This is a genomic window from Halomonas sp. AOP22-C1-8, from assembly GCF_052378905.1.
Lineage (GTDB): Bacteria > Pseudomonadota > Gammaproteobacteria > Pseudomonadales > Halomonadaceae > Vreelandella > Vreelandella citrativorans.
Genome location: NZ_JBQSYD010000008.1, coordinates 1 through 115343 on the forward strand (window position 1 = coordinate 1; position 115343 = coordinate 115343).

General features: G+C 54.6%; 95 protein-coding genes, 7 tRNA genes and 1 pseudogene (1 of these 103 running past the window's edge). 36 read left to right on the top strand and 67 right to left on the bottom strand.

The annotated features are described in order from the left end of the window. Positions 1–342 precede the first annotated feature (342 nt). From ACT3TY_RS06080 to ACT3TY_RS06095, 4 genes are all read left to right on the top strand, one after another. Positions 343–1614, top strand: coding sequence for a methyl-accepting chemotaxis protein (locus ACT3TY_RS06080; RefSeq protein WP_444627654.1), 1272 nt, complete (start codon positions 343–345; stop codon positions 1612–1614). Between the two features lie 136 nt (positions 1615–1750). After that, entirely contained in the window at positions 1751–2566 is an 816-nt protein-coding gene (locus ACT3TY_RS06085) for a type IIL restriction-modification enzyme MmeI (RefSeq protein ID WP_444627656.1), read from the top strand. After that, on the top strand, positions 2548–3315 hold the full coding sequence (locus ACT3TY_RS06090) for a HipA family kinase (RefSeq protein ID WP_444627657.1): 768 nt from the start codon (positions 2548–2550) through the stop codon (positions 3313–3315). The genes ACT3TY_RS06085 and ACT3TY_RS06090 overlap by 19 nt, the downstream gene beginning before the upstream one ends. Next, positions 3312–4136 (top strand): DUF3037 domain-containing protein, encoded by an 825-nt coding sequence (locus ACT3TY_RS06095; RefSeq protein WP_444627658.1) that lies wholly within the window; start codon positions 3312–3314, stop codon positions 4134–4136. Before ACT3TY_RS06090 ends, ACT3TY_RS06095 begins: the two co-directional genes overlap by 4 nt. Positions 4137–4220: 84 nt before the next feature. On the opposite strand, the gene ACT3TY_RS06100 is transcribed toward ACT3TY_RS06095, so the two are convergent. The 9 genes from ACT3TY_RS06100 to ACT3TY_RS06140 all read right to left on the bottom strand — a co-directional run bounded on the left by ACT3TY_RS06100 (position 4221) and on the right by ACT3TY_RS06140 (position 12263). After that, complete coding sequence (locus ACT3TY_RS06100; RefSeq protein WP_444627659.1) at positions 4221–4688, bottom strand: S-ribosylhomocysteine lyase; 468 nt, start codon at positions 4686–4688, stop codon at positions 4221–4223. Positions 4689–4736: 48 nt separating this feature from the next. Beyond that, positions 4737–5084 (bottom strand): putative quinol monooxygenase, encoded by a 348-nt coding sequence (locus ACT3TY_RS06105; RefSeq protein WP_444627660.1) that lies wholly within the window; start codon positions 5082–5084, stop codon positions 4737–4739. Positions 5085–5130: 46 nt separating this feature from the next. After that, complete coding sequence (locus ACT3TY_RS06110) at positions 5131–5823, bottom strand: haloacid dehalogenase type II (protein WP_193054443.1); 693 nt, start codon at positions 5821–5823, stop codon at positions 5131–5133. 118 nt (positions 5824–5941) lie between these two features. Further along, positions 5942–7375: an aspartate aminotransferase family protein gene (locus ACT3TY_RS06115; protein WP_193054442.1), complete on the bottom strand. Its 1434-nt coding sequence runs from the start codon at positions 7373–7375 to the stop codon at positions 5942–5944. A gap of 90 nt (positions 7376–7465) precedes the next feature. After that, entirely contained in the window at positions 7466–8962 is a 1497-nt protein-coding gene (locus tag ACT3TY_RS06120; RefSeq protein WP_172117475.1) for an NAD-dependent succinate-semialdehyde dehydrogenase, read from the bottom strand. A 220-nt stretch (positions 8963–9182) separates the two neighbouring features. Next, entirely contained in the window at positions 9183–9659 is a 477-nt protein-coding gene (locus ACT3TY_RS06125) for an Lrp/AsnC family transcriptional regulator (RefSeq protein ID WP_193057172.1), read from the bottom strand. 8 nt (positions 9660–9667) lie between these two features. Next, the gene (gene doeB, locus ACT3TY_RS06130; RefSeq protein WP_087111972.1) at positions 9668–10684 is read right to left on the bottom strand and encodes a N(2)-acetyl-L-2,4-diaminobutanoate deacetylase DoeB; all 1017 of its coding nucleotides are present in this window, start codon (positions 10682–10684) and stop codon (positions 9668–9670) included. A 48-nt stretch (positions 10685–10732) separates the two neighbouring features. Then, positions 10733–11932, bottom strand: a complete 1200-nt coding sequence (gene doeA, locus ACT3TY_RS06135) for an ectoine hydrolase DoeA (RefSeq protein WP_172117472.1) — start codon at positions 11930–11932, stop codon at positions 10733–10735. Positions 11933–12095: 163 nt separating this feature from the next. Continuing rightward, a complete protein-coding gene (locus ACT3TY_RS06140; RefSeq protein ID WP_444627662.1) occupies positions 12096–12263 on the bottom strand; it encodes a hypothetical protein in 168 nt (55 codons plus the stop codon). 104 nt (positions 12264–12367) lie between these two features. Here ACT3TY_RS06140 and ACT3TY_RS06145 point away from each other — a divergent pair, with 104 nt between their 5' ends. The 3 genes from ACT3TY_RS06145 to ACT3TY_RS06155 all read left to right on the top strand — a co-directional run bounded on the left by ACT3TY_RS06145 (position 12368) and on the right by ACT3TY_RS06155 (position 15195). After that, positions 12368–13303: a 2-hydroxyacid dehydrogenase gene (locus ACT3TY_RS06145; RefSeq protein WP_444627664.1), complete on the top strand. Its 936-nt coding sequence runs from the start codon at positions 12368–12370 to the stop codon at positions 13301–13303. A 254-nt stretch (positions 13304–13557) separates the two neighbouring features. Further along, a complete protein-coding gene (locus ACT3TY_RS06150) occupies positions 13558–14253 on the top strand; it encodes a hypothetical protein (RefSeq protein ID WP_444627666.1) in 696 nt (231 codons plus the stop codon). 15 nt (positions 14254–14268) lie between these two features. Further along, entirely contained in the window at positions 14269–15195 is a 927-nt protein-coding gene (locus tag ACT3TY_RS06155; RefSeq protein WP_444627668.1) for a lysine exporter LysO family protein, read from the top strand. Between the two features lie 194 nt (positions 15196–15389). Here ACT3TY_RS06155 and ACT3TY_RS06160 read toward each other — a convergent pair whose 3' ends face one another. The 3 genes from ACT3TY_RS06160 to ACT3TY_RS06170 form a co-directional block, all read right to left on the bottom strand. After that, positions 15390–17576 (bottom strand): OsmC domain/YcaO domain-containing protein, encoded by a 2187-nt coding sequence (locus tag ACT3TY_RS06160; protein ID WP_444627670.1) that lies wholly within the window; start codon positions 17574–17576, stop codon positions 15390–15392. Between the two features lie 116 nt (positions 17577–17692). After that, a complete protein-coding gene (locus tag ACT3TY_RS06165; RefSeq protein ID WP_444627672.1) occupies positions 17693–18577 on the bottom strand; it encodes an alpha/beta fold hydrolase in 885 nt (294 codons plus the stop codon). A 55-nt stretch (positions 18578–18632) separates the two neighbouring features. After that, on the bottom strand, positions 18633–19226 hold the full coding sequence (locus ACT3TY_RS06170; protein WP_444627673.1) for a TetR family transcriptional regulator C-terminal domain-containing protein: 594 nt from the start codon (positions 19224–19226) through the stop codon (positions 18633–18635). 241 nt (positions 19227–19467) lie between these two features. On the opposite strand from ACT3TY_RS06170, the gene ACT3TY_RS06175 reads away from it, so the two are divergent. From ACT3TY_RS06175 to ACT3TY_RS06200, 6 genes are read left to right on the top strand one after another with little or no spacing between them, the layout of a single operon-like run. Next, complete coding sequence (locus ACT3TY_RS06175; protein ID WP_172117569.1) at positions 19468–20643, top strand: efflux RND transporter periplasmic adaptor subunit; 1176 nt, start codon at positions 19468–19470, stop codon at positions 20641–20643. Then, positions 20643–23738, top strand: coding sequence for an efflux RND transporter permease subunit (locus tag ACT3TY_RS06180; RefSeq protein WP_444627674.1), 3096 nt, complete (start codon positions 20643–20645; stop codon positions 23736–23738). The genes ACT3TY_RS06175 and ACT3TY_RS06180 overlap by 1 nt, the downstream gene beginning before the upstream one ends. Next, a complete protein-coding gene (locus tag ACT3TY_RS06185) occupies positions 23738–25138 on the top strand; it encodes an ATP-binding protein (RefSeq protein ID WP_193057164.1) in 1401 nt (466 codons plus the stop codon). The genes ACT3TY_RS06180 and ACT3TY_RS06185 overlap by 1 nt, the downstream gene beginning before the upstream one ends. Before the next feature lie 17 nt (positions 25139–25155). After that, complete coding sequence (locus tag ACT3TY_RS06190) at positions 25156–25860, top strand: response regulator (protein ID WP_193057163.1); 705 nt, start codon at positions 25156–25158, stop codon at positions 25858–25860. 15 nt (positions 25861–25875) lie between these two features. Beyond that, the gene (locus ACT3TY_RS06195; protein WP_193057162.1) at positions 25876–26565 is read left to right on the top strand and encodes a response regulator transcription factor; all 690 of its coding nucleotides are present in this window, start codon (positions 25876–25878) and stop codon (positions 26563–26565) included. Position 26566: 1 nt separating this feature from the next. Then, entirely contained in the window at positions 26567–27970 is a 1404-nt protein-coding gene (locus tag ACT3TY_RS06200; protein WP_193057161.1) for a sensor histidine kinase, read from the top strand. Here ACT3TY_RS06200 and ACT3TY_RS06205 read toward each other — a convergent pair. Genes ACT3TY_RS06205 through ACT3TY_RS06220 form a run of 4 tightly spaced genes read right to left on the bottom strand, consistent with a single transcriptional unit; the run spans position 27939 to position 31992 of the window. After that, positions 27939–28949 (bottom strand): AbrB family transcriptional regulator, encoded by a 1011-nt coding sequence (locus ACT3TY_RS06205; RefSeq protein ID WP_193057160.1) that lies wholly within the window; start codon positions 28947–28949, stop codon positions 27939–27941. The genes ACT3TY_RS06200 and ACT3TY_RS06205 overlap by 32 nt on opposite strands. 4 nt (positions 28950–28953) lie before the next feature. After that, on the bottom strand, positions 28954–30462 hold the full coding sequence (locus ACT3TY_RS06210; RefSeq protein WP_444621532.1) for a tripartite tricarboxylate transporter permease: 1509 nt from the start codon (positions 30460–30462) through the stop codon (positions 28954–28956). 9 nt (positions 30463–30471) lie between these two features. Beyond that, positions 30472–30924, bottom strand: coding sequence for a tripartite tricarboxylate transporter TctB family protein (locus ACT3TY_RS06215; protein ID WP_444627675.1), 453 nt, complete (start codon positions 30922–30924; stop codon positions 30472–30474). Positions 30925–30975: 51 nt separating this feature from the next. Next, entirely contained in the window at positions 30976–31992 is a 1017-nt protein-coding gene (locus ACT3TY_RS06220; protein WP_193057157.1) for a Bug family tripartite tricarboxylate transporter substrate binding protein, read from the bottom strand. A gap of 245 nt (positions 31993–32237) precedes the next feature. On the opposite strand from ACT3TY_RS06220, the gene ACT3TY_RS06225 reads away from it, so the two are divergent. Next, positions 32238–32651, top strand: a complete 414-nt coding sequence (locus tag ACT3TY_RS06225) for a hypothetical protein (RefSeq protein ID WP_193057156.1) — start codon at positions 32238–32240, stop codon at positions 32649–32651. Between the two features lie 204 nt (positions 32652–32855). Further along, the gene (betT, locus tag ACT3TY_RS06230) at positions 32856–34904 is read left to right on the top strand and encodes a choline BCCT transporter BetT (protein ID WP_193057155.1); all 2049 of its coding nucleotides are present in this window, start codon (positions 32856–32858) and stop codon (positions 34902–34904) included. 207 nt (positions 34905–35111) lie between these two features. On the opposite strand, the gene exaC is transcribed toward betT, so the two are convergent. The 11 genes from exaC to puuE form a co-directional block, all read right to left on the bottom strand. Further along, entirely contained in the window at positions 35112–36632 is a 1521-nt protein-coding gene (gene exaC, locus ACT3TY_RS06235) for an acetaldehyde dehydrogenase ExaC (RefSeq protein WP_444621531.1), read from the bottom strand. 94 nt (positions 36633–36726) lie between these two features. Beyond that, a complete protein-coding gene (locus ACT3TY_RS06240; RefSeq protein WP_444621530.1) occupies positions 36727–39024 on the bottom strand; it encodes an ATP-binding protein in 2298 nt (765 codons plus the stop codon). Beyond that, positions 39014–39526 (bottom strand): molybdopterin-dependent oxidoreductase, encoded by a 513-nt coding sequence (locus ACT3TY_RS06245; RefSeq protein ID WP_444621529.1) that lies wholly within the window; start codon positions 39524–39526, stop codon positions 39014–39016. The genes ACT3TY_RS06240 and ACT3TY_RS06245 overlap by 11 nt, the downstream gene beginning before the upstream one ends. Positions 39527–39774: 248 nt before the next feature. Next, positions 39775–40203, bottom strand: a complete 429-nt coding sequence (locus ACT3TY_RS06250) for a universal stress protein (RefSeq protein WP_087111921.1) — start codon at positions 40201–40203, stop codon at positions 39775–39777. 10 nt (positions 40204–40213) lie between these two features. Then, positions 40214–42817, bottom strand: a complete 2604-nt coding sequence (locus ACT3TY_RS06255; protein WP_444627677.1) for a TRAP transporter permease — start codon at positions 42815–42817, stop codon at positions 40214–40216. Positions 42818–42949: 132 nt separating this feature from the next. Next, positions 42950–43930, bottom strand: a complete 981-nt coding sequence (locus ACT3TY_RS06260; protein WP_193054408.1) for a TAXI family TRAP transporter solute-binding subunit — start codon at positions 43928–43930, stop codon at positions 42950–42952. 508 nt (positions 43931–44438) lie between these two features. Continuing rightward, entirely contained in the window at positions 44439–44975 is a 537-nt protein-coding gene (locus ACT3TY_RS06265) for a DUF192 domain-containing protein (RefSeq protein ID WP_172117450.1), read from the bottom strand. Positions 44976–44988: 13 nt separating this feature from the next. Then, entirely contained in the window at positions 44989–46458 is a 1470-nt protein-coding gene (gene pyk, locus ACT3TY_RS06270; RefSeq protein ID WP_193057151.1) for a pyruvate kinase, read from the bottom strand. A gap of 84 nt (positions 46459–46542) precedes the next feature. Further along, the gene (locus ACT3TY_RS06275) at positions 46543–47034 is read right to left on the bottom strand and encodes an ureidoglycolate lyase (RefSeq protein WP_172117448.1); all 492 of its coding nucleotides are present in this window, start codon (positions 47032–47034) and stop codon (positions 46543–46545) included. Between the two features lie 44 nt (positions 47035–47078). Then, positions 47079–47909 carry a bifunctional allantoicase/(S)-ureidoglycine aminohydrolase gene (locus ACT3TY_RS06280; protein ID WP_441677193.1) on the bottom strand — a complete coding sequence of 277 codons (831 nt, stop codon included), beginning with the start codon at positions 47907–47909 and terminating at the stop codon, positions 47079–47081. Positions 47910–47920: 11 nt separating this feature from the next. Further along, entirely contained in the window at positions 47921–48859 is a 939-nt protein-coding gene (puuE, locus tag ACT3TY_RS06285; protein ID WP_172117446.1) for an allantoinase PuuE, read from the bottom strand. Positions 48860–49130: 271 nt separating this feature from the next. On the opposite strand from puuE, the gene ACT3TY_RS06290 reads away from it, so the two are divergent. Both ACT3TY_RS06290 and ACT3TY_RS06295 read left to right on the top strand, forming a co-directional pair. Further along, positions 49131–49883, top strand: a complete 753-nt coding sequence (locus ACT3TY_RS06290) for an aspartate/glutamate racemase family protein (protein WP_193054403.1) — start codon at positions 49131–49133, stop codon at positions 49881–49883. 244 nt (positions 49884–50127) lie between these two features. After that, positions 50128–51387: an NCS1 family transporter gene (locus ACT3TY_RS06295; RefSeq protein ID WP_444627678.1), complete on the top strand. Its 1260-nt coding sequence runs from the start codon at positions 50128–50130 to the stop codon at positions 51385–51387. A gap of 199 nt (positions 51388–51586) precedes the next feature. Here ACT3TY_RS06295 and modF read toward each other — a convergent pair whose 3' ends face one another. Together modF and ilvC are read right to left on the bottom strand one after the other, a co-directional pair. Then, entirely contained in the window at positions 51587–53089 is a 1503-nt protein-coding gene (gene modF / locus ACT3TY_RS06300; RefSeq protein ID WP_441677200.1) for a molybdate ABC transporter ATP-binding protein ModF, read from the bottom strand. 125 nt (positions 53090–53214) lie between these two features. Further along, positions 53215–54687, bottom strand: coding sequence for a ketol-acid reductoisomerase (gene ilvC / locus ACT3TY_RS06305; protein ID WP_172117442.1), 1473 nt, complete (start codon positions 54685–54687; stop codon positions 53215–53217). 195 nt (positions 54688–54882) lie between these two features. Here ilvC and ilvY point away from each other — a divergent pair, with 195 nt between their 5' ends. Further along, positions 54883–55761, top strand: a complete 879-nt coding sequence (gene ilvY, locus ACT3TY_RS06310) for an HTH-type transcriptional activator IlvY (RefSeq protein WP_172117441.1) — start codon at positions 54883–54885, stop codon at positions 55759–55761. A 33-nt stretch (positions 55762–55794) separates the two neighbouring features. Here the strand turns inward: ilvY and ACT3TY_RS06315 are convergent, their stop codons facing one another. The 3 genes and pseudogenes from ACT3TY_RS06315 to ACT3TY_RS06325 form a co-directional block, all read right to left on the bottom strand. Then, complete coding sequence (locus tag ACT3TY_RS06315) at positions 55795–56511, bottom strand: GntR family transcriptional regulator (protein ID WP_087111895.1); 717 nt, start codon at positions 56509–56511, stop codon at positions 55795–55797. Between the two features lie 167 nt (positions 56512–56678). Beyond that, positions 56679–57077 carry a phasin family protein gene (locus ACT3TY_RS06320; RefSeq protein ID WP_172117440.1) on the bottom strand — a complete coding sequence of 133 codons (399 nt, stop codon included), beginning with the start codon at positions 57075–57077 and terminating at the stop codon, positions 56679–56681. A gap of 197 nt (positions 57078–57274) precedes the next feature. Next, positions 57275–57957 (bottom strand): annotated as a pseudogene (locus tag ACT3TY_RS06325) (glutathione S-transferase N-terminal domain-containing protein). Between the two features lie 506 nt (positions 57958–58463). On the opposite strand from ACT3TY_RS06325, the gene ACT3TY_RS06330 reads away from it, so the two are divergent. Continuing rightward, positions 58464–60155 carry an L-lactate permease gene (locus ACT3TY_RS06330; RefSeq protein WP_441677205.1) on the top strand — a complete coding sequence of 564 codons (1692 nt, stop codon included), beginning with the start codon at positions 58464–58466 and terminating at the stop codon, positions 60153–60155. 115 nt (positions 60156–60270) lie between these two features. Here ACT3TY_RS06330 and ACT3TY_RS06335 read toward each other — a convergent pair whose 3' ends face one another. Next, on the bottom strand, positions 60271–60795 hold the full coding sequence (locus ACT3TY_RS06335; protein ID WP_441677207.1) for a gamma carbonic anhydrase family protein: 525 nt from the start codon (positions 60793–60795) through the stop codon (positions 60271–60273). 98 nt (positions 60796–60893) lie between these two features. Continuing rightward, a complete protein-coding gene (gene glcC / locus ACT3TY_RS06340; RefSeq protein WP_444627680.1) occupies positions 60894–61670 on the bottom strand; it encodes a transcriptional regulator GlcC in 777 nt (258 codons plus the stop codon). 213 nt (positions 61671–61883) lie between these two features. Between glcC and glcD the strand changes: the two genes are divergently transcribed. From glcD to ACT3TY_RS06360, 4 genes are read left to right on the top strand one after another with little or no spacing between them, the layout of a single operon-like run. Then, positions 61884–63383 (top strand): glycolate oxidase subunit GlcD, encoded by a 1500-nt coding sequence (glcD, locus tag ACT3TY_RS06345; protein ID WP_441677211.1) that lies wholly within the window; start codon positions 61884–61886, stop codon positions 63381–63383. 17 nt (positions 63384–63400) lie between these two features. Further along, a complete protein-coding gene (gene glcE, locus ACT3TY_RS06350; protein WP_441677213.1) occupies positions 63401–64501 on the top strand; it encodes a glycolate oxidase subunit GlcE in 1101 nt (366 codons plus the stop codon). A 14-nt stretch (positions 64502–64515) separates the two neighbouring features. Continuing rightward, positions 64516–65751, top strand: coding sequence for a glycolate oxidase subunit GlcF (glcF, locus tag ACT3TY_RS06355; RefSeq protein WP_441677215.1), 1236 nt, complete (start codon positions 64516–64518; stop codon positions 65749–65751). 29 nt (positions 65752–65780) lie between these two features. After that, entirely contained in the window at positions 65781–66182 is a 402-nt protein-coding gene (locus tag ACT3TY_RS06360) for a GlcG/HbpS family heme-binding protein (RefSeq protein WP_087111863.1), read from the top strand. Positions 66183–66272: 90 nt separating this feature from the next. Here the strand turns inward: ACT3TY_RS06360 and ACT3TY_RS06365 are convergent. From ACT3TY_RS06365 to ACT3TY_RS06390, 6 genes are all read right to left on the bottom strand, one after another. Then, positions 66273–66349 (bottom strand) — tRNA-Asp (locus tag ACT3TY_RS06365). 56 nt (positions 66350–66405) lie between these two features. After that, positions 66406–66481, bottom strand: a tRNA-Val gene (locus ACT3TY_RS06370). Between the two features lie 39 nt (positions 66482–66520). Beyond that, positions 66521–66597 (bottom strand) — tRNA-Asp (locus tag ACT3TY_RS06375). Positions 66598–66635: 38 nt separating this feature from the next. Then, positions 66636–66712: transfer RNA gene (locus ACT3TY_RS06380), tRNA-Asp, on the bottom strand. A gap of 59 nt (positions 66713–66771) precedes the next feature. Then, positions 66772–66847 (bottom strand) — tRNA-Val (locus tag ACT3TY_RS06385). Between the two features lie 88 nt (positions 66848–66935). Then, a complete protein-coding gene (locus tag ACT3TY_RS06390; protein ID WP_441677217.1) occupies positions 66936–67673 on the bottom strand; it encodes an alpha/beta fold hydrolase in 738 nt (245 codons plus the stop codon). A 144-nt stretch (positions 67674–67817) separates the two neighbouring features. Between ACT3TY_RS06390 and ACT3TY_RS06395 the strand changes: the two genes are divergently transcribed. The 4 genes from ACT3TY_RS06395 to fnr all read left to right on the top strand — a co-directional run bounded on the left by ACT3TY_RS06395 (position 67818) and on the right by fnr (position 72723). Then, entirely contained in the window at positions 67818–69674 is a 1857-nt protein-coding gene (locus tag ACT3TY_RS06395) for a heavy metal translocating P-type ATPase metal-binding domain-containing protein (RefSeq protein ID WP_444627682.1), read from the top strand. Beyond that, on the top strand, positions 69671–70396 hold the full coding sequence (locus ACT3TY_RS06400; RefSeq protein ID WP_172117429.1) for a sulfite exporter TauE/SafE family protein: 726 nt from the start codon (positions 69671–69673) through the stop codon (positions 70394–70396). The genes ACT3TY_RS06395 and ACT3TY_RS06400 overlap by 4 nt, the downstream gene beginning before the upstream one ends. 84 nt (positions 70397–70480) lie before the next feature. Further along, complete coding sequence (gene hemN, locus ACT3TY_RS06405; protein WP_441677221.1) at positions 70481–71908, top strand: oxygen-independent coproporphyrinogen III oxidase; 1428 nt, start codon at positions 70481–70483, stop codon at positions 71906–71908. A 62-nt stretch (positions 71909–71970) separates the two neighbouring features. After that, positions 71971–72723 (top strand): fumarate/nitrate reduction transcriptional regulator Fnr, encoded by a 753-nt coding sequence (gene fnr / locus ACT3TY_RS06410; RefSeq protein ID WP_172117427.1) that lies wholly within the window; start codon positions 71971–71973, stop codon positions 72721–72723. Here fnr and ttcA read toward each other — a convergent pair. From ttcA to ACT3TY_RS06425, 3 genes are all read right to left on the bottom strand, one after another. Next, positions 72710–73621, bottom strand: a complete 912-nt coding sequence (gene ttcA / locus ACT3TY_RS06415; RefSeq protein ID WP_172117426.1) for a tRNA 2-thiocytidine(32) synthetase TtcA — start codon at positions 73619–73621, stop codon at positions 72710–72712. The two genes, fnr and ttcA, sit on opposite strands and share 14 nt — an antisense overlap. Before the next feature lie 171 nt (positions 73622–73792). Beyond that, a complete protein-coding gene (locus tag ACT3TY_RS06420; protein WP_172117425.1) occupies positions 73793–74443 on the bottom strand; it encodes a DNA polymerase III subunit epsilon in 651 nt (216 codons plus the stop codon). An 8-nt stretch (positions 74444–74451) separates the two neighbouring features. After that, positions 74452–76266, bottom strand: coding sequence for a DUF294 nucleotidyltransferase-like domain-containing protein (locus ACT3TY_RS06425; protein WP_444627684.1), 1815 nt, complete (start codon positions 76264–76266; stop codon positions 74452–74454). A 721-nt stretch (positions 76267–76987) separates the two neighbouring features. On the opposite strand from ACT3TY_RS06425, the gene ACT3TY_RS06430 reads away from it, so the two are divergent. From ACT3TY_RS06430 to ACT3TY_RS06445, 4 genes are all read left to right on the top strand, one after another. Continuing rightward, positions 76988–77248, top strand: coding sequence for a DUF4212 domain-containing protein (locus tag ACT3TY_RS06430; protein ID WP_087105999.1), 261 nt, complete (start codon positions 76988–76990; stop codon positions 77246–77248). A gap of 6 nt (positions 77249–77254) precedes the next feature. After that, the gene (locus ACT3TY_RS06435; RefSeq protein ID WP_192527636.1) at positions 77255–79051 is read left to right on the top strand and encodes a sodium:solute symporter family protein; all 1797 of its coding nucleotides are present in this window, start codon (positions 77255–77257) and stop codon (positions 79049–79051) included. A 102-nt stretch (positions 79052–79153) separates the two neighbouring features. Next, positions 79154–79675: a hypothetical protein gene (locus tag ACT3TY_RS06440; protein ID WP_172117421.1), complete on the top strand. Its 522-nt coding sequence runs from the start codon at positions 79154–79156 to the stop codon at positions 79673–79675. A gap of 90 nt (positions 79676–79765) precedes the next feature. Further along, complete coding sequence (locus ACT3TY_RS06445) at positions 79766–83707, top strand: hybrid sensor histidine kinase/response regulator (RefSeq protein WP_444627685.1); 3942 nt, start codon at positions 79766–79768, stop codon at positions 83705–83707. A gap of 73 nt (positions 83708–83780) precedes the next feature. On the opposite strand, the gene ACT3TY_RS06450 is transcribed toward ACT3TY_RS06445, so the two are convergent. The 3 genes from ACT3TY_RS06450 to ACT3TY_RS06460 all read right to left on the bottom strand — a co-directional run bounded on the left by ACT3TY_RS06450 (position 83781) and on the right by ACT3TY_RS06460 (position 87417). Next, a complete protein-coding gene (locus ACT3TY_RS06450; RefSeq protein WP_016916171.1) occupies positions 83781–84443 on the bottom strand; it encodes a LuxR C-terminal-related transcriptional regulator in 663 nt (220 codons plus the stop codon). A gap of 272 nt (positions 84444–84715) precedes the next feature. After that, a complete protein-coding gene (gene acs / locus ACT3TY_RS06455) occupies positions 84716–86665 on the bottom strand; it encodes an acetate--CoA ligase (RefSeq protein WP_172117419.1) in 1950 nt (649 codons plus the stop codon). A 170-nt stretch (positions 86666–86835) separates the two neighbouring features. After that, positions 86836–87417, bottom strand: a complete 582-nt coding sequence (locus tag ACT3TY_RS06460; RefSeq protein WP_172117418.1) for a SprT family zinc-dependent metalloprotease — start codon at positions 87415–87417, stop codon at positions 86836–86838. Positions 87418–87486: 69 nt separating this feature from the next. Between ACT3TY_RS06460 and ACT3TY_RS06465 the strand changes: the two genes are divergently transcribed. Further along, positions 87487–88155, top strand: a complete 669-nt coding sequence (locus ACT3TY_RS06465) for a YecA/YgfB family protein (protein ID WP_444627687.1) — start codon at positions 87487–87489, stop codon at positions 88153–88155. A gap of 26 nt (positions 88156–88181) precedes the next feature. On the opposite strand, the gene ACT3TY_RS06470 is transcribed toward ACT3TY_RS06465, so the two are convergent. From ACT3TY_RS06470 to ampD, 7 genes are all read right to left on the bottom strand, one after another. Then, positions 88182–89309: a phospholipase D-like domain-containing protein gene (locus ACT3TY_RS06470; protein WP_444627689.1), complete on the bottom strand. Its 1128-nt coding sequence runs from the start codon at positions 89307–89309 to the stop codon at positions 88182–88184. 50 nt (positions 89310–89359) lie between these two features. Beyond that, positions 89360–90067 carry a class I SAM-dependent methyltransferase gene (locus tag ACT3TY_RS06475; RefSeq protein WP_441677230.1) on the bottom strand — a complete coding sequence of 236 codons (708 nt, stop codon included), beginning with the start codon at positions 90065–90067 and terminating at the stop codon, positions 89360–89362. After that, the gene (gene tsaB, locus ACT3TY_RS06480) at positions 90064–90762 is read right to left on the bottom strand and encodes a tRNA (adenosine(37)-N6)-threonylcarbamoyltransferase complex dimerization subunit type 1 TsaB (RefSeq protein WP_444621509.1); all 699 of its coding nucleotides are present in this window, start codon (positions 90760–90762) and stop codon (positions 90064–90066) included. Before tsaB ends, ACT3TY_RS06475 begins: the two co-directional genes overlap by 4 nt. Before the next feature lie 105 nt (positions 90763–90867). After that, on the bottom strand, positions 90868–91521 hold the full coding sequence (adk, locus tag ACT3TY_RS06485; RefSeq protein WP_172117413.1) for an adenylate kinase: 654 nt from the start codon (positions 91519–91521) through the stop codon (positions 90868–90870). A 310-nt stretch (positions 91522–91831) separates the two neighbouring features. Further along, on the bottom strand, positions 91832–93862 hold the full coding sequence (aceF, locus tag ACT3TY_RS06490; RefSeq protein ID WP_444621508.1) for a pyruvate dehydrogenase complex dihydrolipoyllysine-residue acetyltransferase: 2031 nt from the start codon (positions 93860–93862) through the stop codon (positions 91832–91834). Positions 93863–93921: 59 nt separating this feature from the next. Next, positions 93922–96594, bottom strand: coding sequence for a pyruvate dehydrogenase (acetyl-transferring), homodimeric type (gene aceE / locus ACT3TY_RS06495; protein WP_444621507.1), 2673 nt, complete (start codon positions 96592–96594; stop codon positions 93922–93924). 382 nt (positions 96595–96976) lie between these two features. Further along, positions 96977–97561: a 1,6-anhydro-N-acetylmuramyl-L-alanine amidase AmpD gene (ampD, locus tag ACT3TY_RS06500; RefSeq protein WP_444627701.1), complete on the bottom strand. Its 585-nt coding sequence runs from the start codon at positions 97559–97561 to the stop codon at positions 96977–96979. Positions 97562–97668: 107 nt separating this feature from the next. On the opposite strand from ampD, the gene nadC reads away from it, so the two are divergent. Continuing rightward, positions 97669–98523 carry a carboxylating nicotinate-nucleotide diphosphorylase gene (gene nadC / locus ACT3TY_RS06505; RefSeq protein ID WP_444627690.1) on the top strand — a complete coding sequence of 285 codons (855 nt, stop codon included), beginning with the start codon at positions 97669–97671 and terminating at the stop codon, positions 98521–98523. A 30-nt stretch (positions 98524–98553) separates the two neighbouring features. Here nadC and ACT3TY_RS06510 read toward each other — a convergent pair whose 3' ends face one another. Next, positions 98554–99084, bottom strand: a complete 531-nt coding sequence (locus ACT3TY_RS06510) for a GNAT family N-acetyltransferase (RefSeq protein WP_087105972.1) — start codon at positions 99082–99084, stop codon at positions 98554–98556. A 104-nt stretch (positions 99085–99188) separates the two neighbouring features. Between ACT3TY_RS06510 and tsaA the strand changes: the two genes are divergently transcribed. Further along, a complete protein-coding gene (gene tsaA / locus ACT3TY_RS06515) occupies positions 99189–99920 on the top strand; it encodes a tRNA (N6-threonylcarbamoyladenosine(37)-N6)-methyltransferase TrmO (protein WP_444621505.1) in 732 nt (243 codons plus the stop codon). A 9-nt stretch (positions 99921–99929) separates the two neighbouring features. Here the strand turns inward: tsaA and purC are convergent, their stop codons facing one another. From purC to dapA, 3 genes are all read right to left on the bottom strand, one after another. Then, on the bottom strand, positions 99930–100646 hold the full coding sequence (gene purC / locus ACT3TY_RS06520) for a phosphoribosylaminoimidazolesuccinocarboxamide synthase (protein WP_444621504.1): 717 nt from the start codon (positions 100644–100646) through the stop codon (positions 99930–99932). Between the two features lie 30 nt (positions 100647–100676). After that, complete coding sequence (bamC, locus tag ACT3TY_RS06525) at positions 100677–101660, bottom strand: outer membrane protein assembly factor BamC (protein ID WP_087105965.1); 984 nt, start codon at positions 101658–101660, stop codon at positions 100677–100679. Positions 101661–101755: 95 nt separating this feature from the next. Continuing rightward, entirely contained in the window at positions 101756–102640 is an 885-nt protein-coding gene (gene dapA, locus ACT3TY_RS06530) for a 4-hydroxy-tetrahydrodipicolinate synthase (protein WP_444621503.1), read from the bottom strand. A 251-nt stretch (positions 102641–102891) separates the two neighbouring features. Between dapA and ACT3TY_RS06535 the strand changes: the two genes are divergently transcribed. Further along, positions 102892–103368 (top strand): peroxiredoxin, encoded by a 477-nt coding sequence (locus tag ACT3TY_RS06535; protein WP_441677241.1) that lies wholly within the window; start codon positions 102892–102894, stop codon positions 103366–103368. 106 nt (positions 103369–103474) lie between these two features. Here ACT3TY_RS06535 and ACT3TY_RS06540 read toward each other — a convergent pair whose 3' ends face one another. Together ACT3TY_RS06540 and ACT3TY_RS06545 are read right to left on the bottom strand one after the other, a co-directional pair. Beyond that, complete coding sequence (locus ACT3TY_RS06540; protein ID WP_444627691.1) at positions 103475–104572, bottom strand: AI-2E family transporter; 1098 nt, start codon at positions 104570–104572, stop codon at positions 103475–103477. Next, on the bottom strand, positions 104572–104832 hold the full coding sequence (locus ACT3TY_RS06545) for a sulfurtransferase TusA family protein (RefSeq protein ID WP_172117402.1): 261 nt from the start codon (positions 104830–104832) through the stop codon (positions 104572–104574). The genes ACT3TY_RS06540 and ACT3TY_RS06545 overlap by 1 nt, the downstream gene beginning before the upstream one ends. A gap of 155 nt (positions 104833–104987) precedes the next feature. Between ACT3TY_RS06545 and ACT3TY_RS06550 the strand changes: the two genes are divergently transcribed. Beyond that, the gene (locus ACT3TY_RS06550) at positions 104988–106448 is read left to right on the top strand and encodes a M48 family metalloprotease (protein ID WP_444627693.1); all 1461 of its coding nucleotides are present in this window, start codon (positions 104988–104990) and stop codon (positions 106446–106448) included. Positions 106449–106540: 92 nt separating this feature from the next. Here the strand turns inward: ACT3TY_RS06550 and nadA are convergent, their stop codons facing one another. The 8 genes from nadA to purL form a co-directional block, all read right to left on the bottom strand. Then, positions 106541–107572 carry a quinolinate synthase NadA gene (gene nadA / locus ACT3TY_RS06555; protein WP_444621501.1) on the bottom strand — a complete coding sequence of 344 codons (1032 nt, stop codon included), beginning with the start codon at positions 107570–107572 and terminating at the stop codon, positions 106541–106543. A 307-nt stretch (positions 107573–107879) separates the two neighbouring features. After that, positions 107880–107955 (bottom strand) — tRNA-Lys (locus tag ACT3TY_RS06560). Positions 107956–108010: 55 nt separating this feature from the next. Next, positions 108011–108086, bottom strand: a tRNA-Lys gene (locus ACT3TY_RS06565). Positions 108087–108360: 274 nt separating this feature from the next. Next, on the bottom strand, positions 108361–109227 hold the full coding sequence (gene rluB / locus ACT3TY_RS06570; RefSeq protein ID WP_172117399.1) for a 23S rRNA pseudouridine(2605) synthase RluB: 867 nt from the start codon (positions 109225–109227) through the stop codon (positions 108361–108363). Further along, positions 109214–110026: an SMC-Scp complex subunit ScpB gene (gene scpB / locus ACT3TY_RS06575; protein ID WP_172117398.1), complete on the bottom strand. Its 813-nt coding sequence runs from the start codon at positions 110024–110026 to the stop codon at positions 109214–109216. The genes rluB and scpB overlap by 14 nt, the downstream gene beginning before the upstream one ends. Next, on the bottom strand, positions 110023–110937 hold the full coding sequence (locus ACT3TY_RS06580; RefSeq protein WP_441677326.1) for a segregation and condensation protein A: 915 nt from the start codon (positions 110935–110937) through the stop codon (positions 110023–110025). Before ACT3TY_RS06580 ends, scpB begins: the two co-directional genes overlap by 4 nt. 122 nt (positions 110938–111059) lie before the next feature. Continuing rightward, entirely contained in the window at positions 111060–112820 is a 1761-nt protein-coding gene (locus ACT3TY_RS06585; RefSeq protein ID WP_193056856.1) for a DEAD/DEAH box helicase, read from the bottom strand. Between the two features lie 86 nt (positions 112821–112906). Continuing rightward, on the bottom strand, positions 112907–115343 hold the 3' portion of the coding sequence (gene purL, locus ACT3TY_RS06590; RefSeq protein WP_444627695.1) for a phosphoribosylformylglycinamidine synthase. It continues 1499 nt past the right edge of the window; the window shows 2437 of its 3936 coding nt (coding positions 1500–3936); its start codon lies off the right edge, out of view — the gene reads right to left on this strand; it ends in the stop codon at positions 112907–112909.

Here is a 115343-nt window from a genome sequence, read left to right on the forward strand (position 1 = left end):
GCTGGGCGTAATAGAGAGTAAAGCCGCTTCAAGAATAGAACACAAAAAAGACAGTGCGATGGAAAGCGTGGCAATCGTGATGAGAAGGAACATGAGAACCTGAGGTGGTGAGTATAGGTGTTTATAGGAGCAATCTAGGTGTCTGTCAATAGACCTCTGTACGCCTTTTCAGGCATGGATAGCGCTCCCTGCTGGCTCAATTTCCTCCTCTCTATAGCTGATGCTTGTCATCTTCGTCACGCAGTTTTATATTGCAAAAAGTCAACTATAGTTAAAGCGCTCCTGCTCCTTCCTATTTGGCTACTTCTTTTTTAGCTGCTTCCTAATATAGAAGGCAAAAAAATGCGTATAAGCTTTTTTAATGCCCCTCTCTACCTCGCCTTAAAACGCCATACGTCGTGTATTCGATTTACGCCTCAGGGCATTATTAAGGATGCCAGCCCACCATTTCTTGAGGCGATGGGCTATCAACTAGACGATATAAAGGGTAAGCATCACCGCATGTTTTGTGATGAGCAGGAAGTCAGCAGTGCCGAGTATCAGCAGTTTTGGCACTCATTAGCGGCAGGGGATAGCCGTCAGGGTCGTTTTTGTCGCGTACGTGCCAACGGTGAAGAAGTCTGGTTAGAGGCGACGTATGTGCCTATACGAAATTTTCGAGGACATGTGACGGAAATCCTGAAAGTAGCGAATGATGTCACCCAGCGTCATCAAGAATCTCAACGGCAAAAGGCCGTGCTAAGGGCGCTCAATGACTCAATGGCCGTCATTGAGTTTACCCCTCAAGGGGAAATACTCGAAGCCAATAAAAACTTTGAAGCCGCGATGGGGTATCAACAAAAAGATATTATTGGTCAACACCACCGTATGTTTTGCCCACCTGACTTCTATCGTAAAAACCCTCACTTTTGGGAGCGCTTGGCCCAAGGGGACTTTACCAAAGGCCGCTTTGAGCGCATCACTAAAAATGGCCAAAGCATCTGGCTAGAAGCCACCTACAACCCTGTTAAAGATGAAGATGGCAATGTGACCGAGGTCGTAAAATTCGCAGCGGACATCACCCAACTGGTCGACAAAGCCAATGCGACAACGGGAACAATTGGCTCCGCCCAAACCAGCACGTCACAAATTGAGCGTACCGCCAAAGATAGCCTCGACCACTTGGATGAGATGGTAAAAGGCTCAGAGCAAGCCGCTCAAACGCTGGCCCAGGCACAAGAGCTGGTAGAGGCCCTGCATAAACAGTCGCAAAGTATTCATGCGATTACGACCTCTATTGCCAAAATAGCCAGCCAAACCAACCTGCTTTCTCTTAACGCCGCGGTTGAAGCCGCCCGCGCCGGTGAACAAGGGCGCGGCTTTGCCGTGGTGGCTAACGAGGTACGCCAACTGGCTAAAGGGTCCAGCGAAGCCGTGGCACAAATTTCCCAAGTGCTCAAAGACAACAGTAACCTTGTCGAACGCACCACCGAAGCCATGCAACAGGTCATTCAACAAAGCAAAGCCGGTCAATCCAGGGTTAGCGAAATTGATGCGATTGTGAACAAGATTCTCCACGACGCTCAGGACGTCGCCCGCTCTATCGAGCAACTGGCCGCTGATACGCGGTTATAAGAAAAGCCTATTTTCACACATAGGGATGTGCGTCTTTTAACTTAATACATCAGCCTACTTTTATCGCTTTTAAGCATGCTACTATCTAACCCTACTTAATGTGGTTAGACGCTTTTGTTTGAAAGGATATCTGTTAATGTTTGACGCCCCCACTGCTGTTGCCACGCCTGATGCCGTAAATGCCTTCATTGAGCGCTGGCAAAACACCACGGGTACCGAAAAGGCGAATTACCAGCTCTTTCTTTCTGAACTATGCGTACTACTTACACTGCCCACACCCGACCCCGCCAGTAAAGATAATAAAGAAAACGCCTATACGTTTGAGCGTCGAGTGGATATTCAAAACCCTGACGGCAGCGAAAACCGCGGTTTTATCGACTTATACAAACGCGGTGTCTTTGTGCTGGAAGCCAAACAAACCGGCAAAGGACTGGTAAGCACGCTTCTCGCCGACCACGATGCGTTAGATAAAGCCGTGTTTAACGCCTACGGCTGGGATGACGTAGCGGACAAGCTTGTAGGCCTGCCCGGTGCTACCACCCCGCTGCCGGATAAACCCGCTACCCAAACGGAGGCCGAGGAAGAGCTGCTGATGCGCTTGGTGGCGCTTAACAAACAGCGCGCTGCTGAAGAAGCCCAAGGTAAGGTGCGTTGGCTGCGCCCGGACTACCAAGCACCCAAAGAAGCCGCACCTACCCAAAACGAGCTACAAAGCACTACGGCGGATGTCAGCACCTCAGCAGTAGACAAAACCAAAGCCACGTGGCCTAAAGACCTCGCCACCCAAGTGACTCTGCTGCGTGATATGCTCGCCGCCAGCCCCCACAGTGCGGAAAATTTAGCGGCACAGTTCAAGCGCAAACCGCAAAAAGGTGTTAACGAGGTACTTTCCGCGTTAGCCGCCCTCGGCCAAGCCCAAGAAGAAGGCCAGCAATGGCGCTTGGTGAGGTAATCATAAAGATGCCCAGCGTAGTAGACGCCAAGGAAATTTTACGCCAATCCACCCAAGGTCGCACAAAGCCATTTATCGTTCGTGATACACAAAATGATCAATATGTGGTTAAGGGCGTGCGAGGCGTTGGGCCACCGTCATTGGTGTCTGAACTCATCTGCTCTGAATTAGCACGGCGCTGCGAGCTGCCTGTAGCCGAGTATTCGTTGATGCGTTTCCCAACAGGCATGTTGGATTTTTCTCTGGAGCCAAGTGTCTCTGATCTAGCGGGAGGAATGGCCTTTGCATCCAAAGTAGCACCTCATAGCCAAGACCTGCTTTTCTCTCAAATAGGAGAAATTGATGCGCTAATACAGCAACGCCTCCTTCTCTTTGATATCTGGGTTCACAACGAGGATCGCTGCTTAAGCAAGCAAGGAGGCAACGTCAATCTATTATGGAGCCTGGAGAAAGGTTTAGTCGTCATTGATCACAATCTGGCTTTCGATCCTCTCGACCGCTCAGGTGATTTTGAAAATCATGTATTTACCCATCAGCGCGAGAGCTTTGTAGACCTTGAAGTACGCGCACGCCATGAGGAGGCGCTTGACGCAGCACTGGACGATTGGGATATGATCATTGGCTCGATACCTTTAGAGTGGCTCTATCGCGATATCGACGACGAAACTACAGAGATACACCCAACGTTGTCAGAGCGCTTCCATTTATTAGCACGTATAAGAGATCCTTCCTTCTGGAGCCTGATATGAGCGCAATAATTTGTAACTATGCGGTACTGCGCTTTCAGCCCTACCTTGATACAGGTGAGTTCGCGAACCTGGGGATCATCATGTTCTGCAATAATGGTGTATTTCTTCAGCGAATTGAAACCGTTGCCCGGAAACGCATTACGCATTTTTTCGATAAACTGCCAGCCAAGATATTTACTCAAGCACGCCAGCAGTTTGTCAACGAGCTTAAAAGGACAGTGGACCTGGCCAACCAGCATCAAGGTCAGCTCGATATCCAGCGGCGCATATTCAATGACCTGGTAGAACCTCGTGAAGCCATGTTTCGTTTTAGCAAGCCAGGTACAATCGCAACCAACGACCCTCAGGTAACGCTTGATGAACTGTTCGACCGTTATGTTCACCATGATTTCAAGCATATGGCGACACCGGAAGAGCAGCTAACCAAGAGTGTCACACATTGGCTCAAATCACTTAATCGTCGTTACACAGAGCAAACTCTGGGAAACGATCTTGTACGTGTAAAGCTGCCTTTTGTCTGGCAGGAGGGTTTACGCGTACGACAAGCTATAAAGCCCATTAGCTTTGATCTGGATGATTCAAGCAAAATTATCGAAAAAGGGGATAAGTGGCTGGCGCATTTACGCCGACTGAAAATGTCTGGCAGTATCCCGGATGATATGGTGTTTATTAGCCAAGTACCGAACGTACAACACGGCGCTCGCCTACGTGCTTATAAAGAAATCTGCCATGAAATAGAGAGCGGTTTTTCAGCAAGAGTTCTGCCTGAAAATCTGGGGCAGGACAGTATTCTCAAAGCCGTTGCAGACACTGCTGCTTAAAATAAAACAGTAGTATTAAGCGAGCCGAAACTAAAAACGTCTCCCGCAGGGGAGACGTTTTAGATTGCGCTATCAATAGCCGTTTTATGCAAACACTTCCGTCCATTCGTCACGCTTGGCAAGCAGGTCACGGGCGAGCTTCTGGGCGCCTTCCAGGCTGTGGCTCGCGGCCCAGCCGCACTGCATTTCGTTACAGGCAGGCACTTCAGTGGCCACCAGAACATCGTTCAGCGTTTGCTCAATGATGGTTAGCACGTCGTCGTAGTTATCGTGATTGATCATCGCGATATAAAAGCCGGTTTGGCAGCCCATCGGGCTGATATCGACCACTTTATCGGTATGATTGCGCGATAGTTCAGCCATCAAGTGCTCAAGAGAATGCAGCGCTGGCATCTCCATGTGCTCTTTGTTCGGCTGGCAGATACGCAGATCATATTTATGAATCTGGTCGCCGTTCTGGCCCTGCTTGATATCAGCAAGGCGTACATAAGGCGCTTTAACCTTGGTATGGTCCAGGTTAAAGCTTTCAACGTTCATTTTTTTTTCGGTCATGGTTGCTCCGCGTTTATCGGTGTCGTGGACCCATTCTACACGCTGGGGTTATACCTTGGGGGCATCAAAATTCCACGGTTCATCGGTATACACGCATACGTTGGCATCTTCGATATCGCCATCCGGTGATTCAACGTGCTTGGCAAAGAAGTCCTGGATCTCTTTACGCTGACAATGTGCTTCAAACTCCTCACGGCTCGCCCAGATTTCATGGAATACAAACGGGTAACTGGTGCCTTGAGCGAAGGGGTTATCGATCTGGCGGGTCACCGTGTAGTGAATGCAGGCATCTTCCCGGTGTGTGTTTGGCTCCAGCGCCTGAAGCGCTTTGAACACCGCTTCTTCTTTGCCTGGTTTGGGTTTGAAGCCAGCAATACAGTAAATTTTCTCTGACATGATCGCGTCCTGATATATGAATCGTACGTCATTATGCGGCTTGTTCTTATCGGTTAACAACCTGGCAAATAATACGCTCGGCCAAGGCCTCCAGGTCAGGCACCGTCATATCAGGTTCAATGCCCCAAGGATCAAAGGGCGCATCGGAATGACGCCGCACCCAGGCACTTCGCAGCCCGGCATGGGTTGCACCAATCACATCAAAGGCGTTGCTTGAAATTAACCAGGTATGCTCAGGGCGCGCTTCCAGCTGTGAGCGAAGATAGCTATATACCGCCGGGTCTGGCTTAAAGCGCTTGATATCATCCACGCTGATCACCGCATCCATGTGGCTTTCTACACCGGCACGTACCAGTAACTGAGTTACCGCCTCCGTCGTGCCATTGGAAAACGCCACGCAACGAATGCCCGCGTCACGCAACTGATCAAGCGCATCCACCACATCCGGGAAGGCTGGAAGCTCTGCATATACATCCATGAGGTGGTCGTGGTCATTGTCAGAAAGACCTGCTTGCAGCGCGCGGCTGGTAAACACCAGGGCCTCTCTCGTGCATTCTGAAAAAGGCACATAAGCGCCCATTAAGGCATGCCGAAAGCTGTACTCAAGCTGCTTTTCCCGCCAGCGCTTGGCAAATTCTTCTGCGTTAGAGGCATCGTTAAGTCGCCGTTCGAGTTCCGCCGTAACGCCCTGGGTATCAATCAGCGTGCCATATACATCGAAAGCCAATACCGGTTGCATAGCCACTCCTAACGTATCCGTTCACCGTCACTGTATTTAGTAGCATAGCTTCCCACCCCAAAAACAAAAACGCCGCTGCATAAGTAAGCAGCGGCGTTACCAGATCAGCGTCTTTTCATTAAATCGTTAACGCAGCTTCCTGATGGCCCGCTTTTAAATCGCCTGAGCGGGTAAGTTCATCGGTTACCCGGTCAATGGCGCGCTTGGCACGGCCAATCACGTCATCAACTTCTGCGCGGTTAATGGTCAGCGGAGGCGCAAAACCTAAAATGTCGCCTTGGGGCATGGCGCGAGCAATCAGATTCTCTTCCATGGCGGCGGCGGCCACTCGCGGTCCCACTTTGAGGGCGGGGTCAAAGTGCAGGCGCTGCTTGGCATCCGGTGAGAACTCAAGCGCAGCCATTAAGCCAACACCGCGTACATCCCCCAAGAGCGGATGACCTTCAAACGTGGCCTTAAGCTGCGCCTGGAAGTAGGCACCGGTTTCAGCCGCGTTGCCCACCAGGTTTTCACGCTCGATGATATCCAGGTTGGCAATACCGGCGGCACAGCCCAGCGCGTGGCCAGAGTAGGTCCAACCGTGACCGATTGGGCCAAACTCACCCGTGCCCTGCTCAAGCACTTGCCATACTTTTTCACCCACAATCACGCCAGAAAGCGGCTGATAGGCGCTGGTCAGGCCTTTGGCAATCGTGACCAGGTCCGGCTTCATGTTGTAGTGGTGGCTACCAAAATCAGACCCGGTACGTCCAAAGCCACATACCACTTCATCGGCAATCAACAGTACATCGTACTTGGCCAACACCGCCTGAATCGCGTCCCAGTAACCTTCGGGCGGCGGTACGATACCGCCTGTGCCCAATACCGGCTCGCCGATAAATGCCGCCACCGTATCCGGGCCTTCTTCGAGGATCATCGCTTCCAGCTTGTCGGCACAGAAGGAGGAAAACTCAAGCTCCGTCATGCCATGCTGCTCGGCGGCACGCAGGTAGTAGTGCGGCGCTTCAGTATGCCGAATGGTATCAATCGGCAGGTCAAAGTGGTCATGAAACGCCTTAAGACCGGTCAAGGAACCAGAAGCAATGCCCGAACCATGGTAGCCACGCATACGCGAGATGACTTTTTTCTTCTGCGGGCGGCCGAGTACGTTGTTGTAGTAACGCACAATTTTCAGCTGGGTTTCATTAGCGTCACTGCCCGACATGCCGTAGTAGACCTTGGACATGTTCATGCCAGCGATTTTCAGAATACGCTCAGAAAGCGCGATCTGCGGCTCGTTCGAGTGGCCGACATAGGTGTGGTAGTAAGAGAGCTCCATCGCCTGCTTGTAAATGGCTTCGGCAATTTCCGTGCGGCCATAACCGATATTAACGCAGTAAAGCCCGGCAAAGCCGTCGATAAATTCGCGGCCATCCTTATCGACAATATTGATACCTTTACCGCCGGTAATCACACGGCCCGGCGCATCGCCATGGGCGAAGTCACGCAGGTGGGTAGAGGCGTGAAAAGTGACTTTGCGGTCGCGTTCGATCAGATCCTGATGTTGGCTCATAACGTTCTCTCTGTACAATAAACCTTCCTACAGTCAGGAAGATTTTTTTTAAAATTAGTAACAACGTAAATTTTTATACCATCAGCGCAGCTAGCTTCCCGAAACCGACCCCAGCGCGCCTAAGCAGTAATACTTGGTTTCGAGATACTCGTCGATACCGGTGGCGCCGCCCTCACGGCCAAGGCCAGACTGCTTCACGCCGCCAAAGGGCACCGGTGGGCCGGTCATCTTGACGGAGTTTACACTGACCATGCCGTACTCCAGCGCACGCATCAGCTTCCAGATCCGGCGAATATCATGGGTATACACATAGGCCGCCAAGCCATACTCGGTATCGTTGGCAAGCTCAATAACCTCTTCGTCGCTCGAATAAGCGGTAATCCCGGCCACCGGGGCAAAGTTCTCTTCCCGCCAGACTTTCATTTGTGGCGTTACGCCTGTTAGCAACACCGGCATAAAGAAGTTTTCGCCCGGCGCTTGGTTCTGGTCTCCCATCACCAGCGTGGCGCCCCGAGAAATCGCGTCATCGACAATCGAGGCGGCCTTCTCTACGGCCTGGCGGTGAATCAGCGGGCCAAGATCTATCTCGCCCTGCAAACCATTGCCGACGGTTAATGCCGCCATGCGCTCGGTAAACTGTTCAACAAAGGCGTCATGAATGGATTCGTGCACCAGAATCCGGTTGGCCGCCAAACAGTCCTGCCCCGCCGTTTGAAACTTGGCGTCTACCGCCGCGTAAGCCGCCTCTTTGGGGTCCATATCCGGCCCAACGATAAACGGCGCATTACCGCCCAACTCCAGTGAAAGGCGCTTAACGGTTCCCGCACTTTGCTCCATTAACAGGCGGCCAACGCGGGTGGAGCCGGTAAACGACAGCGCCCGGATGCGTGGCTCGCTGCACAGTATTTTAGAAACCTCGGCAGGCTCACCCAAGACAACGTTAAAGATACCGTCCGGTATGCCTGCCCGCTCGGCTAATTCTGCCAGCGCCAGCGCTGAAAAAGGCGTTTCATTGGCCGGTTTCACAATCACCGGGCAGCCAGCAGCCAGCGCGGCCGCCGCTTTACGGGTAATCATTGCCAGCGGAAAATTCCACGGCGTAATCATCGCGGCAATACCAACAGGCTCTTTAATAGTGCCCAGCGAGGCATTAGGAATATGGCTGGGGATCGTTTCCCCGTAAGTGCGCTTACCCTCTTCCGCAAACCAACGCACGAAACTTGCTCCGTACTCTACTTCGCCCCGCGCATCGGGCAGCGGTTTGCCCTGCTCCAAGGTCATGATGGTCGCCAGGTCTTCGCGGTTGGCCTGAATCAAATCGTACCAGGCCAGCAAGCGCTCGCAGCGTTCATCGACACGCAGTGCGCGCCAGTGAACAAAGGCTGCCTCAGCGGCATCCACCGCCGCGGTAATCTGCTCGGCTTCAAGCAGAGGGATATGCCCGATCGCTTCGTTGGTTGCCGGGTCATACACCGCTTCTTCACGGCCACCTTCCCCATGCGTCCACTTGCCATTCACATAAGCGTACTGGCGAAACAGGCGCGGATCTTCTAGCCGTTTCACCAGCGTGGTCGATAGTGTGGTCATGGGCACCTCCCCTGGTTGAAGCCATTAACCGGCGACAAACCGTTGCACGTTGACGATTGAAAAGACCGGCTTTTGGTCGATCCTTTCGATGTGCCTAGCGTAAGGGAGAAGACGCACGAAGTGTTTTTGAAAACCAGGGCTTATCGTGCGACTTTTTTTGTCTATGGACGTTTAGCAGCGTGTTTTTTTGGAGAGAACGCGTGAGGGCCAAGAAACGCCGTTAAAGAACGTTGTCAACATCAATGCCCATCGGTTGACGCTTAACCGTTTTGGTCACGATATAGGTGAAGTAACGCTCAATGCCCGCTTCGGACACCAGCCATTTATCCATGAGCCGCTGGTAGCTATCAATTGTGCGGGCTTCAAACTTCACCAGATAATCAACCCCACCGCCGACGGCGACACATTCGGTGACCTCTGGCGTATCCATGACCAAAGCTTCAAAGCGCGCAAAGCTTGCGGCGTTGTGGGCTGTAAGCTCAATTTGCACCCACACAGGGTTGCGCGGCACCAGTACATCGGCATTGATGCGCGCGGTATAGCCCTGAATGACCCCGGCTTTTTCCAAGCGTTTAACCCGCTCCCAGCAGGGGCTGACCGAGAGGTTAATCGCCTCGGCCAGTTTGGACTTGGTGATCCGCCCATCACGGGAAAGGATATCGAGAATTTTAAGATCAAAACGGTCGAGTTTTATCATGCCTTGGGCTATGCCTCCAGGCGGTCGACGACATCGGCAATCACCGCAATGGTGTCCCCCATATTGACCAGGGCCGGGGCGCGCCGGGCCATCAAAATGCCATCGCGTTCGGCGCGGTAGGCAACCGGCTCGCTACCGGTACGGGTCATATCGTATACGTAAGCCAACACCTGCCCTTTGGTCACGGCATCGCCCAGCGCCACGCAAAGCTCAAGTACGCCGGAGTGCTGACTCTGTACGTAGCAGCTGGCGTCTGGCATATCGAGATAGACCTGGCCGCCTTGCGGCATATCCACCTCGCCCTCTAGCAGGCCGTAATGGATCAGAAAGTTACGTACGCCGCGCTCGGTAATCGCCATACTTTGTGGCGTGGAGGTGCCACCACCGCCAAGCTCTGTGGCCACAAACACCTTGCCTTGTCGCTCGCAGGCAGTATCGAAGAGTTTTTCGGCATCCAGCTCAAACATCACCATGGCGTAAGGCGCACCAAACGCTTTGGCGCCTTCCAGCGCGGCCTGTTGCTGGGCTTTGTCATCCAGCACATGAGAAGCACCAAACGGCAGAATATCCAGCGTGCGGCCACCGGAGTGTAGGTCCAGTACCACATCGCTCATGGGCACCAAAACGCGGGTAAAGTAGTCGGCAATTTGCAGCGTTACGCTGCCGTTGGGGTCACCGGGGAAGCTGCGGTTAAGATTGCCCTTATCCATCGGCGATGTCCGCTTGCCGGCCATAACGGCGGGCGTATTCATGCACGGCACAATAATCACCCGCCCACTGACGTCCTCTGCAGTGAGCGCATTGGCAAGCTTAAGCAGCGAAGTAATCCCCTCGTATTCGTCGCCATGGTTGCCACCGGTTAATAGCGCTGTGGGGCCTTCGCCATTTTTCACTACGGTAATCGGGATCATTACCGCCCCCCAGGCCGAGATATCGGTGGAGATGGGCAGCTTTAAAAAACCGTGCTGCACGCCGTCAGCATCAAAGTCGACAGTCGCGGAAATCGGGCTTGGTCGCAGGGTCATAACGACTCCTTAATCAGTTATAACGGCTTATTCTTTAACGACTTATCATCATTTAACAAATAACTGCCGTGGAAAGTTGGCCAGCGTCTCGCAGCCTGTTTCAGTAATCAGGATGCTTTCGGTAATTTCCAGCCCCCAATCCTCCACCCAAAGCCCAGGCATAAAATGAAAGGTCATACCGGGTTGCAGGATGGTCTCATCCGAAGGACGCAAACTCATGGTGCGCTCGCCCCAGTCCGGTGGGTACGAAATACCGATGGGGTAACCGCAGCGTGCACCACCGCGGTCAAAACCGTATTTATCCATCGCCGCACCCAGCGCCATGGCGATATCCGCCGTTCTATTTCCTGGCTTAGCAACGTCCAGGCCGTTTTCGATACCTTCCAGAAGGGCTGATTCAGCGCGAATAAAGTCGGTCGGCGGTCGTCCCAGAAATACGGTGCGCGACATGGGCGCGTGATAGCGCTTGAATACTCCGGCAATCTCAAAGAACGTGCCCTCGCCTTCACGAAACGGCGTATCGTCCCAGGTCAAATGTGGAGCAGCGGCATCTTTACCGGTTGGCAGCATGGGGACAATGGCAGGGTAATCGCCGCCATACACTTTCCCATTTTCATCGAAAAAGCCTTCTATCCCCACTCGGTAGATTTCCGAGACCAGCTTACTCTTGGGAAGCCCTGGCTCGATGACTTCCAGAATACGCGAGTGCATGCCTTCAACAATCTTGCCGGCAATGCGCATATAGGCAATTTCCTGAGGCGACTTGATTGCCCGGCACCAGTTCACCAGCGCATTGGCGTCGATAAAGCGCGCGTGGGGCAGCTCGCGTAGCAGGCTCTGGTAGGCTTTGGCGGTGAAATAGTAGTTATCCATCTCCATCCCCACGACGCCGGTATGCCAGCCGCGATCAGGCAAGATCGACTGCGCCAGATAATCCATCGGGTGCATATCCGGATTTTGAACGTAGTAATCCGGATAATAAGTAATATTAACTGGGTCAATCCAACAGGTGCGCAGCGCCCCGTTAGCGTCCATACGACGCCCAAACCATACCGGCTCGCCTTCCAGGCCAACCAGCACACATTGGTGGACGTAGAATGACCAGCCGTCGTAGCCGGTCAGCCATGCCATATTCGACGGATCACTGACGATCAATACATCAATGCCGCGGCCGGCCATTTCAGCACGCACCTTCCACAAGCGCTGTGCATACTCTTCACGCGTGAAGGGCAGGGAAACCTGAGTCATCGGGCAACTCACCATCAAAGATCACCAAGAACCGGTGCGCGTTTTTTACGCCAAGCAACGGGGCACAAGGGCGACCAGGCTACCGCCATGGAAGGCTTGCCAATGTCGTCTTAGCCCGATACTAGCACCACCCCGTGGTTGCGGGTCAAAGCCTTTATTTAACTCATGTTGCCGGCTCTCTTAACCGGCCACGCAAAAGCTTCAGCACCGCGCGCTCACCGGGGCCAATCAACGGCTCATTTTCAAGTTTGTTTTCAACCAACTGCCGAAAATGCGTCAACGTACGGTCACCCCGGTAGCTCTCCACCACACGGAGATCAATGTAGGCCAAACGCCTCGTTCTATCGTGACGCGTTATGACTTGCAGCGTGCAGACAACCTCCCCATGATAAATAAATAGAGCGAGAAACACCCATTCACCACGCAGGAGCCGAAATGAAGATTGTTGTGCACACCGATGATGCCACTCAATGGCGCGATGCCCTTTCCAAAGCGCTTCCTAACGCAACGGTCGTGACCAGCGACGCTCCCGAAGAGACACGACAAGATGCTGACTATCTTGCGGTATGGAAAGCCCCTGCGTATCTCTTGAAAGAGCAGACTCGGCTTAAAGGCATCATCAACCTGGGCGCAGGAGTAGATTACTTACTCGGCACGCCAGGGCTGCCCGCCAATATTCCCATCGTGAAGCTGCGCGATGCGGGCATGAGCGAGCCAATGGCCGACTACGTACTGTATGGCGTCTTACATTTTTACCGCAGTATGGACCGTTACACCGATCAGCAAGCCAACGCTGAATGGCAGCCGCAACGCTTGGCAGATAAAGCTGATTGGCCAGTAGGTGTACTCGGCCTCGGCGCTATCGGCGCGCACGTTGCCAGCGCCTTGCAGCAAGCGGGATTTCCGGTGCTGGGCTGGAGTCGTTCACCCAAAACTATCACAGGTGTACAGTGCCTACATGGTGAGGAAGGACTGGTCGAGCTTCTTGGCCAAGTGCAGAGCGTGGTTACTATCCTGCCCGACACCCCCGCCACGCACGGTATTCTCAACGCCCAGCGGCTCGCTAAACTGCCCAAGGGCGCCAGCGTGATCAACCCAGGCCGAGGCAGCTTGATTGATGAACAGGCGCTTCTTGAGGCACTGGGTGATGACGCTACGCCAGGCCACTTGCGCGGCGCGTTGTTGGATGTTTTTTGTGAAGAGCCGCTGCCCGCTAAAAACCCCTTATGGCAGCACCCCCGCGTCATCGTCACCCCTCACATGGCAGCGCCCACCCCGGTGAATGATGCGATTGACCAGGTCATTGCCTACCTGCATGCCTTTGAGGCGGGTGAAGACCTGCCTACGGTTAACCCCACACAAGGATACTAAGTCCGTTAAAACCTGCATGGCCGCCTCTGCCTACACCCAGCGGGAGGCGCTTCTTTCATAGTGATACACCACCAGCATCACGGGCGCATCAAATGTTAAGATACCCACTAAAGGCGCTCGAAATATATGCCAGGCCATGGAAATGCATGACAGGTATGCAAGCAGGCCTTTGAACCCAAGACGGCTCAGCTTATTGGGTTTATTTGCAAACAGCGCTAGCTAGCAGGGACCGCTTGCTCATAAGGAGAATCAGGATGCGACTCGCCCATTTAAATGTTGTATCGGCTTGTATACGACTGTGCACCGCTTGGCTATTACTCAGCGCTGTACCGGTCAATGCAAGCGAAGAAGCCGCCAGCACTCTTGCAGACATAGTGCCATTTGAAGCGCAATACCGGCTGGAAACCCGCAACTGGCCCAGTGCAACGATTACCCATACGCTCAGCCAGGAAGGCCAGCATTGGCTAAGCGATATGCGCTTTTCATTGGCCATAGTCAGCGGCCAGGAGTACAGCCGCTTTTCAGCGGATGATGACGCCGTCCGTTCACTGCTTTTTAGCAGCAGCTACTCGCTTCTTGGCGTAGGCGACAGCTATCGATTAACCGATAACGATATTGCGACGCTTGATCGTCAAGCCGCGCTGGTTGATCTCTCTCGACGGGCAGGCCATGAAACGTGTACGCGCAGCGCACCGTGTGATCTCGATTTTGTTGACCACCGCGGCCGCGATGAGCACTTCCAGTACTACGCTACGCCAGGCACGCACATCGTCAACGTGCCCGCTGGTGAGTTTGAGGTACAGCAGGTCATTTTGACGAATATCGAAAAGCCTGACCGCCATCTGGAAATCAACTTTCACCCGGACTGGCCCGGCCTGATTGTCTCGGCGGAGTATCAAAAAGAGGGTCGCCGCCAAACCCGCATCAGGCTTACTCAATTTAACCCTTAAGGCGCCACACCCTACATGCTGTCTGGATTATTGATTGTTCTTCTGCCTCTGATAGTGGGCTATTTACTACGCATTCGCTCTCCTTACCTCCAGCAATTGATCAACCGTGCCGTTAGCGGCTCGGTTTATCTTATTTTGCTCTTCATGGGGGTAAGTCTTGCCGGGCTTGAAAATCTAACCAGCCAGCTTTCGCGGCTGGGGGGCAATGCATTGCTGCTGTTTAGTATTACCACGGCGTTTAACCTGGCCGCTTTATGGTGGTTGTCTCGCCGGGTAGCACTACAAACGGGGGATTCACCTGTCGTTAAAAACGCACCGACCAGTAAGCTTGCCGCCATGCAAGGCTCGTTACTCTTGCTGGCCGTAGTGACGGTCGGCGTTATTACAGGCCTGCTGCTGGGCCCAAGGCTAGGCGAGACGCTTTTTACCGCCGCAGACCTGTTAGCTGAATGGGTGCTTTACGCGTTGCTAGTGCTGATCGGCTGTCAGCTACGCAACTCCGGCATGCCGCTTAAGCAAATTCTGCTCAACCGGCTGGGGCTTGCTATTGCGGTAACGCTGGCCGTTAGCTCGCTACTGGCGGGATTGGCTGCCGCCCCCTTGCTCTCGCTTAGCTGGAATGAAGGGCTCGCCATGGCGTCTGGCTTCGGCTGGTATTCGCTTTCAGCCATTTTAATTGGCGACCAGCTAGGGCCGCTAATGGGCGGCGTGGCGTTTTTTAACGACCTTTCCCGGGAACTCCTGGCGTTTATTTTGATTCCGCTAGTGATCCACCGCCACACCGCCCTTGCCATTGGCTACGGCGGTGCCACGTCAATGGACTTTACCCTGCCTGTGATTCAACAGCACGGCGGCGTCGCCTGCGTGCCCATCGCGGTGGTTAGCGGATTTATTCTTTCGCTGCTCTCGCCCCCTTTGATTCTGTTTTTCCTCTCGCTTTGACGCTTCATTGCACGCTACAAAAACGCTGTGAGCTCCCCCCCACAGCGTTTTAAAACTACTCCCGTTTAATACGTGCTGTAGCTCTCCAGCTTGCTGTTTAGGTGCATACGAACGTTAGCGCTGCGGTCATCAAGGGAGTGCTGAATGCCATCGGTGTCATGCATTTCCATTGAACAAGTGAAAACGGGAGGCGATTAAGCGCCTGCTTTTGCCGCCCGCGCGGCGTGAAGTTTCTTGTAGCTTTCAATCAAACGTTGATGACGCTCCAAACCATCAAGCTGCATGTTGGTGGGCGTCAGACCGTAAAAGCGCGCGCTGCCTTCCACCGAGCCGACAACCGCCGCCATGGTCTCTTCGCCAAACATGCGCTGGAAGTTGGGCAGGTAGTCGTCGATTTCAAGCTCGTCGTCCAGGGCAATTTCCAGCGTCGCGTTCATCGCCTGGTAGAAGAGACCACGTTCAACGGTGTTGTCGTTGTACTGCAGCAGCATCTGCACACAATCAAGTGCTTCTTCATGACGGCCAAGCGCCAAGTAGACCAGAAGCTTAAGCTCCAGAATGGTGAGCTGGCCCCATACCGTGTTTTCATCAAACTCAATGCCGATCAGGGTGGTGATATCGACGTGGTCATCCATCTGGCTCTCTTCGAGGCGCTCGACCAAATCGGTGAGCTGGTCATCCTCGAGTTGATGCAGATTGAGAATATCCTCACGGTAATCAAGTGCCTTGTTGGTGTTATCCCAGATCAAGTCTTCAATCGGATACACCTCAGAGTAGCCCGGCACCAGAATACGGCATACCGGCGCACCGAGATCCTCATGGACCGCCATGTATACCTCCGCCCCCAACTCCTCGAAGATACCAAATAGCGTTTCGGCCTCTTCTTCGTTGGTGCCGGAGAAATCCCACTCGCTGAACTCGAAATCCGCCTTGGCACTGAAGAAGCGCCAGGAAACCACACCAAAGGAGTCGATAAAGTGTTCAACAAAGTTGTTGGGCTCGGACACGGTCTGCGAGTTGAACGTTGGCAGCGGCAGGTCGTTCAGGCCTTCAAAGCTGCGACCCTGTAAAAGCTCGGTCAGGCTGCGCTCTATCGCCACTTCAAAGCTTGGGTGGGCGCCGAAGGAGGCGAACACGCCGCCGGTGCGCGGATTCATCAAGGTCACGCACATCACCGGGAACTGACCGCCCATGGAGGCGTCCTTTACCAGCACTGGGAAGCCCTGAGCCTCAAGCGCCTTAATGCCTTCGACAATATTCGGGTACTTCGCCAGCACATCTTGCGGTACATCCGGCAGGGTCATTTCCTGCTCCAGAATTTCCCGTTTGACCGCCCGTTCAAAAATTTCCGACAGGCACTGCACCTGAGCTTCCACCAGCGTGTTGCCCGCACTCATGCCATTGCTTAAGAACAGGTTTTCAATCAGGTTGGAAGGAAAGTAGATCGTCTCGCCATCTGACTGACGCACAAAGGGCAGCGAGACAATGCCGCGCGCCTCATTGCCGGAGTTGGTATCAATCAGATTCGAGCCGCAAAGCTCGCCTTCCGGGTTGTAGATCGCCAAGCAGTGCTCATCGAGAATTTCAGCGGGCAGTTCATCGTTAGGCCCTGGCTTGAACCACTTCTCATTGGGGTAATGCACGAATTCGCTATTGGCGATCTCTTCACCAAAGAACTGATCGTTGTAGAAGAAGTTGCAGCTCAAGCGCTCAATAAACTCGCCCAGCGCCGAGCACAGTGCGCTCTCTTTGGTCGCGCCTTTTCCGTTGGTAAAGCACATGGGCGAGGCCGCATCGCGAATATGCAGCGACCAGACATGAGGCACGATATTACGCCAGGAGGCGATCTCAATCTTCATACCAAGATCAGCCAGCAGTGCGCTCATATTGGCGATGGTATCTTCAAGGGGTAAATCCTTTCCCTCGATATAGGTGCGCTCGCTGCCTTGCGGGGCGCCCATCAACAGCGCTTGGGAGTCCTCATCGATATTCTCGACGGTTTCGATCTGAAACTCAGGGCCGGTTTGAACAACCTTCTTGACCGTGCAGCGATCAATCGAGCGCAGAATACCCTGGCGATCCTTCTCGGAAATATCTTCGGGAAGCTCGACCTGTATCTTGAAGATCTGCTTATAGCGATCTTCCGGATCAACGATATTGTTCTGCGAGAGGCGGATGTTTTCGGTGGGAATATCCCGCGCGTTGCAGTACACCTTCACAAAGTAGGCGGCGCACATAGCGGATGACGCCAGGAAGTAGTCAAACGGGCCAGGCGCCGAGCCGTCGCCCTTGTAGCGAATCGGCTGGTCTGAAATAACGGTGAAGTCGTCGAACTTGGCCTCGAGGCGGAGGTTATCGAGATAGTTGACTTTGATTTCCATGAGCGGGCATCCAGAGCAATGAGTGTGCCTGGGCGGTTGAAAACAGAGCCCTCGGCGAATTGCCACCCATTATCCAGTTTTTGACCCGCTTCGTCTTGGTAAGTCTCGTTAAGCGCTTATTCAGCACTGAACAGAAACGGAAGAGCTTCGTCTAGCAGCGTCTCGGGGATCTCTTCAGCAATATAGTGGCCGCAGGGCAGCGCCTTACCTTCCACCTGGGTCGCCACCTTGCGCCATTCGCTTAGTGCATCAAAGCAGGCTTCAATCGCGCCTTCAGCACCCCACATCACTTTTAGCGGGCAGGTAAGTTTTACACCAGCGTCGATATCGGCCTGATCGTGGACTAAGTCGATCGTGGCGCTGGCGCGGTAGTCGCCACAAATGCCGGTCGCGGTGCCGGGCAGTGCCAGGCAGCGTTCGTATTCCTTCAGCGCTTCCGGAGTAAACGGCGCCATCCCGGCACTGCGCGCACCCATCACACTTTTCAGGTACTGGGCCGGGGCGCTATTGATTAGCATTTCAGGCAGCGGCTGGGGGCGAATCAGAAAGAACCAGTGCCAATAGCTGCGCGCAAAGGCCTCGTTGGTGCCGCGGTACATGGCAAGGGTCGGCGCAATATCGAGAAGCACCATACGCTCAACGCGTGAGGCGTAGTCAACACCCAAGCGGTGGGCGACCCGCGCACCGCGATCATGCGCCAGCACTTTGAAGCGCTCGAACCCCAGATCACTCATCAGCTCGGCCATATCAGCTGCCATGGTGCGCTTTGAATAATTGAGATGCTCGGCGTCATCGTCGGGTTTGCCGCTATCGCCGTAGCCGCGCAGGTCGGCGGCTATTACGGTGAAGTGCTGGGCAAGCGTTTCAGCCACCTTATGCCAGATCACATGGGTTTGCGGGTGGCCATGGAGCAGCAGTAACGCGGGGCCGTGGCCTCCTATACGAAAAGCAATACCAACACCCTTTATGTAACGCAAATGCTTTTCAAACCCTTGGAACATGGCAGGCTCCTGGCTCAGTAATCGATATGAATAAACCGGTGGCTTAAAGGGTTGCTCATTCAACTGGCGACGTCAGCACCTGCTCGAACAGCAGCTTTTCAAACACTTCCATGGGAGCATCCGACTTCAGCGTCTTGGCACGCAAAATTGCCCCTTCCCAGCCGGAAAGAATAAAGCTTGCCAACTGATGCGGGTCCAGTGCTTGAGTGAGAGCCCCCTGGGCCTGGGCTGCCTGCAGGCAGTGAGCAAAGCGTGCTTCCCAACGCAGGAACGCGTGATTAAGCGCCTCGCGAAAGCGAACACTCTGCCCTGCCATCTCCTGACCTAAATTGCCGATCAAGCAGCCGGCCGCATGGTCGCGCTCGCTCATGTAAGCACGGCTGGTGGCAAAGTAGCGCTTCAGGCGGTCAAGAGGGGGTGTCATCGGATCTTCAAGCAGAGCGACCAGACTAGCATCATAGTCGTTGGCAAACCGCTCAATCACCGCCAGGCCAAAATCTTCCTTACTGGAAAAGTAATGGTAAAACGACCCCTTGGGCACGCCGCAGGCGTTAAGTACGGCATTAATGCCCGTTGCATTATACCCTTGTTGGGTAATCAGCTCAGCACCAGTATCAATTAACTTATCGCGGGTGGCGGTGTTTTTCATACGCTTGCACAAGACTCATCGGCCGGACGGTATTTATGAGAAATAGGTGTCGTGATAAGTCGCAGGCGTTTAGGTTAGCGAAGAGTTGCACGCTATTTTCATAATGCTTACCTAATCTCTGCGAGCCAGTGCGTGATGCTAGCATGATACGCTTCTTATACCGGAATTTTCGCTTTTACTACGTTTTCGCTCTTGCAACGGGTACTCCGTGTTAATAAAACCTCATGACTCTTTCTCCTCGATGCAACAAGGCCGTGTCCGTTTAGGCGCCGTGCTGGCCCTGTTGGTGTTTGCCATCGGCTTAGCCTGCGCCTGGTGGATTATCAGCCAGCCGCCACGTATTGAGCGGCGGGCTCCCCCGCCACCCACGCCGCCTGTCGTCAATGTCATGACAGTCGAACAGAGCGCCCTATCGCCTCTACTGAGCGGCTTTGGGCGAGTAGAAGCCGAGCAGACAACCCAGCTGGCCAGCCGCGTGGCAGGTCAGTTGGAACGCTTTGGAGAGGGCGTTTTTCCAGGCCAGGTCGTTGAGGAAGGTGCGCCCGTTGCGTATATCGACCAGGCCGATTTGCGCCTTGCCCTGGAGGACGCCGAGGCCCAGCTAAGCAACGCCCAAGCGCAGGTGGCGCTTGAAAATGCCGAACAGCAGCGCGCCCGTAGTGAGTACGAGTCGTTTGGGCGCCAGCTTTCCGCCGAGCGACGCTCGCTGGTCCTGCGCGAGCCTCAACTTCGCCAGGCCCAGGCTCAACTGACTCAGGCACGTGTAATACGCGACCAGGCAGCGCTCAACCTTGAGCGCGCAACGTTGACCGCCCCGTGGAAGGCGATGGTGCAAGAGCGCTTGGTGGGCGCTGGCAGCCTGCTAAGCCAAGGAACCGAGGTGATTAATCTGGTCGGTGTTGAGCAATTCTGGGTGCGCGCCTCATTGCCCGGCGATGCACTTGAATGGCTGGCGCCGGGTAGTCAGGTCACGATTACCAGCCGGGGCTGGCCAGAAGGCGCTTCGCGGGAAGGCGCACTGATATCGATCTTACCTAATCTGGAAGAGAGCGGACTTCAGGCACAGCTGTTGATTGCGGTGAATGACCCATTGGCGCTGGACACCGATGGTCCCGCGCTGCGCTTGGGCGATGTAATGCGAATAGCCTTCCAAACTCAGGCGCAGGAAGACCTGATTGCCCTGCCCTCAGCGGCGCTACGCCCGGGCGAGCGCGTTTGGTGGGTGGACGATGAAGACCGCCTACACAGCACAACGGTGTCGCTTGCCTATCGGGGTGAAAATGAAGCGCTGGTGCGCAGCGGCCTGGAGGCTGGTCAGCGCGTTGTCACTTCAGGACTTGCCCAACCCCAGGAAGGACAACAGGTTCGCGTTCGCTCGCGCAACGATGCGCCCACCCGTGATGAGGAGAGCAGCTAATGCGTCGCGGCCCGCTTGCCTGGATGATTGACCATGGCGTTGCGCCTAATCTGCTGATGCTGCTGTTTATCGTGGGGGGCCTTATGGCATCGCTCGCGATTAAAAAAGAGGTCTTTCCTGAGTTTGAAATTGAAATTGTTCAGGTCAGCATCAGCTACCCCGGCGCCACGCCAGAAGATGTCGAGCAGAGCCTACTACTTCCCGTTGAAGCGGCGGTATCGAATGTAGAAGGTATTGACGAGCTGACCTCCAGCGCTGGTGAAGGCAGCGGTATGGTCAGCGCGACGCTGATTGACGGCGTCGATGTGATGCGCGTTTATCAGGATATTCAGCAGGCAGTCAATGCCATCACTACCCTACCCAGTGCCGCCGACCCGCCCCGCTTCACGCTAGCGGGCGGCTCGCGCAGTGTGGTCAGCCTTCAGGTTTACGGCTCGGTTGGGCTTGCCGCCCTTCACGACGCCGCCGAGGATGTGCGCGCTGAACTGCAGGCCGCTGAGGGTATTTCACGCGCCGAGCTTTCGGGTAATCGCGAGCGCGAGATCCAGATTCACTTGGATGAAGAAGCTATTGAGCGCTACGGGCTTGATCATCAGCAGCTTGCCAGCCGCATTGGAGCTGAAGCGCTGGACCTGGCAAGTGGCCAACTCACCACGGCTGAAGGCGAGTGGCTGGTGCGCTACCAAGGCCGACGCAACAGCGCCGCCGAGTTTGCCGACCTGCCAATCCTTACCACTGCCCAGGGCACGCCCATTTTGCTGGGTGATATCGCCCGCGTGAGCAACGGCTTTGCCGAAACGGATCGTGAAGAGTTTTACAATGGCGAGCCGGGCCTATCGGTCAACATTTATCAAATTGGCCACCAAACCCCGACCAGCATTTCCGAGGCGGTCTACGGCGAACTGGAGCGCTTGCGAGCGGGGCTACCGCCGGGCGTTAGCCTGGACGTTGCACGCGACAGCTCGGAAATATACGAGGACCGCTTAAGCCTGCTGTTAAAGAATGCCTGGATGGGTCTGGCGCTGGTGATGGTACTCATGGCGCTGTTTCTTGAAGCGCGGCTAGCATTTTGGGTCACGCTGGGTATTCCTACGGCCTTTTTGGGCGCCATGCTGTTTCTGCCCTGGATCGGCGTCTCGCTGAATATGATGTCGATGTTCGCTTTCATTATCGCGCTGGGGATCGTGGTGGATGATGCGATCATGGTGGGCGAAAACATCTACAGCTATCGTGAGGAAGGCTACTCGCTGCGCGATGCGGCGGTCAAAGGGGCAGGTGAAATTGCCGTTCCGCTCACCTTTGCCATTTTGTCGAATATCGTGGCGTTTCTGCCCCTGCTGTTTTTACCCGGCTTTTTGGGCATGCTGTTTGCCACTCTGCCCGTGGTGGTCGTCACGGTGTTTTTGATCTCCTGGGCCGAAGCGCTGTTTATCCTCCCCTCCCACTTGGCACATAGCCGTAAACCGCGTGAAACACCGGCTTGGCAGCGGCCGCTGGAAGCGTTGCGCCAGCGCCTGCAGGGCGGGCTGCATCACTTCACATACCATCAGTTTGAGCCGTTTCTACAACGCGCACTTAATCAACGCTTACTGAGTGTCTCCATCGGTGTTGCGGTGCTGGTGGTAGTGCTGGCATGGTCCATGAGTGGACGGTTGGGCTTTTCACTCATGCCGCGTGCCGAATCCGATCAGGTTCAGGCAACGGTAACGCTGCCGATTGGCACCAACATCAGCGTTAGCCGAGAGCTTAGCCAACAGCTACTGGACGCCGCCCAGCAGCTGAGCGAGCGCGAAGAGACGCTAGCCTTTAGCAGCACGCGCAGCCGCTTGGATGGCGAAGAGCTGCAGGTACGGCTCGATATCGCAAGTAGCAGCCTGGACGCCTGGCCGCCTTCACGTATTGCAGGTGAATGGCGCGAGCTGGCGGGGGATTTAATTGGCGCTCAGTCGGTACGTTTTGAGTCAGATTTTGGCGGCCCCGGCAGCGGCGCTGCGCTTAGCTTGCGCTTATCTCACCCCGACACCCAAGTGCTGGAAGCCGCCGCCGCCCGGTTGGCCGAAGTGCTTGGTGAGTATGAGCTAACCGATATTGACAGCGGGATTGGCGATGGCAAACCTCAGCTTGAAATGCGCCTTTCCGTAGAAGGCCGAGCGCTGGGCCTGACCGGCAGCGACCTGGCCCAGGCACTGCGCGGACCTTTACAGGGCGCCACGGCGGTTGAGCAGTTTGTGGGGCGTAGCGAGATCAGCGTAGAGGTGCGCCTGCCCGAAACCGACCGCGCGAGCTTAAACGAACTTTACCGCATGCCCGTACGCACGCCCGACGGGCTTAGTGTTCCGCTTTCTCGCGTGGCAGACATTACCTTAAGCCAAGCCTCAAGCAGCCTGCAGCGCATAGATGGCAGGCGCATTATCACCGTGACGGCGGATTCAGAGGGCGACCAAACCATTAACCAGGTGCTGGCCACCCTTCAAGAAGACGTGTTCCCAACGCTTACAAACTCTTGGCCGGGGCTTGAGGTCAGCCTGGGCGGCCGCCAGCAAGATACCGCCGACAATCTGGCCGCCCTTCGCACCGCCATGTGGCTGATGCTGGCCGCCCTTTACGCACTGTTGGCGATTCCCTTCAGAAGCTATTTGCAGCCCTTATTGGTGCTTGCGGCCATTCCGTTTGGCGTTGTTGGTGCTGTGGTGGGCCACATGATTATGGGGTTTGGGCTTTCGATTATCAGCCTGCTGGGCATGCTGGCGCTTTCCGGCGTGGTGATTAACGATGCGCTGGTACTGATTGATTACGCCAACCGCAAGCGGCGCGAAGGGATGGCGCCACGCGCTGCCATTGTGGCGGCTGCTACCCGGCGCCTGCGGCCTATCATGATGACCACACTTACCACCTTTCTGGGCCTGGCGCCCATGATTCTGGAAACCTCGCGGCAGGCACGCTTTATGATTCCCATGGCAATCTCGCTGGGTTTTGGCATGATCTTCGCGACGGCCATTTTGCTGATACTGGTGCCCTGCCTTTACCTGGGTCTGGAGAACTGGCGCGAGCGACTTAGCATGCCTCGGCAACCTCTTCAGGAGGGCACTTCCTGATGGCCGTTACCTTGCCCACTTGGCGTCCTTCCCGGCTAGGACTAAAGCTGTTCTCGGCCATACTCAGCGTTAACGTGGCCATTTCCGCCACCATGTTTCTAGCCGTTTCCTACAGTATCGACCGTGGTTTTATCGACTATTTAAACCAGGCCCAGGAACGCCGTGCCATGCTGCTGGCCGATGGTTTGATTACCCGCTGGGAAACCCAGCAGGACTGGCGCTGGCTTGAACACAACCCGGAACGCTGGCCGCATATCGTGCGTTTTGAACTGGGTCAGGAGCATCGTGAACGCCCCTCCCCCTTGGGCGAAGCGCAGGATTTTGCGCTGCGTGCGCCAAACGGTGAGTTTGTGATTCCACCCATGAATGGCCGTATGGGCCCCGGCGATTGGCGCTGGCTCACGCTTCACAGCGACAGCGAGGCCATTGGCTCGTTAGGGTTTCGCCCTCCTCAGCAGATGATGGAGCGCATGGAAAATCGCTTTCTAGAGCTGCAACAGCGCAACCTGGTCATTATTGTTATCTCGATTGGGCTAGCATCGCTGCTGCTGGCCGCCGGGCTCTCGTGGTGGTTAAGCCGACGTACGCGGGCACTGGCTATCGCCACGCGGCGGCTTACCGAAGGCAACTACCATACTCGCCTACCTGAACGTGGTCGGGATGAGCTTGCCCGTTTGGCGCGGGACTTCAACGTACTGGCCGCCACATTGGAAGCCAACCGTGACGCCCGTGCACGCTGGGTCTCCGACACCGCCCACGAACTGCGCACGCCCTTGGCCGTGCTACGTGGTGAAATTGAAGCCATGCAGGACGGCATTCGCCCACTGAATCAGGAAAACCTCAGCTCGCTGGCGCAGGAAGTTGCCCAGCTTGAGCACTTGGTCGCCGATTTACGCCTACTTTCGCAAAGCGATGCTGGCGCGCTTGATATTCATCTGGCCCCCATGAACCTTAGCGACAGCCTGGCCAGCCGCCTTGAAGATGCGGACCGCTGGCTCAATGGCAGCGGCCTTACGCTGACGACGCACATAGCCCCCGGCGTAATGATTCGAGGTGATGCCCAGCGACTGCATCAGCTGTGGAATAATCTGTTGGATAACAGCTGCGCCTACACCGATGCACCGGGCAAACTTCAAGTAACGCTCAACATTGAGCGTGCCCAGGCGGTGATTGTTTGGCAGGATAGCGCACCGGGCGTTCCGGAAAGTGAGCTTTCCCGGCTTACCGAGCGCCTTTACCGTGTTGAAGGGTCACGCAATCGGGCAAGCGGCGGTAGTGGCCTAGGGCTATCCATTGCAAGCGCCTTGGTGATTGCGCATGGTGCAACGCTTGAGGCATCCAATGCGCCGCTAGGCGGGCTTTGCTGGACCTTACGTTTTCCGTTACTGACTTCCCATTAATGACAAGCGAGTCCGCCATGTTCCAAGACGCCCCGCTATTGATTGTTGAGGACGAGCCAAAAATTGCCCGCCTCATGGATGATTATTTAAGCTCCCACGGTTTTAATGTTGCAACGCTGGGTCATGGCGACGATGTAATACCCTGGTTGCAGCAGCACCCCACCACGTTGGTGCTTTTGGATGTCATGCTGCCCGGCAAAGATGGTTTGATGCTCTGCCGGGAAATACGTCAGACGTGGCCTGCTATCGCAATTATTATGGTGACCGCCAAGGTGGAGGAAGTAGACCGACTGCTAGGGTTGGAGTTGGGCGCCGATGACTATATCTGCAAACCTTTCAGCCCCCGCGAAGTAGTCGCCCGCGTGAAAGCGGTACTACGCCGCAGCCAAGCACTTGCCGAACAGGCCCACACCCCTGAGGCAGCGGTTTCAACCCCGGTGACCCTGAATGACGATGGCTGGCAGGCACTAGCCAACGGCCATGACTTGGGCCTCACCGCGGTTGAATTTCAGCTGCTGCGAGTAATGATGCAGTCACCTGGACGAATCTTTAGCCGTGAGCAGCTAATGGACCATATGTACCGAGACAACCGGATTGTTTCTGAACGCACCGTCGACAGCCATATTAAAAAGCTGCGCAAAAAAATCACTGAAGCCCTCCCCGAGCAGGAGATCATTCGTTCGGTGTATGGAGTAGGGTATAAATATCAGCCCGAGGGCTAACCCGCAGGATTAAACATGAAGGCGCTTATAGTAGAAGATAACGACAATTTAGCGCGCTCGATGGCCACAGCACTTAGCGAGGCAGGATTCAACATCACCGTCGCTAACGACGGCGCACACGCACTCCCAATGCTCGTGCAGGGTGGTTTCGATCTGATGGTATTGGATTTGGGCCTGCCTGAATTGGATGGCATTAGCCTTCTACGCAAACTGCGCCATCAGCAGAACACTATCCCCGTGCTGATTATTTCCGCCAGAGACACGCTGGACCAACGCATTTTAGGGCTTGAAGAGGGCGCAGATGACTACCTTTGCAAGCCCTTCTCACTTGATGAAGTAGTAGCCCGAGCCCGGGCACTGGTCCGGCGTGCCAAGCATTTTGGTGGTGAAACACTTAGCTGTGGCCGTCTGGCATTTTTACCCGACGCAATGGAGCTAAGAATTGATGGCCAGCCTGTAACGCTGCACCGTCGAGAGCTGGAAGTAATGGAATATCTGATGATTAATCAAAATCGACTCGTCAGTAAGGACCAGATTATTGATCGACTTTCCACTATGGGCGAGCCGGTCAGTTATGCAGCGGTGGAGACTTATATTTCACGCATCCGCAAGAAAATTGGCTACGACTTCGGCTTGAAAACGGTCCGCGGTTTAGGCTATTACCTAGCCCCCAAAGAAGCCCCCAACCAGGAATCCGACGCTTGATATGCTTGCTATCAAATCGATAAAAAGCCGCCTGCTGCTGTGGATTGGTTTACCGTTTACTGCCCTGGCATTTCTGGCGCTTCTTTCAAGCTATCTATTGCTGACACGCCAGATTAACGAAACCTTCGACGATATGCTGCTCAATGCCGCCGAGCGCTTGGAAAGACGCATCTACACGGTAGACGGCGCGCTACGCATTAATATGCACTATTTTAGTATTAGCACCCTAGGTAGTCGTGGTGAAGGCAAAATATTCTATCGGATGCAGGAAGTAGACGGCGATATGATTGCTGGCTTTCAAGGCTTGGGCGACCCGCCTACTGACCTCTCTGAGCCGGTTTTTTACGACGTGACGTACGCGGGCAACGAGCTACGCGCCGTCGCCCTGACGTTTCCTTTTAGCCGGGGCCGCGAGAACATCAATATTGAAGTGATCGTTGCGGAGTCCAAAGAGGCGCGCTACACGCTTACCAATGACTTTATGGTGACACTCACCGGGTTGACGATTGTTGCCGGAATTCTTGCTATCACCATCGCTCTACTGGCGATCTATCGTGGATTAGCCCCGCTTAATACCGTAAGCCAAGCGCTTCGCCGCCGCTCTTCTCATGACCTTCAGCCGCTTGAAGACGACGCTCCAAAAGAGATTCGCCCACTGATTCTCAGCATTAACCAGCTGATGCTACGTATCCGTCGCAGCATTGAGAGTACACAGCAATTAAATGCCGATGTGTCCCATCAGTTGCGAACGCCCATTTCTGAAATACGTGCGCTAACCGAAATCTCGCTAAAAACGACCCAGGAATCGGCCGTTCGAGCCAACCTTATTGAAATACAGCGTATCTCGGAACATGCCAGCCATACGGTCCAACAGCTTTTGAAATATGCCAAGACCCGCAGCGAGCTGATGGATGAGGCCCATCTTGAAGCCGTCGATCTGGTGGCAATATGCCAGGATGGCTGCGCGCAAACAGCAACCAGCATCTATCAGAAAGGCCAGGAGCTGTCGTTCGATCAGCCTCATACCATTTCCAAAGTGCTGGGCGATCCGATCATGCTGCTCTGGCTGGTGATTAACCTGATTGAGAATGCCAGCCTGCACGCGGGAGGCGCTGAAGCCTATCAGGGTCCAATCGATATCGCCCTAACAACGCAGCAGCAACAGGTAATATTGACGGTGAGCGACCAGGGAGTCGGCGTGGAAGAGGCGCAACTTGGCAAGCTGACCGAGCGCTTTTCCCGCCACAATCCGCACGCGCCCGGTAGCGGTTTAGGCTTGGCTATTGTGGAGCAGATCGCCACCGCCCACGCCGCTCTCCTCTCTTTTAATAACCGACCACAAGGCGGTTTCGCCGTGACGGTGGCGTTTCCCGCTATGCAGCCGCCTGCTTTGCAATACGAATGACCAGCGGGGTCATAAAGATCAGCAGTAACAGGCGCAAGACATGGTGCGACACTACATACACCGGGTCGATATCCATCACCATGGCGATGACGGCCATCTCCCCGACGCCGCCGGGAATCAGCGCCAGCAACACCGCCACAAAAGAAAGCTGGGTCATGCTGGCGACCAGCCAAGCTATGAGCGCTGCGACAATCAGGGCAAACAGTGCATACACCATCCCAAACCGCCCCACGCTGACTACCTGAGACCAGTGGGTTCCTGAGAAACGCGCGCCGACCGAAGAGCCGAGCACCAAAAAGGCCGTGAACACCGTCCAGGTGGGCAGCGAGTAATCCATCCCCAGGTTCGCGATGATGGCGCCTGCGGCCATCGGGCCTAAAAACTCCGGAATGGGAATGCGCAGCAAGCGGGCAAGCCACCAGCAAAGCGGGACCAATAACAGCGGCAGCGCATCCATCAGCGAGAGCGATACGGGCGAGCTTTGCAGCGTGACATCATCCACAAAGAAGCTTGCCAATAGTGCCGCCCCGGATACCACGGTGACCAGACGCAGCGAGTGCGCGATAGCGATCCAGCGCACATCGCCATTGGCGCGCTCAGCAAGCACTAGGGCTGAATTCATGCTCCCTGGGTAGGCGCAGAACATCGCATCCATGGGCCCTACGTTGGCGCGGGTAAAGATAAAGTACCCGCCCACCAGCATAAGCCCCATATAGACCAGCATTGCCAATACACTTGGGTACCACTGCACCAGACTGACCAGTTCACTGGCCTGAATGCGGCTCCCGATAAAGAGTCCCAGCAGGGCAATAGCCACACGGTGCAAGCGCTTATCAACGCCGGTTTTAACACCGCCAAGCGATACCGCCATTACCATAAAAAGTGCGCCCAGCATCCAGGCCAGGGGCAATGAAAAAAGGGTGGCAATAACGCCACCCAAGCAACCCAAGACTAACGTTTTCAGCGTTTTTTTTGCCATTATGTTACGCCTGTTTGGCCGCACGCCAGGCACTAAAGCGCGCCATTAACGGCTGGCTAAACAGTGAAATCAATAGAAGTCCTAGAATCCCCAAGGTCACCGGGCGCTCGAAGACATAGGTGATATCCCCGCCGCTGATTTGATACGAATGGAGCAGTGATTTCTCCGCCAGCGAGCCCAGCAGCATACCGATAACGGCGGCAGGCACCGAGTAGCCATAATGGCGAAAGATCCAACCAATCACTGCAAATACCAGCACAGTGACGGGGCCGGTCATATTGCCGGTCAAGCCAAATGATCCCATAACCGCGAGTACCAGTACCGAGGGAATCAGGTAGCGCATGGGTACTTTGACGATGTTGGCCAACAGCGGGATAAACAGCAGACCCACGACCACCAGAAGAAATACCTGGGCGAAGTTGGCAAAAATGATCGCGTAGACCACATCGGTTTGCTGACGAATAAACTGCGGCCCGCCGGTGATGTTATGCATGGCAAACGCAGCCAACATTACCGCCGTTGCACCACCGCCGGGAATGCCAAGCGCCAGCAGAGTAGCCATTGAGCCGCCTTCAGAGCTGCTGTTAGCGGCTTCTGATGCCACCACGCCCTTCGGGTTACCCTTGCCAAACGAGTCAGGATCTTTATCACGACGCTTGGTTTCAATATAGGAAAGCAAGTTGGAAACCGAGGAGCCAACGCCAGGCACGGCCCCTACTAACACACCTATCAAACCACCACGAATCATCACAACCGGATAGCGCATTGCCATCTTACAGCCTTCAAATATCTCGCTGATTTTCACCTTACGCGAATCGGCGGATTCAACGATGAAGCCTTTGTTGGCAAGCTTGAAAAGTTCTGAGGCCGCAAACATGCCCATCATGGCAGGAATAACCGGAATACCATCAAGCAGATACGTTTGCCCCATGGTGCCACGCGCCAGACCAATTTCACTAAACCCAATGGTTCCCACCAAGAGGCCGACAAAGCCCGCCACCAAGCCTTTAAGTACCTGCTCGCCCTTCAGGCTCGCAATCAGCGTCATGCCCCACAGGATGACCACAAACATTTCGGAAGGGCCGAGCCTCAGCACCAGATAGGAGAGCGGCTGAATCATGAAAAACAGAACGAGATAACCCATCAGCGCGCCCACCACGGAGGCGGCCAACGCCACGCCCAGCGCCTGGTTGTGCTGCCCCTTGCGCGACATCGGGTAGCCATCAAAGGCGGTGGCAATGGCCGATGAAGTACCCGGGATATTCATCAAAATGGCAGGAATACCCGCGCCGAACGAACCGCCGGTAAAAATAGCGGTTAAGAACAGCATGGCCTGAATGAAATCCATGTACATGGTCATGGGCAGGAAGATCGCCATGGCCATGGAAATCTGCAGCCCCGGCGTTGCGCCAAAGATTAGCCCCAACACAATGCCGGGTATTACCACGAGCCAGGGGCCAAAATTAGAAAAGAGCAGGTCCAGACCCTGCTGTACTGCGCCAAAATCAATCATATTGCCTCCTTAACTGGGTAGCAGTAGCAGCGTCATGGGATAGGGCAGCATCTGGGAGAAGAAGAACGCCACGGCGAACCCGAACGCTGCGCTAAAGCCCACCACCGCTAACCAGTTACGCTCACCTTTGAGGATCAAAAAGAGCGCGATGAACAGCACGGTCGCCACATCAAAACCGAGCGTTTCGAGCGATAACACATAGGCACCAAACAGAACTACGACGGGCAGCGTTTGATGTAACGGTTCCTCGTCGGCAGCGATGCTGAATAGCGTCCCTTGCTTTAGGCGTAGCGCCAGCTCAATGGCAATAATCGACAGGACAACGACTGAAAGCGGCAGTATCAGGAGCAAATTCTGGGGTTGTGCCGAGACGCTGATCGCATCCAGCAAATACCACAACGTAAAGGAAGCCAGACCGATGAGAACTAAAAAGTCCCCATAGTCACGTTTCTGTGCAGACATGGTTCAACTCCAGGCTGGCCACATGAAAGTTGACCAGCCATGACAGGAAGATCAGTTAAGCAGGTGTGCGTACTTTTCAAACACAGCGTAGTTTTCGCGCATCAGCTCGTTGGCGCGCTCGGGCCCAATCCAAACACCCCCCATTTCATTACGCTCGAGGTGCTCTTGAACGTCTTTACGGGCCAGCGCGCTCTGGATGGCTGAAGCAAGTGCTTCAAAGCGCTCAGGATGCTGACGCTCAACTTCGCTAGTGACCGCAAAACCACGCATCGAGCCCTGCAGTACCGGAACTTCTACGTCCATCGGTGCCAGCGCTTCGTTGATCGTGGGGGCATCCCACTGGTCGATGCGCTCGTCACTCACGATGGCAAGCGGCGTCAAGAACTCACGAATTCCCTCACTACCCTGTGCACTGATAGAAACGAAATCCACCTGACCACCAGCCACCGCTGAGCGGGCTTCACCACCGCTGTTGTACGTCACGAGGTTAAGGTTTTCTTGAGGAATACCTGCTTCTTCCAGCAGCAGACGGATCATCAGGTGACCGGCTGAGCCTTGAACCACCGCGCCACGCACCTGGCCGCGCTCTTCGCGAATCGCTTCCAGCAACGAAGGAAGATCTTCGTATCCGCTATCTTTATTGGCGGCGATCAGATCCAGGTCGAACCACTGAAAGTTGATATACGAAAAATCATCAACACTAAAGTTGGCACCACCGGTCAGAATCGAGTTGGCTAGGTAAGGAGCAAAGGTTGAGGCATAGGTGGTGTATCCATCGTCCGGCATGTTCAGCACGTAGTTGGATGCGACCTGAGTTCCTGCGCCTGGACGGTTAGTCACTTGCACTGGCACGCCAATCTCTTCAGCGATATAGCCTGACATAATACGCGCCAAACGGTCAGCACTACCGCCGGTACCAAAGCCGACGACCATATTGACCGGGCGCTCAGGATAATCATCTGCCGCAGCGGTAGGCATGATTAACGCGAGTGACGCGGCAACAACCGTGGCACCAGCGAGTAGTGATTTCATATTGAAGCTAAACGGAGCACAGATTTTCTTGGGCATAGCGAGTTCTCTTTTTTATAGAATTATAAAGTCTTCAAACAGGCTACTGCCTGCGGAGGACAAAGCTATCCCACAAACCTTTCACCAACCTTGCATGACGCAAAAAGCCAACTAAAGTCTAACCATATAACTGCTATACGTCAGATATCCCCCCGCCGCATCATCACCGTTATTGCACACTCCGTGCATACGGTTTGCACTCCCCCGCTCGATACTGACATTGTCAACTTACCAAGAGGTACGTTATGAAAATGTCATTACGCCAAGTGTTTGCCCCGGCTCTGCTGGCTATCGCGCTAACCCCACTTGCTGTGGTTGCACAGGCAGACCAGCATGAAGGTCGTCATTCAGGCGCTGACCGCGAAACCTTCTCGCAGCGCATGGAAGAGCGCCGCCATGAAGTGTACGACCGCGCCGGTTTGAACGAGGAACAGCAAACGGCCCTCAACGAGCTAAACGCAGAGCACTTCCAAGCCATGCAGGCGTTGCGTAAAGAGCACCAGGATAAAGTTGCGGATATTCTTTCCGAAGAGGAGCGTGAATCTTTAAAGAACGCCATGAAAGAAATGCGTGACGAGCACCACAGGGATGGTAGAGGCCACGGTAGACACGGCCCGCGCGTTCAGCATGAAGACGCTACGGAAACCGCTAGCGAGTAAGCGCTTTTTTACTGTTAAGTCTTGTCAAGACGCCCGGCTTTTGCCGGGCGTTTTTGTATGCGCGCCTTGCCAAAACCTCACCTACCATTTCCTATCACTATCAAGACTGATTTGTAGTAAGCGCTTAAACAGCGTATTTTATATTGAACGTTCATTCAAAATAAAATGTTTCATCACTTGTCTCAACCAATGGAGTCCGCCTGCATGGCGAAAGACAACCCCTCCCTGCCCTCTCGCGACCGCCTCAACCCCGTGGTTTTTCATGGCAGTATGGCCGGCATATTGATATTTCTGGTGCTCACCCTGCTGTTTACCCAACAAGCCGGTGCATTTTTTAATGCAGCGCTTGCCTGGGTCAGCACCACCTTTGGCTGGTACTACATGCTGGCGATTGTGGCCTATCTGGTCTTTGTCGTGGTGATTGGCATGTCGCGGTTTGGCAGCATTCGCCTGGGCCCCGATCATTCGCGGCCTGAGTTTTCATTGCTTTCCTGGTCTGCGATGTTGTTCGCTGCAGGTATCGGCATTGATTTGCTGTTTTTCAGCGTGGCTGAACCGATTTCTCACTACCTGGCACCGCCCGACCTGACACCCGAAAGCCAGGCTGCGATGCGTAACGCCGTCGTTCAAACCTATCTGCACTGGGGGCTCTCCGGCTGGGGGCTGTACGTGTTGATGGGTATGGCGCTGGCCTACTTCAGCTATCGCCACCGTTTGCCGCTAGCCATTCGCAGCGCGCTCTACCCGCTTCTGGGCAAGCGTATTTATGGGCCTATCGGTAACGCGGTGGATATCACGGCGGTGGTTTCTACCGTATTTGGTATTGCCACCAGCCTCGGCATTGGGGTCATTCAGCTTAACTACGGGCTGGCCTACATGTTCGATGTACCGGAAACGATTACGGTACAAATTCTTTTGATTGTCCTGGTGGTCATACTGGCAACCATTTCCGTGGTTACCGGGGTCGAAAAGGGTATCCGCCGCTTATCCGAGTTTAATATGCTGCTGGCACTCTGCCTGATGCTGTTCATACTGTTTTCAGGCGACACGCTGACACTGCTCGATAAGGTAGTTAACAACGCCGGTGACTATCTTTCCGGCTTTGTGGCGGCAAGCTTTGACACGCACGCCTTTACCGATGATGGCGCCCAGGAGTGGAAGATGGGCTGGACGATCTTCTTCTGGGGTTGGTGGATCGCCTGGACACCGTTTGTGGGTCTTTTCCTGGCGCGTATTTCTCGTGGTCGCACCATTCGCCAGTTTGTCGCCGGTGCGCTGTTTATACCGCTTGCCTTCATTATGGTATGGATGTCGGTATTGGGTAATAGCGGTATTGAGCTGGTCGCCAACCAGGGCGTGGCAGCACTCGGCGAGCAGGCGCTTAATACACCGCAAACTACGATTTACACCCTACTTGAGTACTATCCTTACGCAGCCATCACGGCAGCGGTTGTCACGATCCTGGGCGTTGTGTTCTTTATTACCTCCGCTGACTCCGGCGCGCTGGTGCTGGCTAACTTTACGTCTATCTTAAGTGACGTTAACCACGATGCGCCCATCAAGCTGCGCATTTTCTGGTCGGCCGTGATTGGCCTGATCACCATTGCTCTACTGATGGCCGGTGGGCTTAACGCTCTGCAAAGCGCAGTAGTGATTACCGCGCTACCCTTCTCGGTGGTAATTTTTGCGGTCATGGTGGGGATGTACAAGGCGCTAAAACTTGAAGGCAACAAGGCCGATGCACGCCGCGCCATTACCGGCAGCGCTCCAGGCGGCGATTGGAAGGAGCGCCTGGACCGCGCCCTGGACACATCCAACCGAGCTGGCGCTGCTGCAACCATCAAGCACTCGATTCGCCCAGCCATGACTCAGTTTGCCCAAGAGCTTGAAAGCCGTGGCCAGCCCGCCAATGTGAGTGAAGAGCAGTTGGAAGGCGAGCCGCTCCCCAGGCTAACGCTGCAGGTGGATTTTGGCGATGCCACCAGCTTTGTCTATCAGGTGTATCCACACCGGATGCGCACACCGAGCTTTATTGAAGCCGACGATGACTTCTATGTGCGCCTGGATGTCTATCTGGCTGAAGGCGGGCTGGATAAAGACCTGAACGGTTATACCCGTGGCCAGGCGATTGGCGACCTGGTAGGCGAGTACGAGCGCCACCTGCACTTTTTGACCCTGGCAGGCCAGGAACGCGGCACCGTACAACCCATGCCTGGCAGCATCGGCGAACCGCCGGAGAATGCACAGCTGTAACCGTGATCGCATTTACCCAAAAGACGAATCCCGGCCTATGTGCCGGGATTTTTGTGCCTAATCGTTCGGGCCTCGCACCCCCGAGGCTGAGAATCAACAGCAGAGAAGGTGTAACCCATTATTCGTCGCAAGCGGGTTGTCAATTAGAGCGTCAGAGGGACAGATAATACCGCTCGGCACCATGCCGAGCGGGGGAACGGGCGCGGATTAGAAAAAACCGAGCGGATTGATGTCGTAGCTGACCAGCAGGTTCTTGGTTTGCTGATAGTGCTCAAGCGCCACCTTGTGGGTTTCACGGCCAACGCCGGACTTCTTGTAGCCACCAAATGCCGCATGGGCGGGATATTGGTGGTAGCAGTTGGTCCATACGCGACCAGCCTGAATGCCCCGACCCATGCGAAAGGCGACGTTAATATCCCGGCTCCATACACCTGCCCCCAAGCCAAACTCGGTGTCGTTGGCGATCGCCAGCGCTTCCTCTTCATCCTTAAAGGTGGTGACCGCCACCACCGGGCCAAAGATCTCCTCCTGGAAGACGCGCATCTTGTTGTCGCCTTTCAGTAGCGTCGGCTGGATGTAGTAACCCTTGTCGTAGCCGGGGTCGAAGCTTTCTTTATCTCCACCGGTCAGAAATTCAGCACCTTCCTCACGGGCGATATCCATGTACGACATGATCTTGTCGTACTGCTCTTGAGAGGCTTGAGCGCCTACTTGCACGTCGGTATCCAAGGGGTTGCCACGCTTAATAGTCTTGGTGCGCTCAAGCACCTTGGCCATAAATTCTTCGTACATGCTCTCTTGAATCAGTGCACGTGAGGGGCAGGTACACACTTCGCCCTGGTTAAAGAAGGCCAGCACCAGGCCCTCTACTGCTTTATCGATGAACGTCGGCTCGGCGCTCATGATATCGGCAAAGTAGATGTTGGGTGATTTACCGCCCAGCTCCACGGTGGAAGGAATAATGTTTTCAGCGGCGCACTTAAGAATATGTGACCCCACCGGCGTGGAACCGGTAAAGGCGATTTTGGCGATACGTTTGCTACTGGCCAGTGCCTGGCCGGCTTCTGCACCGAAACCATTGACGATATTAACCACACCCGGCGGCAGCAAATCACCAATCAATCCCATCAGCACCAGCAAAGACGCGGGCGTTTGTTCAGCGGGTTTAAGTACTACGCAATTACCGGCGGCAAGCGCGGGGGCCAGCTTCCAAACAGCCATTAAAATAGGGAAGTTCCAGGGGATGATCTGCCCCACCACGCCCAGCGGCTCATGAAAATGATAAGACACGGTGTTGGCGTCAATATCGGCAGCGGAGCCTTCCTGCGCCCGAATGCAGCCTGCAAAGTAGCGGAAGTGATCAACCGCCAAAGGAATATCAGCATTCAGGGTTTCACGCACGGCCTTGCCGTTATCCCAGGTTTCTGCCACGGCCAACTTTTCAATGTTCTGTTCAATGCGATCAGCAATTTTTAGCAGGGTATTGCTGCGCTCAGCGGCAGAGGTTTTCCCCCAAGCAGGTGCAGCCTTATGGGCGGCATCCAGGGCTTTATCGATATCGTCAGCAGTAGAGCGCGGAATTTCGCAGAAGACCTGACCATTTACAGGGCTAATGTTATCGAAATACTGCCCATTAACGGGCGGTACAAACTCACCTCCGATGTAATTGCCATAGCGTTTTTCAAACGAGACGACGGACCCATTATCACCCGGATTGGCATAAATCATGAGAAGGCTCCTGAGGATTATGATTATTAAACGTGCCCTAACAGTATTGTTTATTATTGCCAATGACGATATAGCTTGATGCCGGGGTTAGCCCTTATCCCTTGGTAGAAGACGGCCTCTGCCGCCAACGTTTGAGTGCGCTGTGGGTTCGTGCAGCGGTGTGGCGCACTACGCCAAGTGATTCATCAAGTTGGCTTTTTGTATTTCCCTCCTCACGAGCTAACACTTCAAGGCTTTTGGCCTTCGCCGCCAGCGCCTCTGCGCCCATGCTCAACGACTCCCCACGAAGCTGATGTGCCAACCTGACTACCTGCTGCCGAGCCTGTTCGCTAAAAGACGCTTCCGGCGTGGCAAGGTATGCGCTCAGTTGGGACACATAGTCGCTGATCTGCTGATGATATAAAGCAACCAGGTTTATCAAGTGCTCATCGCCCAGACTCTCCTGAAGCATGGTAAGCGTGTCAGCATTCAGTACATTGTGTTCAAAAACATTGTGCTCAAAAACATCGCGTTCAAAAACATCGTGCTCAAACGTATCGCCCTGCACCTGCGCAGGCAGCGTTGTCTTACTACGGGCTAGCGCTGACGGTGATAAATGCAGAGCAAGCACGTCGCCAAGCGCCAGAAGCGAAAGCGGCTTGGTAATGTAGTCGTTCATTCCGGCAGCCAGGCAGCGCTGGCGGTCATTGCCTCCCGCTGTCATGGCAATAATGGGTACGTCCGCCAACCAGCCTCCTTGCTCACGCAGGTGCCGCGTCACCATCAAGCCGTCCATATCGGGCAGCTGTATATCCATAAAGATTAAGTGCACCGGCAAGGACGCCGCCATGTCTAGCGCATCCTGCCCATTCTCGGCACACACGACCTCGCACCCCAAGCGTGACAAAAGCCCGGTCGCGACTTTGCGATTAATGGCGTTATCCTCCACTAACAGCAGTGAACCCGCAAAGTTTCTCGTCTGCTCATTAGGAAGCACTGCCTCGACGGGCATCGCTTTAATCAGCGGCAGCTTGCACCAAAATGTACTTCCCTGCCCCAGCCTACTCTGCACACCCAACTGCCCGTTCATGGCTTCACTTAAGCGCTTACAGATAGCAAGCCCAAGACCCGTCCCGCCGTAGCGGCGAGCGACCGATGCCCCCGCTTGCTGAAAAGGTTCAAATAACGCCGTTTGCTGCTCTTCACTAATCCCGCACCCGGTGTCGCTAACTTCCAGTAGCAGGTGCTCCACCGTTGAAGAGACCCGAACAGTGATCGCTCCGTGATCGGTAAACTTGGTCGCGTTCGCCACAAGGTTAAGCAAAATCTGCCTCAGACGACCCGCATCAGCCATCACCCAACGCGGCACCAGCGGGTCGATATGCATGCTTAACGCCACCCCTTTGGCCCTCGAACGCGGTTCAAATAGCGCTACCACGCTATCAACTAAGGGCCTTAATTCAGTAGGTGACGCTTCAAGTGTTAAATGGCCTGCTTCGATTTTGGAGAAATCGAGAATCTCGTTGATCATGGCCAACAGCTGGTTGGCGCTCTCATGAATCGTGCGCGCGTAATCTTCTACCTGGGCCGAGCTTGCTGGCTCACTGAGCAGCTCGCTCATGCCGATCACGCCATTAAGCGGGGTACGAATCTCGTGACTGACCATGGCCAGGAAGTCGGACTTGGCATGATTAGCAGCCTGCGCCTGCTCGGCGGTCACTTCCAATTGTTGGCTTAGTTGCTCCTGTCGGCGCCGGGCTGTCGCACTTTCACGCATTTCTCGGATCAGGAACGCAATGACCAACAGCACGGCCAGGCTCATACCGACCAGCAGCGTCATTAATAATTTATAGAGCGTGCTTAACACACGGCGCTCTTCAGTGGCAGACTCCGCCAGGTAACCATTGATGGTGATGACAAACCGCTCGGTTAGCTGGGTGAGTGCTTCAAGCTCTGCTTCAATTAAAACAATGGGCAGTTGATCCAGCACCTCATGAGGTGCAAACAAGAGGTCCAGCGGTTCCATCTGCTGGCCTATTTGCGTTAGCAACTGTCTCGCCCCTTCAATATCAGTAATCAGTGAATTGACTTCCCCTTCTTGAAGCAACATAAGACGGCTATACAAAAGTTCAAAACGCATATTCAGCTCGTTTTGTACCACCGGGGGCATCTCTGCACGGGATGCTGAAAGCAAGTGGTTAAGCAGCTGTACTGCATCACGATCGAGTTTATAGGCGACCCATGAGGTATCTTCGCGCAGACTTTGTGTGAGGTTGTCCTGCCGCCAAGAAGCCAGAGCAGCGACTACCAGCGCCGATGCAAACAGCAGCACGGTAATAATGGCCACCAGTTTAAGGCGGCGAGGGTAACGCAGCAGGCGGGGCGAGCGCACGTTGGCTCGGTTAAAGAACATCTATACGCCTAACCTGCCAAACAGCTCTAAAGCGCACTTTTTCACTTAACAGCGTCTCGTCCTGATCAAACGGATAAAGCACCCAAAGAGGCCCGAACTCACGAATCGGGATGTGCTGGTTATTTCGTTTAAGTGCCAGAATGACGTCGTAATCATAAAAATCCTTGATCGGTATGTCAGCCACATAGCCGTTAAGGGCCGATACCTCTATCGCATCCCCCTTGGCACCTACGTGCTCAAGCACATCACGTAACAACGGGCCTGAATATTGACTGACGCCACTTGTCCAAGGCGTACTCGTTTCAAACGCGTGCTGTGGCAGCCCCTCTAACATGTCAATATCAAAGTCGGCACCCGCTTCGGTATTCACATTTACAACATTGCCTCTTACTTCCAGCAAAACGGCACCATCTGGTGCTTCCAAGGGGGTGGACACATCGGCAAATCCAGCCAAGGGAGACCCTAGCACCAGCAGAACCCACCCCAGTAATAATGCTCTCACGATGACATCCTCATATAACTTTGCTCTATAGTTTTCTATTCAACTTTCGATACAAACACCCGTAGAGTATCGCGATCGGCTTACCCAGGTCAGGAAAAAAAGCGACTTTCTATATTAATTACAATTAGACACACCTACACAGCTACTTAAAGACTACTATTTTACTAAACATTACCGTGGGGTTATAAAAAAACTCCAGCTCATATGAGCTGGAGTTTTCATAGTGCCTGATACCTTTTAAAAAGCGCCTAGCGAACGATCATGACGGACACCTTTGAGTGATGAACAACATGCTCAGCATTCGGGCCCAGTACATAGTCGACAAACTTATGCCGAGTATGAGAAGCCATCACGATCAGGTCCACGTCCAGCTTTTTACCCACCTTAATGATGGCCTCCCAGGGGGAGCCATCGACAATAATGCTTTGGGTTTTAACATCCTGCGGAATATTGTCCTGAATAAACGTATGCTGCGCCTCTTTCATGGCTTCATGCGCTTTTGCAGAAAAATTCTTGGGGAAGTAAGCCCCTACCATCGGCATTTTGAGTTCTGGCAGCACAGTGACAATGTGCAACGACGCACCGAAGGTCTGGCAAAGCGTTACCGCCGTGGGCAACGCTTTCTTCCAGGAACCCTCTTCATTCAAGTCCACGGGCAGTAATATTTTTTGGTACATGACAACCTCCCTAGGCCACTGCCGCGCCATCATGATCAGACTTTTTACTACGCCGGCGACGCTGCATGAGCACAACAAAACCAAATATTGCCAACGCCGGTAGCCACATCCACTCTTTCGTCCAGCGGTCTACAGGGGCCAGTACTTCGATAATCTCCTGGTCGAAGTCAAACCCCAGGTCGGCGGCCTGGCTGCCGAAGGCGACGAAATCGACTAGCGTTTGATCACCGTCTACATACAGCTCCATACCGAGGTTTTCCAGGCGCTCCTGGCCCGTATCACCGCGGGGCACCGGGACCAGTACGTAGGTCGTCATTGGCGAGCCAAAAGCATCTTCACCAGCGATTTGTACCCGCAGGTTACTGCCATCCTCGACACGCTCAAGGGCATCAGCAAACTGGGCAGGCGGCACTGACGCATACGGGTCATGTATCTTGTCCATCCAGAAGCCTGGGCGGAAGAGCGTGAAAGCGACCAATAGCAGCAGCAGCGACTCATACCAACGATTGCGCGTCAGCATGTAGCCTTGCGTGCCTGCGGCGAAAATCAGCATCGCCACGGTGGCCACAATAAACACCACCACGCCCTGCATCGGGGTAACATCAATGAGCAGCAGGTCCGTATTAAAGATAAACAGAAACGGAAGCGCTGCCGTACGCAGGCTGTAGTAGAACGCCTGGAAGCCTGTCCGAATCGGGTCCCCTCCGGACACAGCAGCAGCCGCAAAAGAGGCCAGCCCCACGGGCGGCGTAACATCCGCCATAATGCCGAAATAGAACACGAACAGGTGGACAGCGATCAGCGACACAATCAGGCCATTTTGCTGACCCAGCATCACAATCACCGGCGCCATCAAGGCCGAAACCACAATATAGTTAGCGGTCGTGGGCAAGCCCATGCCTAGAATCAAGCTCAGCAAGGCGGTTAAAAACAAAATCATCATCAGGTTACCGCCTGACAGGATTTCAACCACATCTGCAAGCACCAAGCCCACACCGGTTTGCGACACCGCACCCACCACGATACCCGCTGTGGCCGTCGCGATACCGATACCGATCATGTTACGCGCGCCAGTCACCAGGCCGTCCCACAGGTCTAAAAAGCCCTCTTTGATATCGGCGGCCATTTTGCTGCGCCCACGGAAGACGGCAATAATGGGACGCTGCGTCACCATGATAAAGATCATGAACACCGTGGCCCAAAAAGCGGAAAGCCCTGGCGAGAGCCGCTCGACCATCAAGCACCAAACCAGCACAACAACCGGCAAGATATAGTGCAAACCGACCATTACGGTGGGTCGTGTCTGCGGCAGTTTAATAAACTTGGCATTAGGGTCATCCATTTCCAGCTCAGGATAGCGAGACCCGATTTTCAAAAGCCCTACATAAATAATCGCCAGGCCGATTGAAATGACCCATGGCGTTGCCTCACCCAGCAAGGGCTTGAGCCACCCAAGGCCGTAATAGACCACCACCGACAGCCCCATTAACAGCAGCAGGCCGGTTAAAAATCCTATGATTTTGTTGAGTAATGGACGGGCTGGGTTATTGGAAGGCAGCCCTTGCATATTGGCTTTAAGGGCTTCCAGGTGAACGATATAAATCAGCGCAATATAGGAAATAATCGCAGGCAGGAAGGCATGTTTAATAACGTCCACGTACGGGATGCCGACATACTCAACCATCAAAAACGCAGCCGCGCCCATTACCGGCGGCATGATTTGCCCATTCACCGATGAGGAGACTTCAATGGCACCGGCTTTCTCAGCGCTAAATCCCACCCGTTTCATCATTGGGATAGTAAAGGTACCCGTTGTTACCGTATTGGCAATCGACGAGCCGGAGATTAGCCCGGTCATGCCTGATGCCACAACGGCCGCTTTTGCAGGGCCGCCTTTCAGATGGCCTAACATCGAGAATGCGACTTTTATAAAATAGTTACCGGCACCGGCCTTATCGAGCAACGCACCAAACAACACAAACAGAAAGACAAAGCTGGTAGATACACCTAGCGCGATACCAAAGACGCCCTGGGTACCCAACCACTGGTGGTTGATCAACCCTCCCAGGCTGACGCCTCGGTGGGCAAGAATGCCCGGCATGTACGGGCCAAACAGGGAGTAGCCAATAAATATCGCGGCAACCACCATCAGGGGTGGGCCAAGCGCACGCCGAGTAGCTTCCAGCAGCATGATAATGCCGACGATGCCCACCACGATGTCCTGCGTGATAGGGCGCCCGGGGCGCTGCGCCAACTCTGAATAGAAAAGAAACAGATACCCACCGCAAAAGGCCGCTACCGCTGCAAACATCCAGTCTTGTAGCGGAATACGGTCGCGCGGTGAGCGCTTTAACGCAGGATAGGCCATATAGGCCAAAAACAGCGCAAACGCCAAGTGAATAGAGCGTGCTTCAGTGGCACTAAAAACACCGAAGCCGATCATATAAGGGAGTGGAGATGCAATCCATAGCTGGAACAGCGACCACGCTGCTGCAATACTTACCAGCAACTTACCGGGTACGCCGTGAGGCTTCCTTGCCCCTGTGTCACTGGCGGCGACCATATCCTCCAGGTCGCTCTCAGTGGCGTTAGAGGGTTGTTTGTCATCACGCATACGCTTGCCCTGCCTAATGGTCAGCGCTGACAATCAGCGCTTTCAACAAGAAGCGCGGACACCCGAGGTGCCCGCGCTTAAACTTCAAAAGCAATCACTATTGATCCTGGCTAATAGCGTCACACTAGGGTCTTATTCGATCCAGCCACGCTCGCGGTAGTAACGTGCAGCGCCATCGTGCAGCGGTGCAGTTAGACCGTCAGAAATCATGTCTTCTTCGTTAAGGTTTTCGAACGCCGGGTGCAGGCGCTTGAAGCGATCAAAGTTATCAAATACCGCTTTAACCGTTTCGTAAATAACCTCTTCATCCACGTCAGTCGATGAAACGAAAGTGGCTGCTACACCGAAGGTTTCAACGTCTTCGTCGTTACCACGGTACAAACCTCCGGGGATCACAGAACGCGTGTAGTAAGGATACTCTTCGATCAGCGTATCGATTTCATCACCAGTGACCGATACCAGGTTCGCATCAATCGTGGTGGTGGCTTCCTGGATGGAGCCATTCGGGTGGCCTACCACATAGACCATCGCATCGATGTTGTTATCAGACAGAGCTGAAGCCTGTTCCGCCGCATCCAACTGAGATGCCAACGCGAACGTATCTTCGTCCCAACCAAACGCTTCCATGACGACATCCATGGTGTTGCGCTGGCCAGAGCCTGGGTTACCGATGTTAACGCGCTTGCCTGGGAAATCGCTGATATTGTCGATACCCGCATCCGCACGCGCGACAACGGTAAGAGGTTCACCATGCATGGTGAATACCGCACGCATGTCACCCCAGGGGCCTTCTTCTTCAAAGTTGGCTTCGCCGTTGTAAGCACGGTATTGAACGTCAGACTGGACAACGCCCATATCCAACTCACCGCTTTTCATGCCATTCACGTTGGCAACAGAGCCGCCTGTAGAAGGCGCATTACAGCGAATACTGTGCTCTTCGCTGCCACGGTTAACCATACGGCAGACCGACTGGCCTACGACGTAGTAAACACCGGTCTGGCCGCCTGTGCCGATTGTAATATAGCGCTCTTGAGCAACAGCGGGGGCAGCAAACGTAGCTGCTGCGATCAACGCGCCAGAAAAAGTGGCGGTAGAAAACACATGGCGATTCATGGATACACCTCTATCTTGATGTTGTGAGCGTTATGCGTTTTGGAACCACCGATGATCTGTTCCCTCGGGTGATTTTTCGTCCAAAACGTTTTCAAGACAAACTGTTATATTTCGACATCCTGAAGTGCCGACCTTAACTACTTTAGCGAAAAAACCGCTAATTAGCGAAGCCAATACGTGGCTTCAAGGATACGAGCGGCGCCTATTGAAACACGACTCTAACGCTGCGTAACGTTTAGTCACCGTTAATTGCTATGCCTCTTTTGCATAGGGGGTATGAGATAAGCAACCAAACTTCCCGAAAGCCTGCCTGGCCCGTCAAAGGGTTGGTTGCTTAATAAGGTATAGCTCAATAGGCAGGGGTAGCCAAGCCCGCATGGAGGTTCCCTGAGGTTCGCAACCTACACGCCGGCAACAACAACCAGAACCACACCACGCCCTAAGCGTGGTGTGGTTCCTTTTTACCGATTCTTATGGCGATACAAGCGCCGTCGCGCCTTGAAGAGACCTACTGATCGATGGGCTTGCAGAAGCCGGCTTGATCCGGAATCGAAATACAGTCGCCCACTTTAATGCCGCGTTCGGCGAAGTAGCCGCCATTGACTTCAAGGGCCGCCCAAAATGCGGCACCTGCCGGATAGGAGGGACAATTGGCCGGAACACTGGACTCACAGGGAGGCATGGTGTTAATCGCTACGATACGCCCCTCCTGATCGATAAACGCGATATCCAGCACAATGCGCGTGCGGTACATCCAAAAAGTGTTGCCAGCAGGCTGCTCGCTCTCGAAACGAAACAGCATGCCGCGGTTTTCAGGCAGCGATTCACGCTCCATCAACCCTCGCTGACGCTGCGCCGCGCTTTTGGCCACTTCCACTTCCAGCCGGTGTGGGCCTCCGTCACTATGAATAGCCAGAGGCAGTAAATCGCTCTCTGGGTCAGCGCCCTCAGCCCAGGCGAGCGCGCCCCAAACCGTACCGGGAAGCAACGCGACCAAAGGCAAGCCTAACGCAGCTTTTAGCATAAGACGACGAGTCGGGTTCATGGAGGCAGGTCCTTTAATCGGTAAGCTGGTCAATCGTCATGACTTTCATCGTATTGGTACCACCATGAGCATTCATGTGATCACCCCGTGTCAGGATGACATGATCCCCCGGCTCGGCAAGCTTATGTTGCACCAGCAGTTCCAGCGCACGACGATTAAGCTCGGTCGCACTCATTTCTGAGGTATCAAACGGTAGCGACACGACGCCACGATATAGCGCCATACGCCGTTGGGCGATGGGGTTATGGGCAAGGCCGACAATCGGCAAACCAGAACGGATGCGCGAGGCAATCAAGGGGGTATAGCCGGAGGCGGTCATGCAGGCAATCGCGGCCACACCGGTCATATGGTTGGCGGCGTACATCGCAGAAAGGGCAATGGTTTCATCGGGGCGAGTAAAGCCTTCATGAATCCGGTGGCCCGACTCTTGTGCCACCTTTTCACGCTCAGCGCCCAAACAGACACGCGCCATGGCTTCCACGGTTTCCACCGGATAGTCGCCTGCGGCAGTTTCCGCTGAAAGCATCACGGCGTCACTGCTATCCAGCACGGCATTGGCCACATCAAACACTTCAGCGCGGGTAGGCAGCGGCGCCGAGATCATGCTTTCCATCATTTGAGTGGCGGTAATCACCGCACGGTTGAGCGAGCGGGCGCGTTTGATCATGCGCTTTTGCACGCCCACCAGTTTGGCGTCGCCAATCTCAACCCCCAGGTCGCCTCGGGCCACCATCACCGCTTCAGAGGCTTCGATAATGCCGTCAAGCGTTGCCTCATCGGCCACAGCCTCGGCACGCTCAACCTTGGCCACTAGGCCAATCTCCTTGCCCTCTTCACCCAGCAGACGGCGCGCTTCCAGCATGTCTTCGGCATGGCGCGGGAAAGAAATCGCCAGGTAATCAACGCCAATCTCAACGGCGGTTTTTAAATCCTGTTTATCTTTATCCGTTAGCGCCGGGGCAGAAAGCCCACCGCCCTGTTTGTTGATGCCTTTATGATTGGAGAGTTTGCCCCCCACTACCACGTGGGTATGAACCTGCTGGCCTTCTACGCGGGTAACGTCCAGCACCACACGGCCGTCATCCAGCAACAGGCGGTCGCCAGCGCCCACATCCTGAGCAAGGGTTTTGTAGTCGCAGCCCACTTGATGAACGTCGCCTGCATCACTGTCCATCGCCATATCCAGCACAAACGGCTGCCCCTCTTTCAGGGTCACCATGCCCTCTTTAAAGCGGGCAATGCGAATCTTGGGGCCCTGGAGGTCCCCCAGTGCTGCCACACTGCGCCCCAGCTTGGCAGCAATTTCGCGCACCCGTAAAAGACGCTGACGATGATCATCGGGCGTGCCGTGGGAGAAGTTCAAACGTACGACATCTACCCCCGCTTTCAGCATTGCCTCCAAAACGCCCTCACGGTCACTGGCGGGCCCCAGGGTGGCAACAATTTTGGTACGGCGAAGCGGGATATGTGTCTGTGCGTTCATAGTTTTCCTAAACAATCACGGGGTTTGTCATTAGCCTATCAGTATAAGACCACCAGGATGACAACCGTAAGGCGTGTGCACAAGTTATTCGCGTAAATCGACCGTAATTTCGAGCGAATACTCTTCGCAGTTATTACCTTCGCCGCCGCGATCCACCACTAAGAACTCGCCTTCACGCTCAAGCACCGACTGTATCGCATGCCAAGTGCCTGCTCGGTAGTTAACGCCCTGACGGCCGTCGGTAACAAACGCACGCACTGTCTTTGGATCAATCGTCTCGCCTGGCGGTGCGACCACCACAATAAAGCGTTCCTGATGCAGCGGCATAAATGCCTGGCTGCCCAGTGGATGGCGCTCTAAAAAGGTTAACTCAAGCGGTAAGGAAACGGGCTGACTCACAAACAGATTGATCAGCGTGTGGGCGTTTTCACCCAGGGTTTGCACCTTCGCCAGGCCGTGATGGCGCTGGGTACGCCCGGCGTTAATGGCAAACGAGGGTGACTCGCGCGCGTCGATGACCTCGCCAAAAGGCGCGAAGGCCTCACGCGTCAACGGCTCGGCGGTGAGAGTCAGCATGCAGGCCTCCTCATGGCTTTCTTCATTTCAACGAAAACTTCATTTCAGCGAAAGAGCTTGAGCTTTGCGTGGCGGTTGACGTCCTTGTAAAGCAGGTAGCGAAACGGTCCCGGGCCGCCGGCATAGCAAGCCTGAGGGCAGAAAGCGCGCAACCACATGAAATCCCCTGCTTCCACTTCCACCCACTGCTGGTTTAGGTGATACACCGCCTTGCCTTCCAGCACGTAAAGGCCGTGCTCCATGACGTGGGTTTCATCAAACGGAATGACGCCGCCGGGCTGGAAGTTGACGATGGTGACGTGCATGTCATGGCGCACATCGTTAGGGTCGACAAAACGGGTGGTCGACCAGCGCCCTTCCGTGCAGGGCATCTCGCTGGGCGTGATCGCCTGCTCGTTGGTGACGAAGGCTTCCGGTACATCAAGGCCGTCCACGTACTCGAAGGCCTTGCGAATCCAGTGAAAGCGAACGGCTTCGCGGGATTCATTGCGCACTCGCCACTCCACCCCCGGCGGAATAAACGCATAGCCGCCCGGGGCCATGGCGTGGCGCACGCCGTCCAGACTCAGCGACAGCTCGCCCTCGACCACGAACAGCACACCTTCGGCATCCTCCTCAGGCTCAGGCTTGTCGCTTCCGCCGCCGGGCTGCACTTCCATGATGTACTGGGAGAAGGTCTCGGCGAAGCCGGAGAGCGGTCGCGCCAGCACCCAAGCGCGGGTACCCTGCCAAAACGGCAGGTTACTGGTGACGATATCGCGCATGACGCCTTTCGGGATTAGCGCGTAGGCTTCGGTAAAAACGGCCCGATCCGCCGTTATTTGGGTTTGCGGTGGATGCCCACCTTGAGGGGCATAGTAAACCGGATTGCTCATTGAATGGCCTTTTATGAGGTAACGGGCGGATGGTGTTTCGCCCAGTGGCGGGCGATATCGACGCGTCGAGCGACCCATACGCGATCATGGGTCTCTATATAGTCTAAAAAGCGCTGTAGGGCGCGGAAACGTCCCGGGCGTCCCAGCAAGCGGCAGTGCATGCCGATAGAGAGCATCTTGGGCGCTTCTTCCCCCTCTTCATACAGCACATCAAAGGCATCGCGCAGATACGTAAAGAAGTGATCCGCCGTATTGAAGCCCTGCGGCGCAGCAAAGCGCATATCGTTGGTGTCCAGCGTATAGGGCACAATCAGATGAGCGTGATCACTCCCCTGGCTGTCGGTAACGGTCGTCCAAAAGGGCAGATCGTCGCCGTAATAGTCACTATCGTAAAGAAAACCGCCTTCATCCATAATCAGCTTACGGGTGTTGGGGCTATCGCGCCCGGTGTACCACCCCGCTGGCTTCTCCCCGTATAAGCGCTGAAATATCTCCACGGCTTTTTGCAGGTGTTCACGCTCAATGTGTTCGGCTACTTCTTGGTAGTGAATCCAGCGGTAGCCGTGACACGCGACCTCATGCCCCAACTCCTTGAATGCCTGGGCGACATCAGGGTTTCGCTCTAGCGCCATCGCCACACCAAATACCGTTAAAGGCAGCCCCCGCCGCTCAAATTCGCGAAGAATACGCCACACGCCTGCCCGAGAGCCGTACTCGTAGATCGACTCCATGCTCAAGTGGCGGTCAGCGTAACTGGCTGCGCCGATGATCTCGGATAAAAACTGCTCAGAGCCATTATCTCCGTGCAGCACGCAGTTCTCCCCACCCTCTTCATAGTTGAGGACAAACTGTACGGCGATTTTGGCCTTGCCTGGCCAGTTGGCATGCGGCGGTGTACGCCCATAGCCTTTTAAGTCACGCGGATAGCAGAGGTCAGTGGTTAGCGTCATCAGCGGGCCCTTCGGTTATCACCAAGCGTATAAATTCAATTAATTGACCATTATTGTATACAAAATAAACATATTAATAGCCCACGGCAATATTCCCAGGAATGGCTGATCAACCCATCGTATCTCTTATAACTTAAAAAGCGCCAAACCTGAGCGTGTAGACGAATCTATTAGCCTTTTTAATGAGAGTAAAGGCCTTGCTCTTGGCGATAAAGCCCCCTATTTTTGTATACAAGATACATCGGATCGTTTACCTACAGGATCGCGTGCTGTGCACATACATATTATTAACCCCAATACGACGGCATCCATGACCCAAGCCATTGGGCAGGCTGCTGAGCTTTACGCTTCTCCGGGGACCCGCATAAGCGCGTCTCAACCTGAATCAGGTCCGGTTTCCATTGAGAGCCATTTTGATGAAGTGGTAAGCGCGGTAGGCGTGGCCGAAGAAGTACTTAAAGGTGAGCAACAAGGCGGTATTGATGCCTATATTGTGGCCTGCTTTGGCGACCCTGGTCTGCTTGCCGCGCGTGAAGTAACCCGTGCCCCGGTGATTGGCATTGCTGAGGCAGCCTTCCATTTAGCCACGCTAATCAGCACGCGCTTCTCCATTGTTACCACCCTGGGGCGTACCGGCATTATTGCCGAGCACCTGCTTGAGCAGTACGGCTTTCGCCACCACTGCCGACGCATTCGAGCCGCTGAAATTCCGGTACTAGACCTTGAGCACCACCCCGATGCGGCGTTTACCCGAATTGTCGAGGAGTGCTGCCGCGCCAGGGACGAAGATGATATCGGCGCCATCGTGCTGGGCTGTGGTGGTATGGCGAACCTCACCCAACAGATTAGCCACGAAGTGGGTATTCCCGTCGTTGAAGGTGTAAGCGCAGCCTTGAAGCTTGCAGAATCCCTGGTCGGCTTGGGACTGCATACCAGCAAACATGGCGACCTTGCTTACCCACGCCCCAAACCCTTTACCGGTAAGTTTGCCGCCCTATCAAACCTTCCATTGCCGCTTAAATAGCACGCTCATCAGAAGGTCAGAAATTCGTTAATCAGTGCATTCGTAAAAGAACCAGAACGTCCAGTAGTACGCCATGCCGCAAGCATCTTTCAGGCTACAACCTGAGAAACCAACAATACTCATAATCTTGCGAGGACGACATCATGAGCATTTCAAATGCTGCTCTTGCGTCAGAAGACCCTTCTACAGCGCGCACCAAAGCCCTGGGGGGGAGGAAAGCCTGGCCCCCCAGGGTACCCGAATCATGGGGCAAGGCTCCTACTTTCTGGCCTGGTTTGGTGGGTGCGTTTCCATCGGCACCTTTGCCATGGGCTCAAGCGTTGTCGGTACGTTAAACCTGCTACAGGCAACGCTTGCCATCGCCATCGGGTGCTTTGTCATCGGCATTGCGCTGGCGATTAACGGTGCAGCGGGCTACAAATACGGCATTCCGTTTATGGTGCAGGCGCGCAGCGCATTTGGGTTTACCGGTACGCGTATTCCCGGCCTGGTTCGCGCGTTGCCTGCCGTGGTGTGGTACGGCTTTCAAAGCTGGATTGGCGCAGGCGCACTCAACATGGTGTCAGCAACCCTGTTCGGCTTTGATAACCTGGTGTTTTACTTTATTACCTTCCAATTCCTGCAAATCGGCCTTTCGGTGATGGGCTTTCAAGGTATCAAGTGGCTGGAAAATATCGGCAGCGCGTTTATTTTAGCATCGCTGATGTACATGTTTTACGCCACGGTGCAGCGCTATGGCGATGAATTATCCGCCAGCCTGTTCACCATGGAAGGCTCTTGGGGCATGCCATTCTGGGGCGCCACCATACTCTTTTTAGGCATCTACAGCACCATGATGCTTAACGTCAGCGACTACTCGCGTGAGCATAAAAAAGGCACGGCCCAGAGCCTGCTTACCACCATTTACGCCATGTCGATTCTACCCTGTACGCTGTTTATGGGCCTGATCGGCTATATGGTGTCGGAAGCTACGGGCACCGCAGACCCCATTCAGGTGTTTGCCAATGCCGTGGATAACACGCCGCTACTAATGACCACTCTGCTGTTTATCGCCTTTGCCCAGGTCACGACCAATGTACTGAACAACGTGGTGCCGCCTACCTATGTACTAATGGACATCTTCAAGATCAAGTTCCCGGTCGCGACCGTCATTGTCGGCCTGTTAGCGTTTGCCACCTTCCCCTGGAAGCTGGTTCAACCGGGCTCGGCCGCCGGTTTACAGCTGTTTGTCCAAACCTACTCGGCCTTTCTGGGCCCCATCTTTGCCATTCTGGTGGTGGATTACTACATCATCCGCCGCCGCACGTTGGATATCAGCAAGCTCTACGATCCCACCGGCCCTTATCAAGGCGTCAATAAAGCGGCTCTCGTTGCAACCGCGGTGGGCATCCTGGCAGCACTCTTTTTCTCTGCGGTCTCCTGGTACGCCAGTTTAATTCCCGCCGGCCTGACCTATTACCTGCTGATGAAACACTGGCCCGCCTGCCAGCGTTTTACACGCTAACCCTTCCCAATCCGACGGCTGCCTACGTGCAGCCGTGCTGACGATTAATGCAGAGAGACTATGCAGGAGCTATTCTCCTCAGCTCTGGCAGCGTGTTCTACTTTGGCTTGATGCGACAGTTTAGACGATGTAAAAGCGCCATCGGCTTTGTGCCGATGGCGCTTTTTTAGAGTGCAGGCAGCAACGAAAACGTCAGCGCCTAGTGGTTTTTCTCAAGCGTTAAATGGTTGTCTATTTCCTTTATCCTGTCTTCCGTGTGGTGATTGACGTAGAGCACCGTGGTTTCCTTGCCTTCACAGATTTTCTCGATGAGCGCAAGAACGAGCTGGCGGTTCATGTCATCAAGGCCCAGGCAGGGCTCGTCGAGTATTAGAAGCGGCGGGTGCTTCACCATGGCACGGGCAATCAGTAGCAACCGCTGGTCGCCGTAGGAAAGCTTATTGAACGGCTGGTCGGCACGCGTTTTCATACCCAGTAAATCAAGCCATTGGTCGGCAATCTTTTGCTGATTATCGGTAGATTTTGTGTAAACGCCGATACTATCAAAAAAGCCCGAGATGATGACGTTCCTGCAGCTAGTGCTGACACGATACTCCCATTGCAGGGCCGTGGAGACATAGCCAATAAACTGCTTGATCTGCCAGATACTTTCGCCGTTACCGCGCTGGAAGCCAAACACGAAAATATCGTTGGTATAGCATTGCGGGTGGTCTCCCGTGATCAAGGACAACACGCAGGTTTTACCGCTGCCGTTAGGACCACTCAGTTGCCAGTGTTGCCCGCGTTCGATCGTCCAGTCGAGCGAGTCCACAATGACGGTATCGCCGTATTTAATCGTCGCTTGCTTGAGCTTCACTAACGGCTGGTTGGGGTCGAGCGCGGGCAACTGATGGGCAGGGTCGGCCTCGGGCACGCTTAGGTCAGTCGTTTTCAAATGCAGCAGTTGGTAAAGCTCGTTGAAGGCGGCCTCATCCTGGCGGTCTACTGTGAACGCCAGTCGCCCACCTTCCCTACGCGCTCTATTGCCTTGCTTTTTATTCTCTTGCGCCGGGTCTGGCCGGTCCTTATCCAGGTAAGCCACGTGAGTGATGAAGTCCGGCATTTCGTCGAAGCGATTGAGCACCATCACCATGGGGACGCTTTCGATAATAGAGGCAAGATGGGCTTGCAGCATGGCGAGCGTGTCGACGTCCAGGCCATCGAACGGCTCATCTAGAATGAGCAGATCGGGCTTGTTAGCCAGCGCTCGGATCAGCATAACTTTGCGGGTTTCACCCGTGGAGAGTTTGCGAAAGGCGCGGTCGAGGAGTGTCGTTAGGCCGAATTTTTCAACCAGCTCGCCAGCGAGTTCGGCATCTTGGCAGTGCTCGAAAATCATTTCACTGACCGGCGTGCCAAGCGACACGACATCCATGATGTCGGCATCGTCTTTTTTCAGCTCTTCTGCGATAAGCTCGGCCTGCACTTCAAAAGAGACCAGCCCGACGCGCTCGGGAAGCCCTTGAACAGTGCCCGCTTCAATCTTGCCAACGCCAGCCAGTGCCGCCGCCAGGGCCGACTTACCGGAACCGTTAGCGCCGGTGATGACCCAATGCTGGTGAGGTTCGATGGTCCAGTCAATCTCGCTTAGGGTGAAGCGATCATCAAAACTGATCGTCGCATTGTTTAGCTGAATGCTCGCCAAGCGGGTTGAAGGCTCCATGAACATGTTCCTTACATTGGTAAAAAATCAGGGTTCGGAAAGTCTTTATCCAGGGACAAAAAAGCCGAGCATATCGTGGTGGATATCTCGGCTTTCCATTGACTAGCTAACGGTTAACCCGTGGGTTAAACGATCTTCTTCATATCCGCCATGTGGCCACGCAGCACGGCGCCAACAGCTTCCACCGGGTGAGCGCGAAGCGCATCGTTGACCTCGATCAATCGTGCGTTATCGACACCGTTGTCGTCCAGATCAAGGCCTTTACCGATGACATCGGATTTAATGCCCTTCATGAAGTCTGCCAACAGCGGCACACAGGCGTGGTTGTACAGGTAGCAACCGTACTCTGCGGTATCAGAGATCGTCGCGTTCATTTCGTACAATTTCTTGCGCGCGATGGTGTTCGCGATGAGCGGCGTTTCGTGTAGCGACTCGTAGTAGGCAGACTCGGCGATAATGCCCGCTGCGGTCATGGTTTCGAACGCAAGCTCAACGCCCGCCTTCACCATGGCGACCATCAAGATGCCGTTGTCGAAGAACTCCTGCTCGGAGATTTCAACGTCGCCAGCAGGCGTTTTCTCGAAGTTGGTTTCGGCAGTGTCTGCACGCCATTTCAGAAGGTTAGCATCATCGTTTGCCCAGTCTTCCATCATCGTGCGGGAGAAGTGGCCGCTCATGATGTCGTCCTGGTGCTTGTTGTACAGCGGACGCATGATGTCTTTCAGCTCTTCCGCCAGATCAAAGGCCTTGATCTTGGCCGGGTTGGAAAGACGATCCAGCATGTTGGTCACGCCGCCGTACTTAAGCGCCTCGGTGATGTTTTCCCAGCCGTACTGAATCAGTTTGGAGGCATAACCTGGCTCAATACCCTCTTCGATCATTTTATCAAAGCAGAGGATAGAACCGGTTTGCAGCATACCGCAAAGAATCGTCTGCTCGCCCATCAGGTCGGATTTAACTTCCGCGATGAAAGAGGACATCAACACGCCCGCTTTGTGGCCGCCAGTGCCCACTGCGTAGGCTTTCGCTAGCGCAAGCCCTTCGCCTTTGGGATCATTGGCTTCGTGCACAGCGATCAAGGTAGGAACGCCGAAACCACGAACGTATTCAGCACGCACCTCAGAACCCGGGCACTTGGGCGCCACCATGATGACGGTCAGGTCATCACGCACCTGCATGCCCTCTTCTACGATGTTGAAACCGTGGGAATAAGACAGGCAAGCGCCTTCTTTCATAAGCGGCATGACAGCGTTCACCACTGCGGTGTGCTGCTTATCCGGGGTCAAGTTCAGAACCACGTCCGCCGTCGGGATCAGCTCTTCATAAGTACCCACCACGAAACCGTTTTCAGAGGCGTTCTTCCAGGACTGACGCTTTTGCGCAATGGCTTCAGGACGCAGTGCGTAGGAAACGTCCAGGCCGCTGTCGCGCAGGTTCAACCCCTGGTTGAGACCTTGCGCGCCACAGCCAATCACTACCATTTTCTTGCCTTTCAGCGCGTCGACACCATCAGCAAATTCTGAGCTGTACATGAAACGACATTTTGCAAGCTGAGCCAGCTGTTCGCGTAGCGGCAAGGTATTGAAATAGTTAGCCATCGTTTACATCCTGATTAAGTATCATCACGCTATCGATGCACGACACACCGACACGAAAAAAGTGACACAGCCGCTCAATACGGGATCCAGCGCTATGTAAGTGAATCCAATCTAACCAAAAACGACTATTTCTTAAATTGATATATTTGCAACAACACGTCCCTATTTTCACAAAACGCTATTATCATGGCGCTTATGAACTTTAAACTTTTGAAACAATTCCTCGCGCTGGCCGAAACGCTGCATTTCGGCCGTGCAAGCGATGAGTGCTACGTCAGCATTTCTGCGCTTTCGCGCAACATCCGCCATTTGGAAGACGAACTGGGCGTGTCGCTGTTCAACCGCGACAACCGGACCGTGGTGTTGACTCAGGAAGGGCAAAAATTCCTCAAATATGCCCGCGATGCCAGCAGCCAATGGAATTTGATTCGTCATGAGTTAACCGACAATCTTGACCAATTAAGCGGTGAAATCAGTTTGTATGGCTCGGTGACGGCAAGCTACAGCTTTTTGCACGAGCTGCTTCGCCGCTTTCGTATCGCCTACCCGGCCATTGAAATCAAACTGCGCACCGGTGACCCGGAACACGCCATTGCGCACGTACTGGATGGTAAAGAAGACCTTAGCATCGCAGCAAAGCCTGCCCATCTACCGCGAGGCCTGGCCTTTAAGCCCATCGCTACGTCGCCGTTGCTGTTTATTGCCCCGCTGGAACAGCAAGTGCCGAATGCGCCAACCGGCACACCATTCACACCAGCAGAATGGGCGAACACGCCTATGATTCTATCGGAAAGCGGCGTTTCCAGAGCGCGTGTAGATGAGTGGTTTCGCAAGCTAGACATCTCGCCACGTATTTATGCCCAGGTCACCGGTAATGAAGCCATTGTCAGCATGGTGAGCTTGGGCTTTGGTATTGGCGTGGTGCCTAAAATCGTCCTCGACAACAGCCCATTGGTGGGTCGCATTCGAGTACTCGACGTAGCGCCGGAATTAGCACCCTACGATATTGGCTTGTTTACCCTGAAGAAGAACCTGAAAAACCCGCTGGTCGAGGCGTTCTGGAGCTTGATGTAAGCCCTGTTCGCGGCGTTAGCGATTAAGCTCACTTCAGTCCCCAAATATCTGCTGTAGGTCCGGGGCGCTCTCCTCTTCTTCGACCATGGAGAGCGAGGCTTCAATCGCTTTTAGGTGGCGGCTCATAAAGGCTTTGGCGCGCTCGCCGTTGCCGGACTCCAGATAGCCGATCAGGTCGTCATGGTCGTGGGATTCGCAGCCCAGGTGGCCACGGTGGCCATATACCGCAAGAATAAGCGATGAGCGCGAGCAGAGGCGTTCTACAAATTCGGCAAGCGTGGCGTTGCCAGAAAGCTGGGCGAGGCGCACATGAAAATCTGCTGACAGGCGAATAGCAGTGCTCTGTTGACCACTGCGCAGCGCGTGACGCTCCTCGCGGGCCATCTCGCGCAGTTCAGCAGCTTCTTTTTCACCGATTCGCTTTGCCACATCGGGCATTAATCCGCACTCGACAAGCTGGCGGGCATCGAAAACATCCTTGGCTTCATCGGCGGTGGGTCGGGTAACACTGGCACCACGGCGGGGCGTTAGGGTTACCAATTGCTCCAGCGCAAGGCGCTGTAAAATCTTGCGTATGCCGGTACGGCTAATGCTAAACACGTCGGCAAGCGCATCTTCACGCAGCCTGGCACCGGGCTTTAGGCGCTGTTCAACAATCGCATCGCTTACCGCACGATATATAGCATCGTGACGTTCATCGCCCTCTTTTTCTGGAGCAACCCGCTTCGCGGTCGCCTGCGCATCACTCATGTGGCTCTCCTATCGCCTCCTTACTTTGCATCGCGTCATGATATCGCGCTTGGCCTTGCTTGAGTGGGCGATATTACATGACGTTCGGCTAATGATGAGCAATAAAAAAGCGCTGCGTCCAGAGGATCGCAGCGCTTTCAGCGCCATGCAAATGGCTTAACAGGGATTTACTTTTTTGCCGACTCTGCTGACTTCTGAACGTTATCAGCCGCTTTCTGCGTGGCAGTGCTCGCCTTCTGGGCATTTTCTTCGGCCATTTTGGCGCTGTCCTGCATAAAGCTCTGGCTGATAGAGGTGACTTTTTCAGAATCCCCTTTCACCCGCTCCATGAAGTCACTGGCAACGCGCTGCTGGCTTTCCATGGCTTTCTTAAAGCCATCGGCATCTTTAACTTCCAGCCAGGTGCGTGCTTGGGAAATGGTCATATCTGAGTAAGCGCGGGCAGCATCAAGTTGAGCACCCATCAGCTTTTCATAGTAATCAAGCGCTGCATGCGTGTAAGAACGCATGGGTGATACAAAGGCAGACTCGAACTGTTGGGTGTTATTCTCTGCAGTCTTCATCATCACGACATCTCCTTGAGTTAGCTAGCAGGCCGCCGCCCGTTAGTCGTGGAGGCGCTGCTGATGCGTTGGCATTTGCCGCTGCTGTACGTAAACCTAGCAGCGCCTTTTGTGCATCGCAACATGGTTTTTTATATTCTCGTGCGCTACATGCCTCTACAGCTCTCAATATGATTTTAAATCAGCAGGTTATTCGATTTTTAATTTAAATCACGAATCGTGATTGCCTGGCGCGCAACCCCATTATGAGCATCCAGCATACGCGTAAACCACTCAGTAACCGGATCATCGGGTTCGGTCATCGGCTCGAGCGAGACGGTGTGGGTCCACATCATGCTTCCAAACAGTAAGTAATCGATACCGCTGGGTGTTTCGCCATCTAGAAAAGGACTGCCATGTAACTGATCACGTACCGGCGCCAGCACTTGGTAAAGCTGCTGCTTGCCCTGCTCGGGGTTATGCACATCTTCCAGGCGTGCCCCAAAGCGCGCTTCACGGGTTTTACGAAAGTAATCACGATCATCAGGGTGAATGGCGGCCAATAAATCCGGTGCAACGCTACGAAACAGGGCAGGCGTTACGCTGCGCTCGACATAGTATTTAAAAAACAGCGCGCGTTGGTACGCCACTCCTTCACCCAAAACAGGGGCATCGGGATAGGCTTTATCCAGGTAGCGCATTATCTTAAAACTATCGGTAATGACCTGATCCCCATCGCACAGCACCGGGACTTTATCGTAGTCGGCGAACGCCAGCGCCTGCTTGTCCTCAAACCGCCAAGCGATGGTGTTATAGGCCAGACCTTTATGAGCAAGCGCCAGCAATAGGGAGAAAAACGCAGTCGTTCGTCACGGCCACACAGGTCATAGAGCGTACGTGTCATGTTTTTGCCCTTACCGTTAATGAAAAGAGGAAATTTAAAAATGGCGCATTCATCGCCATTGAGCTTAAAGCACTGGCTGGAGAAGTAGCGAGTCTCAGCACTGTCTTTTAGTCTAATAACGACCCTCTTCAATGAAGCTTAAAAACAATTAACAACACATATAAAACAATCATTTATAATTCACGCAAGGGCTTATATAGACCTTACAAACTTGCCCCTTTTGGCAAGACCTGTTTCGTAATAGTGTTATTATTTGCTCTGAGCCGTATCTTTTCAATGTTGCGCTTAGGAAGCCTCTGATTAACGTAATGAGCACAGGTCAGACAAGGCAAAAATCAACGAAAAAGCGGAATTTACAATTTGTAAATGAGCATTTTGATCGGACTCGCGCACGAGATGATTTTTAACGCAGTATGACCAAGCGCAATAGTTAATCAGAGGCTTCTTAGCACTTAAACCATTAGACAGAGATAGCGCATACCCATAAATAAAAAGGCAGTTTTCTTATGAACGAAACAACACTTGCTCTTCTGGCTTTTTTGCCATTACTGCTGGCAGGTATTTTACTCGTTGGTTTTAAAATACCGGCCAAAATAGCGATGCCGATTGTATTCCTCACCGCAGCCACTATTGGGCTGACGGTTTGGGATATGTCATTTAGCCGCGTGGCCGCCTCGACTATCCAAGGCCTTATCCAAACAGCAGGCCTGCTGTGGATTATTTTTGGCGCCATTTTGCTGCTCAACACCTTGAAGCATTCAGGGGGCATTACCGCTATTCGCAATGGTTTTTCAGGCATCAGTCCGGACCGTCGCGTTCAGGCACTGATCGTTGCCTGGCTGTTTGGTTGCTTTATTGAAGGCGCTTCTGGCTTCGGCACCGCCGCCGCCGTGGCCGCACCGCTAATGGTTGCCTTGGGCTTCCCGGCACTTGCCGCGGTCGTAGTGGGCATGATGATCCAATCTACCCCGGTGTCGTTCGGCGCCGTGGGCACGCCTATTATCGTGGGCGTGGGCAGCGGGCTGGACCGCGCGGGCATAACGGCACAATTGGAAGCGGATGGCTCCACCTGGGGCACATTTTTCCAACTGATCACCAGCGAAGTGGCTATTACGCATGGCATCATCGGCATCTGCATGCCGCTGATTTTGGTACTGGTGATGGTGCGTTTCTTCGGCGCCAACCGCTCCTGGAAAGAGGGGCTTTCGATTGTACCGTTTGCCCTTTTCACCGGCATTTCATTTGTGATTCCTTATATGCTGGTGGGCGTTTTCCTGGGCCCGGAATTTCCCTCCATGATTGGTGCCATGGTCGGCCTGGCGATTGTTGTACCGGCAGCGCGTAAAGGCTTTTTACTTCCCAAAGATACCTGGGATTTTCCGGAATCAACCTCTTGGCCGGATGAGTGGATTGGCAACCTGCAAACCAAGCTTGAAGATGTGGCCGGAAAAGCCCCGATGTCTACTTTTATGGGCTGGGTTCCCTACGTATTGCTGGCGCTGTTCCTGGTAGCTTCACGAACCATTGAACCGCTGCGGGTGGCACTCACCTCTATCAGCTTGAACTGGAACAATATTCTAGGCGAAACGGGCGTTAGCGGGGGGGTACAGCCGCTTTACCTGCCAGGCGGGATTATTTTGGCGGTAGTGATCGTGACCTACTTCCTGCACAAGATGAATCCGAGCAAAATAAGCGCGGCGGTATCAGAATCCACCAAAACGATATTGGGCGCAGGCTTTGTATTGATTTTCACCGTACCCATGGTACGTATTTTGATCAATTCAGGGGTTAACGGGGCGGACCTGGTGTCAATGCCGGTAATGATGGCGCAGGCAGTTGCTCATGGCATGGGCAACATTTATCCCTTCTTCGCCCCCACAGTGGGCGCTATGGGTGCCTTTATTGCAGGTTCCAATACGGTTTCTAACCTGATGCTGGCAGAGTTTCAATTTAACGTCGCCCAAACGCTGGGCGTTTCAACTGCCATGATGGTGGCTCTGCAGGCAGTCGGTGCCGCTGCGGGTAACATGATTGCGATTCACAACGTTGTGGCGGCTTCTGCGACCGTTGGCCTGCTGGGCCGTGAAGGTACGACCATTCGTAAAACCATTATTCCCACCATCTACTATCTTGTCTTCGCGGGTATTATTGCGATGGTAGCGTTCTATGTGATTGGCGTTACGGACCCACTTATGTAGAACATCTGATTAGCGTCACCATTTACAACACCCCAAGCCCTGCCTTGGGGTGTTGTGCTTTAAAGAAAAGTACGCGAAAGGAACGTCGTTAGAAAGCTACGCATTAGTTGATGTGCTAATCGATGCGTTTTAGCGAGGTTGCATGCTGCTGGCCGCGTATAACATAGCTTTGCGCGTTTAGCTTAAGCCCTTCTATGGCATCAGGAGAAAGCGTGCGTACTACCCGCGCAGGTGAGCCCACAATCAGCGAGTTGGGCGGAAACACAGCGCCCTCTTTAATAAATGCCCCCGCACCTACCAGGCTGTTTTCGCCGATCACCGCGCCGTTAAGCACCACGGCTTGAATACCGATCAAACAGCCATCGCCTACGCTACAACCATGCAGCATGGCCTGGTGGCCCACCGTGACACCGCGCCCCACTTTGAGAGGATATCCTGGGTCGGCATGCAATACCGCGCCATCCTGAATATTGCTCTCTTCGCCTATTTCCAAAAGGTCGCTGTCACCGCGCAACACCGCTTGATACCAGACGCTGGAGCGCGCTTTTAAGGTTACCTGCCCTATCACGTCTGCGGTTTCAGCAACGTACACGTCGTCATGAATATCAGGCTGGTGCTCACCGAACTGGTAAATAGCCACATCGCTCTCCTTTGATTATTGTCATCGCCTAGGCTAGCGTCTGTGTCAGCCGCTGAGCAACGTGAATCTTTTAGCCAGGTATTTTCATCAGCAAAGCATTACCACGGCTCCATACGCATGGCTGAGCGCTCCAGACGTTCGCTCTCTACTTCCAGCTCCCGTAGCAGCTCGGTAATGCTGGTGAGATGCTCCAGCGCCACCCGCCTGGCCTGTTCGGCGTCGCCGGCGACAACCGCATCATGCAGCCGGGCATGCTGGCGGTTGATCATTTCACGCGGGCCCGTACGGTGGTAAAGATGCTTAACCGAGGCAAATACCGAACTTAGCAGCAGGTCGGTCAGGCTTTGCAGTGTATGTACCAGCACCGGGTTGTGCGATGCCTGGGAGACGGCGAGATGAAAGGCGTGGTCAAGCCGCGCCAGCCGCTCAACGTCAATGCACTCGGCGTGCTCGGCATAATCCGCCAGCTCCTGGTAGCGCCGGGTAATCAACACGCGGTCCATGGAGGTACCTCTCGTCGCCGCCAAAAAAGCCGACTCTCCTTCCAGCAGAGCGCGCACTTCGAGCAGATCAAACAGCGTGCGTGGGTGATCATGGAACAGGTGCATCAACGGGCTTTTATCCTGCATGGGGAGAAGCGATGCCACGGTTGAGCCATGCCCTTGGCGAGTTTCAATCACGCCTCTGCTACGCAGAATGCGCAGACCTTCACGCAGCGAAGCTCTGGATACTTTAAGCCGCTCGCAGAGGCGCCGTTCAGAAGGCAGCAGTTGGCCTGGCCGAAAGACGCCATCCAGAATCAAGCGCTCCAAACGGGCGGCAACATGGTCAGGCGTACGCAGGCCAAGCACAGGTTCTTGATTGGAAAAGGACATCTGTTTTCTCTCATCCAGGCGCTGGTTGGTCGCCCATGGCAAGGTAAGATTTACCCGTTGGCAAGCAGGCGGCAGCGCGTTTCAACATCGACTAATTACTGGTCTGACCATTGCACCACACCCTGGACAGCCGCACAAAAAAAGCTCAGACTGATGCCATAGCGAATTGACCGTGCGGTTACCTTTAACGATAAAAAAACCAGAGAAGTTGTGATGAATATTCTCTTTGATGAGCGCCTTGACGGCGAGTTGGTCCACCGCGATAAAGCCGAGGTTTTAAGCGATATACAGCAGGCAGTGCCCTCCATGACCCTGCTGCACCGGGAAGAAGACCTGCGCCCTTTTGAGTGCGATGGCTTGGCGGCGTACCGGGTGCTACCCATGCTGGTGGCGCTGCCCGAGAACCTTGAGCAGGTTGAAGCCCTGCTAAAGCGCTGCCACGCACTGGATGTGCCCGTAGTGACGCGCGGAGCGGGCACCGGCCTTTCCGGCGGCGCACTTCCGCTTGAACAAGGTGTGCTGCTGGTAATGTCGCGTTTTAATCGTGTTTTAAGCGTTGACCCGGACGCCCGCCTGGCGCGCGTGCAGCCTGGGGTACGCAACCTGGCTATTTCTGAAGCGGCCGCGCCTTACGGGCTTTACTACGCCCCTGACCCGTCATCTCAAATCGCCTGCTCAATTGGTGGCAACGTGGCAGAAAACGCAGGCGGCGTGCACTGTTTAAAGTACGGGCTCACGGTGCATAACGTACTCCGTGTTGACGTGCTCACTATTGAAGGCGAGCACATGACGCTGGGCGCCGAGTCGCTGGATGCGCCGGGGTTTGATCTTCTGGCACTGATGAATGGCTCAGAGGGCATGCTCGGTGTGGTGACTGAAATTACCGTTAAGCTGTTGCCCAAGCCGGAAACCGCCAAGGTCTTGATGGCAAGCTTCAACGATATTGAAAAAGCGGGCCGAGCGGTGGGCGACATTATTGCCGCAGGCATCATTCCAGGCGGGCTGGAAATGATGGACAGGCTAGCCATTAAAGCGGCTGAAGATTTTGTTAAAGCAGGCTACCCCATGGATGCTGAAGCCATTTTGCTGTGTGAGCTGGATGGCGTTGAGGCAGATGTAGATGACGACTGTGAAACGGTACGTCGGGTACTCGAAAAGGCAGGCGCCACACAGATTCAACAGGCCCGCGATGAGGCTGAGCGAGCCATGTTTTGGGCCGGACGTAAAAATGCCTTCCCAGCGGTTGGCCGTATGTCGCCTGACTACTACTGCATGGACGGCACGATCCCTCGCCGCGAATTGCCGCGCGTACTCAAGGGCATCGCCGCACTTTCTGAACAGAGTGGTCTGGCCGTGGCCAACGTGTTTCACGCAGGCGATGGCAACATGCACCCGCTGATTCTGTTTGATGCCAACAAAGAGGGGCAGCTTGCGCTTGCCGAGGACGTTGGCGGCAAGATTCTGGAGCTTTGCGTGGAAGCGGGCGGGTCCATTACCGGCGAGCACGGCGTGGGGCGCGAAAAAATCAATCAGATGTGCAGCCAGTTCCAGGCCGATGAGATTCGCATTTTTCATGCGCTAAAAGCCGCGTTTGATGCAAAGCGCCTGCTCAACCCCGGTAAAAACATCCCTACGCTTGCTCGCTGTGCCGAATTTGGCGCCATGCATGTGCATAACAATGAATTGCCGCACCCGGAGCTTCCGCGTTTTTGATGGCATAAGGAACACTCATGACCGATCTAGCGATTAACGCCGCAGACCGCGATATCTCTGAGCGCCTGTGTGACCAGGTGCGTAACGCCTATGAAACGCGCACGCCACTGCGTATTGCAGGGGGGAACACTCGTGCGTTTTATGGCCGCCCTGTGGAAGGCCAGCCGCTGCACATGGCAGAGCACAGCGGCATTGTCTCTTACGACCCGGTAGAGCTGGTGGTCACCGTGCGGGCGGGCACACGATTAAGCGTGCTTCAGGCAGCGCTTGCCGAACACCATCAAATGCTCCCCTTTGAGCCGCCCTCCTTTGGTGAGAACAGCACCATTGGCGGCGCCGTAGCCACCGGGCTTTCTGGCCCCCGGCGCCCCTGGGCGGGTGCCGCACGCGACTTTGTGCTCGGCACACGCATTATTACCCAAGAGGGCAAGCTGCTGCGCTTTGGTGGCGAGGTGATGAAAAACGTGGCGGGGTATGATCTTTCCCGCTTAATGACCGGTGCCCAAGGCACGCTTGGCGTACTGGCCGACATCTCCTTTAAGGTGCTGCCTGTTCCCACCGCAAGCCACTGTCTGCGCCTGTCACTAAGCCTTGAAGAGGCCTTACACAAACTGGCTGAACTTGGCCGCGAGCCGCTTCCCATCACTGCCGCCGCTTGGCACGCAGGCGAGTTATTTATTCGCCTGGAGGGGGGCGAAAGCTCGGTAAAAGCGACCCGTGAGCGCCTGGGGGGCGAACCGCTGGAGGCCAGCTTTTGGGCCTCGCTGCGTGATCATACCCATGACTTCTTTAAGTACCGCGATGCCCCACCGCTGTGGCGCCTTTCACTCCCTCCGAACACTGCCCCGCTTGCATTGGATATTCCCCAGCAAGATATCTTTTACGACTGGGGCGGCAGCCAGCGCTGGGTAAAAACCACCCTCGATGCAGCAACATTACGCAAGGCATGCCAGGCCGCCGGCGGGCACGCTACCTGCTACACCCCGCAGGCGCAAGGTGGGGCCGCTGAGCCCTTTACGCCGTTAAACAGCGTGGTTGAAAAGTATCACCGTAGGCTGAAAACGGAGCTGGATACTCACGCTATTTTTAATCCCGGTCGTCTTTATGCGGCGCTTTAATCAGGAGAACTGATATGCAAACGCATTTTACCGATGCGGATCTTCAAAAGCCGCATATTCAGGAGGCGGAGCGCATTTTGCGCACCTGCGTACACTGCGGTTTCTGTAACGCGACCTGCCCCACTTACCAGTTGCTGGGCGATGAGCGTGACGGCCCCCGCGGGCGCATCTACCTGATGAAGGAGCTGCTGGAAAGCCGCGACGACGATGACCAGGTCACCGCAGAAACCCGGCTGCACCTGGACCGCTGCCTAACCTGCCAGAACTGTGAAACGACCTGCCCTTCCGGGGTCGAGTATCACAAGCTGTTAAATATCGGCCGCGCTGAAATTGAGCGTCGGGTACCGCGCCCGCCAGCCGAGCGTGCCCAGCGCTACGCACTGCGTAAAATGATGGTGGAGCCAACGCGCTTCAAGGCGCTGCTTAAACTGGGCCAAACCTTCAAGCCGCTGGTGCCAGGCAAGCTACGCAATAAAATGCCAGCCGCGCCCGTTGATGCCGGCAAACGGCCGGGCAGTACGCAGCATACTCGGAAAATGCTGATGCTAGAGGGATGCGTGCAGCCTGGGTTATCGCCCAACACCAACGCCGCCACAGCGCGGCTGCTGGACCGACTGGATATTAGCTTAACGCCCGTCACAGAAGCGGGTTGCTGCGGGGCCATTGACTTTCACCTCAACGCCCAGGATGACGGCCGAGCACGCATGCGCGCCAATATTGATGCCTGGTGGCCACATATTGAGCAAGGAGCGGAAGCCATTGTTCAAACGGCCAGTGGCTGCGGGGCATTTATCAAAGAGTATGGCTATATGCTCAAGGATGACCCGCGCTATGCTGAAAAGGCCCAGAGAGTCAGTGCGCTGGCAAAAGACATTGTTGAGATACTTCGCGAGGAACCCCTGGACGCCCTTCAGGTAAAAGAGACTCAGCGGCTGGCCTTTCACTGCCCCTGCACGCTACAACACGCCCAGAAGCTTAACGGCGCGGTTGAAGGCGTATTAACCACGTTAGGGTTTACGCTGACCCCGGTGCAGGATGCTCATCTCTGCTGCGGTTCAGCGGGCACCTACTCGGTCACCCAGCCGGAACTGGCCACACAGCTGCGCGACAATAAGCTCAATGCCCTGGAGGCAGGCAACCCAGCGCTTATCGTAACGGCTAATATTGGCTGCCAAACGCACCTGGCAGGCGCGAACCGGACGCCGGTTCGTCACTGGGTCGAAGTGGTAGACGCCGCACTTGCTCAATAACATCCATTAACCAACCAACAGGAAATGCCATGCAAACCAAAGCCGTACTGACGCTTACCGATATCAACAAGATACTTGATGCCGCGCAACAAGAAGCGGACAACAACCGCTGGCCGGTGACGATTGTGGTCACTGACGATGGCGGCCACCTGCTGGCGCTACGTCGCCTGGATGGAGCCGCGCCCTTTAGCGCGGAAATCGCCTCTCATAAAGCGCGTAATGCCGCTATTGGCCGCAAGGAAACGCAGGTGTTTGAAGAGATGATTAACGGTGGCCGCACTGCATTTGTTTCCGCGCCCTTCCCTGGCTTATTGTCAGGTGGCGTTCCGGTGATCGTCGATGGGCAAGTGATCGGCGCGGTAGGCATTTCCGGTGTAAAACCTGAGCAGGACGTCCAGATTGCCAAGGCAGGTGTTAGCGCGGTTGCCTGACTGGCGTAACCAACCCGTGCACATACGAAAAACCCCGGATCAATGATCCGGGGTTTTAGAATTCGTTCGGTATAAACCGAAGGTGCTTAATGGCGGACCGGACGAGACTCGAACTCGCGACCTCCGGCGTGACAGGCCGGCATTCTAACCAACTGAACTACCGGTCCACATATAAGGCACTTAACGCGGTATTACAATGACAACCATTTAAAAGGACTTTAAATGGTGGGTGGTACTGGGTTCGAACCAGTGACCCCCAGCTTGTAAGGCTGGTGCTCTCCCAACTGAGCTAACCACCCAGGGTGTTGATCTTTAATCAACGAATCTGCAAGTTATCGTGGCGGACCGGACGAGACTCGAACTCGCGACCTCCGGCGTGACAGGCCGGCATTCTAACCAACTGAACTACCGGTCCGAATAGCGATAACTGCTACAAAGTAAACCGTATGATGATGGCGGACCGGACGAGACTCGAACTCGCGACCTCCGGCGTGACAGGCCGGCATTCTAACCAACTGAACTACCGGTCCGCATTACATCATGCTGATATTACTTTGGTACTGCTTTACGTTTCCAGGCCATCTTTCGATGGTGGGTGGTACTGGGTTCGAACCAGTGACCCCCAGCTTGTAAGGCTGGTGCTCTCCCAACTGAGCTAACCACCCGCTGGTCACGTGGCGCTGCATTCTACAGAAGCCTCGCTGAATGTCAACACGTTATGTTTAAACTTTGTGATTTAAACCAGCGCGTTGCTCACATTCCCGAAGGCGTTCCATGAGCGCGGACGAAGGATGCCGCAAGTGAGGCCGCCTCGTCAATCAAAAACTCATGTTTTAATCCAGAAGCGCGCCGTGGCTTAAAGTCATGGTCACCATCAGTTAGCCAGTCAAGCCTGGTTTGAGGCGTTAATGGATAGCCAATTACTTCTTCACGCGTACCAAACGGGTCACGCTCGCCTTGCAGTACCAATACCGGACAGTGAATATCAGGCCAGTGACTTAACCGACGTTTTTCAGGCGCTTTCGGCGGATGAAACGGATAGCCCGCGGCGATAACACCAGGGCAAGCCTGCTGGCTGGCCAACATCGTCGCAATTCGTCCGCCCATTGACTTTCCGCCCACCCACAGTGGCGATGCCGCTAATGGCGCAAGCAGACGATACCAGGCAGTAAAATGCGCTACCGTGTGAGCAACCGGCGGTGGCGGGCGGCGTTTACCCTGTTGATTAATCTGCTGCATATAGGGAAAGTCAATCGCAAACACCTGAAGCCCTTGGGCTGCCAGCCCATTGATCATGCGCTGCATAAAAGATGACTGATGCCCAGCACCTGCGCCATGCGCCCATAAAATTCGCCCGATACGCGCCCGCCCCACCACTGCCAGCGGCCCAAGCCCCTCCACCAAAAAGAAGCCGGGGGCTTCAGTTTTCGCCAAGACATCTTCCAGCGCGTCTGGTGGAAGGGGCAAATATCCTGCATAAGCGTCTGGCATCACTGTTTTCTTTCTCCTGGCATTTTAATCCGCTAAACCTTCACTATTCATTCAAGAGTTTTCCGATGGCTGCTACCTTAAGGAAACACTCTTACCTGATAAAGCGTTGATGATACGGTTATTTAAAGCACGGGCAGCGAAGCCATGACAACGTTATCGGCCTCCTCTTGTTACCACTGTGGCAGCCCTGTTCCGAGCAATGCGCCTTGGCATATAACGCTGGGCGATACCACGTACCCGTTGTGCTGCCCAGGCTGCGAGGCCGTTGCCCATGCCATTGTACAGGGCGGCCTGGCGCGCTATTACCAGCAGCGCACTGAGCTGCCCGAAACGCCTGCCGGAGAGACACTCGATAGCGATGCATGGGCGTATTTCGACAGCCCTGAATTTGAGGCAAAATTCCGGAAAACGTTGCCCCCTGGCGTCGACAGTGACCAGTTAAGCGCTACGCTCGCGGTAGAAGGTATTACCTGCAATGCCTGTGGCTGGTTAATTGAACATCGCTTAAATGCGCTGAAAGGCATCATTTCAAGTGCCGTCGATTTATCACGGCATCGCCTTCACGTTAGCTGGCACCCCAGCAAGCTTAAGCTTTCCCAGCTACTGGCCGAGCTTGCCGGCATTGGCTACAGCGCCCTGCCTTTTGAGCCAGACCCTGCACAGGAACGCGTGCGCTATAAAAAACGCCTGTGTGCCTGGCGGCTGGGAGTATCGGGGGCGTGCCTTCTCGGTATCACGCTGCTCATGCTTTTTTTGCCGAGTGAAGTACGAGGGGATCTCAATACGCATACTACTACGCTGCTTCACTGGCTTCCCATGGTACTGGCAACGCTTGTCATGCTGTTTGCCACGCCGCCTTTTTTTCGACAAGCGCTTGCCGATATAAAGCGTGGCTTGTTGGGTCCGGCCGTGCCCATTACCTTGGCACTGGGCTGCGCTTACCTGGCCAGCGGCTACGCATCGTTTTTTCACACAGGGGAGCACAACGTTGGCATGTACGTTGGCATGATTGCGCTGCTCACAACGCTGTTACTGCTTTTTGGCTGCGCTCGATCATTACCCATTTTAAGAAGCCCTCAAGACACATTTAAAGGAGCCCTACCCGCCACAACCATTCGGCGTAACCCCGATAAAAGCGAGCGAATTTTACCCGCGTGTGAGCTTTGCCCAGGTGATCGTATCGTAGTGAACGCGGGGCAGCGGATACCTGCTGACGGCATTATCGAGCAAGGCGCATCAAGCCTGAACACCTCACAGCTCACCGGCGAACCGCTCCCGGTGAGTTACGCGAAAGGAGATAGCGTGCTGGCAGGCTGCCAAAACCTCGAAAACCCGCTGGTGATTAACGTAGTCCAACCGCCTGCCCATACCCGTATTGCAGTACTAAGCGCCCTAGTTGGCGCTGCTTTTACTGGGAAGCACCTGGCCAGTATTAACGCGCGCAGCGTGCACAAATGGACCGCTGGCCTGCTTATCATAACGCTGAGCGTGGCAGCCCTTTGGTGGTGGTTTAAACCGCTACTGGCATTGGATGTACTGCTTTCTCTGCTAATAGCAGGCAGTCCTTGCGCACTGGCGTTGGCAACCCCAGCGGCGCTGACGGTCGCTTACCAGCAGTTACGCACACGAGGCGTGGTGATGACGAATCCTTGCGCCCTGCTTTCATTGGCCACAACAACGCAGGCAGCAGACGAGGCGATAGCGTCTTGCTCAGACGTGGTCATACTCAGCCCACGAAGCGGGCGCGCCGTAGAAACCCTTGGCATTGCGCGCGCCACGCAGCGCTGCATACAACACTCAATGGGTATGGCGGCCTCCATCAGCGTGATAGCGCTTTGCCTGGCGGCAGTAGGCGTTCTATCGCCGTTTGGCGCCATCACGGGCGCTGGCGTCAGTGTGCTTGCCGTCATTGCTAATACGCTACGCTTTTCACACAGGCTATCTACTTCCAACGTATCCACCTCCCATTTATCCACTTCAGCAGTCAAAGGCGTGCCATGAACCCGACCGGGCTTGATCTTCCTCCGCTTATCGCCGCGTTCGTGTTTGGATTGATGGGCGGGGCCCACTGCATCGGCATGTGCGGAGGCGTCATGAGCGCATTAACCTTTGCCATTCCGCCCAGCATGCGTAGCTCGGCGCGTATGGGCGGCCTACTGCTAAGCTACAACTTGGGCCGAATATTAAGCTACATGACGGCAGGCGCGCTGGTAGCCGCGTTGGGCACCGTGCTTTCGCCCTCACTGCTGGCGCGCCAGTTGTTGCAAGGCGTTGCAGCGCTCATGCTGATTCTCATGGCGCTGTATATTGCTAACTGGTGGAAAGGGCTTTTGCGCGTGGAAGCCGTGGGCAAACGATTATGGCGTCACCTTGAGCCCTGGGGCCGACGCTTGATGCCGGTGGTTCATTTCCCCCAGGCATGCGCGCTAGGCGCCATTTGGGGCTGGCTGCCCTGTGGGCTGGTGTATTCAATGCTGGCCTGGAGCCTGGCGACGGCCCGGCCGCTTCAAGGGGCTTTATTAATGGGCGCTTTTGGCCTGGGCACCCTGCCTACACTACTGGCCACAGGACTTGCTGCACGCAAGCTTAAACATCTTATTCGTCACCCCGCGACAAGAACCATCGCTGCGCTCGTCATTATCGGCTTTGCCGTATGGCAGCTTTGGGCACTCAACATGCACTCAGGTGGGCATTCAGGCGGACACTCACACGCCAATCATTGACCTGGCGCAACGCACTACAGCGCTATGTTCTCTAGCCTATCGGTAGCTTTTAAAACGTATTTTCAGCTACCGGAGCGCCTCTTCATGCCTGTATGTGCCACGGCTGTCCCCTCATCCGTTACTGCTACCGCGTCATCCAGCACCCGCTGGGATGACGCATTGCTGCGCCGTTATGATAAAAGCGGCCCACGCTACACCTCCTACCCGACGGCGCTGGCCTTTCACGAAGGGTTTACCGCCGAAAATGCGACCCAGGCCATTGAGCGCAGCAACGCAAGCCAGCGCCCGCTCTCCATCTATGTCCATATCCCGTTTTGTCGCAAAATCTGCTTTTATTGCGCGTGCAATAAAATTGCCACGAAGAACACCGCCCTGGCCGAGTCGTATCTCTATCGGCTAGATCGTGAGATGGTCCTGACGGCCCGTCATCTGGATACAAAGCGCCCTGTCAATCAGTTGCACTGGGGCGGAGGCACCCCTACGTTTCTTTCACTGGAGCAGATGGGCGACTTGATTGACCGCCTGGACGCACGCTTCGGTCTTTCAAACGCACCAGAGCGTGACTACGCCATTGAGATCGACCCGCGCGAAGCCGATGTTTTAACCCTGCGCCACCTGCAGTCTTTGGGCTTCAACCGCCTGAGCCTTGGCGTACAGGACCTGGACCCACGCGTTCAAAAGGCGATTAACCGTCATCAGCCTCGCGTGCTTACCGAAACACTAATGGATGAAGCACACCGGTTGGGCTTTCTCTCGCTGAATCTGGATTTAATCTACGGTCTGCCCTTTCAAACGGAAAGGAGCTTCGCCAAGACGCTTGAACAGGTGATCGCGTTAAATCCGGCGCGTTTATCCGTGTTTAATTACGCGCATTTGCCTGAACGCTTCAAGCCTCAGCGACGTATCAGCGTGGATGACCTGCCAGGTGCGGATGAAAAGCTTTCGATTCTGCGTACGACCATCGACATGCTGACCGCTGCGGGCTATCAACATATTGGGATGGATCACTTTGCCAAACCCAATGACAGCCTGGCGGTTGCCCAAGCCAACGGCACCCTACAGCGCAATTTTCAGGGCTACTCCAGCCATGCCAGATGCGATCTTATCGGTCTGGGCGTGTCAGCTATTTCCCGAATAGGCGATAGCTATGCGCAAAACCCTACTGACCTGGCTAGCTACGAAGAGAACCTGGATCAAGGTCGACTGGCTACCGTGAAAGGCGTACGATTAAATCAGGATGACCTAATACGAGCCGACGTTATCGAACGTTTAATGTGCGATATGCGCCTGGATTTAGCAGCGGTTAGCCGGCAATGGCAGGTTAACGCCAACGACTACTTTGCCAGTGCGCTGGAAAGCCTACGCACTGCTGAACAGGACGGGCTAATCGTTCGCTTGGATGATACGCTTGAGGCGACGCCAATGGGCCGTTTACTGATTCGCCAACTGGCCATGGCGTTTGATGCTTACCTTCCGGGGCACTCAGGCCAACGCTACTCAAGAATCGTTTAACCGGCGGCATCAACGCCTGCGGTAGATAGCCATTTAGGCAAAAGAGAAACAGGGAGATAGTCATGCTACCCTCGACAAGCCAACGACGCTCGCTTCTTCAAGAAGCACGCTGCCAGACCTGCAGCCTAAGCTCGCTTTGCCTTCCACTAGCGCTTGAGCTTGAAGGCATGGGGCAGTTTGATGCCATCATCAGACGCCGAGCACCGCTGAAAAAGGGCGAAACACTGTTTCGTCAAGGCGACCGTTTTACCAGTGTGTATGCCGTTCGCTCAGGCAGCCTAAAACAGGTAACCAGCGAAGGTAATGGCAACGATCAGCTCACTAACTTCTTTTTGCCCAGCGAGCTTGTCGGATTGGACGGCATTGACGAAGAGCACTACCCAGGCAGCGTGATTGCCCTTGAAACCACCACCATCTGCGAAATTCCCTTTGATCGGCTGGACCTGCTTTCAGAGGAGCTGCCGGAGCTTCGTGGTCAGCTGTACCGCAGTATGAGCAAGGAGCTTCGCGATGACCGGCGCATGATGCGCCTGTTGTCGCGCAAAACCGCCGACCAGCGGCTGGCCAGTTTTCTACTGACGCTTTCAGAGCGTTTTCGGCGTCGGGGTTACTCGCCTTACAGCTTTAGGCTTTCAATGGCGCGTGCGGATATCGGCAATTATCTGGGGCTGGCGGTTGAGACGGTCAGCCGTATCTTGAGCCGTTTTCAGCAGCAAGACGTGGTGGCCGTCTCAGGGCGCGAGGTTAACATCCTCGATATGCAGCGGCTTATAGCGCTTGCTGAAGAGGAAGAGCCGGTGATTAGCTCACGTTAAATGCTTCAATACGCCCCGCCATGAGTGCTTCCTGTTTGGCTTCCAGTCCCGCAAAGTCAAACAGGTCGCGGTCAGCTAGCTGCGAAGGCGCGACGTTAGTGACCGCTTTAAACATGCTTTCCAAACGCCCCGGATACTTTTTGTCCCACTCGGCCAGCATTTCCTTAACGACCTGACGCTGCATGTTCGGCTGCGAACCGCACAGGTTGCAGGGAATAATCGGGAACTCCATCAGGCGCGAAAACTCCGCAATATCCGCCTCTTTACAGTAGGCCAGCGGACGAATCACGACATTCTTGCCGTCATCGGAAAGCAGCTTGGGCGGCATTGCCTTCAGGCTGCCGCCAAAGAACATATTGAGAAACAGCGTTTCCAGAATATCTTCACGATGATGGCCAAGGGCGATCTTGTTGGCGCCGATTTCTTCGGCAAACCCGTAAAGCGACCCGCGCCTTAACCGCGAGCAAAGCGCGCAAGTTGTCTTGCCTTCCGGCGTTTTTTCTTTCACTACCGAGTATGTGTCGCGCTCCAGAATGCGGTACTCCACGCCGAGTTTTTCCAGATACCGGGGCAGTATATGCTCAGGAAAACCAGGCTGCTTTTGGTCCATATTGACCGCCACCAGTGAAAAATTCACCGGCGCATTGCGCTGCAGGTTGCGTAAAATCTCAAGCATGGTGTAGCTGTCTTTACCACCCGACAGGCAGACCATGATCCGATCACCCTCATTGATCATTTGGTAATCGATAATCGCATTACCTACCTCGCGCCGCAGTCGCTTTTGCAACTTGTTGAATTCGCGTTTTTGTTTGGCGTCCTCAAGCGCCGGCTGGCCTTGCAGGTCAGGCGTCGGTGCAACGGTTGCCGCGGCGGGGTCAAAATGATCAAGGTGTTGCATGATATAAGCACTGCCAATGGTAGAAGGAGCAGCCGCTATTCTAACAATACTCCCGCCGTTCACCCAACTGGCAAAATCACGTCGTTACTATGGTCATAACTACGGTCATCACTATGGTTATCAATACGGTTATCAATACGGCCATCGGCACAGGCGCCATTACGCTTGAAGCTAACCCGATTGCGCCATATCACGCTGTAAGCGCATATACAGCAAGGCGCTTGCGGTGGCTTTACCTAACAACCTCTGGGTCGAGATAGCAGGCACTTGCCAGCAGGCCAGCGCCTCGGAAAATGGTTGGGAAGACTCCACTAACGGGTGTAAACGGCGCAATTGGCGTTGATGCAGTTTGGCCACATCGACCTGAACATTAGGCAGCCCAAACCCGAGGTGCGTTCTAAAGGCTCTATTAAGCATGCAAAACTGCTGGTCCAGTTGCCACCCGACCAGCGGCCGGTTGCCAATAAAATCGGTAAACGCATGCAGTGTCTCGGCACAGAGGGGTACCGCCGTGGCGGGATTGTAAAGCCGCTGATGCTGGCGCAGCGCCGTCTGGTCAACCGTTTGTGGGTCGGCAAACGTCGCCACCCACGCCTGGCTTGTGTGCACTTGCTGTTGATTAAGTACCACAGCAGCCACACTTAATACCGACGTTTCACCGGGTATTGATTCGCAAGCCAGCGCCACTAGCTCTTCCCCCATATAGGGCTGGAAAAGCCAGGCGTAAGGCGAATTCGCATAGCGGCGCCGATCTCGCTCACGCTTAAACATTCTGCGCAGCGTTTGCCCCAGCAGTGCCATGCCTTTTTTGCTGCCTTGCATAGCGCTGCTCATGAATACTCTAAATGGTAACGATAGGAGAGGCGCTGTTTAAAGTCTTTAACGATATGTAGCGACTCGCGCAATAAATCGCGCTCAAGTGACGAGAGCTCTTGCACCACCACGTGATTGGAGCGCGCATCGTCCATATCCTGCCCGCTAAGTTGCTGTTTAAGACGCAGCTCGGTCAACAGTGAAAGTGCCTCTCCTAAATCATCAGCTGTGCGCCGTTCAAGGCGGCCATCATCAACCAGTGTCTCCAACCTGCCCAGCGTCGAGGTTACGCTGATGCGCCGCTCAAGCGCCATGGTACGTACACCGTGGACAATCGGAAAAATGCCGCCTTTTTTGATATCGATACCGTGCTGAGGCTTTTTAAGCGAACCAAAAAGCGTCAGCGGTGTTGAAAAACGCAGAGCCGCACGCGCAAAGTAGGAAAGCAGAATTTCATCATGGGCACAGCGCGCAAATAGCGCCTCGCGCACGCTTTCAAGTAAACATGGATTCCCTGCCATTGAATGAGCATCCAGCATAATGGCAAGTTTCATTAAACTATCGCCATCGCGCACGTTGGCCCATTGAGCAATACGCTTCTTCCACTGAGAAACGCTGGCAACCCACTCGGGGTTAGAGACCATGATATTACCAGGGCACGGCGGGTAACCCAGTTTTATGAGCGTCTCGGTTAAGGCCTGCATATCATCGGCGACACTTGGCCACTGGGCGTCGTCGTCTAAAATCAGACCGTTATCCTGATCCGTTTTCAAAATTTGCTCGCCGCGCCCTTCACTCCCCATCACCATCAGGCAGCTATGCTGATGATGCTCCTCATTGATAACAAAATCCCAGGCCTTGCTCATAATCCGGCCATTCAAGGCCGCCAGCAGGTCCATGGCAAAATTAAGCTTAACGCCTTGTGCCATAAGGGCTGTGACGAGTTCAGGGGTACGATGACTAGCAACTGCCAACGTTTCCAAGTCATCAGCCTGCTCCACCTGCAGACTAACAACGTAACTTCGGCTGGAAAAATAACTCAGCACATCCGTCAGCTCGACCACGCCTTTTAACGCGGCCTGCTCCATCACCACAACGCGGGTAACCTTGTGCCGAGTCATTAACACCAGGGCTTCAAACAGGTACTGCTCAGGCGTTACCGTGACAAGGGAGAAGTGCGCTACCTGCCCCACCAGAGTGGCTGACGTGAAACCGCTCACGACCAGGCCATTGAGCAAATCGGTTTTCGTCACCATGCCAAGCTTGCCTTGGGTTTCCACCAGCAGGCTGTCAGCATGGCTTTCGTTAAGCTTTTCAACCGCCCCGGCAATAGTGGTAGAAGCATCCATCAGCAGGGGCGCTCGCATACATTCACTGATGCGAGCCAGCATAAAGCCTGCCATGGTGACGCCACCGTCGGCGCGCTTTTCTGTCAACAAGCGCGCCTTGTGAGCAAGTGACTGCCTAAAGAACTGCTCAAAAGGAGGGTACTGGCGACACAGCTGGCTAAACAGAAGGCTGGGCATGGTGTAACAAAGGCACTCCTGCTCAGCCTGAAAACGGTAGCGGCTTTTTCCGTTCAAGATGCTAATGGCGCCAAACAAGTCCCCTGCCGTGTAGTGCCCAATGTGAGCACTTGCCGCAGGCAAGGAGGGGTCTATCTCAGCGACGTCTCCCTTATGAATAAGAAAAACGTAAGCACCCTGCTCGCCCATTTCCAGGATAATGTCATCGCGGTCAAAATAGGCAAGGTCCATGCCTCGACGAACATGCTCGCGCCCCGTGTCATCAAGCAAGGTAAATGGCAGTTGGGACAGATCAACATCAACCATGGGGCATGTCCTTACACTACAAAAGAAAAAAGCGACGTCCGTAAAATTGGAAGTACGTCAATCAACGGGTGAGGTACTTCTTTCTGGTTTACGGTGCTTAAGAGCCAGCCTACTACTTTTTATTAGTAACGGTAGCGTCAGCCGACTGCCTAGCATAAGTCCTTCTCAATAAAGTAAACCAATTAACCCAAATAAGCCTGTACAGAAACCTGCCACTCAAAAACACATACTACTCTATATACCTTTATCTATTATTCCAACGTCGCCTCGACGTTGGTTTAAACGACTAAAGTAGCACCTTCCCAGCAACTAACCGTTAGCATTGAACGCTATTTTAAAGTAGCAAACATTATCTTTTAACCAAACCCTAGACCATCGTTCAACTAACGAGTAGTCTGCTGAAAAAATGTACGTAAAAACGCTAATATTCAGCCATTTGAAACTCTTTATTTAGTCTACAATAGATAGTGATACCAAAGTCTGGGATTATTTTTTAGCGATTATTGTTCAGTATTGACAATGCATCATTCAGGGTAATTGCACAGTGCTAACCAAAACTTACCAAAATCTCATAAAACGCTTGTATCAACGGCAACAACCAATAACCAACCAAGAGACAAGACCAAGCGGTAGGTAGTTTTAGCGTGCAATTACCCTGACATGCTAAACACTATTCCTGGTGAACTTTCCAAACCTAAAAACACAAGTGGAGAGCAACACAATGGCAGATGACAAATCCAATGCTGCGGAATACTGGAAAGCCAACGTTCGTTTAATTACCGGATGCCTTATTGTGTGGGCCTTCGTGTCTTACGGATGCGCGATTTTGTTTAGACCGCTTCTAGCAAGCATTCAAATAGGGGGAACAGACCTGGGCTTCTGGTTTGCTCAGCAGGGCTCGATCCTTACCTTTATTGCTCTGATCTTCTTCTACGCCTGGAGAATGAATCAGCTCGATAAGAAATTTGGCCTTGAGGAGTAAGTCAGAATGAGCCAATTTGCAATCAACCTGCTTTTTGTAGGCGCCTCCTTTGCGCTCTATATCGGTATCGCGATATGGGCGCGCGCGGGCTCCACAAAAGAGTTCTATGTGGCTGGCGGTGGTGTTCACCCGATCACTAACGGTATGGCCACAGCGGCCGACTGGATGTCAGCGGCCTCGTTTATTTCCATGGCGGGCCTGATCGCCTCCGGCGGTTACGCCAACTCAACCTACCTGATGGGCTGGACCGGCGGCTTCGTTATTCTGGCTATGCTGCTCGCTCCCTACCTGCGTAAATTCGGCAAGTTTACCGTTCCAGACTTTATCGGTGAGCGCTTCTATAGCCGTACCGCTCGGGTCGTCGCGGTTATCTGCCTGATTATCGCATCAGTTACTTATGTAATCGGGCAAATGACCGGGGCTGGCGTTGCCTTCTCACGCTTTCTGGAAGTACCCAGCACTTGGGGCATCTGGATCGCTGCGGGAATTGTTTTCCTGTACGCCGTCTTCGGCGGCATGAAGGGCATCACCTATACCCAGGTCGCCCAGTACATCGTACTGATTGTGGCCTACACCATCCCGGCTGTGTTCATTTCCATGCAGTTGACGGGCAACCCCATCCCCATGTTCGGTATGTTCAGCTCCCACACGGAATCTGGCCTGCCACTGCTGCAAAAGCTTGATGATGTCGTCATGGCACTTGGGTTTCAGGATTACACCGCCGACGTCGACAACAAGCTAAATATGGTGCTGTTCACGCTCTCGCTAATGATCGGTACCGCTGGCCTTCCCCACGTTATCATTCGCTTCTTCACGGTTCCCAAGGTGGCTGACGCACGCTGGTCTGCGGGCTGGGCGCTGGTCTTCATCGCGCTGTTGTACCTAACAGCGCCAGCCGTCGCCTCCATGGCACGTCTGAACCTGATGACCACCATTTATCCGGAGCTAACCGGCCAGGTTGAGAATTATGAGGAGGCCGGTGCCGAGCCAATCCTCTACGAAGATCGTCCTGAGTGGTTCCGCACCTGGGAAGAGACTGGCCTGATCACGTTCTTTGACTTTAACGATGACGGCCGCATCCAGTTCTATAACGATGCCAACGCTGAGTTTGACGTTATCGCTGATAGTCGCGGCTGGGAAGGCAATGAGCTGACGGTCAACAATGACATTCTGGTTCTGGCTAACCCAGAAATCGCCAACCTACCCGGCTGGGTAATTGGCTTGATCGCGGCGGGCGGTATTGCGGCCGCCCTCTCGACAGCGGCGGGTCTTCTTCTCGCTATCTCGTCGGCGATCAGTCATGACTTAATCAAGAACACGATCAATCCGAATATCAGCGAGAAGAAGGAGATGTTAGCAGCACGCATCTCAATGGGCGGGGCTATCTTGCTGGCCACCTATCTTGGCTTGAACCCGCCAGGGTTTGCGGCACAGACCGTCGCCCTGGCCTTCGGTATTGCCGGCGCCTCGCTGTTCCCGGTACTGATGATGGGTATTTTCTCAACTCGCATGAACAGCACCGGAGCCGTGGCCGGTATGCTGTCAGGCCTGGCGTGTACCCTGCTGTATATCTTTACCTACCTCGGCTGGTTCTTTATCCCGGGCACCAACATGCTGCCCAATACGCCGGATAACTGGCTGTTCGGTATCTCCCCGCTCTCCTTCGGTGCGGTGGGTGCCATGATCAACTTTGCCGTTGCCTTCCTTGTCTCTAGCATGACGGCGCCGCCGCCTAAAGAGATCCAGGAGCTAGTGCAAAGCGTACGCTATCCAAAAGGTGCTGGTGCCGCAGTTGATCACTAAGCCATAATCGTTCCTGAATGCGCTCGCCAGAGCGCATTTCACGGAACCCATGTCGAACCGGGCTTCCTTTGGGAAGCCCGTTCTCTTTCAGGAAATCGCTTTATGATATGGCACTTGATTGCCGCTATTTTTGCTGCACTGGCCGCTGCGGGGATTGGTTTGATTCTGCGCAATCTATCTCGCAACCGGCTTCCTAAATGGATAGTGCCGGTGTTTGCGGGGCTGGGTATGCTCGGTTATCAGATTCACGTGGAGTACTCGTGGTTTGAGCACAAACAACACCAGTTACCTGAATCATCCGTCATCGTCAGTAGTGCCACCGGAACAGAAGTATGGCGCCCATGGACGTTTGTTTTCCCCATCACGACCCAGTTTAGCGTGGTGGATAGCGATAACATTATTACCCGCGATATTGAAGGTGATCAGGTGGTAGAGTTTATTCTTTACCAGTTCATTCGCCGTCATACCGATTTTGTGTCTACTCAGCCCTACTTGCTGAACTGCGAAAGCCGTGAACTGGTGCCGCTAAGCAACGAGGCTGGCGAGGCGCAGTTGAGCGAACTTCGTCTCTTGCGCGAAACATCCACGCTGTTAGCCACCGTATGCGGGAATGCCGACGCATAGGAGAGACGCAAGCGTTGCTCTTCGCCTAGAATGGGGCTCTTTACACGCGCCGCTCGCTGGGCGAGATAAACGTTGGTGGGGGAAATAGGCATGTTTCACGGTGGGCTGCTGGTCGCGGTATCCTTTCTTTATATCGCGATTCTCTTCGGTATTGCCTGGCACGGCGACCGCCGTGCCCGTACCCACGGCGCCAGCCGCCGGCGCCCCCTCATGTATAGCCTGGCGCTGGCCATTTACTGCACCTCCTGGACATTTTACGGCGCGGTAGGCCAGGCAGCCACGGCAGGCTGGTCCTTTGCGAGTATTTTTGTTGGTCCTATCCTGACATTTTTACTGTTTTGGCCGGTTCTCGCCAAAATGATCCGCGTTGCCAAACACCAAAACGTCACTTCTATCGCGGACTTTATCGCCTCGCGCTACGGAAAGACGCAGTCGCTTGCCGCGTTTGCAAGCCTGGTCGCGCTGATCGGAACGCTTCCCTATATCGCGCTACAGCTAAAGGCTGTCTCGTCCACGTTTAGCGTGCTAACCGATGCCAGCGATAGCGTGGGAAGCCCGCTCTTTGGCGACACCGCCTTTTATGTAGCCGTTATTATGGCTGTGTTTGCCATTTTGTTTGGTACCCGTCATACCGATGCGACCGAGCACCATGAAGGCTTGATTCATGCCGTCGCGTTTGAATCCATCGTCAAACTTGTCGCATTTATTGTGCTAGGCGCCTTTGTTACCTGGGGCATGTTCGATGGCTTAAGCGAGCTAATGGGGCACGCAGAGAGCCAGCTTGGCCTTCAGCGCCAGCTCGCCAACCAGGACTTCGGCCAAAGCTTTTGGGCACAAACGCTGCTCGCGATGCTGGCGATCCTCTGCCTGCCACGTCAATTTCATGTGGCCGTGGTTGAAAATATTCACCCAGATGACGCCACCAAAGCCCGTTGGCTGTTTCCGCTTTATCTGTTGGCTATCGCTTTTTTCGTTGTGCCCTTGGCAGCAGCCGGATTACTGCTCTTTTCAGAGAGCGGCGTAGAGCCTGATACCTATGTGTTGGCACTTTCCATGGCCTCGGGCCATGAGTGGCTAACGCTGCTGACCTTCATTGGCGGGTTCTCAGCCGCCACCGGCATGGTAATTGTTGCAGCGGTCGCCGTTTCCATCATGATTTCCAATGAAATTGTTATCCCGGCCCTGTTTCGGTTGCGCTGGTTTGATACCAAAGCCCGCGACTACGGACGCTTGGTCCTGCGAGCCCGTCGCATCACCATTGCTGTCGTGTTGGCGATGTCCTACGGCTTTTACCGACTAATCGCCGAGCTCACTTCGCTTGCGTCTATCGGCATGCTCTCCTTTGCGGCCGCCGCGCAGTTTGCCCCTGCCGTCATTGGCGGGCTTTACTGGAAACGCGGTAACCGGCTGGGCGTTATCGTGGGGATGAACGCAGGCTTTGCCATCTGGGTTTACAGTCTCTTGATGCCCGCCATGACGAATGCCGGCGTGCTGCCCTTGGCATGGCTCTCTGACGGCCCTATGGGAATTGCCTGGCTCTCTCCCACCGGCCTTTTTGGCCTGAATCTGGGCGATAGCTTTACCCATGGTGTCATGCTATCGCTGGGCATTAACCTGTTTTGCTATATCTTCATCTCTCAGGTGACCTCGCAGCGAGTGGTTGAGCGTATCCAGGCCTCGCTATTTGTCGATAGTGTTGAAACTCGCCAGACCTCGGTGAACCGCCCGTGGACAGGTGCCACGACGGTGGGTGACCTAAAGGTATTATGTGAGCGCTTTTTGGGCGCAAGCCAGGTGGAACGGGCATTTGAGGATTATGCGCGCCGCCTGGGCAAGCCACTGGACTACAGCACACGTGCATCCATTGATGTTATTCAATTTACCGAGCGATTTCTTGCCTCGGTACTCGGCGCATCATCGGCACGCATTGTCGTTAACTCAGCGCTGCAAGGACGCGGAATCGGCATTTCCGATGTTATCTCTATTGTTGATGAAGCGTCACAGGTGCTGGAGTTCAACCGGGCGCTGCTACAGGCCACTATCGAAAACATTAACCAGGGGATTAGCGTTGTTGACCAAAATCTGTGCCTGGTCGTCTGGAACCAACGCTATCTTGAGCTGTTCCGCTTTCCCGACCATTTAATTCGCGTCGGCGCACCGATTGATCGCATCTTCCGCTATAACGCTCATAACAGCGAATATGGCCCGGGCGACCCCGAAGAGCATGTCCAGCTACTGCTGGATAATATCCGCGACGGTCATCCTCATCGCTACGTGCGCTATCGTCAGGATGGCAGCGTGCTGGAAGTTCAGGGTAATCCGATGCCCGGCGGTGGATTTGTTTACACGTACCAGGATATTACCCAGCAAAAGCGGATTGAAGAGGCACTGATTCGTTCCGAAAACAATATCCGTATTTACACCGATAATGTCCCTGCGCTCATTGCCTACTTTGATAAAGAGTGCCGCTACCTGTTTACCAACCGCGCCTATGAGCAAGCGTTTAGCATTGATCGTAATGCGGTGATTGGCCGACGCTTTGAGGATGTGTTGTCACTTAAGCAGTCAGAAGAGCGTGGCCCTTGGGTCGCCCGAGCACTGAACGGAGAGCGGGTAAGTTTTGAAGTCTCCATGCACGTCAACGATGTCATGCGCCATATGCTGGTGACCTATACCCCTCACTTTGGCGACAGCCAGTCGATTCTTGGCTTTTTCTCGCTTTATCAAGACATTACCGAGCGCCGTCAAGCCGAAATAGCGCTTGAAGAGACCAATGAAACACTAGAAGAGCGCGTTCGCGAGCGCACCCAAGCGCTTTCTGAAGCCAACGCCGCCCTGCGTCAGGAGAACCGTGTTCGCGCCGAGGCCGAGCAGGCCCTGCGTCAAGCCAAGCAACTGGCGGAAGATGCCAATGCCTCCAAGACACGCTTTTTGGCGGCAGCAAGCCACGATTTATTGCAGCCGCTGAATGCTGCTCGACTGTTTACGTCAGCGCTTATGCAAAACGTAACCACTCCAGATACGCAGCGTACCATCGGGCATATTGATAACTCGCTACAGGCCGCTGAAGAGCTGTTGAGCACGTTGCTGGATATCTCAAAACTGGACGCCGGCGCGCTGACACCGCGCCGCAGCCACTTTGCACTCGCCGATATATTCCGCCCGCTGCGCGCTGAATTTGAAGTCATGGCCGATAACCGCGGCCTGGATCTCAACGTTGTGCCAACCCAGCTATGGGTTGATTCGGACCCGCAGATGCTGCGTCGGATCGTGCAAAACTTCCTTTCCAACGCGGTGCGTTATACGCAGGATGGGCATGTGCTGCTAGGCTGTCGTCGCCAAGGGCAGCGGCTTTTAATAGAAGTCTGGGACAGCGGCCCCGGCATCCCCGAGTCCAAGCTCACGGAAATCTTTCAGGAGTTCCGCCGTCTGGATCAGGTATCGCGTCACAAGGAGAGTGAAAAAGGCCTGGGGCTTGGGCTCTCTATTGCTGACCGCATGAGCCGAGTGCTTGACCATCCGATTAAGGTTCGCTCCTGGGAAGGTACTGGTACCGTGTTCTCCGTCAGCGTGCCTGTGGTAGCGGCCAGGGCAATCACCGCTGCCGAGCAAGAGCCTACCAACCGGCGCAGCGGCAATAAGCTAGCCGGTGCGCGCATTGTGTGTATCGACAATGAAACCCTGATTTTGGAAGGCATGACCGCCATGCTCAGCGGCTGGGGGTGTGAAGTCTTTACCGCCACCAGCATTGGGGGCGCTAAATCCATCCTGCGCAACATGGATGGCGACCCGGATGCGATCCTCGCTGACTATCACCTGGACAATGAAGTGACCGGTTTGATGGCTCTGGACGCACTGAGCGAGCGTTTATCGGGCGCGGTGCCCGGCATTGTGATTACCGCTGACCGTACCGAAGCCGTTGCGGATAAGGTCAAACGCGACGGCTATCAACTGCTGCTGAAACCGGTAAAACCTGCCGCCCTTCGCGCGCTATTGACCCGCACGTTACAGGCCAGCCGGGCCAATACCTAGCCTATATGTACCGCAGAAAAAAACCGCTTACGTTGTGCGTAAGCGGTTTTTTTTAATCACGCCACGAGAGCGTTTATGACTCGACTTTAGGCGGCTCGACTTCCAGTTTTTGCGCCGCAATGACCGCTTGTGTGCGCGAATGAACGCCCAGCTTGCGTAAAATCGCCGTCACATGAGCTTTAATCGTTGCTTCAGAAACGTTGAGCTCGTAGGCAATCTGCTTATTGAGCAGCCCCTCGGTTAGCATATTCAACACACGAAACTGCTGGGGCGTTAACGAAGCAATCGCTTCAGCAAAGCGCGACTCCTCTTCACTGGTCTCTTCCAACACGTTAGCCAACGCCTCTGGCAGCCAGACTTCACCCTGAAGAATTTCGCCTACCGCTTCAGCAATCAGCTGCAACGACGATGATTTAGGAATAAAGCCCGAAGCACCGTAGTCAATTGCCCGCCGCACGACGTAAGGTTCATCACTGCCCGACACCACCGCCACCGGAATATCCGGCATTTGGCCACGCAACTGAATGAGCCCTGAAAAGCCATGCGCACCTGGCATGTGCAAGTCCAGCAAGATCAGGTCGGCATCAGGATGGCGATTAACCACTTCCGTTGTGGCTTCCATGGTGTCGGCTTCGACAATCTCAGCCTGCGGGGCTAATTGGCGCAAGGCCTGAGTGAGCGCTGCACGAAACAGCGGATGGTCGTCTGCAACGATAAACTTATGGGCTACTGCCATGGATATTCCTCCGGTTCCTCGTGCAGCGGAAATACGTGCCGCTACGACGCTAGGCTCAAACGGTCAACGCATGGTACCCCAAGGTTTCTTCATGCCCAAGCATACCTGCATATTTTGTCATCATTATGTCACCCTTTTAAACGCAACAGTGCCGACCCTCTGGTCGGCACTACAACGCATAAGCGCAGCATGCTGCTATTTGCGCTCTTTTTGGCTGACACTCATCAACTTACGTAGCACTCATCACGCTTAAGCCACTGAGTAGTAAGCTACTATTGATTGGCTCGATGCTCAATCAATTCGTCAACCACTGAGGGGTCAGCCAGCGTGCTTGTGTCCCCCAGGCCATCACATTCGTTGGCCGCAATCTTGCGCAAGATACGCCGCATAATCTTGCCCGAGCGCGTTTTAGGCAGCCCCGGCGCCCATTGGATCACATCGGGGGAGGCAATAGGCCCAATATCTTTACGTACCCACTGGGTCAGCTCTTTCTTAAGCTCATCAGATGGCTCAATGCTATCGTTCAGTGTTACATAGATATAGATGCCCTGCCCCTTGATATCGTGGGGGAAACCTACCACCGCCGCTTCAGCCACCGCCGAGTGCGCAACCAGCGAGGACTCTATTTCTGCGGTGCCCATGCGATGGCCCGACACATTAAGCACGTCATCCACACGTCCGGTAATCCAGTAATAGCCATCTTCATCACGACGGCAGCCGTCGCCGGTGAAGTACATGCCATCGTAGGTGGAGAAGTAGGTCTGCACAAAGCGTTCGTGATCGCCCCAGATAGAGCGCGCCTGCCCCGGCCAGGAATCAAGGATCACCAGATTGCCTTCGGCGGCGCCTTCAAGCTGGTGGCCTTCGTTATCCACCAGGGCTGGTTGTACGCCAAAGAAGGGCAACGTGGCAGAGCCAGGTTTTAGATCCATTGCGCCGGGCAGCGGAGAAATCATGATGCCGCCGGTTTCCGTTTGCCACCAGGTATCCACAATCGGGCAGTTTTCGTTGCCAATCACCCGATAGAACCACTCCCAGGCTTCCGGGTTAATCGGCTCGCCTACCGAACCCAGCAGGCGCAGGCTGTCGCGTGAGCTGGTGCTCATCACGTTGTCACCATGGGCCATCAGGGCACGCACGGCAGTGGGCGCGGTGTACAGAATGTTGACCTTATGCTTATCAACAATTTCACCCAAGCGCCCGTGAGTCGGATAGCTGGGCACGCCTTCAAACATCAACGTGGTCGCACCGTTGGCAAGCGGCCCGTAGACGATATAGCTGTGTCCGGTCACCCAGCCCACATCCGCGCTACACCAATAGACCTCACCCTCCTGGTAATCAAACACATACTGGTGAGTCATGGCGGCGTAGGTAAGGTAGCCACCCGTCGTGTGCTTAAGGCCTTTAGGTGCACCTGTTGAGCCGGACGTATACAGGATAAACAACGGATCTTCGGCGCCCACCGGCTCGGCGTCGCACACCGCTTGTTGTCGATCAACCAATTCATCAAACCAGAGATCGCGGCCTTCTTTCCAGTCGATGTCACCGCCGGTACGTTTTACGACCAGTACGTTCTTGCAGACGTCGGTGCCTTCGCGGGTGAGTGCTGAATCGACGTTCTCCTTGAGCGGCACGTGTTTGCCACCACGCACTGACTCGTCGGCGGTAATAATCAGTTTGGAATCGGCACCAACAATCCGCTGGGCTACCGCATCGGGCGAAAAGCCACCAAAGACGACCGAGTGAACCGCACCAATCCGCGCACAAGCAAGCATTGCCATGGCCGCTTCAGGGATCATGGGCATGTACATCGTCACCGTATCGCCTTTCTCAACACCCAGCGATTTCAGGGCATTGGCCAATTGGCAGGTGCGCTCATGCAGTTCACGGTAGGTAATATGCTTGGATTCATCAGGATTATCGCCTTCCCAGATAATCGCCGTTTGATCGCCGCGCTGTTCAAGGTGCCGGTCAAGGCAGTTGGCACTCACGTTGAGTACGCCGTCCTCAAACCACCGAATATCCACATTATCCCGTTTAAATGAGGTGTTCTTGATGATGGTTGGCACTTTAATCCAATCAAGACGCTTGGCCTGCTCTGCCCAGAAACCTTCGGGATCATCCTTGGACTGCTGGTACATGGCCGTGAACTTTTCTTTATCGGCCCAGGCGTTGGCGGCGATAGCATCGCGCACCGGATAGACGTTTTGATGTTCGCTCATAGTTGCCTCATGTCCGTAGAAACGCACTCTCAATAGGAATGTAGTCGGTATTATTCTTTGTTGCCCCGACACCACTGAATGTTCCCCTAGCATAAACCTCCCTTAGGCGGCTTCCTCTTAGACATTGGTATTAACATTTTTTATTTAAAAAACAGCAACCTGGATGACTTTCAACGATTATCGTAAGCGATATAGACCAACGTCTCCTGGCAATGACGACAACGATAGCGGCGCCCCTTGTTAACTAGCGCATGACGCCTGGCCGTCAACAGGTGTTCACGGCAGGCGCACTGATAGCGGTAAGGTGCAGGCTGAGCCTTATGAACGTCGAAGCGGTGGGTAACGTGAGGGGCTAACCCAAACAAGTCCCGCATCACGGTTTTCCACTCTTGCCCGTGTGGTTTTAAGCGTCGCCCATCACGTAGATGAAACACCAGCCAATGCGCCATCTCATGCGGAATCACATCGTTAAAAAACGCAGTACGATTGTCACTAAGCAAAATAAAATTAAACCGCAGGCCACCGCGCCCCCAATGGGCTTGCCCCGCTGAAGCACCCTTTAAGTCAAACCATACGCGGGGCCGCGGCAACTGCGGATACACTTCCAGGCAGCGCTGCCACGCTTGCTCGACCCGGCTTAATGCCGCTTTTTGTAGCGCCTCGGGTGACAGCGCCGCCAATTCATCTTCCGGCCAAGGCGGCAGCGGCAATGTACCCGTTAGCGATGCGCCTATTAGTGATAAACTTGTCATTAATGAATGCCTAAATGATGGTTACCCATTAGTATCATTTTTTAAACGACCCAACTCATGAGGCTTGCTATGGCAGAGCGCCCCGACGATGCAAACGCGCCAGAGACTGTCCCTCCGCAGCCACTGCTGACCGATGAGCAGCTCGACAGGCTGGATGATTTCCTCGACTCAGACCAGGTCGATGAAGACGCGCTGGACGTGATCTCCGCCCACGGCTTTCTCGTGGCACTCGCGGTAGCCCCCAGCGAAGTATCACCGGCCCAGTGGCTCGTTGAGCTGTTTCAAGGCGAACCGCGCTATGCCGATGATAACGAGCGCAATGAAATTGTTAATCTGCTAACCCTGCTGCGCAACAATGCAATGGCCGTGCTGGAGCAAGGCGGGCTTCCTGAACTGCCTTTTGATTTAACCCTGGATGGGCTGCCTGCGGAAGAAACACCGATTGGCGACTGGTGCGCGGGCTTTATGGAAGGCGTCTTCAGCGATGAAAGCGCGTGGTTCCAGGAGGATGAAGAAGCCGCGGCAACACTGCTTTTGCCCTTTATGCTGCTTTCCGGGCTATTTGATGATGAGCCCGACATGGCCGAGATGGCAAGCGACACGGCACACCAGGAAAGCCTGGTCGCGCAATTGCCAGAGCTCGTGCTTGATTTGTATTTGCATTACCGCGTTCCACCGGAAACGCCCAAACCCAGGCCGCGCAAAAAAACGCCTGCCAAGAACCGCAAGCGTCGCTAAGTCAGTGTTCATTCAACCCGGTATCGTTACTTAAGCCGGGTAATCACTGAATCCAGCGTACCAAATATCCATTCAAAGGCGCGCTGCTTCCAGGAGCGCGCGGCCCACTCCTCGGCCAGCACTTCCTTGCTGGCCGAAAAATTACGCTCAAACATAGCGCGCACATCCTGAGCAAGCCGCTCGTCCATCACTTCCTGATTGGCCTCCAGGTTCCAGTGCAGATTCCAGTGATCGAAGTTACATGAGCCAATACTCACCCAGTCATCCGCGAGTACAAATTTGGCATGAATAAACGTCGGCTGGAATTCGTAAATGCGCACGCCCGCTTTAAGCATCGACTGATAAAAACGTTGTCCTGCGTAACGCACGCTGGGGTGGTCATGCTTCGCGCCGGGCAGCAAAAGGCGTACATCCACGCCCCGCTTTGCAGCCCGCGCCAAGCGACGGCGCAGTGTAAACGTAGGCACGAAATAGGGCGTACAGAGCCAAAGACGCCCTTGAACGCCATGCACCCGGCGATAAAGCGAGTGACGAATCGCCTGGTACCGGTAGCCTCGGCCCTGTATGGCTCGGCCGATTGCCCCGCCTTCAAACGCCTCTGCCTGGCGCTGTTGAGGAAGAGGCGCCGGAGGACGCTTATCCTCTGCGCGTGTTAAGCGCGAACGCCAGAGGGTGCGAAAAAGCATCTCCCAGTCGGCGATGACCGGGCCTTCAATACGCACGGCAATGTCGTACCATGCCTCTAAAAATTCATCGACGGCGCCAAACCCACCGGTAAAGGCTATTTGTCCATCGACCACTATAATTTTGCGGTGGTCACGACTAAGGTTCCGAGCCAGTGAGTGGAGCCCCACCGGATTGAAAAAGCGCAGCGCCACGCCCGCGTCAAGAAGCCGCTCGCGGTCGCTGCTAGCAAGCCCCTTGGAACCAAAGCCATCCAACAGCAGATACACCCTTACACCCCGCTGGGCTGCCGTTGTTAGTGCTTGTATCACCTGGTCAGCAAGCGCTCCCGACTCCATCAAGTAAAGCTCAACCAACACATAGTGATTGGCGTGGTTGATGGCTTCAAGCATGGCGGGTAGAAAGCGAGACGCCTCTGGCAGCAGGGTAAATCGATTGCCCGCATGCCATGTCAGGGGCTGATACTTCATAGCGCTCTGCTCCTGATGAAATACCTCGTTAATGCGTAATGGGTATCGACTCAACGATGAAGCGACTGCTTAACATAGAGATCATAGCGGCTGGTCTTTCCCTCCAACACATGCTGAGGCGCGGGGCCTGCAATCGGAGGGGCTTTACGGGGACGTTTTACCACCACCCGGTGTGTCGCTACCTCCAGAGCGGCTTCCAACAAACGCGGCGCATCATCGTCATCGCCCGCCAGTTCGCGAAACAGGCGCATCTCTTTTTTGACCAGCGCTGACTTTTCCCGATGCGGAAACATCGGGTCCAGGTGCACGACCTGTGGATCAAACGCGGCCTCGGTAACCAACGCTTCAAGCGACTGAGCCGCGTCGCCATGGCGCAAGGTCATGCGAGCGATGATATCAGCGATATCATGCGCTTTAGCGGCTCTCAGCAGGCCGTCTTCCAACAGCGCGGCAATCGCGCCGACACGCTCAACCAGCAGCACATGAGCGCCCAGTGCGGCCAGTACAAAGGCATCCCGCCCAAGCCCTGCCGTCGCATCGACAACGCTTGGCGTCACGCCTTTAGCAAGCCCGCACGCCTTGGCAACCAGTTGGCCTCGCCCACCGCCAAACTGACGCCGATGGGCTGCTTTACCTGCAGCAAAATCAACGCTTAGCGGTTTACCATAGCGTTTTTCATCCCCTGCCAGCACTAAACGTCCCTCGCAATACGTAAGCGCCAATCCTTCTGGGAGTACGGCCTTTTCAGGCAGGCTCATGCCGGCTTTTTCCAGGCAACGTTATTGCGCAAATACACCGGCTGAGCCAGATGCGCCGGCTGACCTAACCCTGCTGCTAAATCATCGGCACCCAACCAGGCCATTTCTTCAGCGCGAGGCTCCATATCAACCAGGTGCTGGCTCATGCTCACTTGCACCGTGGCTGCAAAGCGCTCCCAAAGCGTAAAACCTGAGCCTACGCCGACCCAGTCAGTTTCATCTTCAGGTAGTGAAAACGCTTCTGGGGCCAACACGGCTTCAGCTTGCTCCAGACTCACGCTATCGTTCAAACAGTGCCATGTGGCCGCGTAGATCTCGCCCATACGCGCATCCAGAGCAGTGACGATATAGCGAAAGTGAAAGCGCCGATGGGCCTGGAGAGCCAACGCTTTGAGCGTTGAGACGCCGAGTAATGGGCGGTCCAAACCAAAGGCCAGGCCTTGTGCCGTTCCGGTAGCGATTCTCAGCCCGGTAAATGAGCCCGGCCCTTGTCCAAAGGCAATGGCGTCGAGCGCCGCCGGTGTAATCTGCGCTTGCGCTAACAGCTCGTCCACCATCGGCATTAACCGCCGAGTATGCGCACGCGGCGTCATCTCGTAGCGCGCTAGACATTCGCGGTCAGCGCCGTTCTGACGTAGCAGTGCTACCGAGCAGGCGCTGGATGAGGCATCTAGCGCAAGAAGGTGTAACGACATAGCAATTCCGCACTCGTGATAAGTAGTCGAACATTATACCTTTAGTGCGCCCATACGACGATGGCCCGCGCTTGGCGGGCCATCGGCTTAGCGAGCATCGTTTAATCAGCCAAGGGCTTCTTTTACCTGGCGCGTAATATCGGCAACGCTGCCTACGCCTTCAACACGGTGGTACTGGGGCGCTGCTTCAGCGTCCTTGTTTGCCCACTGCTGGTAGTAATCCACCAGCGGTGCCGTTTGATCGTGATAAACCGACAAGCGGTTACGCACGGTTGATTCCTGGTCATCTTCACGCTGAATAAGCTGCTCGCCCGTTACATCGTCTTTGCCAGGCTCTTTAGGCGGATTATGATCGACGTGGTAAACACGCCCGGACGCCGGGTGAACGCGGCGACCCGCCAAGCGGTTGACAATTTCTTCATCCGGGACAGCGATCTCAAGCACGTGGTCAATCTTCACGCCCCCCTCTTTCATGGCATCGGCCTGAGGGATGGTCCGCGGGAACCCGTCAAACAGGAACCCGTTCTCGCAATCTGGCTGGCTGATACGCTCTTTCACCAAGTCAATAATGATCTGATCGGACACCAGGCCACCACTGTTCATTATCTCTTTAACTTTTAGCCCCAGCTCGGTGCCGTCTTTGATTGCCGCGCGTAGCATATCCCCGGTGGAAATCTGAGGAATCTTGAACTGCTCGCAAATATATTGAGCTTGAGTCCCTTTCCCCGCGCCGGGGGCACCCAACAGGATTAAACGCATGGCCACTGCTCCTTGAAAGTAAAACGCAATAAAATGAATTAACCGACAATAACCGGGCCACTCATGCGGCACAACTCCCCAAAAGCCTGAGAAGGGTATTTTTGTAAGATTTTTTTAAATAAAACAGCCAAGTGATGCACGCCAGGCGCACCGGCCGCCTCGTTTGAAGTGCTAAACGCAAACGGCGCCCATCACTGGGCGCCGTTGACTAAACCTAATTTGCAGCTATTTTCTCATATACTGCTGCGTGAATTGCCGTGATACCGCATCAAACGGCGCCACGACAATCCACATCATGCCGATAACCTGATTACAGCAACAAGCGGCGAATATCGGTCAACACATCCGCCAGGAATGCCGTGAAACGCGCAGCATCCGCACCGTTAATTGCCCGGTGATCATAGGAAAGCGACAGCGGCATCATCAAGCGCGGTTGGAAGGCACCGCCATCCCAAACCGGCTTCATTTGGGCTTTGGAAACACCCAAAATAGCTACCTCAGGCGCATTCACGATCGGCGTAAACGCCGTGCCACCAATCGAACCCAGGCTCGAAATAGTGAAACAGCCACCGGTCATCTCTTCCCGCTTGAGCTTCTTGGTTTGTGCCTTTTTACCCAGCTCTGCCATATCCTTGGCAATCTCGATCAAGGACTTCTTATCGGCATCACGCAGTACCGGCACCATCAAGCCATCAGGGGTATCAACAGCAATACCGATATGAACGTAGTTCTTCCATACCAGCGTTTCGCCGTCGCCTTTTAAGCTGACGTTAAACTGCGGGAACTTACGCAGCGCAAAAGCACACGCTTTCACCAGGAAGGGCAGCGGGGTTAACTTGGCACCCTGCGCTTCGGCTTCGGCTTTCATCGACTTACGGAAGTTCTCAAGCTCGGTGATATCCGCTTCGTCAAACTGGGTCACGTGGGGCACGTTGAGCCAGCTACGATGCAGGTTGGTCGCACCCATTTTCAACAGGCGACCCATCGGCTTCTCTTCTACTTCACCGAACTGGCTGAAGTCGACTTCCGGAATCGGCGGAATACCGGCGCCACCCGTGGCGGCAGCTGCTCCGCCCGATGCTTGCGCCTTGCCCTGGTTCGCAATGACCTGCTTCACATAGGCCTGAACGTCCTCTTTGAGCACGCGCTCTTTGGGGCCGCTGGGCTTAACCAGGCCAATGTCGACGCCAAACTCGCGGGCCAGCATACGCACGGCTGGGCCTGCGTGTACCAACTTGCCATCACGCGGCTTGTGCGCGGCCATTTGCGCTTCAGGGCTGGGCGTACCGCCTACGGTTGATGCGCTCTGCTTGGCAGTGCTCTTCTCAGCGGTTTTCTGAGCAGTCTCCTTCTTCGGCGCTGGCTTGGAAGCGGCTTTCTTCGCGCCCGCTACTTCCATATAACCAATAATATCGCCTTCAGAAACGGTATCACCCTCTTTAACGGTCAGCTCAAGGAGCTTGCCTTTATAGGGGCTGGGAACATCCATGGAGGCTTTATCAGACTCCAGCGTGATCAACGGATCTTCTTCGCTGATCTCATCGCCTACTGCCACACCGATTTCAATAATCGGTACGTCGGTAGAGCCGGAAATATCCGGAACGCGGATCTCCTTGCGCTCTGGCTCGCCGCTGGCCGCGTCGTCTTCGCTGTCGTCGCTGCGGGTATCTTCAGGCTCGCTGCTGGAGGCGCTCGCCTCTTCCTCAGCAGGCGCTTCATCGTCGGCCTCGTCGCTACCTTCACCTTCGATTTCCATCTGGCCGATAACATCGCCTTCAGAAACCGTGTCGCCTTCTTTAACGGTAAACGCGACAATTTTGCCGGTATGCGGGCTCGGCACATCCATGGAGGCTTTATCAGACTCCAGGGTGATCAGCGTATCTTCAGCATCGATACTATCGCCTTCACTCACCGCAACTTCGATGATCTCAACGTTGTCAGAGCCGCCTAGGTCCGGCACCTTGATATCCACGGTTTGCTTACCGCCACCGGATTTCCTGGCGCTTTTCTGCTCGGCCTTGGGCTTCTCTTCGGCCGCAGGGGCTTCTTTCTGCTCAGGTTCGGACGCTTGCTTGTCGTCCTCTTCCTCGGCATCGCCGCCGCCTTCCGCTTCCAGCTCAACGATATCGTCACCTTCGGAAACGGTATCGCCTTCTTTAACCAGCACTTTAACGACTTTACCGCCCTTCGGGGCCGGGATATCCATGCTGGCTTTATCAGACTCCAGCGTGATCAGGGTGTCTTCCGCTGCAATGACGTCGCCTTCCGACACCGCGATCTCGATGATTTCGACACCTTCGCTACCGCCGATGTCGGGCACTTTGATGATTTCGCTACTCAAGGTCGCGCTCCTTTCAAATCGGATCGAGCCGGCGGGTACTTAACCCGCCGGGCAGCGGTTTAGCTGGTCAGCGGGTTCGGCTTGTTAGCGTCGATGCCATATTTGTTCATGGCTTCGCCAACCTGCTTACGTTCAATCTCGCCACGCTCAGCCAGTGCTCGCAGGGCCGCTACAACAACGAAGTAACGATCCACCTCGAAGAAGTAACGCAGCTTCTTACGCGTGTCCGAACGACCATAGCCATCGGTACCCAGAACAGTATAGTCGCCTGGTACCCATGCACGGACCTGATCCGCATAGAGCTTCATGTAGTCCGTCGAAGCAATGACCGGACCGTCACGGCCTTCCAGACATTTCGTCACGTGCGGCTTATTGGCCTCAGCGTCCGGATTCAGGAAGGATTCACGCTCAAGCAGCAGCGCTTCACGACGCAGTTCGTTAAAGCTGGTCACGCTCCAGATATCAGCGCCAACACCCCAGTCTTGTTCGAGCAGCTCAGCGGCGGCTTCCACTTCACGCAGAATGGTGCCAGACCCCATCAGCTGAACGCGGCCCTTGTCGCCCTTCGTCTCACGCAGCAGGTACATGCCTTTGACGATATCGTCGACCGGTACGTTTTCAAGCTCCGGATGCTCATAGTTCTCGTTCATCACGGTCAGATAGTAGAAGCAGTTCTCTTTATCAGTGAACATGCGCTTCAAACCATCCTGAACGATGACAGCGACTTCGTGACCGTACGTGGGGTCGTAGCTACGGCAGTTAGGAATGGTCGACGCCTGGATTAAGCTGTGGCCATCCTGGTGCTGCAAACCTTCGCCATTAAGCGTCGTACGCCCGGCGGTACCACCGACCATAAAGCCACGTGCCTGCAGGTCACCTGCGGCCCAAGCCAAGTCGCCAATGCGCTGGAAGCCAAACATCGAGTAGTAGATGTAGAACGGCAACAGCGTCAGGTGGTTATTGCTGTAAGACGTGGCAGCCGCCATCCACGCGGACATCGCGCCGGCTTCCGTAATACCTTCTTCGAGAACCTGACCTTTCTGGTCCTCGCGGTAGTACATGATTTGGCCTTTATCCATCGGCTCATACTTCTGGCCTTCGGCGGTATAAATGCCGAGCTGACGGAACATACCTTCCATACCGAAGGTACGCGCTTCATCAGGGATAATCGGAACGACCAGCTTGCCAAGCTTCTTGTCTTTAACCAAGCCATTGAGCACGCGCACAAAGGACATGGTGGTCGATACTTCACGACCTTTTGAACCGACCATTTGCGTGGCGAAGGTTTTGTCTTCAAGCGTGGGGATTTCCAACGCTTCAAAATCACTTTTGCGGCTCGGCAGGTAGCCGTTTAAACGCTCGCGTTGCAAGTGCATATACTTAAGCTCGGGCGAATCATCTTCCGGCTTGTAGTAAGGCACTTCCTTGAGCTGCTCATCGGAAAGCGGAATACCGAAGCGGTCGCGGAAGGTCCGCAGTGCTTCGTACTCCATGCTTTTCACCTGGTGCGCTTCGTTGGCTGCTTCGCCATCGCCGCTACCCATACCGTAACCTTTTACCGTATGCGCCAGAATAACCGTCGGCTTACCGTTAGTGGAGTTAACGGCTTCATGGTAGGCCGCATAGACCTTGAACGGGTCGTGGCCACCGCGATTGAGCTTCCAGATATCATCATCGGAAAGATCTTTAACCATTTCTTCGGTTTCAGGATACTTACCAAAGAAGTGCTCACGGGTGTAAGAGCCGCCGTTAGCCTTGTAGTTCTGGTACTCACCGTCGACCGCTTCATCCATACGTTTTTGAAGGACGCCTTTACTATCCTTCTCAAACAACGGATCCCAGTGACGACCCCAAACGACTTTAATTACGTTCCAACCGGCACCGCGGAAAACGCCTTCAAACTCGTCCATAACGCGAGAGTTACCGCGTACAGGGCCGTCCAGACGCTGCAAGTTACAGTTGATAACGAAGATCAGGTTATCCAGGTTCTCACGACCTGCCAGTGAGATGGCACCCAAGGATTCCGGCTCATCACACTCGCCATCGCCCATGAAACACCAGATCTTGCGATCGTACATGTCTTTCATTTCACGATGATGCAGGTACTTCATCACGTGGGCCTGGTAGATCGCCTGGATTGGGCCAAGGCCCATGGAGACGGTCGGGAACTGCCAGTAATCCGGCATCAGCCAAGGGTGCGGATACGATGACAAGCCATCGCCATCTACTTCCTGACGGAATCTATCCATCTGATCTTCAGACAGACGACCTTCCAGGAAGGAGCGTGCGTAAATGCCCGGCGCTACGTGACCCTGGATGTAGATCAGGTCGCCAGCGAAGTCATCTTTAGGCGCACGGAAGAAGTGGTTAAAGCCCACATCATAAAGGGTTGCCGATGACATAAAGCTGGCAATGTGGCCGCCAAGCCCGGGGTTGGCCCGGTTATTACGAATGACCTGGGCGATCGCGTTGTAGCGAATCAAGGAGCGAATGCGCCGCTCCATGAACAGATCACCAGGCATCCGCGCTTCACGATGCAGCGGAATCGTGTTGCGGTGCGGGGTTGTCACCGAGAAGGGCACCTTCATCCCATCCCGGCGCAATCGATCCGCCAGGCGGGTCATCAGGTAACGGGCGCGATCTTCGCCCTCACGATCCAGCACCGATTCCAGGGATTCCAGCCACTCCGTGGTTTCGACCGGATCGAGATCTTCTCTTGTCTCCAGACTCATAGAGGTCTCTCCGAATGACGATAAATGACATGAGCCCCGCCAACCCGTACGGGTTTGGGGCAGCTGCGGTGATTGATGGCCACCGCAGAAAAGCATTTGCGCGGTAACGCTAATGTTTTTTTAGCTCTATATTCAACGAGCTACAGACCACTGAATGTAGTAAAGCTACATAAATGTCGTAAAAGTTAGCCTTTTGTATGTAGGAAGATACCGCAAAGTCGCCACGCTGCCAATTCCGGAGTAGTGGAAAAGCGTATCGAAAACAAACTATTGCACTGCAACATAGACGCTTCGACAGTGCTTCCTATTACTCTTTATGCGTAGGCAGTGTAGCTAAACTACCGTTTTATTTTCTTGTCGTTGAACAACTTAATCGCTCTTTTTAAAGCGTATCAAGGTGGGTTTTCGCCAAACACTGGTAAAAGTAGGCCCAATCAAAGGCGGGCCCTGGGTCCGTTTTACGCAGCGGCGCGATATGCGCATGGCCCGTCATTCGTGACGCATCAAGCGCTGGGTAACGAATCATTAACCACTGAGTGACTTCTGCCAGTGCGTGGTACTGAGCCTTGGTAAAGGGCGTTATGTCATCACCTTCCAACTCAATGCCCAGTGAAAAGTCATTCAACGTCTGCCGCCACTGCATGGCGTGGCCATCCCACCAGCGTGAACGCCCAGCGTGCCAAGCGCGCTGATCCGTATTCACGAACTGCACGCACTCACCATCACGCCGGATAAGCAGATGCGCTGAAACGCGCAAATGGGCAATCTCGGCAAAAAAGGGGTGCTGGTCCATTGCCAGTTGATTAGTGAACAGCGCCTCTATCGCATCACCACTAAATTGCCCAGGAGGTAAGCTGATCGCATGCAGTACCAATAACGATACGTCATCAGTAGGTCGCGCATCATAATTGGGCGAGTCAACCCTGCGCGCCCTGCCCCACCAGCCGTCGTGTGTCTGGTCATTAATCACCCACAAAGTCTCCTTTACGTCGCGCTCTTTTCACTGCTCTCATTAGCGGCCCTCTTTTACTATAATGCCGGTCTCATTTGATCATGCCCAGAGAGCTCACCGCCATGAATAACCAAAATGCGCTAGCTGAAGAGATCAGCACCTGCGTGACTCGCCTGCTTAACGAAGATATAGGCTCAGGCGATATTACTGCCCAGCTAATTCCCGAGGACCAGTGGGCAACGGCGACGGTGATTACCCGTGAGTCTGCGGTGCTGTGTGGGACTGCGTGGGTCGATGAAATTTTTCAGCAGTTGGATGCGCGCGTCACGCTTCGCTGGCTAGCCGCTGACGGTGACTTGCTGGATGAAGGCCAAGGCTTTTTGGAACTGGAAGGCCCGGCACGTAGTTTGTTAACCGGGGAGCGCGCGGCGCTCAACATGTTACAAACGCTGTCTGCCACGGCAACCACAACGCGCCGCTACGTCAACTTGATTGAGGGTACCGGCGTTCGCCTGCTCGATACCCGCAAAACGCTTCCCGGCCTGCGTTTGGCGCAGAAATACGCCGTTACGTGCGGCGGAGGCCACAATCATCGAATAGGTCTTTGGGATGCATTCTTAATCAAGGAGAACCACATTTCGGCATGCGGCGGCATCAAGGCCGCGGTGAGTCAGGCAAGGGCACTTGCCAGGGATGTGCTGGTAGAGGTGGAAGTGGAGACCTTTGAAGAGCTTGACCAGGCATTGGCGGCCGGAGCTGACATCATCATGCTGGATAATTTCGCACTTGAAGATTTGTACGTAGCAGTCGAACTGAACGGCGGGCGCGCCACGCTTGAGGCCTCAGGCAATGTCGATGCGGCTACACTCAAAGCGATTGCCGATACGGGGATCGACTGTATTTCCAGCGGCGCGCTGACCAAAGATATCCAATCAATTGATCTTTCCATGCGAATTACCCGCAGCTATAGCGTATAGCCAGGCTCAGCTTCAGATTTAGTCTCAGGCTCAGGTTTCAATCGCGCTCAAGCGCTTTTCCATCCGATAGCGCTGAAGTGACTCACCGCTTCGTTCAACCCACTGCTCGCCCAGGTTTTCCCAGCCTCGGCGCAGCAGGCGGTCATAAAGCATCAGGCTCGCTTCAATCTCTATGCGATCAACTCCCTGCTCCAACAGCATACGCTCAGCATGAATCAACAGTGTGGTGCCAATGCCACGCCCGGTCAGCGAAGGCCACACATACAGCGTTTCGATACGCCCTTCCTTAGCATCAAGCTCAAGGAAGCCGACACAGCGGCCGTCGCACACCGCCACCAGTGTGGTGTAAAGCGCGTGGCGAACCGCCCAGGCGCTGGCTTCTCGGGGCAGCGCATTGGCCCAGGCGCGCCTCTGGCTCAGCTCATAGTGGCTGGCTGCGCCTTGCATGACCGCATGGTAAAACACTTCGGCCTGGTCGGCGGCGTCGCGCGCTAGAGCGGCGCGGTAGGTCACCCTGGCCGCCGGGGCTTTTGGCGCAGAAAGCTCCTCGGTCGTTGGCATGCATCACCTCTAAGCAGTTATCGAAATGGGGATCAAGCAAACATTCGGCGTATAACGTCAGGCTGACTTATACTTGGCCGCCTATCTCAGCATAAGGCAGTAGCATGCACAATGCCCCTGACAATGCGTCCTTTACGCTGACGCCTATCGGTTACGTTGTTAGCGACTACCCGGACAAATTTGGCATACCCCGCCAACCAGGCCTAGCGCAGGCGGCCAACGCCTCTCTCGTGCTAACGGCACCCTATAACGACCCATTAACGGTGCGTGGGTTGGAGGATTTTAGCCATCTTTGGGTGTCATTTATTTTTCACCAAAGCCCAGAGCGTTGGACGCCATTAGTACGCCCACCACGGCTTGGGGGCAACCGCAAGGTAGGCGTATTTGCCAGCCGCAGTACCCATCGACCTAATCGGCTGGGCCTCTCGCTGGTAACGCTTACCGGTATCGACACACACCAAGGGGTTCGTTTAAGACTCGAAGGCTGCGATTTAGTGAGCGGCACCCCGGTGGTCGATATCAAGCCCTACCTGCCCTGGGCCGAAGCACGCCCTGAAGCTGTCGCCGGTTTTGCGCCGCAAGCCCCCGCGTTGCTGCCCGTCACGTTCAGCCACGATGCACTGGATACGTTGGCACGCCGCGTTGATAGCGCAAGCTTGCATGCATTGATCGAACAAGTGCTTGGACAAGACCCACGCCCCGCTTACAAGCAAAGCGAGGAGTCTGGGCGTGTCTACGGCGTTAGGCTGCGCGATGTCGATGTGAAGTTTCGAGCCCTACACAACGACGAAGCCACCACGTTAGAGGTGGTGGCTATCGACATCATGACTGACTAGTACGGGCGATCAGGCAGGAAAGGTGATTCCCAAGCGTCGGCCTACTTCTTCGTAGGCTTCGATCACGCCGCCCAGGCCTTGGCGGAAGCGGTCTTTATCCAGCTTCTCTCGGGTATTGGCATCCCACAAACGACAGCCGTCCGGTGAGAATTCATCGCCCAATACCACTTCGCCCTTGAATACGCCGAACTCAAGCTTGTAGTCCACCAGCAGCATGTCGCCTTCGGCAAACAGTTGCTTTAATACGTGGTTAACCTTGAAGGTCAGCGTTTTCATCTTGCCCAGCTGCTCGGGCGTTGCCCAACCAAAGGTTTCTGCCAACGACTCGTTGATCATCGGGTCGCCTTTTTCGTCGTTCTTCAAGAACAGCTCAAAGGTAGGCGGCATAAGTGCAACACCTTCTTCAACGCCCAGGCGTTTTACCAGCCCACCCGCAGCGATGTTGCGTACCACGCACTCGACCGGAATCATCTGCATTTTTTTAACAAGGCTCTCGGTATCAGAGAGTTGTTTTTCAAAATGCGTAGGGATACCGGCCTCTTGCAAACGCTCCATAATAAACGCGTTGAAGATGTTATTGACCATCCCTTTACGGGCCAGCGCTTCTTTCTTCTTACCATCAAAAGCGCTGGTGTCATCACGAAACTGCAGCACCAGCAGATCCGGATCATCGGTGTGATATACAGATTTTGCCTTACCGGCATAAAGTTCTTGGCGCTTTTCCATGACAGCTCCGAAAGGGATCAAATAAACAGATTAACGTAAATAGCCAGCAACACGTTCTAACAGCTCACGCTGGTCATCGGCATTAAACTCACGCTCACTGGCATTCACCGCGCGTAAAATGGTCTGATTGCCATCGGGCTGCAGAACAATACGTATTTCCTGGGGCATCTTGCGCACATCGGCACTAAATACAATTTGCAGCGGGTTGCGACCGCGTTCAGTCTCGGTCATGTATTCCACCAGGAATTCATGACGCTCCGGGTTGGTAGCTAGCAGATTACGCTGACCTTGCAGGGTGAAATCCAACGCGAGATAGTGATTGAGTTCAGCCCAAACACGATCAAGCGGCTGGGGAATGACAGCCTCCCACTCATCACCCTGCTGACGGAGCTGTAGCGTTTGCTGGGTATTCAAGCGCTGGGCATTCCAGGAGGAAGCCACGCTCTGTGACGCACTACGCGCCCCCAGGAACTCTTCCAACGCATCGAGGCAGCTCGTCATGGTCTGTCCACCACGTTCACAGCGCACTTCACTGCTGCCAGAACGCATGGCACTTTGCAGACGTAAATCGGCCTGCGACGTTACGATAACGCCCTGCGACGCATCGCTTTGCTCCACACCTAGTTGACGGCTACGCGCAAAGGATTCCAGCTGCGGCCAGACGGCGCCCGTATCGGCTGCCACCACTAGCCAACTTTGGCTGCCTGCCTCCCGGCGCTCCACGTATTCGGGCTCTAGGCCACTGCCAATCGACAGCGACTGAGGAGCGCGTATTTCCGCAGCTTCTTCGATGCGGGCACCCTGCATGGCTGCTTGAGGAACGGGCAGTGCATCCTGATAGCGCTGAGCATTGCGGGTCTCTGGCAGCACCAGAGGGGGCGCCGGAGCGGCTTCCGTGTAATCCAGGTTACGGTCGTGGTAATAACCATCGCGCGCGCAACCTGCCAGAGCGACAGCCGTTACGAGTGCCAGCGGTATCCATTTAAGCGCACGTTTTTCAAGCACAAAGCTCATCAAGCCACCTTAACAGTCAACAAATCAGTTAACCGACAGCACATCACTGTGCTCCCGGTAACAAAGGGTATCGCGCTGGGTGTAATGAAAGAGCATTACTCCTCAATCACGTCCGCCAGTTGCAGCGCTTCACTAACAGTGGCGTGGTACTTCTCGGATAACCATGTCAATGGCAAACGAATACCTGCATCCATATACCCCATCCGGTTAAGCGCCCATTTTACCGGTATAGGATTGGATTCGATGCCCAGATTAGTATGCAACGGCATTAAACGGGTATTAATTTGATGCGCTTTATCTGCATCGCCAGCGACAGCGGCCGCACATAGCTCATGCATTGCCTTAGGGGCAACGTTCGCTGTCACCGAAATATCCCCATGCCCACCCATCAGCATAAACTCGCAGGCCGTCGCGTCATCACCGGAATACAGCATAAAGTCACTGCCCTTTAAGCGCGAAATTAGATCTTCTGCGCGTTCAAGGTTTCCAGTGGCATCTTTCAAACCGACGATGTTATCAACGCCTGCCAAGCGTACAACCGTTTCATTGTACAGGTCAGAGCAGGTACGCCCCGGCACGTTATACATGATAACCGGTAGTTTGCTGCCTTCTGCCACCGCCTTAAAGTGCTGGTACAAGCCTTCCTGAGTCGGCTTATTATAATAGGGGCAAACGGACAAACAGTAATCAGCCCCCACTTCACTGGCGTACCGAGCAAGCTCAACGGCTTCAGACGTCGCATTGGCGCCCGTACCGGCGATCACCGGAATGCGTCCATTGACCTCCTCCACCACACTGCGGATCACGTCAAAGTGCTCTGCAAACGTCATGGTCGTGGGCTCGCCAGTGGTGCCTGCGGCAACGATGCCGTCTGTTCCGTTATCAAGGTGGAAGTTCACCAGACGACGAAGCGCCTCCCAGTCGATGTCGCCATTGACTTTCATCGGCGTCGCCAGGGCGACGATGCTGCCTGTGATCATCCGTTTATTCCTCATCTACAAAATTATGAGACCAAGCCCAACATGGACATCCAGACAAGGCGCCGAACCACTCTTTTACGCATCATGGCGACTGCCCGTTTGGGCCTACAGAGGGTAAATGGTACTCAGGCGATTCGAGCCTGTACAGCGCAAACCGCTGTGAGTTTGTGATGCACACCTATCATGCCTTTGACATGCTGCCTCAGGTTGCGTGTAATCACCCTATAAGTCGTCAACGATTAGGAGTCTGCATGCATATCGAATTAGGCCAACCTGTCCCCGATTTTTCTGCAAGTGCGACGGGCGATACGACAATCACACTGTCGGAACTACGTGGCAAACAGGTCGTTATCTATTTTTATCCCAAGGCCAGCACACCCGGCTGCACCACCGAAGGCGGCGATTTCCGCGACCATAAAAAAGCGTTCGATAACGCCAATACGGTTATTTTAGGAGTGTCTCGGGACGGTTTGCGTGCCCAGGAAAATTTTAAAGCCAAGCAGGATTTTAACTTCCCGCTCATTTCCGACAAGGATGAAACCGTCTGTACGATATTTGATGTTATCAAACTGAAAAAAATGTACGGCAAGGAGCATCTGGGCATTGAGCGCAGTACTTTCTTAATAGATACAGCAGGCAACCTTGCCAACGAATGGCGTGGCGTTAAAGTGCCAGGCCACGTAGAGGAAGTGCTGGCTGCCGCGGAAGCACTACACGCGAGTCGTTAATAAAAACGCCCGCCCGGTGTCATCACCAAGCGGGCGTTAACTTTTCAAAAGACTCAGCGTGTTAAACCAAGGGCATTGTTAACCCTCGGGCAGCGGCCGTGCGGTCTTATGACTCCGCCTGGATAATACCCTCTTCCCCATTCTGCTCACGAACACCCCTCGGCCAAGCGTAGACCAACGCTTTTAGCAGTGTGGCCAACGGAATGGCGAAAAACACGCCCCAGAAGCCCCAAATACCGCCAAAGAAAAGCACCGCGACAATAATGGAAACGGGATGAATATTATTGGTTTCAGAAAACAGCACTGGCGACAGAACGTTTCCATCCAGTGCCTGAATCACGCCATAGGCAACCAGCACATAAATAAACTGATCGCTTAATCCAAAATGAAAACCTGCTACCGCCATGACCGGCAGTGTAGCCACCGCAGCGCCGATAAAAGGCACCAGCACCGAAAAGCCCACCAGAACGGCCAGCAGCGCTGTATACGGCAAGCCAAAAAAGGTAAAGGTGCCAAACGCTACCGTACCCACAATGATGATTTCGATGAACTTGCCCCGAATATAGTTCGCAATCTGATGATCCATTTCCTGCCAGATGCGCGTTAACAGCGCACGTTTTTGTGGCAACAGCGAAACCGCGAACCCAACCAGCGCCTCGCGGTCCTTCAGCATAAAGAAGACCAGAATGGGCACAAGGACGAGGTAAATAATCAGCGACATGACATTACCCAAAGAGGCCAAGGAGAGCGTCAGCGCACGCTGGCCTAGCTGGCTAATTTCACGGCTTGCTACACCGATCCAGCTCTGCATTTGATCAGGCGTAACCAGGTTTGGGTAGCGCGCCTGCATCTCATCCAACCACCCCTGGCCGCTGGCAAACATGCGCGGCGTTTCATGTACAAACCCGACCAGCTGATTCCAAATCAGCGGCATTAAAATGAACGCAAGGGTTAACAAAGCACTGATAAAGGCTAGAAAAATAAGAGTAACGGCTAAAAGATGAGGTATCCCTCTTCGCGTTAAAGCGCTCACCACCCCTTGCAGCAGAAAAGCCAGAACCAGCGCGGTAAAAAACGGCGCCAGCATGTGGCCAAACAAGATAATGGCCGTAAAGCCAGCCACCAACACCAGCAATAAGACGAGCGCTTCTTCATCAGAAAAATAGCGTTCAACCCAGCTTTTAAGAATAGTACGCATGGTCATTAGTGTGCGTCTCCCGCCTTACGTATCCAAAAAAAGTACGTGCCTTCATGCTGCTCTCGCGCCGCCATCTCATGATTGCCTTGATCAGTAAACGACGCTATATCGCGCCATGAGCCTGCATCAGTGGCACGCACTTCAAGCAACTGCCCAGCCGCCAAACCGGCTAACGCCTGTTTAGTCTTGAGTAACGGCATCGGACACGGCAGCCCACACGCATCAAGCACCACGTCTGGATGAAAACGTACGAATGATTCAGACATACCTGCTCCCTAAAAATGCCTGCATGATCTCGCCATTGTTGCATAAACTGTTTACGTTGCGATGATCACTGTTCACTTGATTTAACGGCACTTTACAGCATCAATCAATGTCACAGCGGTAACCGCTGCGCTTTACCCTTATCAATGAGGATGCCATGCCGCACATACGGACTGCTTATCCCCGCGGGCTCTGCGCGCTAATTGTTGCTTGCAGCATTAGCGTCTCAAGCCCGCCAAGCTACGCACTTAATGACTATCATCTGCCCACGCTTGGCGGTCCCTCGTCATCAGCCAGCAGTGAAGAGTTCCGTTTGGGCCGAGCATGGCTACGTCAGTTCCGGGCCCAGGCGCCTCAATGGCAAGACCCTATCGTAAGCGATTACCTGGAAAGCCTTGTGGCGCGCCTGCTGCCATACAGCCAATTGGGAGACCTGCAAACGACGATGGTGATGGTCGATAACCGATCACTCAATGCCTTTGCCGTTCCCGGTGGCGTGGTGGGAATCAATTCCGGGCTTTTTGCCTTTGCTGAAGATGAAGGTGCTTTTGTCTCGGTGATTGCTCATGAGCTTGGCCACTTATCACAGCGTCACTACGCCCGAGGTAGCGCGCGAGCAGAACAGACACAACTTCCTGCCATGGCAGCCATGCTAGCGGGCATGCTGGTAGCGGCCAGCGGAGGTGGCGAAGCGGGCCTTGCCGCCGCCATGGGCTCACAGGCCGCCCTAATCCAGGACCAGCTCAGCTACTCAAGACGTTTTGAGCAAGAGGCTGACCGTATCGGCTTACAGGCGATGGCCGATGCTGGCTACGACCCTCATGCCATGGTCCGCATGTTTTCTGCCATGCAACGCTTGGCGCGACTACAAGGCGGCAACCCGCCTGAGTTTCTATTGACCCACCCAGTTTCAGATAGCCGCTTAAGCGATGCACAAGGGCGTGCCTCGCAGCTCAGTGTGGCCAGCACCTATACCAGCAATACGCTTTACGACATGATGCGCGCTCGCGCCCTATTGAGCATTTACCAAAACTCCCCGCAACAAGCCGCTTCCCGCCTTGCCCAGGATGACGCAGAAGAGCCGGCACGACGCTATCTAGAGGCATTAATGACTGCGCGTAATGGTCAAACGGATCAAGCCTTACAAATGCTCGATCAACTGGCCGCTGAGCTACCGGATTACGGCATGCTGCCTGCATCTGCGGCAAGCGTCGCGCTGGAGGCCCAACGCTATGATGAAGCCATTACCCGAAGCCAGCGCCTTTTGAGGCTGATGCCGTCTTATCTGCCCGCCCAACTGATTTTGGCAGAGGCACAACTGCAGCGAGACCCAGAAGCCGCTTATCAGCTCCTACGTAACATAACAGCGCAAAACCCTGAATACCCTCCTGGCTTTAACCTGCTAGCTGAAGCCGCTGGGCGAAGCGGGCACAACGGTTGGGGGCATTTGGCGCGCGCCGAGCATTTACAGCTGACAGGGCGAGTCGACCGAGGCATTCAGCAACTCTCACTGGCTCGCAACGCGGCCGAGCAAGAGAACGACCAGCAAGCGCTTGCACGTATTGAACAGCGCCGAGAAGCCTTTATTGAATACCGTAAAGCGCTGGATGACTTTTAACGACGTAACGCTTTGAAATGAATGACATGCATAAAGCTCTTGGCCTGCGAAGGGCCAGGAGCCTGATGGACTGATCACAGCGTGAAGCTGTTCTATTTAGCGTTGAAATTCAGCATACGCTCAAGCGGCTTTAGCGCTTTCTGGCGTAGCGACTCATCAACATGAATTTCCCCACTGCCGTAGCGCAGCGCATCCGCCAGATTATCCAGTGCATTCATGGCCATCCACGGGCAGTGTGCGCAGCTTCGGCAGGTAGCGCCATTACCGGCTGTCGGTGCTTCAAACAATGTCTTGCCCGGCACCGCTTGCTGCATCTTAAAGAAAATGCCGCGATCTGTTGCCACGATAAGCTGGTTATTGGGCAGTGTTTGAGCGGCCTTGATTAACTGGGACGTCGACCCCGCCACATCCGCCATGTTGACCACCGAGTCCGGCGATTCAGGATGCACCAGCACCGCCGCATCAGGATAAAGGCGTTTTAAGTCCTCAATACCTTTCGCCTTGAACTCTTCATGCACAATACAGGCGCCGTCCCACATCAGCATATCAGCGCCGGTTTTTTTCTGGATATATCCCCCCAGATGCTTATCCGGTGCCCAAAGGATTTTTTCACCTTTTGCCTGCAGGTGCTCAATCACGTCAACGGCAATGGATGACGTCACTACCCAGTCAGCACGCGCTTTGACAGCAGCCGACGTATTGGCATACACCACCACGGTACGGTCAGGGTTCGCATCGCAAAAGGCGCTGAACGCATCTACCGGGCAGCCAATATCCAGCGAACAGGTTGCCTCCAGCGTGGGCATCAATACGCGTTTTTCAGGCGAAAGTATTTTGGCTGTTTCCCCCATAAAACGCACACCTGCCACAATCAACGTAGTAGCATCATGCCGAGCGCCAAAGCGCGCCATTTCAAGGGAGTCTGCCACGCAGCCACCGGTTTCTTCCGCTAACTGCTGGATAGCGTCATCGGTGTAGTAGTGTGCGACCAGGACGGCATTGTGCGTGTGCAGCAGTTGCTTTATCTCTTCGACACGCGCCTGGTCTTCTGCGGGAATACGAGTAGGGCAATACGGGCTAGGGAGCGGAGCATCAAGCTCAGCTTGAGAAGTCATAATAGTCATCGTGTCTACCACTGTGACGAACAGGGAATCCCCCTGTTAAACACTAGTCGCGACCTGTGTCATCCACACATGCCGCTCGCGATTGCAACAGGCCGCTGCGTCTCTCGCGGTGACCTACTGCGCTACTAACTATTTCTCTAAGCTGTTTTCTCTTAACAGCTTTCTCTAATGAACGTTGCTTAATCACATTGCATGAAGCCATTGTGGTGGCAAATTGTTGTCTTCTGCAAGTGGTATATTGCGCGGCTGTACGCATCAGGCACACAGCAAAACGCCCCTGGCAGCAAGCTACCAAGGGCGTTGAATTTGGTGGGTCGTGTAGGATTCGAACCTACGACCAATTGATTAAAAGTCAACTGCTCTACCAACTGAGCTAACGACCCAAATTTTTTGCTTACCGTGCTGACATAGCGGTATGTCTAATTACGTGCTGTTCGATGGTGGGTCGTGTAGGATTCGAACCTACGACCAATTGATTAAAAGTCAACTGCTCTACCAACTGAGCTAACGACCCCTTCGAACGGATGCATATAGTACAGACCATGATCAGCCATGGCAAGAAGTTTTTAACTTTCTCCCGCACTGCACCCACAGAGTTAGCCAAGCTAGCCGTTTGATCCCGCAGTCTAATTAAAGCGGGTTTTATGGCCCATGCGAGCCTCTTCCGCCACGATCATGCCCGGTACAGCAACGATCGTTTTAAGGTGCCCAGATAGTTAAAAGCCAGCCATCAAGCGATTGATGGCTGGCCAGTGCGAACCGCCCCCCTGATTCGGGCAGGTGTAAAATCAGCGGCGTTTAGGCTTGCGCATTGTTTGTACCGGACGACGCTTATTTTTGTCGCGACTCCAACGGTTCTTCTCGTCCGGCGTCAGCTCAGGCACCTTACGTGTTTCAAGGTTAGCGATCGTGGCGAGATCATCGACTTCGTCTTGCGAAAGCTCGATCCACTCTCCCGCTTTAGCACGCTTATCAATAAATATGTTGCCGTAACGTACACGCTTCAGACGGCTAACCGTAAGCTCTTGAGACTCCCACAGGCGGCGCACCTCGCGGTTACGTCCCTCAAGAATGACGACGTGGAACCAGGTGTTGATACCTTCACCACCAAACTCTTGCACATCGGTAAAGCGCGCAGGGCCATCTTCCAGCATAACGCCATCCACCATCGCTACGATGTGTTCGCGCTTTACTTCACCCATTACGCGCACGGCGTATTCACGCTCAACCTGGGTTGAGGGGTGCATTAACCGGTTGGCAAGCTCGCCATCGGTCGTGAAAAGCAGCAGACCGCTGGTATTGATATCCAGTCGGCCAATGGCAATCCAGCGCTCGCCTTTTAGCCGTGGCAAACGCTCAAATACGGTACGACGGCCTTCCGGGTCTTTACGCGTGCACAGCTCGCCTTCTGGCTTGTTGTACATGATGACGCGACGCGGCGCTTCGTTCTCGGGTCGCAGTGTAACGGGGCGGTCATCGAAACTTACTTTATCGCGCATTTCAACGCGGTCACCCAGCTTGGCGACCTGGCTGTTGACCTTTACTCGGCCATCAGAAATAGCGGTTTCCATTTCGCGCCGCGAACCCAGTCCCGCTCGTGCAAGCACTTTCTGGAGTTTTTCACTAACGGGAGGGGTGTGGTTACTCTGAGTCATGATCGTCTGACCTCATATCATTGGTCTGCGTGCGTGCGCTGTCATCATGTGGGCGCTGCGCACGTGCCGCAAGTCGAGCTTCTAAATCAGCAAAACTTAGCGGCTGGGTTAACGCCGTCTCGGCGTGGTCGTCGGCTCTCTCAGCCGTCTTGGGTGGCGCATCCTGCACGCTTTCTGGCGCTTCGTCCAGTGTTTCTTTGGGCCTTGATTCCTCACTCTCCTCTTCAAGGAGAGCCTCTTGTGAAACCGGTAACTCAGCCTCTTCTCTTTCCTCCCAATTAACCAATTCATGCATGGGGGGAAGTGCATCCAGTGTTTTCAGGCCAAAATCGTCCAGAAAGCTTCGTGTAGTGGCGTAGACGGCTGGCCGCCCGGGCACATCGCGGTGGCCAACAACACGAACCCATCCACGCTCCATTAAGGTGCGCATGATCGAACTGCTCACGCTGACCCCGCGTACTTCTTCGATATCACCACGGGTAACGGGCTGCCGATAGGCAATCAACGACAGCGTTTCAAGCAGCGCACGCGAATAGCGCTGGGGGCGTTCGTCCCAGAGGCGTGACACCCAATGCGCAAGGCGTGGCTGAATACGCAGTTGAAACCCTGATGCGGTTTCCACTAACTCTAACGCGCCCTCTTTATGGCGCAGAGCAAGGCGCGCTAATGCGTCACGCAACTCTCGTCTCGGCGGGCACTCATCGTCGATAAATAACGTTTCGAGCCGCTCGACATCCAACGGTTCGCCTGCGGCGAGCAGCGCGGCTTCTATAATGTTGTCTAAGGTGGTGTCCTTCATGGTGCCTCCTCATCAGGCTCAAAGGCAGGCTCTTCAAAGGCGCCGTCTGCTTCCTCAACAGCAAGCGTTTCAAAAGCGGCTTCTTCATCCACTATCGCGCCGCTGCGCGCCCGTACATGGATAGGAGAAAGTGGTGCGTTCTGGACAATTTCGATCATTGCCTCTTTCGCTAGCTCCAAAATAGCCATAAAGGTGACGACCACGCCTGCCCGCCCCTCTTCCATGGTAAACAGGGCTTCAAAAGGTGTGTAGCGTTGGTGTGCGCTGTCTTCGCTGAGCTGCTCCATGATCTTGAGCATACGCTCACGGGTAGACAGTACCTCACGGCTAATCTGATGGGACTGCGTTAATTCGGCACGTTTAAGGATATCGGAAAGAGCACTCAGCAGTTCGTCCAGTTCTACATCCGGGTGAATCACCCGCGACTCAAGCGGGGGTAAACCAGCCTGTACGCTAAACCAATCACGCCCTACGCGAGGCAATGTATCCAGCGTTTCAGCAGCGGCTTTTAAACGCTCATACTCTTGCAGGCGACGAATCAGCTCTGCCCGGGGGTCCTCTTCACCTTCGCCCTCCGCTTTGGGCGGCCGAGGCAGTAGCGAGCGCGATTTAATTTCCGCCAACATCGCGGCCATCAGCAAGTACTCACCGGCAAGCTCGATCTCCATCGCCTGCATCAGCTCTACGTACTCAATGTACTGGTGGGTAATCGCGGCCACGTTGATCGTCAAGATGTCTAAATTTTGCCGACGAATAAGGTAAAGCAAGAGATCCAGCGGTCCTTCAAAGGTTTCCAAAAAAACGCGCAGCGCCTCGGGAGGAATATACAAATCCTCCGGCAGTTGAGTAATGGGCTCATCGAACAGCCGCCCAAGCACCTCGACGATTGGCTCTTGTGCCAACGTAGCCATGCGTTCAGGATCAGCGGTGGCGTTTTGTGTGTCGCTCACTCAGTCGGTATCTCTTGGTCAGTGGGCATTAGAAGGCAGTGTAACAAAGTCAGCACCTGACGTTGCGCCTGGCGCACGGTGCGTTAGCCTGCTTCGGCAGCTTTACGATAGCGTCCTTCGTAGTCGAAGAGCTTGTCGCGAATCTGGAAATGTCGGCCCACCTTGCGCCCGACCACAAAATCCGGATAGCGCAAGCGGCGCTGCTCGCTAATAACGTCCTCTGGCTTGAGGGGTTGCCAGGGCGTACCCGGAGCGCGCAAATGCCGACGCAAAAAGGCGGCATAAAAGGCGCGGCGCTGGGCGGGGGTTTCCAAAGCAAACCACTCAGAGAGTGTTGTGCCATCCTCATCGTAATAGGTCACTTTCAGACGCGGCAGACCACGGCCATTAAGGGTTGCGTCCAATTGCATGCCACTTACCCGTAATACTCGGGCATCTTTTAATTTGAGTGCATCTTTAAGCTTGTCATCAGCATCCACCAGCAGCTGTTCGCAGCCGTGGCAGCGACGCGCCGCAATATCATTCTCAGCGCCACAGTTATCGCACACCTTGAAGCGAAAGCGAAAATCACACTGGTGGCGCTTGCCTTTATCATCTTCAAGCAGCCCTTGGCAGCGGCGCCCAAAATGCTCAATGACCAGTTCGCCGTCGCGCTTGCCCCAAAACAGATTAGCGTGGCCGCAGGCCGGGCATTCAACCTGCACCGGCTCATTGTCGCCCGGCGGTTTTGGCTCGCCCACTTCTGGTGCGTAAAGGTCCCAGGGGTTGCCCGCGTAATCCAAAATAAGGCAATCCTGCTTACCTGGCGAGAGTCGAAGCCCCCGGCCCGCAATCTGCTGATAAAGGCTGACCGACTCCGTAGGCCGAAGCATCGCTATCAAATCTACATGCGGCGCATCAAAGCCGGTCGTCAGTACCGAGACATTCACCAGGTATTTAAGCTCACGCGCCTTAAAGGCATCAATCAGCTTAGTACGCTCCACCGACGGGGTCGCTCCGGTAATCAGCGCTGCCTGGTCGGCAGGCAAATACCCCATGATCTCTTCAGCGTGGGCGACAGTTGCTGCAAATATCATCACCCCATGCCGCTCAGTGGCACGCTCAACAATCTGACTGATAATCATGGGGGTGGCGCGATTGCCTGCCACGACGAGATTTAGCTCCGCTTCACGGTAATGGCCGTTTTCTGCCGACGCCAGCATGGAAAAATCATACCCTTCAATCGCCATATCCAGGCGTTTGGGTTCGGCAAGATAGCCTTGCTTGACCATCAAGCGCAGCGGCTGTTCGAACACGCAGTCACGAAAAAAGCTTGCGTCACTGCCGCGCACCATGCCGTGGTAATGACGATGGTAGATAAACCCTTGGCCTAGCCGGTAAGGCGTCGCGGTCAGCCCTAACACTTTCAACTTCGCGTTTTGTGCCCGCAGGTGATCAATCACTTGGCGGTAGCTTGCGTCTTTATCAAGCGACACCCGGTGGCACTCATCAATGACCAGCAGAGTGAAGCCTTCGTCATTGAACGCCTCCAGATTACGCACTACCGACTGCACCGAGCCAAACACGACCTGGCGCGACGCTTCCTTGCGCTTTAAACCCGCGCTGAAAATATCGGCTTTAAGCCCATAGGCCTGGTACTTGGCGTGATTCTGCTCCACCAGCTCGCGTACATGCGCCAATACCAATACGCGACCTCTCGCCAAGCGGGCCAGTTCGGCAATCACCAACGACTTCCCGCTTCCCGTAGGTAATACCACCACCGCGGGTTCGCTGGACGCACGAAAATGCGTAATAACACGTTTCACCGCGTCCGTTTGGTAAGGGCGTAAAGCAGGTGGCGGCATATAACTCCAACAGCCAGAAAATTACTTTGCTGGCTCAAGCGGGCAAGAGCAGCCAAGAACAGCGTTAGCCATAACGGCGTGAGATATTAACCGACCCAAACACGCGCGTTGCGGAACATGCGCAGCCAGGCACCATCTTCTGTCCACTCTGCCGGACGCCAGGAGTTGGTTACCGCGCGGGTAACGCGCTCCGGATGAGGCATCATGATCGTGACGCGGCCATCCGAGGTGGTTAACCCGGTGATACCTGACGGCGAACCGTTAGGGTTAGCCGGATAGCGCGTGGTCACCTGCCCATAGTTATCAATGTAGCGAAGCGCAATCTGATTGCTGGATTGCATGCTACGCAGGTGCGCGGCATCGCGGAACTCAGCACGGCCTTCCCCATGGGCCACCGCAATAGGCAGCAGGGAACCTTCCATGCCAGCCAGTAGAACCGAGGGCGTTTTTTCAACGCGCAGCATGGCTACCCGCGCCTCAAACTGCTCGGACTCGTTACGCACAAAGCCTGGCCAATTTTCAGCCCCTGGAATCAATGACTTCAACTGCGAAAGCATCTGACATCCGTTACATACGCCCAGCGAGAAGCTGTCTTCGCGGGTAAAGAAGGCGGCAAACTGGTCGCGTGCCCGCTCGTTAAACAGCACGGATTTCGCCCAACCACCACCCGCGCCTAACACATCGCCGTAAGAGAAACCGCCACAGGCAACGAGCCCTTTGAACTCATCAAGCGCAACACGGCCTTCCAGAATGTCACTCATGTGAACATCAATGGCTTCAAAGCCGGCTTTATCAAATGCCCAGCCCATCTCGACCTGGCCATTAACGCCCTGCTCACGCAGTACCGCAACAGCGGGCTTGGCCATATTGATAAACGGCGCGCTGACATCCTCATTAATATCAAACGTGGGCGTCGCCGAGAGGCCAGGATCACGCGTATCGAGCAGGTTGTCGAACTCGTTTTTAGCGCACTCGGGATTATCGCGCAGTGCCTGCAGGCGATAGCTGGTTTCAGACCAGGTACGCTGTGTCAGTTGGCGCGTGGTTTCCAGCAGCGGCTCTTCAAACAGGGTTACCCGCACTTGGTCGTCGTAACGCGGCCGGGCGATGACGCCACAGGTTTCAATACCCGCGACTGCAAATTGCGCCAACACCTCTTCGGTGTGCTCACGGCTGACCTGAATCACCGCCCCCAACTCTTCCGAGAACAGCGCATTAAGCGCCTCAACGGGCTCGTCAATCATCCAGTCAAGCTTGATCTCAAGGCCGGCGTGCGCCGCAAAGGCCATTTCCAACAGCGTGACCAACAAGCCGCCATCGCTACGGTCATGGTACGCCAACAGCTTACCGTCACGATTAAGCCCCTGAATCACCTCAAAGAAGGCTTTGATATCTTCTGGGTCGTCGACATCCGGGCAGGTATCGCCTACCTGACCATATACCTGCGCCAGCGCAGAGCCGCCCAAGCGATTTTGACCGCTCCCCAGGTCGATCAGAATAAGATCCGACTCATCTTGATCCAGGTTGATCTGTGGCGTCAGGGTTGCCATCGCATCAGTCACAGGCGCGAAGCCGGTAATCACTACCGACAGCGGTGATGTAACGCTTTTCTCTTCGCTATCCCCTTGGTCACTCACATCCTGCCAAGACGTACGCATCGACATGGAGTCTTTGCCGACCGGCACCGCAATCCCTAACGCCGGGCAAAGCTCCATCCCCACCGCGTGAACCGCATCATAAAGCGCCTGATTTTCGCCAGGGTGATCAGCGGCGCTCATCCAGTTAGCCGAAAGCTTGATATCGCTTAGCTTGGCAATGGGCGCTGCCGCGAGATTCGTAATCGCCTCGGCGACCGCCAGGCGTGCGCTGGCGGCGGGGTCAATCAAGGCAACCGGCGGACGCTCCCCCATCGCCATCGCTTCACCGGCATGAGTGTCATAGCTGGCCGTTGTGACCGCTACATCCGCAACCGGCACCTGCCAAGGGCCGACCATCTGGTCACGCGCCACCTGGCCTGTAATAGAGCGGTCGCCAATGGTAATCAAGAAGCTTTTGGAGGCCACGGCGGGCAGGCGTAGAACGCGATCAAGCGCCTCACGCAGGTCGAGATTATCCAGCATTACACCGGAAAGCTCTGGTGCATGGCGCTCAAAGCTGCGCTGCATTTTCGGCGCTTTACCGAACAGCACGCTCATGGGCAGGTCAATCGGCTTGCTGTTGAAGTGGCCATCGCGCACTTCAAGGTGGTGGTCAGCCTGCGCTTCACCCACCACCGCATAGGGGCAACGCTCGCGCTTACACAGCGCGTCAAACGTTGCCAGGTCTTCAGCCGCAACGGCCAGCACGTAACGTTCCTGCGCCTCGTTACACCAGATTTCAAGCGGGCTCATACCCGGCTCAGCATTAGGCACCGCCCGTAAATCGAACAGCCCTCCCCGGTTGCCGTCTTTAACAAGCTCCGGCAGCGCGTTGGAAAGACCGCCCGCCCCCACATCGTGGATAAAGCAGATCGGGTTTTTGTCT

Bases quoted from the DNA above. Each gene is read 5' to 3' on its own strand.
- dapA (WP_444621503.1), bottom strand. From the start codon at position 102,640: ATGATCACAGGCAGCATCGTCGCCCTGGCGACGCCGATGAAAGTCAAT.
- ACT3TY_RS06430 (WP_087105999.1), top strand. From the start codon at position 76,988: ATGGCAGATGACAAATCCAATGCTGCGGAATACTGGAAAGCCAACGTT.
- ACT3TY_RS06240 (WP_444621530.1), bottom strand. From the start codon at position 39,024: ATGTTCTTTAACCGAGCCAACGTGCGCTCGCCCCGCCTGCTGCGTTAC.
- purC (WP_444621504.1), bottom strand. From the start codon at position 100,646: ATGGAAAAGCGCCAAGAACTTTATGCCGGTAAGGCAAAATCTGTATAT.
- ACT3TY_RS06585 (WP_193056856.1), bottom strand. From the start codon at position 112,820: ATGCCGCCACCTGCTTTACGCCCTTACCAAACGGACGCGGTGAAACGT.
- ACT3TY_RS06215 (WP_444627675.1), bottom strand. From the start codon at position 30,924: ATGTCTGCACAGAAACGTGACTATGGGGACTTTTTAGTTCTCATCGGT.
- ACT3TY_RS06110 (WP_193054443.1), bottom strand. From the start codon at position 5,823: ATGCAACCGGTATTGGCTTTCGATGTATATGGCACGCTGATTGATACC.
- ACT3TY_RS06210 (WP_444621532.1), bottom strand. From the start codon at position 30,462: ATGATTGATTTTGGCGCAGTACAGCAGGGTCTGGACCTGCTCTTTTCT.
- puuE (WP_172117446.1), bottom strand. From the start codon at position 48,859: ATGACGCTAACCACTGACCTCTGCTATCCGCGTGACTTAAAAGGCTAT.
- ACT3TY_RS06155 (WP_444627668.1), top strand. From the start codon at position 14,269: ATGCTGTCTGGATTATTGATTGTTCTTCTGCCTCTGATAGTGGGCTAT.
- ACT3TY_RS06160 (WP_444627670.1), bottom strand. From the start codon at position 17,576: ATGGAAATCAAAGTCAACTATCTCGATAACCTCCGCCTCGAGGCCAAG.
- ACT3TY_RS06445 (WP_444627685.1), top strand. From the start codon at position 79,766: ATGTTTCACGGTGGGCTGCTGGTCGCGGTATCCTTTCTTTATATCGCG.
- ACT3TY_RS06175 (WP_172117569.1), top strand. From the start codon at position 19,468: ATGCAACAAGGCCGTGTCCGTTTAGGCGCCGTGCTGGCCCTGTTGGTG.
- ACT3TY_RS06580 (WP_441677326.1), bottom strand. From the start codon at position 110,937: ATGGCTACGTTGGCACAAGAGCCAATCGTCGAGGTGCTTGGGCGGCTG.
- ACT3TY_RS06205 (WP_193057160.1), bottom strand. From the start codon at position 28,949: ATGGCAAAAAAAACGCTGAAAACGTTAGTCTTGGGTTGCTTGGGTGGC.
- doeB (WP_087111972.1), bottom strand. From the start codon at position 10,684: ATGACCCTGCGACCAAGCCCGATTTCCGCGACTGTCGACTTTGATGCT.
- ACT3TY_RS06125 (WP_193057172.1), bottom strand. From the start codon at position 9,659: ATGATAAAACTCGACCGTTTTGATCTTAAAATTCTCGATATCCTTTCC.
- ACT3TY_RS06475 (WP_441677230.1), bottom strand. From the start codon at position 90,067: ATGAGCCTGCCTGAAAAGGCCGTACTCCCAGAAGGATTGGCGCTTACG.
- ttcA (WP_172117426.1), bottom strand. From the start codon at position 73,621: ATGCAACACCTTGATCATTTTGACCCCGCCGCGGCAACCGTTGCACCG.
- ACT3TY_RS06280 (WP_441677193.1), bottom strand. From the start codon at position 47,909: ATGAGCAATCCGGTTTACTATGCCCCTCAAGGTGGGCATCCACCGCAA.
- glcE (WP_441677213.1), top strand. From the start codon at position 63,401: ATGACCGATCTAGCGATTAACGCCGCAGACCGCGATATCTCTGAGCGC.
- fnr (WP_172117427.1), top strand. From the start codon at position 71,971: ATGCTACCCTCGACAAGCCAACGACGCTCGCTTCTTCAAGAAGCACGC.
- ACT3TY_RS06180 (WP_444627674.1), top strand. From the start codon at position 20,643: ATGCGTCGCGGCCCGCTTGCCTGGATGATTGACCATGGCGTTGCGCCT.
- ACT3TY_RS06420 (WP_172117425.1), bottom strand. From the start codon at position 74,443: ATGCAAGGCAGCAAAAAAGGCATGGCACTGCTGGGGCAAACGCTGCGC.
- ACT3TY_RS06120 (WP_172117475.1), bottom strand. From the start codon at position 8,962: ATGACCACACTATCGACCACGCTGGTGAAACGGCTAGAAGATCCGCGC.
- ACT3TY_RS06190 (WP_193057163.1), top strand. From the start codon at position 25,156: ATGTTCCAAGACGCCCCGCTATTGATTGTTGAGGACGAGCCAAAAATT.
- pyk (WP_193057151.1), bottom strand. From the start codon at position 46,458: ATGAACGCACAGACACATATCCCGCTTCGCCGTACCAAAATTGTTGCC.
- bamC (WP_087105965.1), bottom strand. From the start codon at position 101,660: ATGAGCTTTGTGCTTGAAAAACGTGCGCTTAAATGGATACCGCTGGCA.
- hemN (WP_441677221.1), top strand. From the start codon at position 70,481: ATGCCTGTATGTGCCACGGCTGTCCCCTCATCCGTTACTGCTACCGCG.
- ACT3TY_RS06315 (WP_087111895.1), bottom strand. From the start codon at position 56,511: ATGAGTGATGCGCAGGCGACCGCGAAGCGGGTTGCTCCAGAAAAAGAG.
- ACT3TY_RS06255 (WP_444627677.1), bottom strand. From the start codon at position 42,817: ATGCGTGATGACAAACAACCCTCTAACGCCACTGAGAGCGACCTGGAG.
- ACT3TY_RS06200 (WP_193057161.1), top strand. From the start codon at position 26,567: ATGCTTGCTATCAAATCGATAAAAAGCCGCCTGCTGCTGTGGATTGGT.
- ACT3TY_RS06390 (WP_441677217.1), bottom strand. From the start codon at position 67,673: ATGCCAGACGCTTATGCAGGATATTTGCCCCTTCCACCAGACGCGCTG.
- exaC (WP_444621531.1), bottom strand. From the start codon at position 36,632: ATGATTTATGCCAATCCGGGTGATAATGGGTCCGTCGTCTCGTTTGAA.
- ACT3TY_RS06090 (WP_444627657.1), top strand. From the start codon at position 2,548: ATGGCGCTTGGTGAGGTAATCATAAAGATGCCCAGCGTAGTAGACGCC.
- ACT3TY_RS06550 (WP_444627693.1), top strand. From the start codon at position 104,988: ATGCCGCACATACGGACTGCTTATCCCCGCGGGCTCTGCGCGCTAATT.
- ACT3TY_RS06275 (WP_172117448.1), bottom strand. From the start codon at position 47,034: ATGCTGACTCTCACCGCCGAGCCGTTGACGCGTGAGGCCTTCGCGCCT.
- aceE (WP_444621507.1), bottom strand. From the start codon at position 96,594: ATGAGTCTGGAGACAAGAGAAGATCTCGATCCGGTCGAAACCACGGAG.
- ACT3TY_RS06535 (WP_441677241.1), top strand. From the start codon at position 102,892: ATGCATATCGAATTAGGCCAACCTGTCCCCGATTTTTCTGCAAGTGCG.
- ACT3TY_RS06265 (WP_172117450.1), bottom strand. From the start codon at position 44,975: ATGAACCCGACTCGTCGTCTTATGCTAAAAGCTGCGTTAGGCTTGCCT.
- ilvY (WP_172117441.1), top strand. From the start codon at position 54,883: ATGAACTTTAAACTTTTGAAACAATTCCTCGCGCTGGCCGAAACGCTG.
- ACT3TY_RS06465 (WP_444627687.1), top strand. From the start codon at position 87,487: ATGGCAGAGCGCCCCGACGATGCAAACGCGCCAGAGACTGTCCCTCCG.
- ACT3TY_RS06150 (WP_444627666.1), top strand. From the start codon at position 13,558: ATGCGACTCGCCCATTTAAATGTTGTATCGGCTTGTATACGACTGTGC.
- modF (WP_441677200.1), bottom strand. From the start codon at position 53,089: ATGGAGCCTTCAACCCGCTTGGCGAGCATTCAGCTAAACAATGCGACG.
- ACT3TY_RS06115 (WP_193054442.1), bottom strand. From the start codon at position 7,375: ATGAGCCAACATCAGGATCTGATCGAACGCGACCGCAAAGTCACTTTT.
- doeA (WP_172117472.1), bottom strand. From the start codon at position 11,932: ATGACTCAGGTTTCCCTGCCCTTCACGCGTGAAGAGTATGCACAGCGC.
- ACT3TY_RS06460 (WP_172117418.1), bottom strand. From the start codon at position 87,417: ATGACAAGTTTATCACTAATAGGCGCATCGCTAACGGGTACATTGCCG.
- glcF (WP_441677215.1), top strand. From the start codon at position 64,516: ATGCAAACGCATTTTACCGATGCGGATCTTCAAAAGCCGCATATTCAG.
- ACT3TY_RS06100 (WP_444627659.1), bottom strand. From the start codon at position 4,688: ATGACCGAAAAAAAAATGAACGTTGAAAGCTTTAACCTGGACCATACC.
- ACT3TY_RS06105 (WP_444627660.1), bottom strand. From the start codon at position 5,084: ATGTCAGAGAAAATTTACTGTATTGCTGGCTTCAAACCCAAACCAGGC.
- ACT3TY_RS06470 (WP_444627689.1), bottom strand. From the start codon at position 89,309: ATGAAGTATCAGCCCCTGACATGGCATGCGGGCAATCGATTTACCCTG.
- ACT3TY_RS06320 (WP_172117440.1), bottom strand. From the start codon at position 57,077: ATGATGAAGACTGCAGAGAATAACACCCAACAGTTCGAGTCTGCCTTT.
- betT (WP_193057155.1), top strand. From the start codon at position 32,856: ATGGCGAAAGACAACCCCTCCCTGCCCTCTCGCGACCGCCTCAACCCC.
- ACT3TY_RS06185 (WP_193057164.1), top strand. From the start codon at position 23,738: ATGGCCGTTACCTTGCCCACTTGGCGTCCTTCCCGGCTAGGACTAAAG.
- ACT3TY_RS06195 (WP_193057162.1), top strand. From the start codon at position 25,876: ATGAAGGCGCTTATAGTAGAAGATAACGACAATTTAGCGCGCTCGATG.
- ACT3TY_RS06330 (WP_441677205.1), top strand. From the start codon at position 58,464: ATGAACGAAACAACACTTGCTCTTCTGGCTTTTTTGCCATTACTGCTG.
- tsaB (WP_444621509.1), bottom strand. From the start codon at position 90,762: ATGTCGTTACACCTTCTTGCGCTAGATGCCTCATCCAGCGCCTGCTCG.
- ilvC (WP_172117442.1), bottom strand. From the start codon at position 54,687: ATGGCTAACTATTTCAATACCTTGCCGCTACGCGAACAGCTGGCTCAG.
- ACT3TY_RS06145 (WP_444627664.1), top strand. From the start codon at position 12,368: ATGAAGATTGTTGTGCACACCGATGATGCCACTCAATGGCGCGATGCC.
- ACT3TY_RS06440 (WP_172117421.1), top strand. From the start codon at position 79,154: ATGATATGGCACTTGATTGCCGCTATTTTTGCTGCACTGGCCGCTGCG.
- ACT3TY_RS06250 (WP_087111921.1), bottom strand. From the start codon at position 40,203: ATGTACCAAAAAATATTACTGCCCGTGGACTTGAATGAAGAGGGTTCC.
- scpB (WP_172117398.1), bottom strand. From the start codon at position 110,026: ATGAAGGACACCACCTTAGACAACATTATAGAAGCCGCGCTGCTCGCC.
- ACT3TY_RS06400 (WP_172117429.1), top strand. From the start codon at position 69,671: ATGAACCCGACCGGGCTTGATCTTCCTCCGCTTATCGCCGCGTTCGTG.
- ACT3TY_RS06545 (WP_172117402.1), bottom strand. From the start codon at position 104,832: ATGTCTGAATCATTCGTACGTTTTCATCCAGACGTGGTGCTTGATGCG.
- ACT3TY_RS06165 (WP_444627672.1), bottom strand. From the start codon at position 18,577: ATGTTCCAAGGGTTTGAAAAGCATTTGCGTTACATAAAGGGTGTTGGT.
- ACT3TY_RS06260 (WP_193054408.1), bottom strand. From the start codon at position 43,930: ATGAATCGCCATGTGTTTTCTACCGCCACTTTTTCTGGCGCGTTGATC.
- ACT3TY_RS06080 (WP_444627654.1), top strand. From the start codon at position 343: ATGCGTATAAGCTTTTTTAATGCCCCTCTCTACCTCGCCTTAAAACGC.
- nadA (WP_444621501.1), bottom strand. From the start codon at position 107,572: ATGACTATTATGACTTCTCAAGCTGAGCTTGATGCTCCGCTCCCTAGC.
- adk (WP_172117413.1), bottom strand. From the start codon at position 91,521: ATGCGTTTAATCCTGTTGGGTGCCCCCGGCGCGGGGAAAGGGACTCAA.
- ACT3TY_RS06085 (WP_444627656.1), top strand. From the start codon at position 1,751: ATGTTTGACGCCCCCACTGCTGTTGCCACGCCTGATGCCGTAAATGCC.
- glcD (WP_441677211.1), top strand. From the start codon at position 61,884: ATGAATATTCTCTTTGATGAGCGCCTTGACGGCGAGTTGGTCCACCGC.
- ACT3TY_RS06220 (WP_193057157.1), bottom strand. From the start codon at position 31,992: ATGCCCAAGAAAATCTGTGCTCCGTTTAGCTTCAATATGAAATCACTA.
- ACT3TY_RS06225 (WP_193057156.1), top strand. From the start codon at position 32,238: ATGAAAATGTCATTACGCCAAGTGTTTGCCCCGGCTCTGCTGGCTATC.
- tsaA (WP_444621505.1), top strand. From the start codon at position 99,189: ATGCACAATGCCCCTGACAATGCGTCCTTTACGCTGACGCCTATCGGT.
- ACT3TY_RS06170 (WP_444627673.1), bottom strand. From the start codon at position 19,226: ATGAAAAACACCGCCACCCGCGATAAGTTAATTGATACTGGTGCTGAG.
- glcC (WP_444627680.1), bottom strand. From the start codon at position 61,670: ATGTCCTTTTCCAATCAAGAACCTGTGCTTGGCCTGCGTACGCCTGAC.
- ACT3TY_RS06295 (WP_444627678.1), top strand. From the start codon at position 50,128: ATGGGGCAAGGCTCCTACTTTCTGGCCTGGTTTGGTGGGTGCGTTTCC.
- ACT3TY_RS06450 (WP_016916171.1), bottom strand. From the start codon at position 84,443: ATGGCAGTAGCCCATAAGTTTATCGTTGCAGACGACCATCCGCTGTTT.
- ACT3TY_RS06095 (WP_444627658.1), top strand. From the start codon at position 3,312: ATGAGCGCAATAATTTGTAACTATGCGGTACTGCGCTTTCAGCCCTAC.
- ACT3TY_RS06510 (WP_087105972.1), bottom strand. From the start codon at position 99,084: ATGCCAACGACCGAGGAGCTTTCTGCGCCAAAAGCCCCGGCGGCCAGG.
- rluB (WP_172117399.1), bottom strand. From the start codon at position 109,227: ATGACTCAGAGTAACCACACCCCTCCCGTTAGTGAAAAACTCCAGAAA.
- ACT3TY_RS06395 (WP_444627682.1), top strand. From the start codon at position 67,818: ATGACAACGTTATCGGCCTCCTCTTGTTACCACTGTGGCAGCCCTGTT.
- nadC (WP_444627690.1), top strand. From the start codon at position 97,669: ATGAATAACCAAAATGCGCTAGCTGAAGAGATCAGCACCTGCGTGACT.
- acs (WP_172117419.1), bottom strand. From the start codon at position 86,665: ATGAGCGAACATCAAAACGTCTATCCGGTGCGCGATGCTATCGCCGCC.
- ACT3TY_RS06435 (WP_192527636.1), top strand. From the start codon at position 77,255: ATGAGCCAATTTGCAATCAACCTGCTTTTTGTAGGCGCCTCCTTTGCG.
- ACT3TY_RS06425 (WP_444627684.1), bottom strand. From the start codon at position 76,266: ATGGTTGATGTTGATCTGTCCCAACTGCCATTTACCTTGCTTGATGAC.
- ACT3TY_RS06360 (WP_087111863.1), top strand. From the start codon at position 65,781: ATGCAAACCAAAGCCGTACTGACGCTTACCGATATCAACAAGATACTT.
- ACT3TY_RS06540 (WP_444627691.1), bottom strand. From the start codon at position 104,572: ATGACCATGCGTACTATTCTTAAAAGCTGGGTTGAACGCTATTTTTCT.